This is a genomic window from Klebsiella sp. 54 (genome assembly GCF_018223875.1).
In the GTDB taxonomy this organism is placed as follows: Bacteria; Pseudomonadota; Gammaproteobacteria; order Enterobacterales; family Enterobacteriaceae; genus Klebsiella; species Klebsiella quasipneumoniae.
The window spans coordinates 1-115,343 of record NZ_JAGRRA010000010.1; the positions used below are offsets into that span (position 1 = coordinate 1).

Below are 115,343 nucleotides of genomic sequence, written 5' to 3' on the forward strand. Positions count from 1 at the left end.
TTTGAGAAGATTTTCAGCTGATACAGATTAGTCGATGCGTCCGCAGGACGTGTTGATAAAACAGAATTTGCCTGGCGGCACTAGCGCGGTGGTCCCACCTGACCCCATGCCGAACTCAGAAGTGAAACGCCGTAGCGCCGATGGTAGTGTGGGGTCTCCCCATGTGAGAGTAGGGAACTGCCAGGCATCAAATAAAACGAAAGGCTCAGTCGAAAGGCTGGGCCTTTTGTTTTTGCGTTTTAACAAGAACCCCGTCCCGAAAGGTGCGGGGTTTTTTGCTGTGTGGGGGATATCTCCCCGGCGGCGCTGCGCTTACCGGGGCTACGGGTCCGACATGGAGCCACGCCCCGGTAGCCCGGCCAGGGGGGCTCAGCACCGCCTCCGGCGAAAATCCCACCATATCTCCCTCATCATCTTCATTCAAAGCAACATAAAACCCCGTCGTGGCAATCCCTTCGCCATAATCCACTTTTTCCTTGCTCCTGCGCTGGCGTTGATCGCGAAAACCGTGCTTGCGAAAAAAAATGTGAATGCAATCACATATAAAGATATAACAATTATATAACATTTAGTTTACTAACTAATTTGTCTGCGTGACGTGGTACGCCCGACAAGACAGATTGCAGTCTTTGCTGGAGCAATATAACAATGACAGAGAGTAGCATTACCGAACGGGCCGCGCCGGAGCAGGCTGACACCCGTCGTCGTATTTGGGCAATTGTTGGCGCTTCCTCGGGAAATCTGGTTGAGTGGTTTGATTTTTACGTCTACTCATTCTGCTCGCTCTATTTTGCCCATATCTTCTTTCCATCCGGAAATACCACCACTCAACTTTTACAAACGGCAGGCGTATTCGCCGCCGGATTTCTGATGCGTCCTATCGGTGGCTGGCTGTTTGGTCGGATCGCTGACCGCCGCGGACGTAAAACGTCCATGCTTATTTCGGTCTGCATGATGTGCTTTGGTTCACTGGTAATTGCCTGCCTGCCGGGCTATGCGGTCATCGGCACCTGGGCTCCGGCGTTGCTTCTGTTGGCCCGTCTGTTCCAGGGGCTGTCGGTCGGTGGAGAATATGGCACCAGCGCGACCTATATGAGTGAAGTGGCGATTGAAGGAAAGAAAGGCTTCTACGCCTCTTTCCAGTACGTCACGTTAATTGGCGGACAGCTACTGGCGGTATTAGTGGTCGTGGCGCTCCAGCAGGTGCTGAGCGACGAAGATCTGCATGCATGGGGATGGCGTATTCCTTTTGCTCTCGGGGCAGTACTGGCCATCGTCGCGCTGTGGCTGCGTCGCCAGCTGGACGAAACCTCAAAGCAGGAGACCCGGGCGCTGAAAGAGGCTGGCTCATTTAAAGGGTTGTGGCGTAATCGCCGGGCCTTCGTGATGGTGTTGGGCTTTACCGCCGCCGGATCGCTGACCTTTTATACCTTTACTACCTATATGCAAAAGTATCTGGTCAACACGGCGGGTATGACGGCAAGCACCGCCAGCGTGATCATGACTGCGGCGCTGTTCGTTTATATGCTGGTTCAACCGCTGTTCGGCGCTTTTTCGGATAAAGTAGGCCGCCGTACCTCCATGCTGTGCTTTGGCGTACTGGCGACATTATTTACCGTGCCTATCCTGAGCGCCTTGCAAAAAGTGAGCTCCCCCTATGCTGCCTTCGGCCTGGTGATCTGCGCCTTGCTGATTGTCAGTTTCTATACCTCGATCAGCGGCATCCTGAAGGCCGAGATGTTCCCGGCGCAGGTTCGTGCGCTTGGGGTAGGGCTTTCCTATGCCGTCGCGAATGCCCTGTTTGGCGGCTCGGCGGAGTATGTCGCGCTGTCGCTTAAATCGGCGGGGATAGAGCACGCTTTTTACTGGTACGTAACGGTGATGGCGGCCATCGCCTTCCTGGTCTCCCTGATGCTGCATCGCAAGGGCAAAGGCCTGCGTCTTTAGCCGCTACTGGTGCGCCAGTTGCCACACAGCGTAGCCGGTGGTCGCGCCGGCTACATCCCAGGCGAAATCCTTCCAGCTCCAGCCGCTCCCTGCCGGGCGGCTGTCCCAAAGCTCTTTTGAGGCGCCGAGGCTGACAGAAAACATCAGGCCGATAGCGGCGCTGCGGTCCCGGCTGTAACCCTGATGTTGCGCATATTCATTGCCCGCGGCAGACAGCATCGCCGAGGCCAGAAAATGCTGGGCTTTGTCCTGACCGGACCATGCATCATTTGCCATGTGGCTGCAGCCCGTTAACATCAGCGAAGCAATCACGATTATCGTACGCATAGTGCTTCCAGAAAAAAGCCCCGTCGAGGCGGGGCTGATTGTCAGAGAATACGGCTGATCAGCCGGTCGATGCGGATCCGCCGTAGTCGGCGGATCAGTTTACGCACTTTCACCGGGTAGTCGGCAATACTTTGCAGATCCCGATAATGTTTCACCACCGTGGTGTGGGTGCGGATGAGCTTCAGCTCTTTCTCCCGCATGGCCCCCAACTGCTGCTTTGGATCGTGGATCAGAATGGCATTTTCCAGATCGAGTCGCCAGGCGCGCGGGTTAAGGTTGTTGCCGGTGAGCAGCATCCACTCATCATCAACCCACATGCCTTTCAGGTGGTAGCTGTTATCGTCATCCTTCCACAGGCGGACGATCAGCTGATCGGTATTCACATAATACTGCAGCCGGCTGAGGAAACGCCGCAGGTTGATTTCATACAGATAAGGAAGCGCGCCGATGATTTTAAACGGCTGATCTTCGGGAATATAGAAATCGTTAGCGGTTTTATCGCCGACAATAATCTCCACCTGTTTACCGTCGCGTAGCAGCTGGATGATATTTCTTACCAGCACGGCAGGAAGGTTGAAGTAGGGGGTGCAGATCGTTAACTTGTGCTCGGCACAGGGCATCAGGTGAAAGATAGTTTTGTTCAGCAGGCTGGATTTCCCCAGGCCTACCAGCGGGGTGACGGAGAGTTCTTCGTCACCGGCGGTGCCGACAAAATGGTAGCTGCGGTCGCGGAGCTCCTGACGGTACTGGCGAATGTCGTTTTTGATTTCCGGACTTTTTGGCCGATCCGGTCTGTCGAGACGATTCACACCGCGTCCCTGAACCAGATTATTGTCGACCCAGTCAAACATGACGTCCGCCATTTTGCCGTTTCGGATGCACTGATAGCGATCATAGCGGTACTTATCATGCTGATGCAGATAAACATCGTTCAGGCTGGCGCCGCTGTAGAGGACGCAGTCATCGATAATAAAGCCTTTGAAATGGAGAACGCCGAGCGCCTCCCGGGTGTTAATCGGCACGCCGTAAACGGGGATCTCTACGCCCGGATTTTCAGTGGCCATCCGGCAATACCAGTCGGCGTTGGTGTTGGAGGCGGCGGCGCCGATACGGCCACGTTGAGCGCGGTGCCAGTCCACGAGGACGCGAACATCCAGTTGCGGACGCTGACGCTTGGCGTCATACAGGGCCTGCAAAATTCCTTTTCCGCCATCATCTTGCTCCAGGTAGAGCGCAATAATGCATATACGCTGAGTGGCGTTGGCAATCCGGGTCAGTAACGCTTCCCTGAAATCCGCAGGGGCGTAAAAGAACTCTACATCATCAACTGACTGAGAAAGCTTAGGGAGTTGGGCAAGGTGTTGTTGATGTTTATTACGCTTAAATTTTGACAACATCACAGTGCGTTTCTTCTCTGTTTATTGAAGGGTCTTCTGTACCATGCAGACGACGTAAGCGGGCAATAATACCATTACTACCCGCTAATGTGGTCAACAATTGCGGTCAGCGTCGCGCGATTATCCCTGATTCAGGGGCAGCGACAGACTGACAATCCCATCTTCCAGCTGAATATCAACGGTGAATCCCAGCTTTCTGGCGAGGCCGATCATGCCTCGGTTATTCGGCATCGTAATCCCATTCAGCCGTTGCAGGCCATGGCTTTGCGTATAGGCGATCAGCTTTTCCAGCAGCCTTCGGCCCAGGCCTAACCCTTTCAAATCTGAACGGACCAGCACAGCAAACTCGGCATCAATATTATCAGGGTCGGAGATCGCCCGCGTCACGCCAAGGATCTCGCTCTGTTCCGCAGTGGTCCTGACGGCGACAAACGCCATTTCTCGATCGTAGTCGATCTGGGTCATATTGGCTAAGTCGTCATGGGTAAATTCGTTGATCTCACTAAAATAGCGATAATAGAGATCTTCTTTGGTGACCTGGGCGATAAACGCGAGCAGCTGCGGTTCATCTTCCGGCAGGATCGGCCGGAACAGACAGCGATCGCCATTTTTCATCACCACCCACTCCTCCAGCTGGTGCGGATAGGGACGAATAGCGAGACGGCTTTCACTGTCGCCGCTGAAGGGTGCAAGCCCAAGGGTAACATCCAGCGCCGTAAACTCGTTGCCGGAGGCGAGCAGGGGATGAATATCCAGGCGCTGGATCTCCGGGCAGTCGACGATCAGGTTCGAGACCTGAACCAGCAGCTGGCTTAAGCCCGCGATATCCAGCGGTCGCAATGCGCTGCGGCCGCGGATCTTCTTATTTTTGATCGCCTGGATCACCAGATAACGCGCCAGGTTCATATTCAGCGGCGGCAGCGCCACGGCGGCCTGGTCCTCGGCCCGCCACTCCACGCCGCCTTCGCCCAACATAATCAACGGGCCGAAGAGAGGATCGTGCTCAACCACCACTCTCAGCTCCTGGGCGCCGGCGCGATTGGCCATACTCTGCACCAGCAGGCCATGAATGCGCGCCCGGGGCCAGGCCAGCCTGACGCGATCGATCATCGCATCCGCTGCCTGCTGCACTTCTGCCGCGGTACGCAGATACAACATGACCCCCTGTACTTCTGATTTATGCGGAATATCCGGGGAACGCAGCTTCAACGCAACCGGATAGCCTATCTGCTCAGCAATATGCACCGCTTCCGCGCTGTCAGCGGCGATCCAGGTTGGCAGTGTGTGGATGCCGTAGGCCCGGAGTACCGGGCTGACCTCGTGGGTATCCAGCGTGGTGGCGCCGTCATCGATCGCTTGCTGGAGCAGGGCATGCGCCTTGCTGGTATTGGCGGTTAACGAGTCCGGCAGCACGGGGGTCTCGCGTAGCTGTTTCTGGTTACGGCGGTACTCGACCATATGCATAAAGGCGGTGATGGTCCCCTCCGGCGTACGGTAGGTGGGAAGGCCGGCATCGCTGAACAGCCGTCGCGCCTCCTGGGAGGAGAATTCGCCGCACCAGTTGGTCAGCACGGTGACATATTTGCCACGCGGATGGTGCTTCAGGGCGTCGATCAGCGCCAGGGCGCTCTCGGTGCCCGGCGCGGCGGCGCTGGGAGAGTGGATCACCAGCAGCGCGTCATAGTCCTGGCTGTTAAGCAGAATATTCACCGCCCGCTGATAATGTTCGCTGCTGGCGTCATCGCGTAGATCCAGTGGGTTGGCGATCTCGACGCCGCCCGGCAGCGCCTGGCGCAGAGCCTCGCGCGTCTCCTCGCTGAGGGTCGCCAGCTTACCGTTACGCAACCAAAGCTCATCCAGCGCCAGCGCCGCCGGCGCCGCGCCGTTGCTGACGATCATCAGTTTTTCACCGCGCAGCGGGCGCATATGACTCAGGGTTTCTACGGCGGAGAAGAGCTCATGGGTATCCTGGACCCGCAGTAGACCAGCACGCTGGATGGCCGCATCCCATGCCGGATCCATCCCGGAGTTGACGTGCAACAGCTTCTGCGCCGCGGGACTACGGCCGCTTTTAATCACCAGGATCGGCTTGTTTCGCGAGGCGCTGCGCGCGGCGGAAACAAACCGGCGCGCGTCGCTGAGATGCTCAAGGTAGAGCAAAATGGCGCTGGTTTTGCTGTCTCGGGCCAGAAAGTCCAGCAGGTCATCGACATCTATATCCAGACTATCACCCAGCGCGATGAAGTAGGAAAACCCCATCTCGCGCTGTTGCGCCCAATCAAGGATGGTGTTGGAGACGGCAGCCGATTGCGAGATAAAGGCCAGTTTACCGCGATGGATCGGCACCGGCGAAAAGCTGGCGTTCAACCCTTGCCACGGCGCCAGCAGGCCCAGACTGTTGGGGCCGAGCAGGCGCATCTGATGGCGGGTGGCGCACGCCAGCAGCGCCGGATACTGCTCAGGCTGCGAAGAAAGAATGATGCAGGTCTTGCAGCCTTTCTGCCCCAGGGCTTCAAGCAACTCGAGATTACGCCGCGCGTTGGTACAGAGTACCGCCAGATCCGGCGTAAAGGGCAGGCTCTCGATGGTGGGCCACGCCAGCACCCCGAGCACCGCCTTCCAGGCGGGGGTCACCGGCAGCACTGGGCCATTGAAGCCACCGGCTAGCAGGTTGCGCATCATGAGATAGCCAGCGCGCTGCGGTTTCATTGATGCGCCAATAACGGCGATGGACTTTGGTCGCAGCAGTGCTTCCAGGCCTCGTTGGCTCATACCGGTCTCCTTTCATCCCAGTGACCGAATGATTTTAAACGTTTTCCACCGGGTCCGCTGTGATACTGCCCTTATGCTGGGTTTTTCCCGCCAGGTAACGGGTCCGGAAGCGGGTGAAGTGTTCGCCAAGCGCTGCGGCGGCCGGTGCATCGCCCGCCAGGTCCAGCAGGGCGATGGCCACTTCCGCGGTACAATATTGTCCGTCGGCGTGCGCCTCGCGCAGATGGTAGGCTGAGATGCGGGACAGATCGACGGAGATTATCGGCAGCGCGTCCAGATAAGGGCTCTTACGGAACATTTTACGCGCTTCGGTCCAGGTGCCGTCGAGCATGATAAACAGCGGCGGTTTGCCAGACGGCGGCGCGCTCAGGACCTGGCGCTCCGGCCCGGCGTAGGAGGCGGGGAATACCACCATCGGCTGGTAATCGGGATGGGCGACCAGATCAAGCAGCCCCTGCGACGGCTCGGTTCTCGACCATTGATAAGCCTCGGTATTCGGCAGAATATCGGCGATGAGCCGACCGGTGTTGCTGGGCTTCATCGGCTCCGTATCAAACATCACCAGGCAAAAGCGGCTGGTGGCCTGCGCCGGCGTTAACGTGGCGCACAGACATTGCTTGAGCGGCAGCAGACAGCGCTGGCAGCGGCGGATGCGATTGCCGCGCGCAAGGAAAGGGCGGGTGGCTCGCGCGAGACGTTCGGCGCGCAGGCGAAGGACAGCGTTATCAGTCATGGGAGTCGCTAATGAAAAGCGCTATTGTCGCAGAGGCTAAAACGGGGCACAAGCGGTGCCCCGGAAGGATTACTGCTGTCCGGCTTCGTTCAGCCAGCTATCAAATGGCGCTTTTGGCACCGCGCCATTGAGCATGTCGATCACTTCGCCATTTTTGAACATCATAATGGTCGGGATGCTGCGGATACGAAACCGTGCGCTAAGCTCACGTTCCGCTTCGGTGTTAACTTTCACAAAGCGCATCTTCCCGCTACGCTCTTCCGCAACGTCTTCAAAGATCGGCGCGAAGCTACGGCAGGGACCGCACCATGGCGCCCAGAAATCAACAACGACCGGCAGATCGTCCTTTAAGAGTTTATCCAGCGTTGCCCCGGTCGCGTTGATGACGTCGCCGTCAAAAAGATCGTGACCGCAGCGTCCGCACTTTGCGCCATCCGCGCTACGATCGTCCGGGAGGCGGTTCAGAGCCTGACAACTGGCACAAACGGTATTCATAACTAACCTCTGGTTATGGGTTGCAACGTGGCACGTGGCCGATATGTTTCTGTGATGTTACATATTATCGATTAAGTGTTATTTAAGGACAATGCGTTTTGTTCGATGAGTGCAATAGAGGCCGGCTTTTAAACGAAATCATGGCGAAGCGATGACACATCGGGTAATCTGCGCGCTTCGCGCAGCGCAGGTGGAGAAAATTGATGAGCGACGAACTGAAAAATAAAAGCGGCAAGGTCAAAGTGATGTATGTCCGCAGTGATGATGATTCTGACAAACGCACCCATAACCCACGTACCGGGAAAGGGGGAGGTCGTCCAGGAAAATCTCGTGTTGACGGCCGCAGCCGCCCTGCGCGTGACGAACGAAACAGCCGCGGTGACGATCGTAAACGCGATGACCGCAAGCGTGATGAGCGCAAGCGCGATGATTTTCATCGTGACGATGCGTCCCCGTGGCGTACCGTTTCCCGCGCCCCTGGCGATGAGACGCCGGTAAAAGAAGATCACGGCGGGATCAGCGGGAAGAGCTTTATCGATCCGGAAGTACTGCGTCGCCAGCGCGCGGAAGAGACCCGCGTGTATGGTGAAAACGCCTGTCAGGCCCTGTTCCAGAGCCGCCCGGAAGCTATTGTCCGCGCCTGGTTTATTCAGAGCGTGACGCCGCGTTTTAAAGAGGCGCTGCGCTGGATGGCGGCTAACCGTAAAGCCTATCATGTGGTTGATGAAGCCGAGCTGGCGAAAGCCTCCGGGACCGATCACCACGGCGGCGTCTGCTTCCTGATCAAAAAACGCCACGGCACCTCTGTTGCCCAGTGGGTCGCGAAGGCCGCAGAAGAAGATTGCGTTCTGGCGCTGGAAGACGTGGGTAACCCGCACAACCTCGGGGCGATCATGCGCAGCTGCGCGCACTTCGGCGTGAAGGGCGTTGTGGTTCAGGATGCCGGCGTGCTGGAGTCCGGCGCGGCGATCCGTACGGCGGAAGGCGGTGCGGAACATGTTGAGCCGATCACCGGCGACAGCTTCATCGATACTCTTGATCAATTCCGTCAGGCGGGCTACGCGATTGTCTCGACCTCCAGCCATAATGGTACCCCGCTGTTTAAAGCCGAGCTGCCGAAGAAAATGGTGCTGGTGTTAGGCCAGGAGCGCGATGGCCTGTCGGATGCAGCGATCTCCAGCGCGGACCTCAGCGTCGCCATCGATGGTACCGGCAATGTCGAAAGCCTGAACGTCTCTGTGGCGACCGGCGTTCTGCTGGCGGAGTGGTGGCGTCAGAACAAGGCGTAATACCTGTCCCTGAATAAAAAAGCCAGCTGATGCTGGCTTTTTTTATGGCTGTCGATCACTCGCTTTCGGCGGGAAGGACCGGCATCCAGTCAATCGGTGCTTCGCCGCGCTCGGTCAGCCACTGATTGGTCTGCACGAAATGGTTGCTGCCAAAGAAGCCGCGATGTGCAGAGAGCGGTGACGGGTGCGGCGCCTTCAGTACGCAGTGGCGCTGGCGATCGATAATCGCGCCTTTCTTCTGTGCATGGGAGCCCCACAGTAGGAAGACCACCCCCTCGCAATGCTCATTGATTAACGCGATAACCTTATCGGTAAACGTCTCCCAGCCGAGACTGGCGTGCGAGTGCGCCTGCCCGGCGCGGACGGTCAGGACCGTATTCAGCAGGAGCACTCCCTGGCGCGCCCAGCTTTCCAGGTAACCATGGGTAGGTCGGGTAAAGCCAGGGATAGTGGCCTCGAGCTCTTTGTACATATTTAGCAGCGAGGGCGGGATGGCGACGCCCGGGCGAACCGAGAACGCCAGACCGTGGGCTTGCCCCGGGCCGTGATAGGGGTCCTGGCCGAGAATGACGACTTTGACATCGCCCAGTTCGGTAAAGCGAAACGCATTGAAGACGTCTTTTTGCGGTGGATAGATGGTGATCCCGGACTGGCGCTCTTCGGCGACGGTCTTCAGAGTATTGAGAAAATAGGGTTGTTGCTTTTCATCCGCCAGCACGTCATGCCAGGTTAAAGGGGTGGTCATCTTGCTCTCCTGCAAAGGGTCATTGCTATAGCTTAACGGCTTCTTTCTACAGAACAAAATCGGCACGGCTCAACGCGGGCCTTCATGCAAAAATAATTGAAAATTTACAAAATTATTTATAGCTGTGCATGGCGTAACTTGATGTAAAACAATAAAATCCTTGCATACCCACTTAGAGTGAGTGGTTTTTGTTGATTTACATCAAAGAATGCCGAGGGTGCGGCTGATATATATACACTCATACAACAATGGTTTTACCAATTGGCCGCGAAGAGGCCAAAATCGAATAAACACTGCCTGGGAGGCATCAAATGATTACTGGTATCCAAATTACTAAAGCGGCAAACGACGACCTGCTGAACTCTTTCTGGCTGCTGGATAGCGAAAAAGGCGAAGCGCGCTGCCTGTGCGCCAAAGGTGGTTTTGCGGAAGATGACGTGGTGGCGGTCAGCAAACTGGGTGAAATCGAATACCGTGAAATCCCGGTAGACGTGAAACCAGAAGTTCGCGTGGAAGGCGGTCAGCACCTGAACGTTAACGTGCTGCGTCGTGAAACTCTGCTGGACGCGGTTGAGCATCCGGAAAAATATCCGCAGCTGACCATTCGTGTTTCTGGCTACGCGGTGCGCTTCAACTCCCTGACGCCGGAACAGCAGCGCGACGTTATCGCTCGTACCTTTACCGAAAGCCTGTAAGGCTAACGCCAGATGTGAAAACGCCGGGATAACCCGGCGTTTTTTTTACTCTTCGTTGGGCGCTGATGGCGTCCCGGCTGCGCTTGGTTTCCGGCGCTTACCGATATTTTTCGTATCGCGGTGGCGCTTTTTCACCCGCGGCTTTTCTTTTTCTTTCTCTTTTTTCTCGGCGCGTTTCGCCAGCACTTTCTTCGATGGTTTACCGGTCAGCTTCTCGCTTGGCGCGCGGGTTTTTGGTCGCAATTCATCAATCACCCGAGCTTTCAGCGGTTCTTCAACGTAGCGGCCGATCTTGCCCAGCAACAGGTGGTCGTGCGCTTCAACCAGCGAAATCGCGGTGCCTTTCTTACCTGCACGCCCGGTACGACCGATACGGTGCAGATAGATGTCGGCGGTGCGCGGCATATCGAAGTTAAAGACGTGGCTGACGTCCGGAATATCGATACCGCGGGCGGCGACGTCGGTAGCGATCAGCACGTTTACGCGGCCATCGGTCAGACGCTTGATGGCTTCGTTACGCTTGGCCTGCACCATCTCGCCTTCCAGCCAGCAGGTGTTAATCCCGGCTTCACGCAGCCAGTTGGCCAGCTCATGCACGCGCTCGCGCTTGCGCACAAAGACGATAGCGCGGGTAGCTTCCGGCTGTTGCAGCAGATTCACCAGCAGTTTGGTTTTATGTTCGATATCGTCAGCGCGGTAGTACCATTGATGGATTTTCTTGCGCTCGCGAGTCGACGGGTTAGCGGAAACTTCAACCGGCTCCTCCAGAAGACGTTCGGCGAAGTCTTTGATCGCATCGCCTTCGAGCGTCGCGGAGAACAGCATGGTCTGCTTGCGCCAGCGGGTTTCACCGGCGATGGTTTCGATATCCTGCGCAAAGCCCATGTCCAGCATGCGGTCGGCTTCATCGAGGATTAGGGTCTCGACGGCGCGGCAGTCGAAGTTCTCTTCTTTTATATACTGCAGCAGGCGACCAGTGGTGGCGACCACGATGTCCTGGTTTTCGCTGAACACTTCCGCGTGGTTCATGTAGGCTACGCCGCCGGTAATGGTGGCGATATCCAGATGGGTATGCTTTGCCAGCTCGCGGGCGTGGTCAGCCACCTGCATCGCCAGCTCGCGGGTCGGCGTCAGGATAAGAATACGCGGCGGGCCGGATTTCTTACGCGGGAAATCGAGCAGGTGCTGCAACGCTGGCAGCAGATACGCCGCCGTTTTACCAGTGCCGGTCGGCGCTGAACCGAGGATGTCACGGCCATCGAGCGCAGGCGGAATAGCGGCGGCCTGAATGGCTGTCGGGCGAGTGAAACCTTTATCCTGGAGGGCCTCCAGCAGGTTTTCGTCGAGTTCAAGTTCGGAAAAAGTCGTTACAGTCATGTTCTACCTCTGAGTGGGCCGCCGATTATAGACGTTACTGACGTAATGTTCATCTGTTTGTAAGGCTATCTGTTCTCCGGTATTGTGCATAGCCTTACGTTCAGGAGTTTTTGTCGGCAAGGTTATTGAGGATGTCTCAGTCGAAGTTTGCGCTGCCGCGCAATGGTTTTACCTTCAAACAGTTTTTTGTCGCCCACGATCGTTGCGCGATGAAGGTGGGTACCGACGGCATTTTGCTCGGCGCCTGGGCGCCGATTGCCGGGGTGAAGCATGTGCTGGATATTGGCGCGGGCAGCGGCCTGCTGGCGCTAATGCTCGCCCAGCGTACCGGCGATGATGTATGTGTCGATGCGGTTGAACTGGACGCAGAGGCCGCCGCCCAGGCGCAGGAAAATGCTCTCGCGTCGCCATGGGCTGCGCGGGTTGAGGTCTGTCAGGCCGATATTCATCAGTGGCAGCCGCCGCAGACCCGACGCTATCAACTGATAATCAGTAACCCGCCCTTCTTTGCGGAAGGGGTGCCTTGCGCCACCTCGCAGCGGGAGCAGGCGCGGTATACCACTACGCTCGATCACGCTTCTCTGTTGACCTGCGCCGCTGAACATATCACCGAAGAAGGCTTTTTTTGCGTGGTGCTGCCGGTAGATATCGGTAATGCGTTTATCGAACGGGCAACCGCGATGGGCTGGCACCTGCGACTGCGCACTGACGTGGCGGAGACCGAGCTGCGGCCGCCGCACCGGGTGCTGCTGGCTTTCTCCCCGACGGCGGGGGAGTGTTTCAGCGACAGGCTGGCGATTCGCGGGCCAGAGCAGCAGTATTCTGAAGGCTTTACCGCTCTGACCGAGGATTTTTATCTCTTTATGTGAGCCAGGGGCGACAGTATCGACGGGCCGCTGTTCGGCAGCGGCTGCGGATAGTCGAGGGTGTAATGCAGACCGCGGCTCTCTTTGCGCAACATCGCGCAGCGTACGATAAGCTCCGCCACCTGCACCAGATTGCGCAGCTCCAGCAGATTATTCGAGACGCGGAAGCGGGCGTAATACTCATCCAGCTCCTGCTGCAGCATGGTAATGCGCCGCAGGGCGCGCTCCAGCCTGCGGGTGGTGCGCACAATCCCCACGTAATCCCACATCAGCAGCCGCAGCTCGTGCCAGTTATGCTGGATAACCACCAGTTCATCCGGGATCTCCACCTGACTTTCATCCCACGCCGGCAGGGTGCTAACCTTCTGGGCCAGCGGCAGGCGTCGGGCAATATCTTCCGCGGCGGACCAGCCGTAAACCAGGCACTCCAGCAGCGAGTTCGAGGCCATACGGTTCGCGCCGTGCAGCCCGGTATAGCTGACTTCGCCGATAGCGTATAACCCATCGACGTCGGTGCGGCCATTATCATCCACCATCACGCCGCCGCAGGTGTAATGTGCGGCAGGGACGACCGGTACCGGATCTTTGGTTAAATCAATTCCCAGGCCGAGCAGCTTCTCGTAAATCATCGGGAAGTGCTGGCGAACAAACGCCTCGGGTTTATGGCTGATATCAAGGAACATACAGTCCACGCCAAGGCGCTTCATCTCATGATCGATGGCGCGGGCGACGATATCGCGTGGGGCCAGCTCGCCGCGCTCGTCAAAGTCCGGCATAAAGCGGGTACCGTCCGGGCGTTTAAGGTGGGCGCCTTCGCCGCGCAGCGCTTCGGTAAGCAGGAAGTTGCGCGCCTGCGGATGATACAGCGCGGTGGGGTGAAACTGATTAAATTCCAGATTTGCCACCCGGCAGCCCGCCCGCCAGGCCATCGCGATACCGTCTCCGGAAGAGACGTCGGGGTTAGTGGTGTATTGATAAACCTTGGCGGCTCCGCCGGTGGCGAGCACCACCGCCTTCGCGCTGCAGGTTTCCACGCGCTCTTTATTGCGGTTCCAGATCCACGCCCCGACCACCCGGCGCGTGCCTGGCAAGCCAATCTTATCCGATACGATCAAGTCGACGGCATTGCTGCGCTCAAGGATGCGGATATTGGGGTGGGCGAGGGCTTTATCGACCAACGTCGTCTCCACCGCTTTGCCGGTAGCGTCGGCGGCGTGGAGAATGCGCCGATGGCTGTGGCCCCCTTCGCGCGTGAGATGATAGCTCTCTTCGCCATTGGCCTGGACCTGAGTGTCAAACAATACGCCCTGATCGATAAGCCACTGGACGCATGATCTGGCATTGCTGGCGACGAAGGTGACCGCATGGCGATCGCATAACCCTGCGCCGGCAATCAGGGTATCTTCGACATGGGATTCAATACTGTCCGTCTCGTCGAAAACGGCGGCAATCCCGCCCTGGGCATAGAACGTAGAACCTTCGCTGATCGGCCCTTTACTCAGCACGGTCACCGAACTGTGCTCTGCCAGGCGCAGCGCAAGGGAGAGGCCGGCAGCGCCGCTGCCGATAATCAACACATCACAAGAGAAGTCAGGAGTGGTATTCATCGTCTTTGTTTAATTTACTAAACACATTTAGCTCACAATAGCACCAGCTCGTGAGGAATCGTACATTTTTTTTGGCGGGCGTTGTGACGGCTAAACAGCAGGCGAGCGGAAACGGTCTGGAGCACGGCGAAAATGAGACGCGTGGCAGGTTGATAGCATTGGATTTTATAGTGAAATAAACGCCGTGTTACGATACCCTTCAGGCGGGCCTGCGCTTTTTCTTATTGACTAACCTATCGTTTAGCAACCAGGGCATATAATGATTGATAACGATCTGCCGCCGTTGCCAGACAAAAAACAAAAAGCGTAACGGAACTTTATTGTTTTCATACACTCCAACAGTCAGCTTGCTCATAATGCAGATTTTGGGTGGTGTTTTGAAGACGCATGGGAATTGGGTTTGGGGAGACATTACCTCGGATGAGCGAGCAGTTAACGGATCAGGTCCTTGTTGAACGGGTCCAGAAAGGAGATCAGAAAGCGTTTAATTTGCTGGTAGTGCGCTATCAGCATAAGGTCGCGAGCCTGGTTTCCCGCTATGTACCGCCGGGCGATATCGCTGACGTCGTTCAGGAATCGTTCGTTAAGGCATGGCGTGCGCTGGACTCTTTCCGGGGAGATAGCGCTTTTTACACCTGGTTATACCGTATCGCCGTCAATACGGCGAAGAATTATCTGGTTGCTCAGGGACGCCGTCCGCCGTCCAGCGATGTTGACGCCAACGAGGCGGAAAACTTCGAAAGCGGCGGAGCGTTGAAAGAAATTTCGAACCCTGAGAACTTAATGTTGTCAGAAGAACTGAGACAAATAGTTTTTCGTACCATTGAATCGCTCCCGGAAGATTTACGCATGGCAATTACGTTACGGGAGCTGGATGGCCTGAGCTATGAAGAGATAGCCGCTATCATGGATTGTCCGGTTGGGACGGTGCGTTCGCGTATCTTCCGGGCGCGAGAAGCTATTGATAATAAAGTTCAACCGCTTATCAGGCGTTGACGATAGCGGAATACTGGAAAAGGGTATCAGGCATGCAGAAAGAAAAACTTTCGGCTTTAATGGATGGTGAAACGCTGGATAACGAACTGCTCAACGAGCTGAGTCGTTCTTCTGAGATGCAAAAAACCTGGGAGAGTTACCACCTTATCCGCGATACGCTGCGTGGCGATACCGCAGAGGTGCTGCAATTTGATATCTCCGCCCGGGTGATGGCCGCCATTGAAAATGAGCCCGTTCGTCAGACGGCGCCGCTTATTCCTGAATCTCAGCCCGCACCACACCAGTGGCGGCAGATGCCGTTCTGGAACAAAGTGCGTCCGTGGGCCAGCTCACTAACCCAGATGGGCGTTGCCGCCTGCGTATCGCTTGCGGTTATCGTCGGCGTCCAGCACTATAATGGGCAGTCTGATGCCGCTCAGCAGCCAGAGGCGCCGGTGTTCAATACGCTGCCAATGATGGGCAAAGCGAGCCCGGTAAGTCTTGGCGTACCGGCTGACGCATCAGCAGGTAGCGGCCAGCAGGCTCAGGTCCAGGAACAGCGCCGGCGGATTAACGCCATGCTGCAGGACTACGAACTGCAGCGCCGCCTGCACGCTGAGCAGCTTCAGTTTGGCCAGGCCCAGACTCAGCAGGCCGCAGTCCAGGTGCCGGGTTATCAAACTTTAGGAACGCAATCGCAGTAATGAAGCAACTTTGGTGTGCCATGTCGCTCATGGCAGGCAGTCTGTTGTTCTCTGTCAACGCCTCGGCTGATACATCGTCCGGGGCGTTGTTGCAGCAGATGAACCTGGCCAGCCAGTCCCTCAACTATGAGCTCTCGTTCGTCAGCATCAGCAAACAAGGCGTTGAGTCGCTGCGCTATCGTCACGCGCGACTGAACAATCAACCGCTGGCGCAGCTTCTGCAGCTGGACGGTCCGCGCCGGGAAGTGGTCCTGCGCGGTACGGAAATCAGCTATTTTGAACCCGGCCTCGATCCTTTCACCCTGAACGGCGACTATATCGTCGATTCGCTGCCGTCGTTGGTTTACAGCGATTTCAAACGTCTCAGCGCAGCCTATGATTTTATCTCCGTAGGCCGTACCCGTATCGCCGACCGCCTCTGCGACGTGATCCGCGTCGTGGCTCGCGACGGCACGCGCTATAGCTTTATCGCCTGGCTGGACGCTGAGACTAAGCTGCCGCTGCGCGTCGATTTACTTGACCGCGACGGTGAAACGCTGGAGCAGTTCCGGGTCGTCTCTTTCAACGTTGGCGATAACGTCAGCGCCAGCATGGAGACGCTGGCAAAAGCGAGTTTGCCGCCACAGCTGTCGGTGCCTGAAGGGGGCGACAAAGCCAACTTCAACTGGGCGCCGACGTGGCTCCCTCAGGGCATGACTGAGGTTTCCAGCAGCCAGCGTCGTCTACCCACCTTTGATGGTCCGGTAGAATCACGTCTCTATTCCGACGGCTTGTTCAGCTTCTCGATCAATATCAACCGCGCCACCGCGGCCAGCAGCGACCAGCTGTTGCGCACCGGCCGACGCACCGTCAGCACGACGGTACGCGATAACGCGGAGATCACCGTGGTGGGCGAACTGCCGCCGCAGACGGCGAAGCGTATCTCAGACAGCATTAAATTCAAGGCAGTACAATGATCAAAGAGTGGGCCACCGTGGTTTCCTGGCATAACGGCGTGGCGCAGGTGCACTGCGACGTTAAAGCCTCCTGCAGCAGTTGCGCCTCCCGCGCCGGCTGCGGCAGCCGGGTATTAAACAAGCTGGGGCCGCAGACCAGCCATACCATCAGCGTGCCCTGCGAGCAGCCGTTGACGGCGGGGCAAAAAGTGGAGCTGGGGATCGCCGAGAGCAGTCTGCTGGGTTCGGCGCTGTTGGTCTACATGGCGCCGCTGGTGGGGCTGTTTGTGATGGCGTCGATTTTCCAGGTGCTGTTTGCCAGCGATATCGCGTCACTTTGCGGCGCGCTGCTGGGCGGCGTCGGCGGGTTCCTGGTGGCGCGCGGTCTGTCGCCGCAGCTGGCAGCGCGCCAGTCGTGGCAGCCGGTGATCCTGAGCGTCGCGTTGCCGCCGGATCTGGTGCGTATCGAAACGCCTTCCTCCGACATGGGTCAGTGATTTCACTGGCCCTTATCTTTATTTACCCTTCCTGTTACAACGCCACAATTTCTGCGGTTATGCTGGATCTAACAGCATTTCCTGGTTTCAAGGATGTAGTGTAGAATGCGGCGTTTTCGGATTAAAAAACGTCAGGCACAGTACAGCGGCCTCATGATACTCGTAAGGCATAATTAACTCTAAATATGAAGAATATACGTAACTTTTCGATCATCGCTCACATCGACCACGGTAAGTCGACGCTGTCTGACCGTATCATCCAGATTTGCGGTGGCCTTTCTGATCGTGAAATGGAAGCCCAGGTTCTGGACTCCATGGATCTTGAGCGCGAACGCGGGATCACTATCAAGGCGCAGAGCGTCACCCTGGACTATAAAGCCAACGACGGTGAGACCTATCAGCTGAACTTTATCGACACCCCGGGCCACGTGGACTTCTCCTATGAAGTCTCCCGTTCCCTCGCCGCGTGCGAAGGCGCGCTGCTGGTGGTTGACGCCGGGCAGGGCGTAGAAGCCCAGACCCTGGCCAACTGCTACACCGCCATGGAGATGGACCTGGAGGTCGTTCCGGTACTCAACAAGATCGACCTGCCTGCGGCCGACCCTGAGCGCGTAGCGGACGAGATTGAAGATATCGTCGGGATCGATGCCCATGATGCGGTGCGCTGCTCGGCGAAAACCGGCGTCGGCGTGACCGACGTGCTGGAGCGTCTGGTGCGCGATATTCCGCCGCCGGAAGGCGATCCGGACGCGCCGCTGCAGGCGCTGATTATCGACTCCTGGTTCGATAACTACCTCGGCGTGGTGTCGCTGGTGCGGATTAAAAACGGCACCATGCGCAAGGGCGATAAGATCAAGGTCATGAGCACCGGCCAGGTCTATAACGCCGACCGTCTGGGCATCTTTACCCCGAAACAGGTTGACCGTACCGAGCTGAAATGCGGCGAGGTTGGCTGGCTGGTCTGCGCGATCAAAGACATCCTCGGCGCGCCGGTGGGCGATACCCTGACCGCCGCCCGCAACCCGGCAGACAAAGCGCTGCCTGGCTTTAAGAAGGTGAAACCGCAGGTGTATGCCGGCCTGTTCCCGGTGAGCTCCGATGATTATGAAGCTTTCCGCGACGCGCTGGGCAAACTGAGCCTCAACGACGCCTCTCTGTTCTACGAGCCGGAAAGTTCTACCGCGCTGGGCTTCGGCTTCCGCTGCGGCTTCCTCGGCCTGCTGCACATGGAGATCATTCAGGAGCGTCTGGAGCGTGAATACGATCTCGACCTGATCACTACCGCGCCGACGGTAGTGTACGAAGTGGAGACCACCTCCAAAGAAGTTATCTACGTCGACAGCCCGTCCAAGCTGCCGCCGCTGAATAATATTCAGGAGCTGCGCGAGCCGATCGCCGAGTGTCACATGCTGCTGCCGCAGGAGTTCCTCGGCAACGTGATCACTCTGTGTGTGGAGAAACGTGGTGTGCAGACCAACATGGTTTACCACGGTAAACAGGTGGCGCTGACCTACGAAATCCCGATGGCGGAAGTGGTGCTCGACTTCTTCGACCGTCTGAAGTCTACCTCCCGCGGCTATGCGTCGCTGGACTACAACTTCAAACGCTTCCAGGCGTCGAACATGGTACGCGTCGATGTGCTGATCAACGGCGAGCGCGTCGATGCGCTGGCGCTGATCACCCACAACGATAACGCGCCGTATCGCGGCCGCGAGCTGGTGGAAAAGATGAAAGATCTTATTCCGCGTCAGCAGTTCGACATCGCGATTCAGGCGGCCATCGGCAACCACATCATCGCGCGCTCTACCGTGAAACAGCTGCGTAAAAACGTGCTGGCGAAATGCTACGGCGGTGACGTCAGCCGTAAGAAAAAGCTGCTGCAGAAGCAGAAAGAAGGTAAGAAGCGTATGAAGCAGGTCGGTAACGTTGAACTGCCGCAGGAAGCGTTCCTCGCCATTCTGCACGTTGGTAAAGACGGCAAATAACCCTAAGGAGTTGGCATGGCGAACATGTTTGCCCTGATCCTGGTGATTGCAACCCTGGTGACGGGCGTTTTATGGTGCCTGGACAAGTTCATTTTTGCACCGAAACGTCGTGAGCGTCAGGCCGCTGCTCAGGCAGCGACCGGCGAGCAGCTGGACAAAAAGACGTTGAAGAAAGTCGGCCCGAAACCGGGCTGGCTGGAAACCGGCGCATCAGTTTTCCCGGTGCTGGCGATCGTTCTGGTGGTACGTTCATTCATTTATGAGCCGTTCCAGATCCCGTCCGGTTCGATGATGCCGACTCTGCTGATTGGCGATTTCATCCTGGTGGAGAAATTTGCCTACGGCATTAAAGATCCTATCTACCAGAAAACGCTGATCGAGACGGGCCATCCGAAGCGCGGCGACATCGTGGTGTTTAAATATCCGGAAGACCCGCGCCTGGACTACATCAAGCGCGCGGTGGGGCTACCGGGGGATAAGGTCACCTACGATCCGATTGCCAAGCAGGTCACTATTCAGCCGGGCTGCAGCTCCGGACAGGCCTGCGGCAACGCGCTGCCGGTGACTTACTCCAACGTGGAGCCGAGCGATTTCGTTCAGACTTTCTCCCGCAGCAACGGCGGCGAGGCGAGCAGCGGTTTCTGGCAGCTGCCGAAGGGCGAAACCAAAGCCGACGGCATTCGCCTCACCGAGCGTCAGGAGACGTTGGGCGACGTCACGCATCGTATTCTGATGGTGCCGATTGCTCAGGATCAGGCTGGCATGTATTACCATCAGAGCGGTCTGCCGCTGGCCACCTGGATTGTGCCGCCGGGTCAGTACTTCATGATGGGCGACAACCGGGATAACAGCGCCGACAGCCGTTACTGGGGCTTTGTGCCGGAAGCAAACCTGGTCGGAAAAGCCACCGCTATCTGGATGAGTTTTGAAAAGCAGGAAGGTGAATGGCCGACCGGTGTGCGGTTATCGCGCATTGGTGGAATTCATTAATTTCATCTGCTGAATTCACGCCGCTGCTGTTATCGCAGCGGCGTGAATTATTTAGTATTTAAATCCATTCAAACTAACGACATCCCGTGTCGTTGCGTATAGAATATCCCCCCGAAGTTTTTGGTTGTCGCTCTGCCGGGTGACACTGCACACGAAAGCGTATTGGTCTGTTTCAACTTCCTGTTTGAAGCGTATGCTCAGGTCGGTTTCGTGTGCTGCATCTTTGACGCATTCATTTATTGGTAACGCATGAACCCCATCGTAATTAATCGGCTTCAACGAAAGCTGGGCTACACTTTTCATCATCAGGAGCTGTTGCAACAGGCATTAACTCACCGCAGTGCCAGCAGCAAACATAATGAGCGCCTGGAATTTTTAGGCGACTCCATTTTAAGTTTCGTGATCGCTAACGCGCTGTATCATCGCTTTCCTCGCGTGGATGAAGGCGACATGAGCCGTATGCGCGCGACGCTGGTGCGCGGCAACACGCTGGCGGAAATCGCCCGCGAGTTTGAGCTGGGCGAATGCTTGCGCCTCGGGCCGGGCGAACTGAAAAGCGGCGGTTTCCGTCGCGAATCGATTCTCGCGGACACCGTTGAAGCGTTAATTGGCGGGGTTTTCCTCGACAGCGATATTCAGAACGTTGAACGCTTAATTCTCTCCTGGTACCAGACTCGTCTGGACGAAATCAGCCCGGGCGATAAGCAAAAGGATCCGAAGACGCGTCTGCAGGAGTATCTGCAGGGTCGTCATCTGCCGCTGCCGTCCTACCTGGTGGTCCAGGTGCGCGGCGAAGCGCACGATCAGGAATTTACTATCCACTGCCAGGTCAGTGGCCTGAGTGAACCGGTGGTTGGCACAGGTTCCAGCCGTCGTAAGGCGGAGCAGGCTGCCGCCGAACAGGCGCTGAAAAAGCTGGAGCTGGAATGAGCGAAGAAAAAAGTTATTGTGGGTTTGTCGCCATCGTGGGTCGTCCAAACGTTGGCAAATCCACGCTGTTGAATAAGCTGCTTGGGCAGAAGATCTCGATCACCTCCCGTAAAGCGCAGACCACCCGTCACCGCATCGTCGGCATCCATACCGAAGGGCCGTATCAGGCGATTTACGTCGATACTCCGGGCCTGCATATGGAAGAGAAGCGCGCCATTAACCGCCTGATGAACAAAGCGGCCAGCAGCTCGATTGGCGATGTTGAACTGGTCATCTTCGTGGTGGAAGGCACCCGCTGGACGCAGGACGACGAGATGGTGCTCAACAAGCTGCGCGACGCGAAAGCGCCGGTGATCCTCGCGGTCAACAAAGTGGATAACGTGCAGGAAAAAGCGGATCTGTTACCGCACCTGCAGTTCCTCGCCAGCCAGATGAACTTCCTTGATATCGTGCCGATGTCGGCGGAAACGGGGACCAACGTCGACACCATCGCGGCGATCGTGCGTAAGCATCTGCCGGAAGCGATCCATCACTTCCCGGAAGATTATATTACCGATCGTTCCCAGCGCTTTATGGCCTCCGAAATCATCCGTGAAAAACTGATGCGTTTCCTTGGCGCTGAGCTGCCGTACTCCGTCACTGTGGAAATCGAACGTTTTGTGACCAACGAGCGCGGCGGTTACGACATCAACGGCCTGATCCTCGTCGAGCGTGAAGGGCAGAAGAAGATGGTGATTGGCAACAAAGGCGCCAAAATCAAAACCATCGGTATCGAAGCGCGTAAGGACATGCAGGAGATGTTTGAAGCGCCGGTGCACCTCGAGCTGTGGGTTAAAGTGAAATCCGGCTGGGCCGATGACGAGCGCGCCCTGCGCAGTCTCGGTTATGTTGACGACCTCTGAGTTAACGCAACGTGGATGGATGGCAGCGCGCCTTTGTCCTGCATAGCCGACCGTGGAGCGAAACCAGCCTGATGCTGGACGTCTTCACGGAAGAATCCGGTCGCGTGCGCCTGGTTGCCAAGGGCGCACGCTCCAAACGCTCGAATCTTAAAGGCGCTTTACAGCCCTTTACCCCCTTGCTGGTTCGCTTCGGCGGCCGCGGCGAAGTCAAAACCCTGCGCAGCGCGGAAGCTGTCTCGCTGGCGCTGCCGCTCAGCGGCATCACCCTCTACAGCGGTCTTTACGTTAACGAGCTTATCTCTCGTGTGCTGGAGCACGAAACGCGCTTCTCCGAACTCTTTTTTGACTATTTGCACTGCATTCAGGCGCTCGCCGGGGCCAGCGGCTCGCCGGAGCCGGCGCTGCGGCGCTTTGAGCTGGCGCTGCTCGGGCACCTGGGCTATGGCGTGGATTTTCTCCACTGCGCCGGGAGCGGCGAGCCGGTGGACGACACCATGACCTACCGCTATCGCGAAGAAAAAGGCTTTATTGCCAGCCTGGTGATTGATAACAACACGTTTACCGGGCACCATTTGAAAGCGTTGGCGAGTCGCGAGTTTCCTGATGTTGATACGCTGCGCGCCGCGAAGCGCTTTACCCGTATCGCCCTGAAGCCCTATCTCGGCGGCAAACCGCTCAAGAGCCGGGAATTGTTTCGCCAGTTTATGCCCGCGCGAAAGGCGCGAGCGGATAATACGAAGAATGATTAACGAGGATTGTCATGGCTGAATTACTGTTAGGGGTCAATATTGACCATATCGCGACCTTGCGTAACGCCCGCGGCACCGCCTACCCGGATCCGGTTCAGGCGGCTTTCATTGCCGAACAGGCCGGCGCCGACGGCATTACCGTGCATCTGCGCGAAGACCGCCGCCATATCACCGATCGCGATGTGCGTATCCTGCGCCAGACGCTGCACACCCGCATGAATCTTGAAATGGCGGTCACCGAAGAGATGCTGACGATCGCCTGCGAAACCAAACCGCATTTCTGCTGCCTGGTGCCGGAGAAGCGCCAGGAAGTGACCACCGAAGGCGGGCTGGACGTCGCCGGCCAGCGCGACAAGATGCGTGATGCCTGTCAACGCCTGGCGGATGCCGGCATCCTGGTCTCCCTGTTTATCGATGCGGATGAAGCACAAATTAAAGCGGCAGCGGACGTTGGCGCGCCTTATATCGAAATCCATACCGGCTGCTATGCCGATGCTAAAACCGACGCCGAGCAGGCGAAGGAGCTGGAACGCATTGCCAAAGCGGCCGCCTACGCCGCCAGCCTCGGCCTGAAGGTTAATGCGGGTCACGGTCTGACCTATCACAACGTGAAAGCGATTGCCGCGCTGCCGGAAATGCATGAGCTGAATATCGGCCACGCGATTATTGGCCGCGCGGTGATGAGCGGCCTGAAAGAGGCGGTCGCGGAAATGAAGCGTCTGATGCTGGAAGCGCGCGGCTAATGGCCATTCTCGGGCTGGGTACCGACATCGTCGAGATCGCCCGCATCGAAGCGGTGATCGCCCGCAGCGGCGATCGCCTTGCCCGCCGGGTGCTGAGCGACCATGAATGGAGCATTTGGGAGCAGCACCAGCAGCCGGTGCGTTTTCTGGCGAAACGCTTTGCGGTCAAGGAAGCGGCGGCGAAAGCGCTGGGGACCGGGATCCGCAACGGGCTGGCCTTTAATCAGTTCGAAGTTTACAACGATGAGCTGGGCAAGCCGAAGCTGCGGCTATGGGGTGAGGCGCAACGGCTGGCGGAACGGTTGGGGGTGAGCCATATTCATGTCACGCTCGCCGATGAGCGCCATTACGCCTGCGCCACGGTGATTGTCGAAAGCTAAGCGCGACGGCGGTCAAATTTTATCCGCGTGGTGCATCAGGACGAATTTATCCCACAGCTGTTCTTCACTCTCGACGTGTGCCGGATCTTTCAGAATAGTATTCGGGATCGGGCACACCTTCTGGCAGGTGGGCGTATCGTAATGGCCCACGCATTCGGTGCAGCGGTCGCTGTTAATTTCATAAATGCTGTCACCCATCGAAATGGCCTCATTGGGGCACTCCGGCTCGCACATATCGCAGTTGATGCATTTTTTGGTAATTAACAGCGCCATCAGGAAAATCTCAGAAACAACACAAACAGGGCGGGCATTATACGCCCATTTTCTGCTCAGACCAGCTTTTTCACCAGCGCTTCGCTATGGCGAATGCGCTCCGGCGCCCGCTCCAGATCCTGCTGCACCAGCCCCATAAACAGCAGGTCGGTGAGCATCATTTGCGCGCTGGTGGAGGAGATGGCTGCGCTGCGCGTCGCCTGCTCTTCGGCGATAGTATACAGGCAGTGGGTTGCCTGCTGCTGCAGGGCGTTAGGGCTAAAGCCGGTGATCGCCAGGATCTTACAGCCGACGCGCAGCGCTTCACCGGCCGCCATATTGATCTCCCGACGCTCGCCGGAGTAAGAGATCGCCAGCAGCAGATCGTCGCTGGACATGGCCTGCACCGTCGCCAGCAGGGCGTGCATATCCTGCTCCGAGACAGCGTTGACGCCGATCTTCATCAGCTTCCAGCTAAAGTTACGCGCCACCAGGCCGGACGCGCCAATCCCGGTGACGATCACCCGCCGGGCGTTGCGCAGCAGCGTGACGGCTTCCCGCAGCGTCTCTTCAGTGTTGACGTCCAGCGAGGCATGCATGGCGGCGACATTGTCTTTGATGAGTTTCTCGCCCACCAGACGCAGCGGGTCGTCACCGCGAATGTGGTTATGTACCGGGACGGAGTGCGGATCCGGGCTGCTGGCCAGCGCTTCACTCAGCGCCAGCTTCAGCGCCGGGAAGCCTTTGAACCCCAGTTTTTGGGCAAATTTAACCACGCTGGACTGACTCACCCCGGCTTCCGCCGCCAGCTGCTGCGAGCTGAGGTGCCGGGTGTCATCGGGTTGGCTCAGAATAAAATCGGCCAACTTTTTGTCGCTCGCCGCCAGGGTGGGATAGCGCTGACGAATACGCGTTAAACAGTTCATTGGAGCTCCGCTGGAGCCGTCCGGCTCGTGACTGAAAGAATTTTTATTCGATTATAAGGGGTATACCACGAATTAAAAATTCATAAGCCACAATTTTTCCTTCGCCTGCTAATTTAATTCTTCCTTAACGGCAGGGATGTTTTCCCTCTTCATGGCATAAGACTGTTAAGCTTACCCTAACGAGAAGCGAATCCTGAGAGAAGGGGGCAGTTTGCAGCACAGTGAACGGAGAGTGGTGTTTTTCGATCTGGACGGAACCTTGCATCAACAGGATATGTTCGGCAGTTTTCTGCGCTACCTGCTGCGCCATCTGCCGCTGAACCTGCTGCTGGTGGTGGCGATGGGGCCGGCGATCCTTGCCGGGCTGGCGGTGTGCGGGCGGGCGGCGCGCTGGCCGATGAGCCTCCTGCTATGGGCGTCAACCTTTGGCCGTCGCGAGGCGGTACTGAAGCGGCTGGAAGCGGAGTTTGTCGGCTGGTTTCGTCATCATGTGACAGCGTTTCCCGTGGTTCATGCGCGGCTGACGGCCTACCTGACCAGTACCGATGCCGACGTCTGGTTGATCACCGGCTCGCCGCAGTCGCTGGTGGAACAGGTTTATCGCGATACCCTCTGGCTGCCGCGGGTGAATCTGATAGCCAGCCGCACCGCGCGCCGCTGGGGCGGCTGGGTATTGACCCTGCGCTGCCTGGGCCATGAAAAGGTGGTGCAGCTGGAGAAAAAGATTGGCGCACCGCTGCAGCTGTATAGCGGCTATAGCGACAGCGAGCAGGATAACCCGTTGCTCGGCTTTTGCCAGCATCGCTGGCGGGTCACTCCGCAGGGAGAGCTGCAGCAGCTGGAGTAATAGTGTGTAATTGATAGCTCCCATGTATAATGCGCCCCGCTTTTTCTGCTGGAGTGGCCGCTGTGTCTGACCTCGAACTCAATGATGAATACTGGATGCGTCATGCCCTGACGCTGGCGAAGCGCGCCTGGGAAGAGGGTGAGGTGCCGGTGGGCGCGGTGCTGGTGCATAACAATCAGGTCATTGGCGAGGGTTGGAACCGACCGATAGGCCGTCACGACCCTACCGCCCATGCGGAAATTATGGCCTTACGCCAGGGCGGACTGGTGCTGCAAAACTACCGCCTGATCGACGCCACGCTGTACGTGACCCTCGAGCCCTGCGTGATGTGCGCGGGGGCGATGGTGCACAGCCGTATCGCCCGCCTGGTGTTTGGCGCCAGGGATGCCAAGACCGGTGCCGCCGGCTCGCTGATGGATGTTCTGCATCACCCGGGAATGAACCATCGGGTTGAGATTAGCGAAGGCGTGCTGGCGGAGTCCTGCTCTGCCATGCTGAGCGACTTCTTCCGCTGGCGGCGGGAAGAGAAAAAAGCGCTGAAGAAAGCCCGGGAGCAGAACGGGGAAAGTTAATACAGGTGGCCCGGGAGTTTCATCCGGGCATTATCCATCTGTTTATCGGCGCGAAACTTGAAAAAGGGCAGGGTGGTCTCCTGCGGCTGTTCGAGCTCATTGGGGAGCACGGCCGGGTAATCTTCCGCCAGGGCCAGCGTTTGCTGCTGCTGGCGCTCCTTCTCTGACAAATAGCCGACAAGGCTTATCTGATATTTGCGGATGTTTTCCACATAGGCGTAGGCCTCATGGCCGCGGGCATAGCCGTATTTTAGTTTGCTGTAATAGGGTTTCTGGCTCAGCAGCGGTAAACGCAGCTTAACGTCCGCCCAGCTGTTAGGATTGCCTTTCTGTTTGCGGGTGAGGGCCATGGCGTCCAGCATATGGGCATAGCCCATATTGTAAGCGGCCAGCGCAAACCAGATGCGTTCATCTTTCGGGATCGAATCCGGCACTTTATCCATCATATCCTGTAGATAGCGCATGCCGCCGTCGATACTCTGCGCCGCATCGGTCCGGTCAGTCAGCCCCAGACTTTGCGCCGTATTGCGCGTGAGCATCATCATGCCGCGCACGCCGGTAGGAGAGGTGGCCTGTGGATCCCAGTGGGATTCCTGCCAGGCGATGGCGGCCAGCAGGCGCCAGTCGATCTCGCGGGCGTACTTTTCAAACAGCGGCTGCACCTCCGGAAGAATGTTTTCCACCGCGCGCAGGAAGGTGCGGGTATCGACGTAATCAAAATCGTTGCCGTGGCCGAGGTACTTCTCCTCCAGGCGCGCCAGGGTGCCGTCTTCATTGATGTTGTTGAAGAAATCAAGCATCGCCGCCGACAGGGAATTATCATCGTCCCGGGCGCTGAACCAGGTGACCGGCTGTTCGTCGGTGATATCGAGGGCTACCGCCAGCTCCGGATGGACGCGCTGAAACAGGCTGACGGCCACCGAGTCGGCGATGGTGTAATCGAGTTTGCCGTCAATCACCGCCTGCATCAGCGCCGTGGTGCCGCGTTTTTCGTCCACGCGCCAGGCAAGATCCGGGTATTTCTCGGCTTTTAAGGTCTGCAGGTCGTTGATCGCCACGTGGCCCGGAGCGATGGCGAGCTGCTCGGCGGTCAGCGCCGCGAGGGTGCGCGGCCGGGTATTGCCGACGCGGTAGACCAGCTGTTGCGAAACAGAATAGTAAGTGGGGCCGGCCTGATAGTTTTTCACCCGCTCCTGGTTATAGACCAGCCCGGCAGCCAGCATATCGGCCTGACCGTCGTCGAGGTCGTCAAACAGCTGGCTGATGTTCTGCCGGACGGTTATCTTAAGCGTCACGCCGAGGTAGTCGGCAAACTGCTTCGCCAGTTCGTAGTCCAGGCCGAACGTTTTATTGTTCATGGTGGCAAAGGTCATCGGCGAGTTGATGGTGCTGATGCGCAGCTCGCCGCGAGCGATAATACCCGCCACCCGGTTCTCGGGTTTACCGGACCAGGGGATCGACGGCCACAGGGCAGCCGCCAGCAAAAGGGTGACAATGCCGATCAGCAGATAATTAATCTTTAATTTTTTCAGCGCGTTAATCTTCTGCAGCTTCAGGTTCCTCAGCAGGCGATGTCCGGAAAAAACGCAAGGTTGTCGTCGAATGAGCGGCATTCTGCTTAAGAATGCGCCAGTTGGCAACTTATTCGCGATAGGCGTCACATTTATTGATAAACAGCATCAATGATTTTATTTCTACGCAAACGGTTTCGTCGGGGCGCAGGATTCACTATAATGACGCCCGTTTCCCCCCCTGGCTCACCCTGAAAGCTTCGAAGACGAGAGACTTATGATGGAAATTTTGCGTGGTTCACCTGCACTGTCGGCATTCCGTATTAATAAACTGCTGGCACGATTTCAGGCGGCCAACCTTCCGGTACGCGCCATATACGCCGAGTATATTCATTTTGCCGATCTGAACGCCCCGCTGAGCGCTGACGATCGCGAGCGCCTGGCGCGACTGCTTAAATATGGCCCGAGCTTAAACAGCCATACCCCGACCGGTAAATTACTGCTCGTGACCCCTCGCCCTGGCACCATCTCTCCCTGGTCTTCTAAAGCTACCGATATCGCCCATAACTGCGGCCTGGCTCAGGTTGTGCGTCTGGAGCGCGGCGTGGCGTATTATGTTGAAGCCTCGACCCTGAGCGAAGCGCAGTGGACCGCGGTGGCGGCGGAACTGCACGACCGCATGATGGAGAGCGTCTTCGACGCGCTGGAAGCGGGCGAAAAGCTGTTCGCTCACCATCAGCCGACGCCGGTGACCAGCGTTGACCTGCTGGGCGAAGGGCGTCAGGCGCTGATTGACGCCAACCTCCGTTTGGGTCTGGCGCTGGCAGATGACGAAATTGACTACCTGCAGGACGCGTTTACCCGTCTGGGACGCAATCCGAACGACATCGAGCTGTACATGTTCGCCCAGGCGAACTCAGAGCACTGTCGCCACAAGATTTTCAACGCCGACTGGATCATCGACGGCGAACAGCAGCCGAAGTCGCTGTTCAAAATGATCAAAAACACCTTCGAAAAAACGCCGGACTACGTCCTGTCGGCCTATAAAGACAACGCCGCGGTGATGGAAGGGTCTGAAGTGGGGCGCTATTTTGCCGACCACCAGACCGGGCGCTACGACTTCCATCAGGAGCCGGCGCACATTCTGATGAAGGTGGAAACCCATAACCACCCGACGGCCATCTCCCCATGGCCGGGCGCGGCAACCGGCTCCGGCGGCGAGATCCGCGATGAAGGCGCCACCGGCCGCGGCGCGAAGCCGAAAGCGGGTCTGGTGGGCTTCTCGGTTTCCAACCTGCGCATCCCGGGCTTCGAACAGCCGTGGGAAGAAGATTTCGGGAAACCGGATCGCATCGTCACCGCCCTGGACATCATGACCGAAGGCCCGCTGGGCGGCGCGGCGTTTAACAACGAATTTGGTCGTCCGGCGCTGAACGGCTACTTCCGCACCTATGAAGAGAAAGTCACCAGCCATAACGGCGAAGAGCTGCGCGGCTACCACAAACCGATCATGCTGGCCGGCGGTATCGGCAACATCCGCGGCGAGCACGTGCAGAAGGGCGAGATTACCGTCGGCGCGAAGCTGATCGTGCTGGGCGGCCCGGCGATGAACATCGGCCTCGGCGGCGGCGCGGCGTCTTCCATGGCCTCCGGTCAGTCCGATGCCGACCTCGATTTCGCCTCCGTCCAGCGTGACAACCCGGAAATGGAGCGTCGCTGTCAGGAGGTGATCGACCGCTGCTGGCAGCTGGGCGACGCCAACCCGATCCTGTTTATCCACGACGTCGGCGCCGGCGGTCTCTCCAACGCCATGCCGGAGCTGGTCAGCGACGGCGGCCGCGGCGGTAAATTCCAGCTGCGCGATATCCTGAGCGATGAGCCAGGCATGAGCCCGCTGGAGATCTGGTGTAACGAATCGCAGGAACGTTATGTCCTGGCGGTCGCCCCGGAGCAACTGCCGCTGTTCGACGAGCTGTGCCGCCGCGAGCGCGCGCCTTATGCGGTTATCGGCGAAGCCACCGCCGAGCAGCACCTGAGCCTGAGCGACAGCCACTTTAACGATCAGCCGATCGATCTGCCGCTGGACGTCCTGCTTGGTAAAACGCCGAAAATGACCCGCGACGTGCAGACTCTGAAAGCCCAGGGCAGCGCGCTGGATCGCCAACCGATCACCATCGCCGACGCGGTTAACCGCGTACTGCACCTGCCGACGGTGGCCGAGAAAACCTTCCTCGTGACCATCGGCGATCGCACCGTGACCGGCATGGTCGCTCGCGACCAGATGGTCGGCCCGTGGCAGATCCCGGTGGCCAACTGCGCGGTAACCACCGCCAGCCTCGACAGCTACTACGGCGAAGCGATGGCGATGGGCGAGCGCGCCCCGGTTGCTCTGCTGGACTTCGCCGCCTCCGGCCGTCTGGCGGTTGGCGAAGCGCTGACCAACATCGCCGCCACGCAGATTGGCGAGCTGAACCGCGTGAAGCTGTCGGCTAACTGGATGGCCGCTGCCGGCCACCCGGGCGAAGACGCTGGCCTGTATGAGGCGGTGAAAGCGGTGGGCGAAGAGCTGTGCCCGGCGCTGGGCCTGACCATTCCGGTCGGCAAAGACTCAATGTCGATGAAAACCCGCTGGCAGGAAGGCAGCGAGCAGCGTGAGATGACCTCTCCGCTGTCGCTGGTGATCTCCGCCTTCGCCCGTGTCGAAGATGTTCGTCATACCGTCACGCCGCAGCTCTCGACGGAAGATAACGCCCTGCTGTTGATCGACCTCGGTAAAGGGCACAACGCGCTGGGCGCGACGGCGCTGGCGCAGGTCTATCGCCAGCTCGGCGACAAGCCGGCTGACGTGCGCGATGTCGCGCAGCTGAAAGGCTTCTGGGATGCGATGCAGGCCCTGGTGGCGCAGCGTAAACTGCTGGCCTACCACGACCGCTCCGACGGCGGCCTGCTGGTCACCCTGGCGGAAATGGCCTTTACCGGCCACTGCGGTGTGGAGGCGGATATCGCCGCGCTGGGCGACGACCGTCTGGCGGCGCTGTTCAACGAAGAGCTGGGGGCGGTGATCCAGGTCCGCGCCGCAGACCGTGAGGCGGTGGAAGCCATTCTGGCGGTTAACGGCCTGGCGGACTGTGTGCATTACCTCGGTAAAGCGGTCGAGGGCGATCGCTTCGTGCTGACCGCCGGCGGTCAGACGGTGTTTAGCGAAAGCCGCACCACGCTGCGCATGTGGTGGGCGGAAACCACCTGGCAGATGCAGCGTCTGCGCGACAACCCGGCCTGCGCCGATCAGGAGCACGAGGCGAAAGCCAACGACGCTGATCCGGGCCTCAATGTGAAGCTCTCGTTTGATATTAATGACGATGTCGCCGCACCGTACATTGCCACCGGCGCGCGTCCGAAAGTGGCCGTCCTGCGCGAGCAGGGGGTCAACTCTCACGTTGAAATGGCGGCGGCCTTCCATCGCGCCGGCTTTGACGCCATTGACGTGCATATGAGCGACCTGCTGGCGGGCCGCACCGGTCTCGGCGATTTCCATGCCCTGGTGGCCTGCGGCGGCTTCTCCTACGGCGACGTGCTGGGGGCAGGTGAAGGCTGGGCGAAGTCGATTCTGTTCAACGAGCGCGTGCGCGATGAGTTCGCGACCTTCTTCCATCGTCCGCAGACCCTGGCGCTCGGCGTGTGCAACGGCTGTCAGATGATGTCCAATCTGCGCGAGCTGATCCCGGGCAGCGACCTGTGGCCGCGCTTTGTGCGCAACCATTCAGACCGTTTTGAAGCGCGCTTCAGCCTGGTGGAAGTGACGCAAAGCCCGTCTCTGCTGCTGCAAGGCATGGTTGGCTCACAGATGCCGATTGCGGTCTCCCACGGCGAAGGTCAGGTGGAAGTGCGCGACAGCGCGCATCTGGCCCAGCTGGAGAGCAAAGGCCTGGTGGCGCTGCGCTTCGTGGATAACTTCGGCAAAGTGACCGAAACCTATCCGGCGAACCCGAACGGTTCCCCGAACGGTATCACCGCCGTGACCAGCGAAAGCGGGCGCGCGACCATCATGATGCCGCACCCGGAACGCGTCTTCCGCACCGTAAGCAACTCCTGGCACCCGGAAAACTGGGGCGAAGACAGCCCGTGGATGCGTATCTTCCGCAATGCGCGTAAACAGCTGGGTTAATTTTCCCGCAGCGTGTCACGCGAACGTATCGGCCCCCTGCTCAGGCAGGGGGCTTTTTTTATCTGTGACGGCCGGCACGCCAGGGTGTCGGGAATCACCGACAACCGGCATATTGCAGTGTCGCCAAAAGGCGACACTTAAGTTATTGATTTAAATGATGAGTAACCGGGGATACATTTGGTGTCGCTAATCGGCGACGCTATGGATAAAAAGTGTACTGCGCTGGGGTGGCTGGCTTTTATGCTTAAAGCCATATATATCAATATGTTAATAAAATGTTTGGAAAGGTGGCATAGTTCATGCATAATAATAACCAGTGGCTCATTCACCTTCTTATGTCAGCCCCTTCGGGACGCGCTACATAAACTTCGAATGACGCACAAACAGGTGCCTGCCGTCCAACTCCTGATAATAGCCTGGCTTTATCAGACATCGGGCGAAACGTCGAGTAAGGCACCGCCTCATTCCTGAACAAAGCCAGGCCTTGCGCCTGGCTTTGTTGTTTCTGGGGCGCCGTGGCGACGGGTATCGCTTTTCTCCGCCGCGCTCCTCAGTTAGCATCGACCAGAGCTAATGATTGAGACCACACCTTTGAAGCGACTCTCTCTTTTTCCCCGTTCGCTGCGTCAGCTGGTGACGCTCTCCTTTGTGCTGATCCTGCTGCCGTTGCTGGTGCTGGCCTGGCAGGCCTGGCAGAGCCTCAATGCCCTCAGCGCCCAGGCGGCGCATATCAACCGTACGACGCTGGTCGATGCCCGCCGCAGTGAGGCGATGATCAATGCCGCGCTGGAGATGGAACGCAGCTATCGCCAGTACTGCGTGCTGGACGATCCGACGCTGGCGCGCGTCTATCAAAACCAGCGGCAGCGCTACAGCCAGATGCTGGACGCGCACGCCGGCGTGTTGCCGGACGAAAAGCTCTGGCAGGCGCTGCGCCAGGATGTCAGCGATCTGGCGCAGCTGCAGTGTAACAACAGCGGCCCTGACGCCGAGGCAGCCGCCAGACTGGAAGTTTTCGCCAGTAATAACAGCGACATGGTCCAGGCGACCCGGGCGGTGGTCTATTCCCGCGGCCAGCAGCTGCAGCAGGAGATTGCCGAGCGCGGCCAGTTTTTCGGCTGGCAGGCGCTGGTGCTGTTTCTGCTGAGCCTGGCGCTGGTGCTGCTTTTCACCCGCATGATCATCGGCCCGGTGAAAGGTATCGAAAGAATGATCAATCAGCTGGGCGCAGGGAAGTCGCTGGACGACGCGGCATTGTTTACTGGCCCGCGCGAGCTGCGCTCGGTGGGCAAGCGCATCATCTGGCTCAGCGAGCGCCTGGCATGGCTGGAGTCGCAGCGGCATCAGTTTCTTCGCCATCTGTCGCATGAGCTTAAAACCCCGCTGGCCAGTATGCGTGAAGGCACCGAGCTGTTGGCCGACCGGGTCGCCGGACCGCTGACGCCGGAGCAGCAGGAGATCGTCGAGATCCTCGACAGCAGCAGCCGCAACCTGCAAAAGCTGATTGAACAGCTGCTGGACTACAACCGCAAACAGGCCGACGGCCCGGTAGCCCGGGAAGCAGTGGACCTGGTGGAGCTGGTGGAAAACGTCGTGGCGGCGCACAGTTTGCCTGCGCGGGCTAAACTGATGCATACCGAGCTGGCGCTGCGGGCGCGGCATTGTCTGGCGGAGCCTGCGTTATTGATAAGCGTAATGGATAATCTCTACTCCAATGCGGTGCACTATGGCGCTGAATCCGGTAACATTCGTATCCATAGCTACCGGCACGGAGAGCAGGTGCGTATTGATGTCGCCAACAGCGGCGAACCGATCCCGGCCGCGGAAAAGAATATGATTTTTGAGCCTTTTTACCAGGGAAGTCACCAGCGTAAGGGGGCCGTTAAAGGCAGTGGGCTGGGGTTAAGCATCGCCCGCGACTGTGTCCGTCAGATGCAAGGGGAACTCAGTCTGGTTGACGCCCCCGCCGGGCAGGTCTGTTTTCGCATTACGCTTCCCTCAGCTCCGGAATAATCCAACTAATGAATCGATATCGGGGAACTATGTCCCAATTCCTGGCCTGGCGCCGTTCCCTTAGCGGATGGCTGCTCTCAGGCATTGCTTGTCTGACGCTGGCGGGGTGTTCCGCCGGCTTCTCGCCGCATAGTGCGGAAGGTGCCGCTGCCCCCGGGCAGGCGCAGCACCAGGTGGCCGATTTTGTCGCCGTGGACTGCGCTGATATCTGGGCGCACAGCAGCGATGCCAGCGACAAAAACCCCCTCTACTGGCTGCGGGGCATTGACTGCGCCGATCGTCTCGCGCCGGTGCAGGCGCGAGCGGAGGCGAAACGCCATACCGACGACAGCTGGCAGGACGCATTCCGCCGCGGCATTCTGCTTGCCGATGCCAAAATTACCCCTGACGAGCGCCGCGAGCTGGTGGCGCGTCTCGACACCTTCAGCCCGCAAATCGCCGTTCAGGTCCGCCCGCTATATCAGCTCTGGCGCGACGGGCAGACCCGTCAGCTGCAGCTGGTGGAGGAGCGAGCCCGCTACGCGAAGCTTCAGCAGTCCAGCGATAGCGAGCTGGAGACGTTGCGCCAGCAGGAGCAGTCGCTGCGCCAGCAGCTGGAGCTGACCACCCGTAAGCTGGAGAATCTGACGGATATTGAACGCCAGCTCTCCAGCCGCAAGCCGGGCGGCAATTTCGGCAGCGAAAAAGTACCGGAGGTGATCCATGACGATCCGTAAACCGGCGCGTTTGCTGCTGGTGGATGACGATCCGGGGCTGCTGAAGCTGCTCGGCATGCGTCTGGTCAGCGAAGGCTATAGCGTGGTCACCGCCGAGAGCGGACCGGAAGCGCTGCGCGTGCTGGGACGTGAGAAAGTGGATCTGGTGATTAGCGATCTGCGGATGGATGAAATGGACGGCCTGCAGCTGTTCAGTGAGATCCAGAAGGGGCAGCCCGGCATGCCGGTGATCATTCTCACCGCCCATGGCTCGATCCCCGACGCGGTGGCGGCCACCCAGCAGGGCGTCTTCAGCTTCCTGACCAAGCCAGTTGATAAAGACGCCTTGTATAAAGCCATTGATGAGGCGCTGGAGCAGCGATCGCCAGCCACCGACGAAGCGTGGCGCCAGGCGATTGTCACCCGCAGCCCGCTGATGCTGCGCCTGCTCGAGCAGGCCGGGATGGTGGCGCAGTCCGACGTCAGCGTGCTGATTAACGGCCAGAGCGGGACCGGGAAGGAGATAGTCGCCCAGGCGATCCACAACGCCAGCCCGCGTCATGACAAGCCTTTCGTGGCGATTAACTGCGGCGCGCTGCCGGAACAGCTGCTCGAGTCCGAACTGTTCGGCCATGCGCGGGGCGCCTTTACCGGCGCGGTCAGCAACCGCGAAGGGTTATTCCAGGCCGCCGAAGGCGGCACGCTGTTTCTCGACGAGATCGGCGATATGCCTGTCGCCCTGCAGGTGAAGCTGCTCCGCGTCCTGCAGGAGCGTAAGGTTCGCCCGCTCGGCAGCAACCGCGATATCGAGATCAACGTGCGGATCATCTCCGCCACCCACCGCGACCTGCCGAAGGCGATGGCCCGCGGCGAGTTTCGCGAAGATCTGTTTTATCGCCTCAATGTGGTTAACCTGAAGATCCCGCCGCTCTCCGAACGCACGGAAGATATTCCGCTGTTGGCCAACCATCTGCTGCGTCAGTCCGCCGATCGCCATAAGCCGTTCGTGCGGGCATTTTCCAGCGATGCAATGAAGCGGCTGATGGCCGCCAAATGGCCGGGCAATGTGCGCCAGCTGGTGAACGTGATTGAGCAGTGCGTGGCCCTGACCTCGTCGCCGGTGATCGGCGATGCTCTGGTGGAACAGGCGCTGGAAGGCGAGAACACGGCGCTGCCGACCTTCGTGGAAGCGCGCAATCAGTTTGAGCTGAACTACCTGCGCAAGCTGCTGCAGATTACCAGGGGCAACGTCACCCACGCCGCGCGGATGGCTGGACGCAACCGCACCGAATTCTATAAGCTGCTGTCGCGCCATGAGCTCGACGCCAATGACTTTAAAGAGTAGCTCCGCAACAAAGCGCAAGATATGATACGGTAAGCAACCGGTTACGCGACTAAGACAGGAACACCATGAAAAAGATTGATGCGATTATTAAACCTTTCAAACTGGATGACGTGCGTGAAGCGCTGGCCGAAGTCGGCATCACTGGGATGACGGTAACGGAAGTGAAAGGCTTTGGCCGCCAGAAAGGGCACACCGAACTCTACCGCGGCGCGGAATATATGGTGGATTTTCTGCCGAAAGTGAAAATTGAAATCGTGGTGACCGACGATATCGTCGATACCTGTGTGGATACCATCATCCGTACCGCGCAGACCGGTAAAATCGGTGACGGCAAGATCTTTGTCTTCGACGTGGCGCGGGTCATTCGTATCCGTACCGGCGAAGAAGACGACGCGGCGATTTAACGCTCGCCGCTCGTTGCAGTATTGCCGGGTGGCGCTGCGCTTACCCGGCCTACAAATCCCCGCGGCGTCGGGGCTTACAGCACCTTATGCGGGCCGAAGCATTCGTAATGAATGTGGTCTTTATTGACCCCTAATTCTACCAGCTGCTTCGCTGCAAACTGCATAAACGCTACCGGGCCGCAGAGATAATACTGCATCTGCGGTTCGCGAATAGTTTCCGCCACCGCCGCTAAATCCATCAAACCTTCGCTATCAAAACGTCCTGCCTGACGGTCAGCCTCGCTCGGGTTGCGATACCAGACGTGAGCGGTAAACGCCGGCAGCGCCGCGCCGAGCGCCTGCACTTCATCGGCAAAGGCGTGGACCTCGCCATTTTCCGCCGCATGGAACCAGTTCACCTGACCCTGATGATGGCTCTTCGCCAGCGCATCCAGCATCGCCAGCATCGGCGTTTGCCCGACGCCGCCTGAGATCAGGGTGACCGGCGTCTGCGGCTCAACATTAAGGAAGAAATCTCCCGCCGGGGCGGCCAGATAGACCACATCGCCTTCGCTGGCATGGTTATGCAGCCAGCTGGAAACCTGGCCGCCTTCCTCGCGTTTAACCGCGATGCGGTAGCCCTTGCCGTCCGCTTTGCGGGTCAGGGAGTACTGGCGAATTTCCTGATATTCGAAGCCTTCCGGCTTCAGCCAGATGGCCAGATACTGGCCAGGCTGGTAATCGGCGACCGGCTGGCCGTCGACCGGCTCGAGCTCAAAGCTGGTGATAAGCTGGCTGCGCGGAGTTTTCCTGACGATGCGGAACGCGCGGGTCCCTTCCCAGCCGCCGGTTTTACTGGCGTTTTGCTGATAGATCTCGGCTTCGCGGCCGATAAAGACGTTCGCCAGCACCCCGTAGGCTTTACCCCAGGCATCGAGCACTTCCTGGCCCGGACTGAACATTTCATCGAGGGTCGCCAGCAGATGACTGCCAACAATATTGTACTGCTCCGGTTTGATCTGGAAGCTGGTGTGTTTCTGGGCGATCTTTTCCACCGCCGGCAGCAGGGCAGGCAGGTTATCGATATTGCTGGCGTAGGCGGCAATGGCGTTGAACAGCGCTTCACGCTGGTCGCCGTTGCGCTGGTTGCTCATATTGAAGATCTCTTTGAGCTCCGGGTTATGCGCGAACATCCGATCGTAGAAATGGGCGGTTAACTTTGGTCCAGTCTCTACCAGCAGAGGGATGGTGGCTTTGACCGTAGCGATGGTTTGAGCGTCGAGCATAGTGTGCTTCCTTGGGGGTTATCTTAATGATGTATTTTAAATGCATCTTAAGGAAATAACCCTGCGTTGTAAATGGTTCTTTAACACTTTCCGCCGTTGCAGTTACAACATGAAGAATTTGCATCACAATCCTGAAAAGAAATCCGTTGATACTGAGAGAGGCGTTATTGCTCAAAGCCTTGTGTCATGCGGAGCCAAACGTTTGCGTAAAATCCTTTGTCAAGACCTGTTATCACAGAATGATTCGGTTATACTGTGGGCCGTTGTCCAATCGGACCGCCTTTTTAGGCCGAAATTTTATTGTTAGCTGAGTCAGGAGATGCGGATGTTAAAGCGTGAAATGAACATTGCCGATTATGATGCCGAACTGTGGCAGGCTATGGAGCAGGAAAAAGTACGTCAGGAAGAGCACATCGAACTGATCGCCTCCGAAAACTACACCAGCCCGCGCGTAATGCAGGCGCAGGGCTCTCAGCTGACCAACAAATACGCTGAAGGATATCCGGGAAAGCGTTACTACGGCGGCTGCGAATACGTCGACGTGGTTGAGCAACTGGCTATCGACCGCGCGAAAGAGCTGTTCGGCGCTGACTATGCTAACGTCCAGCCGCACTCCGGCTCCCAGGCTAACTTTGCCGTCTACACCGCGCTGCTGCAGCCGGGCGACACCGTGCTCGGTATGAACCTGGCGCAGGGCGGCCACCTGACTCACGGCTCCCCGGTTAACTTCTCCGGCAAACTGTACAACATCATCCCTTACGGTATTGATGAGTCCGGCAAAATTGACTACGACGACATGGCGAAGCAGGCTCAGGAACACAAACCGAAGATGATCATCGGTGGTTTCTCCGCTTACTCCGGTATCGTTGACTGGGCAAAAATGCGTGAAATCGCTGACAGCATCGGCGCTTACCTGTTCGTCGATATGGCGCACGTGGCAGGCCTGATTGCCGCTGGCGTATACCCGAACCCGGTTCCGCATGCTCACGTCGTGACCACCACCACCCACAAAACCCTGGCGGGTCCGCGCGGCGGCCTGATCCTGGCGAAAGGCGGTAGCGAAGAGCTGTATAAGAAGCTGAACTCTGCGGTATTCCCAAGCGCGCAGGGCGGCCCGCTGATGCACGTTATCGCGGCGAAAGCGGTGGCGCTGAAAGAAGCGATGGAGCCAGAGTTTAAAGTTTACCAGCAGCAGGTTGCGAAAAACGCCAAAGCAATGGTGGAAGTGTTCCTGAACCGCGGCTACAAAGTGGTGTCTGGCGGTACTGAGAACCATCTGTTCCTGCTGGACCTGGTGGATAAAAACCTGACCGGTAAAGAAGCTGACGCTGCCCTGGGCCGCGCCAACATCACCGTCAACAAAAACAGCGTGCCGAACGATCCGAAGAGCCCGTTCGTGACCTCCGGTATCCGCATCGGTTCTCCGGCTGTGACTCGTCGCGGCTTTAAAGAAGCGGAAGTCAAAGAGCTGGCTGGCTGGATGTGTGACGTGCTGGACAATATCAATGACGACGCGGTCATTGAGCGCGTGAAAGGTAAAGTGCTGGATATCTGCGCCCGCTTCCCGGTATATGCGTAAGCGTTAGCGTTGACATCAAAAAGGCCGCTTATGCGGCCTTTTTTGCGTCTGGAGATTAGCGGCGGTCGAGGGAGATCGCCCCGGGGCCGGTTACCGCTAGCAGCAGGAAGGCGCCGGCGATGCTGACGTTTTTCCAGAAGTTAATCATGTTCGGCAATACCGCATCGCCAGTCATATCCCAGTAGTGATGGCCAATCACCGCCGTGCCGAGGGTGTAGAAGATAAAGATGACCGCCAGCGGGCGGGTGAAAAAGCCCAGCACAATTAAAATCGCGGCAGGCACTTCCATAATGACGGCGATAATCGCCGCCAGGGTCGGCATCGGCGCGCCGGAGGCGGCCATGTATTGCACCGTACCGCTAAAGCCCAGCAGTTTGGGGTAGCCAAAAAGTAGAAACAGAACCACCACGGCGATGCGGGCGATGAGCAGTAGCAGAGAGCGGGATGCGCCAAAATCAAAATAGCGGAGTGTGTTCATAATCAGCTCGTTATGAGAGACGTGTGATTTAAACGTAATACACAAAGTTGCCAGCCGCCATAGCAGGAAAATAATAATGTCGCGCTTCGTTTCATTAGGATTTCGCCGTATCGTTGGTCGCACTTTGATGCCCGGTTATCGGATTTTATTTAATACAACCGGTGACGGAGTGGGGAGTGCTCCGTGATGCGCGTCACGATTTAAAGACAAATGTACTCAACTTCCATATAGAGAGTGAGACACAGGTTTACTCACGATGGGGTTTATCGCCAGACTATCGCCACCATTCGGGAGGAAATCATGGTCTTGCACTCCACGCGCTGGCTGGCGCTCAGTTATTTCACTTACTTTTTTAGCTACGGTATTTTTCTGCCCTTCTGGAGCGTCTGGCTGGCCGGCAACGGGCTGACCCCGGAAACCATCGGCATTTTGCTTGGCGCCGGTCTGGTGGCCCGTTTTCTCGGCAGCCTGCTGATTGCCCCGCGGGTGAGCGACCCCTCCCGGCTGATCGCCGCGCTGCGCGTGCTGGCGCTGTTAACCTTGCTCTTCGCGCTGGCCTTCTGGGCCGGCAGCCACGTGGCATGGCTGCTGGCGATTATCATCGGCTTCAACCTGTTCTTTTCACCGCTGGTGCCGCTGACGGATGCTCTGGCCAATACCTGGCAAAAGCAGATCACCATGGACTATGGCCGGGTGCGGCTATGGGGCTCCATCGCCTTTGTGATTGGTTCGGCGCTGACCGGTAAGCTGGTGAGCCTGTTCGATTACCGGGCGATCCTGCTGATGCTAAGCCTGGGCGTCGCCTCGATGCTGCTCGGCATGTTGCTTAAGCCGTCGGTGATGCCTCAGGGGGCGTCGCGCCCGCAGCAGGGGGCCGGAATGGCGGCCTGGCTGACGCTGGTGCGCCAAAGCTGGCGCTTTCTCGCCTGCGTTTGTCTGCTGCAGGGGGCACACGCCGCCTACTATGGCTTTAGCGCCATCTACTGGCAGCAGGCCGGCTATTCGGCCTCGGCGGTCGGTTATCTGTGGTCGTTAGGCGTGGTGGCGGAAGTGGTGATCTTCGCGCTGAGTAAAAAGGTGTTCCGCCGCTTCAGCGCGCGGGATCTGCTGCTGCTCTCTGCCTTGTGCGGGCTGGTTCGCTGGACGCTGATGGGCTGGACCACAGCGCTGCCGGGGCTTATCCTCGCGCAGATCCTTCACTGCGGGACCTTTACGGTGTGTCATCTGGCGGCGATGCGCTATATCGCCGCCCGTCAGGGTAGCGAAGTGATCCGTCTGCAGGCCGTCTACTCCGCGGTGGCGATGGGCGGGAGTATCGCCATTATGACCGTCTTCGCCGGCTTCCTCTATCAGCACCTGCACCAGGGCGTATTCTGGGTGATGGCGCTGCTGACCATCCCGGCGATGGCTATTCGGCCAAAAGCGGTGGCGGCCTAGTCCTCGAGCATCGCGCAGATATGCTGCTGCTGGCGTTCGGTGAAGCAGTTCTCCGCGTGGATCAGCGGCGGTGAAAACAGCGGTAGCGCCGTCGCATAAGGGGTGACGATAAGCGTCACCCCTTTGGGCGCACCTTCCTTCTGAAAGCGCTCTACGCTCTGGTATTTGATATTCAGCGGCAGCAGCGTCAGTTCGCGCAGCTGCTGCTCCAGGGCCGCTTCCATATCCGGATTATCATCGGTCAGCAGCAGAACCTGCTTCTCGTGCAGGTCGCTTTTCTGCATCAGCCAGGCGCCAAAGATCACCGCGATTAAGCTGGTCTCTTCCTCATTAAAACGGACGTGCCAGGCCTCCTCGAATTCGCTCAATGCCGCCTGGGTGGTGCGTAGTAAACGAGGATAGAGCCGGCTCACTTCCTCCGTGAGCGTGCTGTCGATGCCGATGGCAAACACGCTGCGGATCAATGCCTGCGACAAGTGAATATAAAGCTGGTCGCTCAGTCCCTGCTCGTCACTGAACGACCTGCCGGCGAGCATCTGGAAGCGGTGGATCAGGCCGGAAATAGCCAGCCGCAGGCGTCGATCCTGCGGGTGACCATCGCGAAGCGGATCGGGGGTTTTGAGCATCATAAACAGCAGCGAGAGGAAAAAAGGCTCTCCGACATGCGGCGGAGCGCCGACCCGGCGCTGCCAGTGGCGGACAATCTCCTGCGCCAGAGTGAACTCGGCGGCGGTCTGCGCCCAGCGTTGCTGTTCATCATTGAAGTCGGGTGAATAGCCCCGGTGATGCTCAAGCAGGCAGTACTGCAGGTACAGGCGCAGAAACTGGACGTCCCGGCAGTCGAACTGGCGATTGAGCGCTCGTGCGCAGCGGTTCACCAGCGCCTGCAGGTTGGTATCATCGTACAAGGTACGGGCGATGCCTTCCTGTTTAAGCTGCGTTTTCAGCGCCGGGGTAAAATGATGGTTAACGAACTGCGGGCACAGGCGCAGGCCCCGCCGCAGCGCATGCAGCAGGCATAAACGTTGGTCGAGCGCGGCGCCTTCAATCCGATAGCTGCCGTCCACCTGTGACCGAAGGGTCAGGCGGTGGTAACGCTGAATTTCGCGTCCGGTCTCCTCGATATCCTGCCGGGCCGTGGTCTCATCAACGAGGTTGATTCTGCCAAGCCGTTCAGTCGTTACCGACTGTCCGGGCAGATAAAACATCAGGAGCACCTGGCTACGGCGCTGTGGACTGGAAAGCGCAGATGGTGGTTCAATGACGGTCATCATCTGGTAAGTTCCAGTTAGGGTTTCCGCTAAGGATAGACAATGACGGCGGCGGGGGCAGGGAAGTGCGCCCGCTTTAGCTCAGGATTGCTGGCGAAGTTCACAGAATTTTTCACGTGAGGAACAGATGAACAGAGTGAAACAATGCACCAGCGCGGCGTTTTTCATGGTTTTATCATGGACAGCCGCTGCGCATCCGCATAGCTTCATCAGTTTGCAGAGCGAGCCGGTGGTCAAAGACGGCCTGCTGAGCGCCTTTAAAATGCGCTGGACAATGGATGAAATAACCTCCTCGGATCTGCTTTACGACGCCGGAAACGCTAAACCGGGCAGCGAAGTGTGGAAAAAGCTGGCGGCGGAGGTGATGGCCAACGTGCTCGGCCAGCACTATTTCAGCGAGCTGTGGCACAACGGCCAGCGGGTGAAATTTGACAATCGCCCCGACGGCTACGGCCTTGAGCGCGACGGCCTGCAGGCGGTACTGACCTTTACCCTGCCGCTGGCGACGCCGCAACCCGTTGCCGGGCAGACGTTTACCTTTTCCACTTTCGATCCGACCTACTATGTCGATATGTTTTATGACAAAGATAGCGATTTTACCCTGCCCGCCGCGCTGCAGGCCGTCTGTAAGGCAACGGTGATGACGCCAAAACCGAATGACAAAATGCTCTCATACGCCCAGTCGCTGGATAAAGCGGATGCGCCGCCTGAGGATATGGCGCTGGGCAGCTATTTTGCCCAGAAGGTGACGCTGACATGTCAGTAATTTTTACCCCCCGCGCGCGAACTTCGCGCTGGAAAGCGCTGTGGCCGCTGGCGCTGCTGCTGGCCGTGAGCGTAACGGGCGGCATCTGGCTGTGGCTGGCCTGGCCGCAGGTGCTGATGCAGAGCGCGGTCTGGCAGCGCGCGCTCAATCTGGAGCTCAGCCGCCTGCTGCAGGCTGTGGCGGAGAACCCGGCTGCGGCGGGGCTGTCGCTGCTTGGATTCAGCTTCGGTTACGGGGTGCTACATGCCTTAGGGCCCGGCCACGGCAAAATTGTCATTACGACCTGGCTTGCCACCCATCCCTCAAAGCTGAAATCGAGTATTAACCTGACGCTGGCCGCCTCTTTGTTGCAGGGGCTGGTGGCTATCGCGCTGGTGGTGGTGGTGCTGGCGCTACTGCAGCTGCCAGCGCGCCAGCTGCATCTCAGCAGTTTCTGGCTGGAGAAGGGCAGCTATTTGCTGGTGGGCGCGTTAGGTCTGCTGCTCTGCTGGCGGGCGCTGAAAAAGCTGCGTCTGCTGCTGAGCCGGCCAACGTTTACCGCGTTCACCCCGCATCATGTTCATAACGAACACTGCGGCTGCGGGCATCAGCATCTCCCGGCCCCGGAGCAGCTGCAGGCCGGCGATGACTGGCGGGCCCGTACCGTGATTGTCCTGTCGATGGGCATGCGTCCCTGCTCGGGGGCGATCATGGTCCTGCTGTTCAGCAAAGTGATCGGGGTGTTCAACTGGGGGATGGCGGCGGCGCTGGCGATGGCGGCAGGGACCTCATTGACTATCACGGCGCTGGCGGTGCTGGTGCACAGTTTTCGCCAGCTGGCGGTGAAGTTGGGTCAGCATCAGGCGCCGCCGCTGTGGCGCCAGGTAGGCTGGCTGACGCTGGCGCTGGCCGGCGGCGTCATTTTGCTGGCGGCGGCAGGCGTGATGTGGTTCAGCGCCGTCCCGGCCGGCGGCGGGATCCGTCCGTTTTAGCCAGGCGTCGGGCGCAAATCCGAAAGTGGGCGCCGGCGCTTGCCGCTGACGCGGCGATGCTCTAGTTTTCCGCTTTTCGGCGGATGACAAGGAGTCGCTATGGCCGCAAATATCGTTTCTCCCGCGCAGAACGGGCGGTTCTATTATGGCTGCGCCGGCGCCGCCGGGCTGCTGGCGGGCCTGGCGATCGTCTTCTGGTTTCCAGCCCTGGCCAGCTGGTGGCCGTCCGATCTGGTGCGCGTCTACCACGCCATGCCGTATGTTATGCGATTCGGGGTGGCGAGTGTCGCGGATATCCCGCTGGTGGCCTACGCCACCCTGACGCTGTCAGGCTTCGTGCTGGCCTTTTGCCATCCCGGGCACAGTAAACTGCCCGTCGTCGCCTGGGCTGTACATAACCAGCCCTCGCCGCGGGAGATGGTCGACTGGATCCTGCGCAGCTGGGTGTTGCAGTTCGGTTTTCTGGTGATCATTTTCTGGCGTTTCGCGTTTATGAGTAAGCTAAGCAGCGACAGGCTAATGCAGATTGCGGGCATCTGTAACGATGTTTGCTATCTGGCCACGCTGGTGCTGGCAGCAATACTGCTGCGCGACGGCTGGCGCGGCGTTAAAGGCGTTGCCGCACCGGCAGGCAATATTCGCATTCCGCTGATCTTTGCCCTGAGTTTTTATCTGCCGTTTCAGCTGGTATGGATTTTACTCAGTGCGCAGCAGTATGAGCTGCCGCTGTGGGGATGGCTGCTGCTGGTTCCGGCGATGGTGGGCGTGCTGCTCGCTCGCCTGGCGACGGTAGGAATAGCGCTGTGTTTCCGGTGCTGGCTGGGGCCGCAGGGCTGCCTGCGCTGGCGCGGACCGCTGGCTTTATTTAGCGGCCTGACGGTGCTCTGTATTGGCGGTAATGCGGTGATTCGCCAGATCCTGAGGATGCTGTCATGACATAAAAAAAGGAAGCCGCGGCTTCCTTTTTGACATCAGTAAGAGATTAACGCTTCAGCGCATCGCTCAGCTGCTCGCGCATGTTCGCCAGCATCGCTTTTACCACGCGCGGGTTACCGGCAACGATGTTACCCGTCAGCATATAGTTATGACCGCCGGTGAAGTCGCACACGATAGCGCCTGCTTCACGAGCGATCAGCTCGCCTGCGGCGAAATCCCATGGTTTCAGGGCGATTTCAAAGTAACCGTCAACGCGGCCGGCGGCAACGTAGGCCAGATCCAGTGCGGCGGAGCCGGTACGGCGGAAATCGGCGCATTCGGTGAACATGTTGCCGAGAATATTCATGTAAGTGGTGGCGTGCTGCTTCGCCTTGAACGGGAAGCCGGTCGCGATGATGGTGCCGTCGAGGTCGCGAGCGTTGCTGCCGCGCAGACGGTAGCCGTTCAGCTGCGCGCCCTGGCCGCGGGTCGCGGTGAACAGTTCGTTACGCATCGGATCGTAAACCACCGCGACTTCAGTACGGCCTTTGATGCGTACGGCGATGGAAACAGAGAAGTGCGGCAGACGTTTAACGAAGTTGGTGGTGCCATCCAGTGGATCGATAACCCATTGAACATCCTGCTCTTCACCAGCGTGTTCACCGCTTTCTTCGGTGATAATGGTGTGCTGCGGGTAAGATTTGCGAATGGTTTCGATAATAATCGCTTCGGCGGCTTTATCGACGTTGGTCACAAAATCATTGCTGCCTTTCTGGCTGGTTTCTACGGTGTCTGGCGTTTCGTAGTGTTTGGCAATTAAATTACCCGCCTTGCGCGCGGCGCGCACGGCGATGTTCAGCATCGGATGCATCGGTCTCTCTCACTGGATGTTAAAGAACGGGAAAAAACGGCGCATATAATAACAGCGAAATCTGCTTATGTCTCCGTTTTATGGTAGCATGCCCGAATAATCTTTAGCCGAAGAACCATAATGCTGCAAAATATTCGAATCGTACTGGTAGAAACTTCCCACACCGGCAATATGGGCTCCGTTGCCCGCGCGATGAAAACCATGGGCTTAACCAACCTGTGGCTGGTCAATCCGCTGGTGAAGCCTGATTCCCAGGCCATTGCGCTGGCCGCGGGTGCCAGCGACGTCATTGGCAACGCGCAGATCGTCGATACCCTTGATGAAGCGCTGGCGGGCTGTAGCCTGGTGGTTGGCACCAGCGCGCGCTCCCGCACGCTGCCGTGGCCGATGCTCGACCCGCGCGAATGCGGTCTGAAAAGCATCGCCGAAGGCCAGCATGCGCCGGTGGCGCTGGTGTTTGGCCGCGAGCGCGTTGGCCTGACTAACGATGAACTGCAGAAGTGTCACTACCATGTGGCCATCGCCGCCAACCCGGAGTACAGCTCGCTGAACCTGGCGATGGCGGTGCAGGTTATCGCCTATGAAGTGCGGATGGCCTGGCTGGCGGCGCAGGAGCAAGCGCAGCCGGCGGTTGAACATGAAGAGGCGCCGTACCCGCTGGTGGACGATCTCGAGCGATTCTACGACCATCTTGAGCAGACGCTGCTGGCGACGGGCTTTATCCGCCCGAATCATCCGGGGCAGGTGATGAACAAGCTGCGTCGTCTGTTCACCCGCGCACGTCCGGAAAGCCAGGAGCTGAACATCCTGCGCGGCATGCTGGCGTCTATTGAGCAGCAGAATAAAGGTAAGTAAGAGCGTTAACGCCGGATGGCGCTTCGCTTATCCGGCCTACGAATCTACATCTCTGTTGTAGCCCGGGCGAGGCCTTTGGCCGACCCCGGGAGCGGCTCGAAATTAATAACGGCACGGAAAGCCAAATACCTGACTAAAACAGTCAAGTAAATAGTTGACCAAATTACTCGGGAATGTCAGACTTGGCCCTGCTATGCAATACCCATATTAATAAAAAGCCCGGCCAGGGGCGAGTTTGAGGTTAAGTAAGACATGAGACTGACATCTAAAGGGCGTTATGCCGTGACCGCGATGCTTGACGTTGCGCTCAACTCTGAAACGGGCCCGGTGCCGTTGGCAGATATTTCAGAGCGTCAGGGAATTTCGCTTTCCTATCTGGAACAGCTGTTCTCTCGCCTGCGTAAAAATGGCCTGGTTTCCAGCGTTCGTGGCCCAGGCGGTGGTTATCTGTTAGGTAAAGATGCCGGCAGTATCGCCGTCGGCGAAGTCATCAGCGCCGTGGACGAATCCGTTGATGCCACCCGTTGCCAGGGCAAGGGCGGCTGTCAGGGCGGCGATAAATGCCTGACTCACGCGCTGTGGCGCGATCTGAGCGAGCGTCTGACCGGCTTCCTGAACAATATCACCCTCGGAGAACTGGTGAATAACCAGGAGATCCTCGATGTTTCCGGTCGTCAGCATCAGCACGAAACCCAGCGCAATGCGCGCACCCAGGACGCGATCGACGTTAAACTGCGCGCCTGAGTGACCCGTCCCGTTTCGGGCTGCGGCTGACAGGGCGAGGCAGCGCGAAACGGCGGGACAACGATTATAAAGAGCTTTCAGAATCAGGCCGGGATGCTCCGACATTCCGTGTACTCGGTCGTACATCAAGCCGGTTGCCTGATTCCTTGCATTGAGTGATGTACGGAGTTTAAGAGCAATGAAATTACCGATTTACCTCGATTACTCCGCAACCACGCCGGTGGACCCGCGTGTTGCCGAGAAAATGATGCAGTTCCTGACCATGGACGGGACCTTTGGTAACCCGGCCTCTCGTTCCCACCGTTTTGGCTGGCAGGCTGAAGAGGCGGTTGATATCGCCCGCAATCAGATTGCCGAGCTGGTCGGTGCCGACCCGCGCGAAATCGTCTTTACCTCTGGTGCGACTGAATCCGACAACCTGGCGATCAAGGGTGCTGCCAACTTTTATCAGAAAAAAGGCAAGCACATCATCACCAGCAAAACCGAGCATAAAGCGGTTCTGGATACCTGCCGTCAGCTGGAGCGCGAAGGCTTCGAAGTGACCTACCTGGCGCCGCAGAGCAACGGGATTATCGATCTGAAAGAGCTGGAAGCGGCGATGCGTGACGACACCATCCTGGTTTCCATCATGCATGTGAATAACGAAATCGGCGTGGTGCAGGATATCGCTACCATCGGCGAGATGTGTCGCGCCCGCGGTATCATTTACCACGTAGACGCCACCCAGAGCGTGGGCAAGCTGCCTATCGATCTCAGCCAGCTGAAAGTGGACCTGATGTCCTTCTCCGGTCACAAAATCTACGGTCCGAAAGGCATCGGCGCGCTGTACGTGCGTCGTAAGCCGCGCATTCGTATCGAAGCGCAAATCCACGGCGGCGGCCACGAGCGCGGTATGCGTTCCGGTACTCTGCCTGTTCACCAGATCGTCGGCATGGGTGAAGCTTACCGTATCGCCAAAGAAGAGATGGAAAGCGAGATGGCGCGTCTGCGCACGCTGCGCAACCGTCTGTGGAACGGCGTGAAGGATATGGAAGAAGTGTACCTCAACGGCGACCTTGAGCAGGGCGCGCCGAACATTCTTAACGTCAGCTTCAACTATGTTGAAGGCGAGTCGCTGATTATGGCGCTGAAAGACCTGGCGGTTTCCTCCGGTTCAGCCTGTACTTCCGCGAGCCTTGAGCCATCCTACGTGCTGCGCGCGTTAGGCATGACTGATGAACTGGCGCACAGTTCTATTCGTTTCTCTTTAGGTCGTTTCACTACCGAAGAAGAGATTGACTACGCCATCAACCTGATTCGTAAATCCATTGGCCGTCTGCGCGAGCTTTCTCCACTGTGGGAAATGTTCAAACAGGGCGTGGATCTGAACAGTATTGAATGGTCACATCACTAATTCGGCACCAATAAGGAGAATTCATCATGGCATACAGCGAAAAAGTTATCGATCATTACGAGAACCCGCGCAACGTCGGCTCTTTTGACAACAGCGACGAGAACGTCGGCAGCGGCATGGTCGGCGCGCCGGCCTGCGGCGACGTGATGAAGTTGCAGATTAAAGTCAACAATGAAGGTATCATTGAAGACGCGCGCTTCAAGACCTACGGCTGTGGTTCTGCTATCGCTTCCAGCTCCCTGGTCACCGAGTGGGTGAAGGGTAAATCCCTGGACGAAGCGCAGGCGATCAAGAACACCGATATCGCCGATGAACTGGAACTGCCGCCGGTGAAAATTCACTGCTCTATTCTGGCGGAAGACGCGATTAAAGCCGCGATTGCGGATTACAAAAGCAAACGTGAAGCAAAATAATTAGTTGAGGTTTTGTTATGTCGATTACTCTTAGCGACAGTGCAGCAGCGCGAGTCAATGCCTTCCTGGCAAACCGCGGAAAAGGGTTTGGCCTGCGCCTGGGCGTGAGAACCTCCGGCTGCTCAGGTATGGCCTATGTACTGGAGTTTGTTGACGAGCCGGCGGCTGAAGACACCGTGTTTGAAGACAAAGGCGTGAAGGTCGTGATCGACGGCAAAAGTCTGCAATTCCTCGACGGCACGCAGCTGGACTTCGTCAAAGAAGGCCTTAACGAAGGGTTTAAGTTCACCAACCCGAACGTCAAAGATGAGTGCGGCTGCGGCGAAAGCTTTAACGTATAATCGGTACACCCCAACCCCACCGCGGTCACGCCGCGCGTGGGGTTTTCGTTTAGATGCATGACCCTGAGGTTACTATGGACTATTTCACCCTCTTCGGGTTACCAGCCAGCTATACCCTCTCGCTTGAACAACTGGCTGTCCGGTATCAGGATCTGCAGCGCCAGTACCATCCGGATAAATTTGCCAGCGCGCCCGCTGCGGAGCAGCTTGCGGCGGTTCAGTATTCCGCCACCATTAACCAGGCCTGGCAGACGCTGCGCCATCCCCTGACCCGCGCAGAATACCTCCTCTCGCTGCATGGCTTCGATCTGGCCAGCGAGCAGCATACCGTTCGCGATACCGCGTTCCTGATGGAACAGCTGGAACTGCGCGAAGAGTTGGATGAGATCGGCCAGGCGAAAGACGAAGCGCGGCTGGAAAGCTTTATCAAACGAGTGAAAGCGCTGTTTGATACCCGCCATCAGCTGATGGTTGACCAATTGCATAATGAGAGCTGGGAGGCGGCGGCGGACACGGTGCGTAAGCTCCGTTTCCTCGATAAACTGCGCAGCAGTGCTGAAGAACTCGAAGAAAAACTGCTCGATTTTTAATTTTCGGAAGCAATTATGGCCTTATTACAAATTAGTGAGCCCGGCCTGAGCGCCGCGCCGCACCAGCGTCGTCTGGCGGCCGGTATCGACCTGGGCACCACCAATTCTCTGGTGGCTACCGTGCGTAGCGGCCAGGCCGAGACTCTGCCCGATCATCAAGGCCGCTATCTGCTGCCGTCGGTGGTGAACTACCACGCATCGGGGCTGACCGTCGGCTATGACGCCCGGCTGAACGCCGCCCAGGATCCCGCCAACACCATCAGCTCCGTGAAACGGATGATGGGGCGCTCCCTCGCCGATATCCAACATCGCTATCCGCATCTGCCGTATCAGCTGCAGGCCAGTGAAAACGGCCTGCCGATGATCCAGACCGCCGGCGGCCTGCTGAACCCGATTCGCGTCTCCGCCGATATTCTGAAAGCGCTGGCTGCCCGGGCCACTGAAGCGCTGGCCGGCGAGCTCGACGGCGTGGTGATCACCGTTCCCGCTTATTTTGATGACGCCCAGCGTCAGGGGACCAAAGACGCGGCGCGTCTGGCGGGTCTGCACGTGCTGCGCCTGCTTAATGAACCGACCGCGGCGGCTATCGCCTATGGCCTTGATTCCGGCCAGGAAGGGGTGATTGCGGTCTACGATCTCGGCGGCGGCACCTTCGATATCTCTATTCTGCGCTTAAGCCGCGGGGTGTTTGAAGTGCTGGCTACCGGCGGCGATTCCGCTCTCGGCGGCGATGATTTCGATCATCTGCTGGCGGACTACCTGCGCGAGCAGGCAGGCTTCAGCGACCGTAGCGACAACCGCCTGCAGCGTGAGCTGCTGGATGCCGCCATCGCGGCGAAAATTGCCCTTAGCGATGCCGAGGTGGCGCACGTTGAGGTCGGCGGCTGGCAGGGCGATATCACTCGCAGCCAGTTTAACGATCTGATCGCCCCGCTGGTAAAACGCACGTTAATGGCCTGCCGCCGGGCGTTGAAAGACGCTGGCGTTGAGGCGCAAGAGGTGCTGGAAGTGGTGATGGTCGGCGGTTCGACCCGCGTGCCGCTGGTGCGCGAGCGCGTAGGCGAATTCTTCGGCCGCACTCCGCTGACCGCCATTGACCCGGACAAAGTCGTCGCCATTGGCGCGGCGATCCAGGCCGATATTCTGGTCGGCAACAAGCCGGACAGCGAACTGCTGCTGCTCGACGTTATCCCGCTGTCGTTAGGGCTGGAAACCATGGGCGGTCTGGTGGAGAAAGTGATCCCGCGTAATACCACCATTCCGGTGGCCCGCGCCCAGGAGTTCACCACCTTCAAAGATGGCCAGACGGCGATGTCCATTCATGTGATGCAGGGCGAGCGTGAGCTGGTGCAGGATTGCCGTTCGCTGGCGCGCTTTGCGCTGCGCGGTATCCCGGCGCTGCCGGCGGGCGGGGCGCATATTCGCGTCACCTTCCAGGTGGATGCCGATGGCCTGCTGAGCGTCACGGCGATGGAAAAATCGACCGGCGTGGAAGCCTCTATTCAGGTGAAACCGTCTTACGGTCTGACCGATGGCGAAATCGCCACCATGATTAAAGATTCGATGAGCTACGCCGAACAGGATATTCAGGCGCGCATGCTGGCTGAACAGAAAGTAGAAGCCGCACGCGTCCTGGAAAGCCTGACAAGCGCGCTGGCCGCCGACGCCGCGCTGTTAAGCGCCGCGGAGCGTCAGGCTATCGATGCTGCTGCGGAGCAGGTACGCGCCGCCGCGGCAGGCGACGACGCCGACGCCATTAAAGAAGCGATTAAAAATATCGACACACAAACCCAGGAATTCGCCGCCCGCCGTATGGATCAGTCGGTCCGTATCGCGCTGAAAGGCCAATCCGTGGACGAGGTTTAAAATGCCAAAAATTGTATTTCTGCCCCACCAGGACCTGTGTCCGGATGGCATCGTTGTGGAAGCTGAGACCGGTGAGACTATTCTGGATGCGGCGCTGCGTAGCGGCATCGAGATTGAACACGCTTGCGAAAAATCCTGTGCCTGCACCACCTGCCACTGCATCGTGCGTGAAGGCTTTGACTCGCTGGCGGAGAGTACCGAAGATGAAGACGATATGCTGGATAAAGCCTGGGGACTGGAGCCTGACAGCCGCCTGAGCTGCCAGGCGCGCGTCACCGACGAAGATCTGGTCGTTGAGATCCCGCGTTACACCATCAACCACGCACGCGAGCACTAATATGGCACTGAAATGGACCGACAGTCGTGAAATCGGCGAAGCGCTGTATGACGCTTACCCTGACCTCGACCCAAAAACCGTTCGCTTTACCGACATGCATCAGTGGATTTGCGATCTGGAAGAGTTTGATGATGATCCGAACGCATCCAATGAAAAAATTCTCGAGGCGATTCTGTTAGTCTGGTTAGACGAAGCCGAATAATTTTCGCGTCATGATTTATGCGGCGGTATAAAGTCGGATGAATCATCGAGCGAGAGAACGTTACGGGCTGCCATACGGTGGCCCGTTTGCTAAGAAGGATAATGATAATGACCGAAGCCATGAAGATTACGCTTTCCACTCAGCCAGCCGATGCGCGCTGGGGAGAGAAGGCGTCTTACAGCATTAATAATGATGGCATTGCCCTGCATCTCAACGGTAAAGACGACCTGGGCTTGATTCAGCGCGCGGCGCGTAAAATTGACGACATGGGCATCAAGCATGTCGCGTTAAGCGGCGAAGGCTGGAACACCGACCGCGCGTGGGCGTTCTGGGCGGGCTATAAAGGCCCGAAAGGCACCCGAAAAGTTGAATGGCCGACCCTGGACGATGTGCAGAAAAGCGAGCTGGATAACCGTCTGACCATTATTGACTGGGTGCGCGACACCATCAATGCGCCGGCGGAAGAGCTGGGCCCGGAGCAGCTGGCGCAGCGCGCCGTCGACCTGCTGTGCAGCGTGGCGGGCGAAAAGATGAGCTATCGCATCACCAAAGGCGAAGATCTGCGTGAGCAGGGCTATCTCGGCCTGCACACCGTAGGCCGCGGCTCCGAGCGTCCGCCGGTTCTGCTGGCGCTGGACTATAACCCGACCGGCGATAAAGAAGCCCCGGTATACGCCTGTCTGGTAGGTAAAGGCATTACCTTTGATTCCGGCGGCTACAGTATCAAACAGAGCGCCTTTATGGATTCAATGAAGTCTGATATGGGCGGCGCGGCGACTGTCACCGGCGCTCTGGCTTTCGCCATTACCCGCGGGCTGAATAAGCGCGTGAAGCTCTATCTGTGCTGCGCCGACAACCTGATCAGCGGCAACGCTTTCAAACTGGGCGATATTATTCATTATCGCAACGGCAAAACCGTCGAAGTGATGAACACCGACGCCGAAGGTCGTCTGGTGCTGGCGGATGGCCTGATTGACGCTTCGGCGCAGAAGCCTGAGCTGATCGTCGATGCCGCCACCCTGACCGGCGCGGCGAAAACCGCCCTCGGCAACGACTACCACGCGCTGTTCAGCTTTGACGATGCGCTGGCGAATCGCCTGCTGGCGAGCGCCCAGGCGGAAAATGAAGCGTTCTGGCGTCTGCCGCTGGCCGAATTCCACCGTAATCAGCTGCCGTCTAACTTCGCGGAACTGAACAATACCGGCAGCGCCGCCTATCCGGCCGGCGCCAGCACCGCGGCGGGCTTCCTGTCCCACTTCGTGGAAAACTACCACCAGGGCTGGCTGCATATCGACTGTTCGGCAACCTACCGCAAATCGGCCGTTGAGCAGTGGTCGGCGGGCGCGACGGGGCTTGGCGTACGTACTATCGCCAATCTGCTGACGGCTGAGTAATGGCCTTGCCGGGTAGCGCTACGCTTACCCGGCCTGGAAAATCCGCAGGCCCGTGCGGACGTCGCGCCGCCGGGCGATTTTTGAAGTAGCCAAACTATGTCCGAAACCAAAAACGAATTAGAAACCCTGCTGGAAAAAGCGGCTACCGAGCCCGCTCATCGTCCGGCATTTTTCAGCGCGCTGCTTGAGGCCACCGTCTGGGTACCGGGCAGCGCAGCCGATGGCGAGCAGATTGTCGAAGATAGCGCGCTGGATCTGCAGCACTGGGAAAAAGATGACGGCACGTCGGTCATTCCGTTCTTCACTTCGCTGGAGGCCCTGCAGCAGGCGGTGGAAGACGAACAGGCTTTCGTGATGATGCCGGCCCGCACGCTGATGGCGATGACTCTCGGCGAATCGCTGTTCCTCAACCCGAAGCTGCCGAGCGGTAAAGAATTCACCCCGCGGGAAATCAGCCATCTGCTCGGGGAAGAGGGCAGCCCGCTCAGCACCCAGACGGTGCTGGAGGGGGGCGAAGCGCTGCTGCTGTCTGAAGTCGCCGAGCCGCCGGCGCAGATGGTGGATTCGCTGACCACGCTGTTCAAAACGCTGAAAACCGTCAAGCGGGCGTTCCTGTGCTCGATCAAAGAGCACGCCGACGCGCCTGCTAATCTGCTTATCGGCATTGAAGCGGAAGGGGATATCGAGTCCATTATTCAGACCACCGGCAGCGTGGCCACCGATACCCTGCCCGGCGATGAGCCGATCGATATTTGCCAGGTGGTAGACGGCGAGAAGGGCATCAGCCACTTTATGATTGCCCATATCACGCCGTTCTATGAAAAGCGCTGGGGCAGCTTCCTGCGCGATTTCAAACAAAACCGCATTATCTGACAGCGGGGGCGGCAGCCCCCGGTTTCGCTATACTTTCAGCTCGATGCCAAAGCGGGTTGGTAAAGATTAATGCAGGGCGGCAACGATTCGCGGATAGGCTGACACCATGTGATAGAGCAGAAATCCCGCCACGCACAGCGTGACGATGCCGTTGAAGAGCGCCATATCCCCGCGCCAGGCCCGGCACCTTTCCTCTCCCAGCAGATAGCGTAGCGCTGCTACCAGCCCGGCGACCAGCATAAACGCCAGTAACACCCCCACCATCTGCGCGCTGACAATATACCAGCCCAGCGGCGTATTCACGCCCCGGGCGCTCATCAGCGCGATCTGCGCCGGCAAAATCGTCTGGAACCCGAGGGTGAGGAGCATCAGAAGGCGCAGATCCGCCAGCTGAGCATCGAATCTGCGGGCCAGACGTCGGGCGTCACGCAGCAGCAGCCCTCCTGACGTCACCGCCGCGGCAACGCTGATGTGCTGGAGAATAAAAATATATAACGCCAGGGTCCCGGATCCGACCCGGGACAAAAAGAACAGATTGCAAAAGACCATGACCAGCAGGCCAAATTTCGTCACCCAGGCACGGAGTACCTCGCCGGGCCAGCGGCGGCTTGACGCCGGGTTGTGCATCATCCATGCGGCAAGCGTCGATTTACCGTAACCGGGCGCGAGCAGCACCATCAGAAAACCCAGCAGCGCCTGATGACCATAGGTGATCAGCGGGACGTCTGCCAAAGTGACGCCGATAAAGCGGGTATAGGCGGAAACGGGCGCGGGAACCAGGCTTAACCATGTTCGGTTCCATTGCGGCCAAAAATAGAGGATCGCGCCGCCGACCAGCAGGCCAGCGATGCCTCCCAGCCAGGGAAGGCGAGGGGTATAAGCAGAATGTGGGTTGGAGACTAATGCCATTTTCACTCCTTGTGGTGACATCAGGTTAGGGATTAAGCGCTCCCTCCTGGAGCTGGCCCCGACGGCGCCCGTTAAGCGCGCTTTCGGCGGGAGATGGTGAATTAGTCAGGGCAACCTTCGAGCCTGGCGTAAAGATCCTCATGAAGATATTCCAGCTCCAGCAAGGCGCCATCGCGTGCCTGGTTGAGGGCTTGCTGATGCTGCCATTCGTCGTGGCTCTCCTCTCTACCGGCAAAAATCTCCTGCAAATATTCAATCAGTGACGATTCTGCCAGCCAAAGGTCATTCTCTTTACCCTCGAAGCGGACGACAGGATATTCACCCTGTTCATCACGCTCGGTGACATAGATAAATACCTGCTGATCCCCAGGATGGCAGAGGCGAATCAGGGCAGGAAGACGCGGATCGTCGTTCCAGACGGGCATCAGCTCTTCAATATCCAGCCCGATCATATCAAGGCCATTCATATAATAAGCATCTTCATCCAGCGAGTCGGAAAGCAGGACGCCATGTTCATCAATGGCGTCCAGAACCGATTCCAGCACCCGTTGACCGTGGGGGCTTGTCAGCTGGCAATCGTAAGCCAGCAGCGCTTTCAAACTTTCCGGAAGCGCCACGGTTTCGCTATTTTGCGGATCGCGGTATTTCCGTACTCGCAGGCGATCCACTTCCTCTACGGGCATCGGTTTTGGGGTGGGATTGCGGTTGTGCTTGTGTACGACATCCATGAGATCCGGTAATGAAAAAGCCATCATTCAATTTCCTTATATAGTGGGTGGCAGTAAAGCGAACACGGCAGGCGCAAGCCCTGCGGCAGCACAGAGTAACCGGTTTAGCGGCTGGCAGGAGAAAGAGGCGGGGAAAATCAGAAATTATTTAGTGGCCGCGGAACGGGGCGCCCGCGGCCATACGGCGTTTACTGAGCGGCAGGAGCCGGTTCAATCGGCAGATCGCTGCGCGCCCCCCATTCGCTCCATGAGCCGTCGTACAGGCAGACGCCGTTCACGCCAAGCGTGGTGAGCGCCAGCACCACCACCGCCGCCGTCACGCCGGAGCCGCAGCTGGCGATAATGGGCCGGTCAAAATCGACGCCCTGACGCAAAAAGATGTCGTTCAGCTCGTCGACGGTCTTCAGCTCGCCGTTAATCACCAGATCCGTCCACGGCACGTTAAGCGCGCCGGGGATATGCCCGCGCCGCAGGCCCGGGCGCGGTTCGTCAGCCTGGCCGTTAAACCGGGCCGCCGGACGCGCATCGACAATCTGCGCCGACCCTTCATGGCTGACCAGCAGCACGTCGGTCAGGCGCTTAATTTGCTGAGGATCGAAGCGCACGTCGAATTCCCCTTCGGCCACCTCCGGCACCCCTTGTTCCAGCGGCAGTTCGTCGCGGCGCCAGCCCTCCAGTCCACCGGCCAGAATCGACACCTTCTCCACGCCAAAGGCGCGCAGCATCCACCAGGCGCGAGGCGCGGAAAACAGATTGCCTTCGTCATAAACCACGAGGTGCGTATCGCTGCAGACGCCCAGTTCGCGCATGGCGACGGCAAACGCCTCGGCGCGCGGCATCATATGCGGCAGCGGGCTGGTGTGATCGGACAGCGCCTCGATATCGAAAAACAGCGCGTTCGGCACATGGCCGGCGCGGTACTCCGCGGCCATATCGCGCAGGGCCTCCTGTCCGGCGGGCGCCATGCGGGCGTCGATAATCTGGATCTCCGGGTCATCAATATGTTCCGCCAGCCAGTCGGCGGCGACAAAAAACGAGGTGGACATAGGTGCCTCCGTTTTACTATTCATGACTGAATTGTCGGCGTTTTATCGGGTGCTGACAAGTTAAGGACGCCAGAGTGGGGACGACGTCACGGCACTTTTCTGATTAATCGGCAGAAACCCGCGTCATCACTGTTGAGAAGCGCCGCCTTAACGCATAATAAAAAGTGATAATTTGCATCAGGCCCACCGGCCGAGGGGTTAGAAGGATGAAACCATTTCGTTTAGCGGCGCTGTCACTGGCGCTCCTTACCGCATTTTCATTAACCGGGTGTGATGACAGCGGTGCACCGCAGGCTACGGCCCCGACGCCGGCCGCCGATAGCGGCCCTGGCGCGGCGGCAAAACCGGACAGCGCCCAGCTGGCGGCGCTGGCGGAAAAAAGTCAGGGCAAAGCGCTGACGCTGCTCGACGCCTCGGAGGTGCAGTTGGATGGCGCCGCGACCCTGGTGCTGACCTTTTCCGTGCCGCTGCAGCCGGACCAGGATTTCTCCCGCAGCGTACACCTGGTAGATAAGAAGAGCGGTAAGGTAGATGGCGCCTGGGAGCTGGCGCCGAACCTCAAAGAGCTGCGTCTGCGTCACCTGGAGCCAAAGCGCGAGCTGATTGTCTCGGTCGACCCGACGCTGGTCGCCCTGAACAAGGCGACGCTCGATAAACCATTCGAGAAGACTCTGACCACCCGTGATATCGCGCCAAGCGTTGGGTTTGCCAGCCGCGGCTCGCTGCTGCCGGGCAACGTGATCGCCGGGCTACCGGTGATGGCGCTGAACGTCGATAACGTCGACGTGAACTTCTTCCGCATTAAGCCGGAATCGCTCTCGGCCTTCGTCAGTCAGTGGGAATACCGCAATTCATTAAGCAACTGGGAATCCGACGAGCTGCTGAAGATGGCCGATCTGGTATACAGCGGCCGCTTTGACCTCAATCCGGCGCGCAATACCCGCGAAAAGCTGCTGCTGCCGCTGAGCGACATCAAGCCGCTCCAGCAGCCTGGCGTCTACGTGGCGGTCATGAACCCGGCGGGTCATTATAGCTACAGCAACGCGGCGACGCTGTTTACCCTTAGCGACATCGGCGTGTCGGCGCATCGTTACCACAACCGGCTGGACGTCTTTACCCAGAGCCTGGAAAACGGCGCCGCCCAGTCTGGTATCGACGTCCAGCTGCTCAACGCCAAAGGGCAGACCCTGGCGCAGGCGAAAAGCGATAGCCAGGGCCACGTCACCCTGCAAACCGATAAAGAAGCCGCGCTGCTGCTGGCGCGCAAAGAGGGGCAGACCACGCTCCTTGACCTCAAACTGCCGGCGTTGGATCTGGCGGAGTTCTCCATTGCCGGCGCGCCTGGCTTCAGTAAACAGTTCTTTATGTTTGGCCCACGGGATCTCTATCGTCCGGGCGAAACGGTGATCCTCAATGCGCTGTTGCGCGATAGCGACGGCAAGCCGCTGGCGGAACAGCCGGTGAAGCTGGAGGTGGTCCAGCCGGATGGCCAGGTGATCCGCTCGGTGATGAGCAAGCCGGTTAACGGCCTGTACCAGTTTACTTATCCGCTCGACAGCGGCGCGGCCACCGGCATGTGGCACATTCGCGCCAGCACCGGCGACAATCAGCCCCGCGAATGGGATTTCCACGTCGAAGACTTCATGCCGGAACGCATGGCGCTGAAGCTGACGCCGCAGGCGGCGCCTGTCGCGCCGAATGCCGATGTCGCCTTTGGCGTCAGCGGCGCTTATCTCTACGGCGCGCCGGCCAGCGGCAACCAGCTGCAGGGCAAACTGTTCCTGCGCCCGCTGCGTGACGCCGTCGCCGCTCTGCCGGGCTTCCAGTTCGGCGATATCGCGGAAGAAAATCTCTCCCGCAGCCTTGATGAAGTCCAGCTGACGCTGGATGAAAACGGCCATGGTGAAGTGACGACCTCAAGCCAGTGGCAGGATAGCCATTCGCCGCTGCAGGTGGTGTTGCAGGCGAGCCTGCTGGAGTCCGGCGGGCGTCCGGTCACCCGTACGGTTATGCAGCCGATCTGGCCTGCCGAGGCGCTGCCGGGGATCCGCCCGCAATTTACCCTGAAGGACGTTTACGACTACCGCACTGACACTACGGTGAAGCAGCCGGTGGTGGATGAAAACAGCAACGCCGCGTTTGATATCGTCTATGCCGACGCCAAAGGCGAGAAAAAAGCCGTTTCCGGCCTGCAGGTACGGCTGATCCGCGAGCGCCGCGATTATTACTGGAACTGGTCCGACAGCGAAGGCTGGCAGTCGCAGTTCGATCAAAAAGATCTGCAGGAGGGCGAGGAGTCGCTGGATTTGCAGGCCGGCCAGATCGGTAAAGTGAGCTTTCCGGTAGAGTGGGGCTCCTATCGCCTGGAGGTGAGAGGACCGGACGATGTCGTCAGCAGCGTGCGCTTCTGGGCGGGTTACAGCTGGCAGGATAACAGCGAAGGCACCGGCGCAGCGCGCCCGGACCGGGTCACCATGAAGCTGGATAAACCGAGCTATAAGCCGGGTGACACCATCAGGCTGCACATTGCTGCCCCGGCGGCGGGTAAAGGCTACGCGATGGTGGAATCCAGCGAAGGGCCGCTGTGGTGGCAGGAGATTGACGTACCTGCCGAGGGGATGGACCTGTCGATCCCGGTGGATAAAGCCTGGAATCGCCACGACCTCTACCTCAGCACACTGGTGGTTCGTCCTGGCGATAAATCCCGCTCGGCGACGCCGAAACGCGCGGTGGGCCTGCTGCATCTGCCGCTGGGCGATGAAAACCGTCGCCTGACGCTGGCGCTGGAGGCCCCGGATAAAATGCGCCCCAACCAGCCGCTGACGGTGAAAGTGAAAGCCAGCGTCAAAGAGGGCGAGGCGCCGAAACAGGTGAACGTTCTGCTTTCGGCGGTCGATAGCGGGGTGCTGAATATTACCGATTACGCCACCCCGGATCCGTGGAACGCCTTCTTTGGCCAGAAACGTTATGGGGCGGATATCTATGATATTTACGGCCAGGTCATTGAAGGACAGGGACGTGTGGCCAGCCTGCGCTTCGGCGGCGATGGCGACGAGTTAAAACGTGGCGGTAAACCGCCGGTTAACCATGTGACCATCATCGCCCAACAAGCGCAGCCGGTGGTGCTGAACGATCAGGGCGAAGGGACGGTGACGCTGCCGATCGGTGATTTTAACGGCGAACTGCGGGTGATGGCTCAGGCCTGGACGGCGAATGACTTTGGCAGCAGCGAAGATAAAGTGGTGGTGGCCGCCCCGGTCATCGCCGAGCTGAACACTCCGCGCTTCCTCGCCAGCGGCGACACTACGCGTCTGGCGCTGGATCTCAGCAACCTGACCGATAAACCGCAAACCCTGCAGGTGCATCTTGCCGCCAGCGGGCTGGTGTCCTTGACCGAGGGTCAACTGCCGCCGGTGCAGCTGGCGCCGGGGGCACGCAGCACGCTGTTTGTGCCGGTGAGCGCGCTGGCGGGCTTCGGCGATGGCCAGGTGAACGCCACGATCAGCGGCCTGAGCCTGCCGGGGGAAACCTTCGCCCCGCTGCAGAAACAGTGGAAAATCGGCGTTCGTCCGGCGTTCCCGGCGCAGACCGTCAACAGCGGCGCCGTGCTGCAGCCCGGCGAAAGCTGGCAGGCGCCAGCGGCACAATCGGCAGGTTTCGCCCCGCAGACGCTGCAGGGCCAGCTGCTGCTCAGCGGCAAGCCGCCGCTGAATCTCGCGCGTTATATCCGCGATCTGAAAGCCTATCCTTACGGCTGCCTTGAGCAGACCGCCAGCGGTCTGTTCCCGTCCCTGTATACCAGCGCGGCGCAGCTAAAGGCGCTGGGCATCAGCGGCGATAGCGACGAAAAACGCCGCGCGGCAATCGATGTCGGCATCTCGCGCCTGCTGCAGATGCAGCTGGAAAACGGCGGCTTTGCGCTATGGGATAAAGAGGGGCCGGAAGAGTACTGGCTGACCGCTTACGCCATGGATTTCCTCGTTCGCGCCGGCGAGCAGGGTTACAGCGTGCCGGTCAACGCTATCAATAAAGGCAATGAACGCCTGCTGCGCTACCTGCAGGAGCCGGGGCTGATGACCGTACGCTACAGCGACGACGCCCAGGCCAGCCGCTTTGCCGCTCAGGCCTATGCCGCGCTGGTGCTGGCGCGTCAGCAAAAAGCCCCCCTCGGCGCCTTGCGTGAAATCTGGAGCCGTCACGACCAGGCGCGATCCGGCTTGCCGCTGTTGCAGCTCGGCATCGCGCTGAAAACCATGGGTGATGCGCCGCGCGGCGACGCCGCGCTGAAGCTGGCGGTTGCCACCCCGCGTCAGGATGAGAAACGCTGGCTGGGCGATTACGGTAGCCCGCTTCGCGATGACGCCCTGAAGCTGGCGCTGCTGGAAGAGAATAAGCTGCTGCCGGAGGTGCAAAATCAGCTTTTGAGCACGCTGTCGGAAGAGGCCTATGGCCAGCGCTGGCTGTCGACCCAGGAAACCAACGCCCTGTTCCTTGCCGGACGGACGCTGGCCGACCTGCCGGGCAGCTGGCAGGCGCAAACCTCGCTGCAGGCGGAGCCGCTGACCGGCGACAAAGCGCAAACCCGCAACCTCGACGGCGATCGGCTGGCGGCACTGCAGGTGAGCAACACCGGCAGCCAGCCGCTGTGGCTGCGCCTCGACAGCAGCGGCTATCCGCAAAGCGCGCCGCAGCCGGGCGGTAACGTCCTGGGGATTGAACGAACTATTTTCGATACCCAGGGGCAGCAGAAATCGCTGTCATCACTGCGCAGCGGCGAACTGGTACTCGTCAAGCTGGAGGTGACCGCCAAACGCAACGTGCCTGACGCGCTGGTGGTTGATCTGTTGCCAGCCGGTCTGGAGCTGGAAAACCAGAATTTGGCCAACAGCAGCGCCAGCCTGCAGGAGAATGGCGAAGCGGTGCAAAACCTGCTTAACCAGATGCAGCAGGCGGATATTCAGCATATCGAGTTCCGCGATGACCGTTTCGTCGCCGCAGTTGCGGTCAATGAAGGTCAGCCGGTGACGCTGGTCTATCTGGCGCGAGCGGTGACGCCGGGCACTTATCAGGTCCCGCAGCCGCAGGTGGAATCGATGTATGTGCCGCAGTGGCGGGCGACCGGAGCGGCCAGCGGCCCGCTCACCGTGACGCCGTAAATGCGCGTATTGCCTCGGGTAAAACGCTGCTGGCGCGCGCTGGCGGCGTTTATTTTTCTGCTGTGGCTAGCGGTGCTGGCGGCCGATCGCCTGTGGCCGCTGCCGCTGCGGGACGTTACGCCCGCCCGCGTGGTGGTGGCGGAAGACGGGACGCCGCTGTGGCGGTTTGCCGACGCGCAGGGCGTCTGGCGTTATCCGGTCACTCTCGCCGACGTGTCGCCGCGTTATCTTCAGGCGCTCATCCAGTATGAAGACCGCTGGTTCTGGCGCCATCCGGGGGTCAATCCCTTCGCTGTAGTGCGCGCCGCCTGGCAGGATCTTACCTCCGGGCGGGTCATTTCCGGCGGCAGCACGCTTACCATGCAGGTGGCGCGCCTGCTCGATCCCCACCCCCGCACTTTCGGCGGCAAGCTGCGCCAGCTATGGCGTGCGCTGCAGCTGGAGTGGCATCTGTCAAAAAGCGACATTCTGACCCTCTATTTGAACCGCGCGCCGTTTGGCGGCACCCTGCAGGGTATCGGCGCGGCCAGCTGGGCCTATCTCGGGAAGCCGCCTGCCAGGCTTAGCTACGGCGAGGCGGCGCTGCTGGCGGTGCTGCCCCAGGCGCCCAGCCGTTTACGTCCGGACCGCTGGCCGCAGCGGGCCCAGGCGGCGCGCGATAAAGTGCTTGCGCGTATGGTCAGTCAGGGCGTCTGGCCGGAGCAGGCGGTAAAGGAGGCGATGGAGGAGCCGGTGTGGCTGTTTCCGCGCCAGATGCCGCAGCTGGCGCCGCTCTTCGCCCGTCGGGCGCTGGCGAGCAGTGGTGATGAAAAGGTGGTGACGACCCTCGATGCCGGACTCCAGCGGCAGCTTGAGGATCTGGCGCTGAACTGGAAATCGCGCCTGCCGCCGCGCAGTTCGCTGGCGATGGTCGTGGTCGATCACACGGATATGAAAGTCCGCGGCTGGGTGGGTTCGGCGGATATTACGGACGACAGCCGCTTTGGCCACATTGATATGGCGTCGGCGGTCCGTTCGCCGGGGTCGGTGTTGAAACCCTTCATTTATGCGCTGGCGATGGATGAGGGGCTGATTCATCCGTCGTCGTTATTGCAGGATGTGCCGCGGCGCTTTAGCGATTATCGCCCCGGTAACTTTGACAGCGGCTTTCACGGCCCGGTGAGCGCCAGCGAGGCGCTGGTGCGCTCCCTGAATCTGCCGGCGGTCCAGGTACTTGAAGCCTACGGGCCCAAACGTTTCGCGGCGAATTTGCGCAATGCCGGGTTGCCCCTGATGCTGCCCGCCGGCGCCGAGCCAAATCTGTCGTTGATCCTTGGCGGCGCCGGGGCGAGGCTGGAAGATATCGTCGCGGCATACAGCGCCTTTGCCCGCCACGGGAAGGCGGCGCGGCTGCGCATGAAGCCCGGAGACCCGCTGGTGGAAAAGGCGCTGCTATCCCCGGGGGCGGCGTGGATCGTCCGGCGCATCCTGGCCGGCGAAGCGCAACCGGTTCCCGATGCCTCACTCCCGCAAGTGGCGCCGCTGGCCTGGAAGACCGGCACCAGCTACGGGTATCGCGATGCATGGGCGGTGGGTCTCAATGCGCGTTATCTGATAGGCATCTGGACCGGGCGTCCGGACGGTACGCCGGTGGTGGGGCAGTTTGGTTTCGCCAGCGCGGTGCCGTTGCTCAATCAGGTCAATAATCTGCTGCTCGCCCGCCCGGCGATGAGCCGCGGCGGCCTGCCGGTCGATCCGCGCCCGGCAACGGTCAGCCGCGGGACGCTATGCTGGCCCGGCGGCCAGGCGCTGCCGGCGGGCGACAGCAACTGCCGTCGTCGCCTGGCCAGCTGGCTGCTGGAAGACAGCCAGCCGCCGACCCTGCTGCTGCCGGGGCAGGAGGGCGTGCGCGGGATCCGCTTCCCGGTGTGGCGTAATGAACACGGCGAACGGGTGGCGGCGGATTGTCCCGGGGCGCGCGAAACGGTGGTTGAGGTTTGGCCGCTGCCGCTGGAACCCTGGCTACCGCCGGGTGAGCGTCGCGCCGCGCGTCTGGGGCCGGCATCAAGGGCATGTCCGCCGCTGCAAACTCAGGATGTCGCACCGCTGGTGCTCTCCGGGGTCCGCGAGGGGGCGGTGATTAAACGTCTGCCGGGCGAGGCGCGGGTGATGTTGCCCCTGCAAACCAGCGGCGGGGAAGGGCGGCGCTGGTGGTTTATCAACGGCCAGCCGATAGATGCCGCCGGCGCGAGAACCACGCTAACCCTGGATAAGCCCGGCGAGTTGCAGCTGGTGGTGATGGATGAGGCAGGGCAAACGGCGGCCGCGCGTTTCACCCTGCAATAACCAGGGTAAATTTGTTGTTGGCGGTTTGTGTTTTCAATACTCATCTTATTTTAACAAAATGTTACCTTCATCCGTAGGCAGGGGCGGGGATGCTCATTATAATGCGCGCCAGGCCATACGATCGTATGTGCAACAACAGAACATTTAATTAGAGGTAATCATGGCTATTGAACGTACTTTTTCCATCATCAAACCAAACGCGGTGGCAAAAAACGTTATTGGCAGCATCTTTTCCCGCTTTGAAGCTGCAGGGTTCAAAATCGTCGGCACCAAAATGCTGCACCTGACCGTTGATCAGGCTCGTGGTTTCTATGCTGAGCACGAAGGTCGCCCGTTCTTCGACGGTCTGGTTGAGTTCATGACCTCCGGCCCGATCGTGGTTTCCGTCCTGGAAGGCGAAAACGCGGTTCAGCGTCACCGTGACCTGCTGGGCGCGACCAACCCGGCAAACGCGCTGGCGGGTACCCTGCGCGCTGACTACGCTGACAGCTTCACCGAGAACGGCACCCACGGTTCCGACTCTGTAGAATCCGCTGCTCGCGAAATCGCGTTCTTCTTTGCTGAAGGCGAGGTTTGCCCGCGCACTCGCTAATCCTCGTCGTCTTTTCGACCGTCGCGGCGTTGGCTGCGCGCGTTCACCCCGGTCACATAGTTATCTATGCTCCCGGGGATTAATGAGAGGCTCCTGCCTCTCACCGGAGGCCAGCCTAGGGCTGGTCAAATTCGTTCCCGACGAATTTGTCACTTGCTTGCCGCCTTGCGACAATCGAAAAGCCTTAGAGGATTGAGCAGTCAGTTACAGATTTTTTATCATTGCTTTGTGCAAACGTGGCAATGATGCGCCAGAATTTGTAGAATATAGCGCCCCTGGACGAGCTGTCGCTCTCCGGGGCGTTTCTTTTTCAACCCACCTGGGGCCATAACGTGTAATAACGAGGCCGGAAAACATTATGTCTGAACAAATTGTCACGCCTGATACCGCCGCTCTGACGGTGCCGAACAAAGATGCCAAAATCAACCTGCTGGATTTAAACCGTCAGCAGATGCGCGAGTTTTTCAAAAACATGGGCGAGAAGCCTTTCCGCGCCGATCAGGTGATGAAATGGATGTATCACTACTGCTGCGACGACTTTGATGAGATGACTGACATCAACAAAGTCCTGCGCAGTAAACTGAAAGAAGTGGCGGAGATCCGCGCCCCGGAAGTAGTTGAAGAACAACGCTCAACCGACGGGACCATCAAATGGGCGATTGCCGTTGGCGATCAGCGCGTCGAGACCGTCTATATCCCGGAAGAAGACCGCGCCACCCTGTGCGTCTCCTCCCAGGTAGGCTGCGCGCTGGAGTGTAAATTCTGCTCCACCGCCCAGCAGGGCTTTAACCGTAACCTGCGGGTTTCCGAAATTATCGGCCAGGTCTGGCGCGCGGCGAAAATCGTCGGCGCGGTGAAGACCACCGGCGTACGTCCGATCACCAACGTGGTGATGATGGGCATGGGCGAGCCGCTGCTGAACCTCAACAACGTCGTTCCGGCGATGGAAATCATGCTCGACGATTTCGGCTTTGGCCTCTCCAAACGTCGCGTCACCCTGTCGACTTCCGGCGTGGTGCCGGCGCTGGATAAACTCGGCGATATGATCGACGTCGCGCTGGCGATCTCCCTGCACGCGCCGAACGATACCATTCGTGACGAAATCGTCCCGATCAACAAAAAGTACAACATCGAGACCTTCCTCAACTCGGTGCGCGGCTATATTTCGAAGTCCAACGCCAACCAGGGCCGGGTGACCATCGAGTACGTGATGCTGGATCATGTCAACGACGGCACCGAGCACGCCCACGAACTGGCGGCGTTGCTGAAAGATACGCCGTGTAAGATCAACCTGATCCCATGGAACCCGTTCCCGGGCGCGCCGTATGGCCGCAGCTCCAACAGCCGCATCGACCGTTTCTCCAAAGTCCTGATGGAGTACGGCTTTACGACCATCGTGCGTAAAACGCGCGGCGACGATATCGACGCCGCCTGCGGTCAGCTGGCGGGCGATGTTATCGACCGTACCAAGCGCACGCTGCGTAAGCGGATGCAGGGCGAAGCGATTGACGTAAAAGCGGTCTGACAAATGATGGCCCGTGCAGCGCAGGCGGCACGGGCCATATTTATGACCTATAGCCAGGCGAAATACGCTGATTCGGTTAATAATTACGGTGCGTTTTTGTCGACTTTGAGGCAGTATGTAGCGGCACAACAACCGCTTAGCATTCAATTTTGATTCGTCTCTGTGATCGCGCGGCTGACAGTCCTATACTGTGAGGCTGACGTACCACAGATGTCTCGCGGCGCCGGCTTTTTCCCGCGCTGAACTTTAAATTTCACGTACCAGTAGTTGTAGCGAATGAATACTGAAGCCACTCAAGATCATCAAGAAGCAAACACCACGGGCGCGCGTCTGCGTCACGCCCGCGAACAACTCGGACTTAGCCAGCAAGCGGTGGCAGAACGCTTATGCCTGAAGGTGTCCACGGTTCGTGATATTGAAGACGATAAGGCGCCTGCCGACCTCGCTTCCACCTTCCTGCGCGGTTACATCCGCTCCTATGCTCGCCTCGTACATATTCCAGAAGACGAGCTGCTGCCGATGATGGCCAAGCAAGCGCCCATCCGTGCGGCGAAAGTCGCGCCAATGCAGAGCTTCTCTTTAGGTAAACGTCGCAAAAAACGCGACGGCTGGCTGATGAGCTTCACCTGGCTGGTGCTGTTTGTGGTTATCGGCCTGAGCGGCGCCTGGTGGTGGCAAGACCATAAGGCGCAGCAGGAAGAGATCTCCACCATGGCCGATCAGTCTTCCGCTGAGCTGAACAGCGGCGACACCAGTAGCCAGAGCGTGCCGCTGGATACCAGCGCCCCGGCAGCCCCGACCGCCGATAGCGCTGCGAACAGCGCGCCAACTGATACCGCCAGCGCCCCGACCACCAGCGCACCGGCTCAGACGCCAGCGGACAATAACGCCGTTGTCGCGCCTTCCCAGGCCAATGTCGATACCGCAGGCGCAGCCCCGACGGCGCCGGCTACCCCGGCCACGCCGTTGCCGACCAATCAGGCGAACGTGACGAACCCGGCGGCATCGGCGCAGGATCTGGTGATGAACTTTTCCGCCGACTGCTGGCTGGAAGTGAGCGATGCCACCGGCAAAAAATTGTTCAGCGGCCTGCAGCGTAAAGGCGGAAATCTGAACCTGAGCGGTCAGGCACCGTATAAGCTGAAAATTGGCGCCCCGGCTGCGGTAGAGATCCTGTATCTGGGCAAGCCTGTCGATTTAAGTCGTTTTATCAGAACTAACCAGGTTGCGCGTCTGACCCTTAATGCCGAATCATCACCGGCGCAGTAACAGACGGGTAACGCGGGAGATTTTTCATGCATAACCAGGCTCCGATTCAACGTAGAAAATCTAAACGTATTTACGTTGGTAATGTGCCAATTGGCGATGGGGCTCCCATCGCCGTTCAGTCAATGACCAATACGCGCACCACTGATGTGGCTGCGACCGTAAATCAAATCAAAGCGTTAGAGCGCGTAGGCGCGGATATTGTCCGCGTCTCTGTTCCGACGATGGACGCCGCTGAGGCGTTCAAACTGATCAAACAGCAGGTCAACGTCCCGCTGGTCGCCGATATCCACTTTGACTACCGTATTGCGCTGAAAGTCGCAGAATATGGCGTCGACTGCCTGCGTATCAACCCAGGCAACATCGGCAACGAAGAGCGCATCCGCATGGTCGTAGATTGCGCACGGGATAAAAACATCCCGATCCGCATTGGCGTCAACGCCGGCTCGCTGGAAAAAGATCTGCAGGAAAAATATGGCGAGCCGACGCCGCAGGCGCTGCTCGAATCTGCCATGCGCCACGTTGATCATCTCGATCGCCTTAACTTCGATCAGTTTAAAGTCAGCGTTAAAGCCTCTGACGTCTTCCTGGCGGTAGAGTCTTATCGCCTGCTGGCGAAACAGATCGATCAGCCGCTGCACCTCGGGATCACCGAAGCGGGCGGTGCGCGCAGCGGCGCGGTGAAATCGGCGATCGGTCTTGGGCTGCTGTTGTCCGAAGGGATCGGCGATACGCTGCGCGTCTCGCTGGCGGCGGATCCAGTGGAGGAGATCAAGGTTGGCTTCGATATCCTCAAATCGCTGCGTATCCGTTCCCGCGGTATTAACTTCATCGCCTGCCCGACCTGTTCGCGTCAGGAGTTTGACGTTATCGGTACGGTGAACGCCCTGGAGCAACGTCTGGAAGATATCATCACCCCGATGGATGTTTCGATCATCGGCTGCGTGGTGAACGGCCCGGGCGAAGCGCTGGTTTCCACCCTCGGGGTGACCGGCGGCAACAAGAAAAGTGGCCTGTATGAAGACGGCGTGCGTAAAGATCGCCTGGACAACAACGACATGATCGACCAGCTTGAAGCGCGGATCCGCGCCAAAGCCTCGATGCTCGATGAAGCCCGTCGGATTGACGTTCAACAGCTTGAAGCAAAATAACGTGTTGGGAAGCGATACGCTTCCCGTGTATGATTGAACCTGCGGGCGCGAGGCGCCGGGGTTCATTTTTGTATATATAAAGAGAATAAACGTGGCAAAGAACATTCAAGCCATCCGTGGCATGAACGATTATCTGCCGGGCGAAACCGCTCTCTGGCAGCGCATTGAAGGCTCACTGAAGCAGGTGCTCGGTAGCTACGGTTACAGCGAAATCCGTTTGCCGATTGTAGAGCAGACCCCGTTATTCAAACGCGCGATCGGCGAAGTGACCGACGTGGTTGAAAAAGAGATGTACACCTTTGAGGACCGCAACGGCGACAGCCTGACGCTGCGTCCGGAAGGGACGGCGGGCTGCGTACGAGCCGGCATCGAACATGGTCTGCTGTACAATCAAGAACAGCGCCTGTGGTACGTCGGGCCGATGTTCCGCCACGAGCGTCCGCAGAAAGGCCGTTACCGCCAGTTCCATCAGATCGGCGCCGAAGTTTTCGGCCTGCAGGGGCCGGACATCGATGCGGAGCTGATCATGCTGACCGCGCGCTGGTGGCGTGAGCTGGGCATCTCCGATCACGTCAGCCTTGAGCTGAACTCCATCGGTTCGCTGGAAGCCCGCGCCAACTACCGCGACGCGCTGGTGGCTTATCTCGAGCAGTTTACCGATAAGCTTGATGAAGACAGCAAACGCCGGATGTATACCAACCCGCTGCGGGTGCTGGACTCCAAAAACCCGGACGTGCAGGCGCTGCTGAACGACGCGCCGGCGCTCGGCGATTATCTCGACGAAGAGTCGAAAGCCCACTTTGCCGGCCTGTGCGCGTTGCTTGACGATGCCGGGATCCGCTATACCGTCAACCAGCGCCTGGTGCGCGGTCTCGACTACTATAACCGCACCGTGTTTGAGTGGGTGACCACCAGTCTCGGTTCCCAGGGCACCGTCTGCGCCGGCGGCCGTTACGACGGTCTGGTTGAGCAGCTTGGCGGTCGTGCCACCCCGGGCGTGGGCTTCGCCATGGGTCTGGAACGTCTTGTTTTACTGGTCCAGGCAGTGAATCCGGAATTTAAAGCCGATCCTGTTGTCGATATATACCTGGTAGCCTCCGGAACCGATACTCAGTCCGCCGCCATGCGTCTGGCTGAGCAGGTTCGCGATGCGCTACCCGGCGTGAAACTGATGACCAACCACGGCGGCGGCAACTTTAAGAAGCAGTTCGCCCGCGCTGATAAGTGGGGCGCACGCGTCGCGCTGGTGCTGGGTGAGTCAGAGATCGCTGACGGAAACGTGGTAGTGAAGGATTTACGCTCAGGTGAGCAAACTACCGTAACGCAGGAGAGCGTTGCCGCGCATTTGCGCACACTTCTGGGTTAATCTCCCGGGAATTATTAGTCAGGAGAAGGACTGCGTGGAAACTTTTAACAACGAGAACGATCAGGTCGATGCGCTGAAGCGCTTCTTTGCCGAAAACGGCAAAGCGCTGGCGGTCGGGGTGATTTTAGGGATTGGCGCGCTGGTTGGCTGGCGCTACTGGACCTCCCATCAGCAGGATACCGCCAGAGACGCGTCGCTGGCTTACGAACAGGCGACTTCCGCGCTGAAATCAAATACGCCAGAAGTGCTGTCAGGGGCGGAGAAGTTCGCGGCTGACAATAAAAATACCTACGGCGCCTTCGCTTCTCTCGAGCTGGCACAGCATTTTGTTGAACAGAACGATCTGCCGAACGCCGAAAAGCAGCTTCAGCAGGGGCTGGCTGCCGCGTCTGATGATAATCTGAAATCGGTTATCAGTATGCGTCTTGCCCGCGTTCAACTGCAGATGAAGCAGGCTGATGCGGCGCTGAAAACCCTCGACAGCATTAAAGGTGAAGGCTGGACCGCTATTGTGGCTGATTTGCGCGGCGAAATTCTGTTGAGCAAAGGCGATAAGCAAGGGGCCCGTGCGGCGTGGGAAGCTGGCGTGAAAAGCGATGCTTCTCCTGCGCTCAGCGAAATGATGCGTATGAAAATGAATAATTTGTCCATCTGAGAGGGACTCGATGCAATTGCGTAAATTACTGTTGCCAGGGCTGCTTTCCGTTACCTTGCTGAGCGGGTGTTCGCTGTTTAATAGCGAAGAAGATGTGGTGAAAATGTCACCGCTGCCGACGGTAGAAAACCAGTTTACGCCGTCCACGTCCTGGAGCACCTCGGTTGGCGATGGTATCGGCGAATTTTACTCTAACCTTCATCCGGCCTTCGCCGACGGCGTGGTTTATGCCGCTGACCGTAAAGGCACCGTCAAAGCGCTGAATGCCGACGACGGTAAAGAGGTATGGTCGGTGAATCTTGCGGAGAAAGATGGCTGGTTCTCGCGTACCCCGGCGCTGCTTTCCGGCGGTGTGACCGTCTCGGGCGGCCATGTTTATATCGGCAGTGAAAAAGCGCAGCTGTATGCGCTGAATACCAGCGATGGTACCGTGGCCTGGCAAACCCGCGTCGCCGGCGAAGCGCTGTCGCGCCCGGTGGTGAGCGATGGCATGGTGCTGGTCCACACCAGTAACGGCCAGCTGCAGGCGCTGAATGAGACCGATGGCGCCGTGAAATGGACGGTGAATCTGGATATGCCTGCGCTCTCCCTGCGCGGCGAATCCGCTCCGGCCACCGCCTACGGCGCGGCGATCGTGGGCGGCGACAATGGCCGCGTCAGCGCGGTATTGATGCAGCAGGGGCAGATGATTTGGCAGCAGCGTATTTCCACGGCCACCGGGCCGACGGAAATCGACCGTCTGAGCGATGTCGACACCACGCCGATTATCGTCAACGGCGTTGTCTATGCGCTGGCTTACAACGGTAACCTGACCGCGCTGGATCTGCGTAGCGGCCAGATTATGTGGAAACGCGAGCTGGGTTCGGTGAATGATTTCATCGTCGATGGCAACCGTATCTATCTGGTTGACCAGAATGACCGCCTGCTGGCGCTGACTACCGATGGCGGCGTGACCCTGTGGACACAAAGCGATCTGCTGCACCGTTTGCTGACCGCGCCGGTGTTGTATAATGGCAATCTGGTGGTCGGCGATAGCGAAGGCTATATGCACTGGGTGAACCCGGAAGATGGCCATTTTGTGGCGCAGCAGAAAGTGGACAGCTCCGGCTTCCTGACCGACCCGGTTGTGGCCGATGGTCGACTGCTGATCCAGGCGAAAGACGGTACGCTGTACGCGATTACGCGTTAATTACCGCTGTCGTGAGTGATTAAGAAACGGCCCCTGGCAGACAGGGGCCGTTTTGACTTTTTTAAAAACGTCGTTATGACGATGTTGCTTAGTGATTGTATGAGGCATTTAACATGATACCTGTGGTCGCGCTTGTCGGGCGCCCTAACGTTGGAAAATCCACGCTCTTTAACCGCCTGACGCGCACTCGTGATGCGCTGGTTGCGGATTTCCCGGGGCTGACTCGTGACCGTAAGTACGGTCGGGCCGAAGTCGAAGGCCGCGAATTCATCTGTATCGATACCGGTGGTATTGATGGTACGGAAGAGGGCGTGGAAACCCGGATGGCGGAGCAGTCGCTGCTGGCAATCGAAGAGGCCGATGTGGTGCTGTTTATGGTCGATGCGCGCGCGGGCCTGATGCCGGCGGACATCGCGATCGCTAAACACCTGCGCTCTCGTGAAAAGCCCACCTTCCTGGTGGCTAACAAAACCGACGGCATCGACGTCGACCAGGCGATGGCGGACTTCTGGTCGCTTGGCCTGGGCGATATCTATCCTATTGCCGCTTCGCACGGCCGCGGTGTGACCAGCCTGCTGGAGCAGGCCCTGCTGCCATGGGTAGATGAGGTTAATCCGCAGGAAGAGGTGGATGAAGACGCCGAATACTGGGCAAAATTCGAAGCTGAGCAGAACGGTGTAGCGGAAGAAGAGCCGGAAGACGACTTCAATCCGCAGGATCTGCCGATCAAACTGGCGATTGTCGGACGTCCCAACGTCGGTAAATCGACGCTCACCAACCGCATCCTCGGCGAAGATCGCGTGGTAGTTTACGATATGCCGGGCACTACCCGCGACAGCATTTACATCCCGATGCAGCGTGACGAGCGCGAATACGTGCTCATCGATACCGCCGGGGTGCGCAAGCGCGGCAAAATTACTGACGTGGTGGAGAAATTCTCGGTCATCAAGACCCTGCAGGCGATTGAAGACGCCAACGTCGTGCTGCTGGTGATTGATGCCCGTGAAGGCATCTCCGATCAGGATCTGTCGCTGCTGGGCTTTATCCTCAACAGCGGTCGCTCCCTGGTGATCGTCGTCAACAAATGGGACGGTCTGAGCCAGGAAGTGAAGGAGCAGGTGAAAGAGACCCTCGACTATCGTCTGGGCTTTATCGACTTTGCCCGGGTGCACTTCATCTCCGCCCTGCACGGCAGCGGCGTCGGCAACCTGTTTGAATCGGTACGTGAAGCCTACGATAGCGCTACCCGCCGCGTAAGCACCGCGATGCTGACCCGGATCATGAACATGGCGGCGGAAGATCATCAGCCACCGCTGGTTCGCGGCCGACGCGTGAAGCTGAAATATGCCCACGCCGGGGGCTACAACCCGCCTATCGTGGTGATCCACGGTAACCAGGTGAAGGATCTGCCGGATTCCTACAAGCGCTACCTGATGAACTATTTCCGTAAATCCCTGGACGTGATGGGCACGCCAATCCGTATCCAGTTCAAGGAAGGGGAAAACCCGTTCGCCAATAAGCGCAACACCCTGACGCCGAACCAGATGCGTAAACGTAAGCGCCTGATCAAGCATATCAAGAAAAGCAAATAATCATTAAACCCGCTTCGGCGGGTTTTTTGTGGCCGCCGCGCCGGTAAAAGTCAAAACTTTCCGCCATAATCCCGCGATACTTCGCCGGGAACAGACCGGCTCAAAAGTGGACTTGTTATGCAGATTGGTTTTATCGGCCTTGGCGCGGTGGTGGAAACTGCCTATTTACCGGCGCTGCGCCGCCTGGGATACCGTATTGATAGCTGCCAGGGCTATGATCTGGATAGCAGCAGAGCGCTGCCGGGGATCCAGCGCCGCAATTCGCTGTCGGCGCTACTGGCCGAACCCCTGGATACGCTCTTCATTACCACCTCATCTCTCCAGCACCTGCCCGTGCTGGAGAGGGCGTTAGCCAGCGCCATTCCCCGCATCGTGGTGGAGAAACCGATTGTGGCCAACCTTGAGCAGGCCGCCCGGCTGCGGGCGCTGCTGGCGCCGGCCGGGGAGGCCGGTCGCGTGCTGGCCCTCGACCACTGGATGGCGCGTGGGTTAGCGCTGAACGCTCTTGCTCCGCCGTGGCAGGCGGAAGAGGAGGCCAGCGGCCTGCCGCCGCCGCACCTTTCAGCGCAGGATATCGTCTGGATCGAAGGCTATTTGCTGGAGCCAAGCGGCTTTAACGCTGCCGGAGAACCGGTCGCGCTCAACTTTGCCACCGGCGAGCTGGATACCCGGCAGCTGCGTCATCCCGACGGCGTGATCCTCGATATCGGTACCCATGTCCTGGCGATGCTGCGTGAAACCCTGCTCGGCTGCAGAGGCGATGTGACGCTGGACCTCGCCGTCCGGGTGGTGAAAGACCGTCTCGGCCGGGACATTGCTCATGGGGATATGGTCACCGCCGAGGGAGAGGCGCATCTGCAGGGACGCCTGGGCGATATCCCGCTGAATATCTGGCTTAACAAATATGCTGGTCCCGCGGGCGGGCAAAAGGGAATGCGGATAGGGCTGCGGGATGGGCGAATGCTCGCCCTCGATCGCGCCCCTGATGGCGAGGTGGCGACGCTACAGGACGGTGAGCGGATCCAGCGCTGGACCCGGCCCGGAGCGATCTATTCGCACTGTCTCGATGAGCAGATCCTTGGCGCGGAGAATGTGTTTACCCGGGCGCCCGAAAGCGTGGCCGGGCTGACGCGGCGTCGGCTTGAGGAAGTGGAGTGGCTGCTCAGGTTGCAGCAGCAATTACGCGGCCCTCATTAAACCCGGAACATGGTAAAATAGATGCAGATAAACGTTGAAAGGAATGGTTATGGAACTTGATTGCCCTCTGTGCCACGCGCCGTTAGATGTCAAAGGCAGCAGCGCGCATTGCGCTCAGTGCGAAAGGGTATTTGCCCTTGAGGCGCGCTGCCCGGAATGCCACCAGCCGCTGGAGGTGCTGAAAGCGTGCGGCGCGGTGGATTACTTTTGCCAGCACGGGCACGGCCTGATCTCAAAAAAACGGGTGGAATTTATTCCGCTGGTTTAGGCGGCGATGGCTTTCTGGCCCGCGTTTTTTTCACCGGCGCAATCTGCCTCACTTCGCTTTCGACCCAGCCGTCTTTCAGGCGGGTGGTGAGCAGATCGCCGGTTTTGACCTGTTTTGTCTGCTTTAGTACCGTGCCGTCGCTCACCGAAGTGACGCTATAGCCGCGCGCGAGGGTGGCTAAGGGACTCACCGCCTCCAGATGGGTCACCGCGTGACCAAACCGTTCACGCCGCTCGCTGAGCCGGCCACGCATCGTTTCCGCCAGCCGGTATTCCAGCTGCTGGAGGCGCGATTGCGCCCGGTGGATGCGCGGCTGCGGGTTGTAGTGATTCAGGCGCTGAACAGTACGCTTTTGCCGCTGATCGGCGCGTTTCAACTGCGATTCCACGGCGATGCGCATCCGCTGGCGCAGGCGTTCCAGAGCGGTCTGCTGGCGGGCCAGCCGCAGCTGCGGGTGCTGCTGCTGCAGACGATGGAACAACTGGGTAAAACGGCGCTGGCGACTGGCGAGGAAATAGTCCATCGCCATCTCCAGCCGCTGCTGCCCGGCCTGCAGCTGGCGCAGCAGCTCCTGCTGATTGCGGCTGACGATCTCTGCGGCGGCAGAAGGGGTCGGCGCGCGCAGGTCGGCAACAAAATCAGCGATAGTGACGTCGGTTTCATGGCCAACGGCGCTGACGATAGGGATCTGGCTGGCGAAGATAGCTCGCGCCACCCGCTCATCGTTAAAACTCCACAGATCCTCCAGCGAACCGCCGCCGCGTCCGACAATCAGCACGTCACACTCCCGGCGCGCGTTCGCCAGCGCGATGGCGCGCACAATCTGCCCGGGAGCATCGTCACCCTGAACCGCGGTCGGGTAGACGATCACCGGCAGCCCGGGGTCGCGGCGCCTGAGGACATGAAGAATATCGTGCAACGCGGCACCGGTTTTCGAGGTGATGACCCCGACGCAGCGGGCGGGGGAGGGGAGCGCCTGCTTATGTTTTTGATCGAACAGCCCTTCCGCGGTTAACTGCGTTTTCAGCTGCTCATACTTCTGCTGCAGCAACCCTTCGCCGGCGGGCTGCATGCTTTCAACGATAATCTGGTAGTCGCCGCGCGGCTCATACAGGGTGATGTTGGCGCGAACCAGCACCTGCTGCCCGTGCTGCGGGCGGAACGTGACCCGGCGGTTGCTGTTGCGGAACATCGCGCAGCGCACCTGGGCGTTATCGTCTTTTAAGGTGAAGTACCAGTGGCCGGAAGAAGGCTGGCTGAAGTTAGAGATCTCGCCGCTGATCCAAACCTGGCCCATTTCGCGCTCAAGCAGCAGACGCACCGTCTGATTGAGGCGGCTTACGGTAAAAATTGCGGGGGATTGAGAGGGTAACATGTGAGCAAGATCAAACTTTAAATCAGCAGGTTATTCAGTCGATAGTAACGCGCTCAGAGGGGATGGCAAGTATTATTTGCAAAAAAGGGTAGATGCAATCGGTTACGCTCTGTATAATGCCACGGCAATATTTATCCACCCTGGTCGAGATATTGCCCATGCTACGTATCGCTAAAGAAGCCCTGACGTTTGACGACGTCCTCCTCGTTCCCGCTCATTCTACCGTTCTGCCGAATACAGCCGATCTCAGCACTCAGCTGACGAAAACCATTCGTCTGAATATTCCTATGCTCTCCGCAGCCATGGATACCGTAACGGAAGCGCGTCTGGCTATTGCCCTGGCACAGGAAGGCGGCATCGGCTTTATTCACAAAAACATGTCCATCGAGCGCCAGGCGGAAGAAGTTCGCCGCGTGAAGAAACATGAGTCCGGCGTGGTCACCGACCCGCAGACCGTTCTGCCGACCACCACCCTGCGTGAAGTGAAAGAGCTGACCGAGCGTAACGGCTTCGCCGGCTACCCGGTGGTTACCGAAGAGAACGAGCTGGTCGGCATCATCACCGGCCGCGACGTGCGTTTCGTTACCGATCTGAACCAGCCGGTCAGCGTCTATATGACCCCGAAAGAGCGCCTGGTCACCGTGCGTGAAGGCGAAAGCCGTGAAGTGGTCTTCGCTAAGATGCACGAAAAACGCGTTGAGAAAGCGCTGGTTGTGGATGAGAGCTTCCACCTGCGCGGGATGATCACCGTAAAAGACTTCCAGAAAGCGGAACGTAAACCGAACGCCTGTAAAGATGAGCAGGGCCGTCTGCGCGTTGGCGCTGCGGTTGGCGCCGGCGCGGGCAACGAAGAGCGCGTTGACGCGCTGGTGGCAGCGGGCGTTGACGTCCTGCTGATTGACTCCTCTCACGGCCACTCCGAAGGCGTTCTGCAACGTATTCGTGAAACACGTGCGAAATACCCAGACCTGCAGATCATCGGCGGCAACGTCGCCACTGGCGCAGGCGCGCGCGCGCTGGCGGAAGCCGGCTGCAGTGCGGTGAAAGTAGGCATCGGCCCGGGCTCCATCTGTACTACCCGTATCGTGACCGGCGTAGGCGTGCCGCAGATCACCGCCGTTTCCGACGCGGTGGAAGCGCTGGAAGGCACCGGAATTCCGGTTATCGCCGACGGCGGTATCCGTTTCTCCGGCGACATCGCCAAAGCGATCGCGGCCGGTGCGGCGGCAGTGATGGTCGGCTCCATGCTGGCCGGTACCGAAGAATCCCCGGGCGAAATCGAACTCTATCAGGGGCGCTCTTACAAATCCTATCGCGGGATGGGTTCCCTCGGCGCGATGTCGAAAGGCTCCTCTGACCGCTACTTCCAGAGCGATAACGCCGCTGACAAACTGGTGCCGGAAGGTATCGAAGGCCGCGTGGCCTATAAAGGCCGCCTGAAAGAGATCATTCACCAGCAGATGGGCGGCCTGCGCTCCTGTATGGGTCTGACCGGCTGTGGTACCATTGACCTGCTGCGTACCAAAGCTGAATTCGTACGCATCAGCGGTGCGGGCATCCAGGAAAGCCACGTTCACGACGTGACCATCACCAAAGAGTCCCCGAACTACCGCCTGGGCTCCTGATTTCTTCGCCCGACCTTGCGTCGGGCGATTTATTTACTCTGTTTCACTTGCCTCGGAATTAGCGTCAATGACGGAAAACATTCATAAACATCGCATTCTCATTCTCGACTTCGGGTCACAGTATACTCAGCTGGTGGCGCGTCGCGTGCGTGAACTGGGCGTCTACTGTGAGCTGTGGGCATGGGATGTCACGGAAGCACAGATCCGCGAATTTAATCCAAGCGGCATCATTCTTTCCGGCGGCCCGGAAAGCACCACCGAAGAGAACAGCCCGCGCGCGCCGCAGTATGTGTTCGAAGCCGGCGTGCCGGTATTTGGCGTCTGCTACGGTATGCAGACCATGGCGATGCAGTTGGGCGGCCATGTAGAAGGCTCTAACGAGCGTGAGTTTGGCTACGCGCAGGTTGAAGTGGTTAACGACAGCGCGCTGGTGCGCGGTATCGAAGACTCCCTGACCGCGGACGGCAAACCGTTGCTGGACGTGTGGATGAGCCACGGCGACAAAGTCACCGCCATCCCGTCTGACTTCGTCACCGTCGCCAGCACCGACAACTGCCCGTTCGCCATTATGGCCAACGAAGAAAAACGCTTCTATGGCGTGCAGTTCCACCCGGAAGTGACCCACACCCGTCAGGGTATGCGTATGCTGGAGCGCTTCGTGCGCGACATCTGCCAGTGCGAAGCGCTGTGGACCCCGGCGAAAATCATCGACGACGCCGTTGAGCGTATTCGCCAGCAGGTTGGCGATGACAAAGTAATCCTCGGCCTCTCCGGCGGCGTGGACTCTTCGGTGACCGCGATGCTGCTGCACCGCGCCATCGGCAAAAACCTGACCTGCGTATTCGTGGATAACGGTCTCCTGCGTCTGAACGAAGCCCAGCAGGTGATGGAGATGTTTGGCGACCACTTTGGCCTGAACATCGTTCACGTGGAAGGCGAGCAGCGCTTCCTCGACGCGCTGGCAGGTGAAAGCGATCCGGAAGCGAAACGTAAGATCATCGGCCGCGTCTTCGTGGAAGTGTTCGACGAAGAAGCGCTGAAGCTGGACGACGTCAAATGGCTGGCGCAGGGCACCATCTATCCTGACGTTATCGAATCTGCCGCTTCCGCCACCGGTAAAGCGCACGTCATCAAGTCTCACCACAACGTGGGCGGCCTGCCGAAAGAGATGAAGATGGGGCTGGTTGAGCCGCTGCGTGAGCTGTTCAAAGACGAAGTGCGCAAGATCGGTCTGGAGCTGGGTCTGCCGTACGATATGCTCTACCGTCATCCGTTCCCGGGCCCGGGCCTCGGCGTGCGCGTGCTGGGCGAAGTGAAGAAAGAGTACTGCGACCTGCTGCGTCGCGCGGACGCTATCTTCATCGAAGAGCTGCACAAAGCTGACCTGTACAACAAAGTGAGCCAGGCGTTCACTGTATTCCTGCCGGTTCGCTCCGTCGGCGTGATGGGCGATGGCCGTAAATACGACTGGGTGGTTTCCCTGCGTGCGGTGGAAACCATCGACTTCATGACCGCGCACTGGGCGCACCTGCCGTATGATTTCCTCGGCCGCGTCTCTAACCGCATTATCAATGAAGTGAACGGTATCTCCCGCGTGGTGTATGACATCAGCGGTAAGCCGCCAGCAACGATCGAGTGGGAATAATCCCCGGCGTTAGTTGAATAAAACGAAACCCTCTGTTGTTACAGAGGGTTTTTTAATTTATGCCCAGCCTCAATCCCGTCATCCCTCACCGCTATCCATCACTGGGTGGTTTCCTGTGTCCCCGGTGAATGTACCCGGTTATGGTTCCGGCAGATGTTCAGCCGGCCCACGTTTTGCCCCCGGGCAGAGGGCTGGACGCTTGTCCGGCTCTGTTTTACCCACCGATCGCGCCATCGCCAGCGCCAGTCCGGCAACGATCAGCGTTAACCCGGTGGAAATCCACATTCCACCCACGATACCCAGCCGATGGTTCAGCCATGCATAGGTAAAGGGGGCGGCCGCCGCCATCAGTTGCCCGGGGATCAGCAGGAGACCCGTGCGGCTGGCGTAGCTTTCTGCGCTAAACAGCGCCAGCGGCAGCGTCGCTTTCACAATCGTCACCAGCCCATTTATCGCGCCATAGCCGAGCACAAACCCGGCTGCGCACCCGGCATACGCCGTGCTGCTGACACCAAGGAGAAAACAGAGCGGCATGGCGAGCGCGGTAAAACGCGTCAGCGCGAGCGGGGTGATGCGTCGACCGGCCAGCACTTCCCCCAGCCGGGCGCCGGTCTGGCCAAATCCCCACAGCATTCCGATGGCAACCGGCAGGCCAAAGTGGCTGATAAACTCCGGCAGATGGGTGGAGGTGCCGGTGGAGATGAAGGTGATCAGCGCAATAAAGAGCGCATAACGTATGCCGTTACGCCGATTGCCATCCGCTGTTGGGGCTTTCGCTTTCGTCGATGAGCCGAGCCGCTGACGAGGCAGCTGATAACTCAGCCATGCGCTCAGCAGGCCAAACAGCGCATAGACCCGCAGGGCATCCTGCCAGGACATCACGGTGAGTAAAGCCTCCCCCAGCGGCCAGAAGAGGGCAGAGGCCAGACCGCCGGCGAGGGTGATTTGAGAGATGGTTTTCCGCGCCTGTTGGCCGTAAAGGTTCACTACCGCGGCGAACAGGGCATCATACAACGACAGCCGCATGCCGACGCCGGTCAGCAGCCAGGCGCCGTACCAGCCGACCAGCGAAGGGCTCCAGGCCATCATCGCGCAACTGGCGGCTATCAGTAAGGTTCCGCTGGTGACCACCAGTCGTCCGCCAAAGCGAGCCAGCAGACTGGCGACCAGCGGGGAGACCGCCGCCATGATCAGCATCGCAAGCGTCAGGCCAAGATAGATCTGCGGCGAGCTCCATCCCTTGTCGGCGGCGATAGCTCCGGCAAAGGTGCCGGGCATATAAAAAGAGATACCCCAGTTGATCAGTTGCTGAGCGCCCGCGGTGAAGGCTAGGCGTCGGGGAATAGCCGGTGTTCCCATGGTTTTTCATTCCGTTAAGAGAGTTGTCCTGAGCATACCCGGCAGGCTATTGTTCTGGCAGAGCGGCCACCTTATGCGCGGTATAAGAGAAACTTTGCATGACAACACTGAACCTGGGAAACCTGGCGACCTTCCGGCTGGTCGTACAGCGCGGCAGCTTCTCAGCCGCCGCCGACGCGCTGGGGATCTCCCAGCCTGCCGTCAGCCTGCAGGTGCGTCAGCTGGAGCAATTTTTACAGACCCGACTGCTGGAGCGCACCGGGCGCGGGATCAAGGCGACGGCGGCGGGAATGGCGCTGCTGGCCCACAGCGAGCAGATCGATCGGGCGGTGAATAGCGCGGTGCAGTCGGTCAGTGCATTTAGTCAGGAAGTTAATGGCTCACTGACTCTGGGGACCGGCGCGACGGCCTGCATTCATCTTCTTCCGCCGCTGCTGCAGCATCTTCGTCAGCAGCACCCACTGCTGACGGTGGGGGTGACCACCGGCAACACGCTGGATGTCGTCCGGGCGGTGGAGGAAAACCGGCTCGATCTTGGGCTGGTCACGCTGCCCGTTCAGGGACGCAGTCTGGCGGTGACCGCCGTGGTGGACGAGGAGTTCGTGGTCATCCATCCCAGCCACGAGGCGGGGATCCCGGCGGTGTGTACCCCTGAGGAGCTGCAGGCGCTGCCGCTCATTGCCTTCGAGGCGGGCAGCGGCACGCGGGATCTGATTGACCGCTGGTTCCGTTCGGCGGGCCTGGCGGTCACGCCGGTGATGCAGCTGGGGAGCATCGAGGCGATCAAACGCATGGTGCGGGCCGGGCTGGGCTACAGTATTGTGCCCCGCATGGCGGTAGAGCAGGCGGAGGATCGCTATGGCTTAACGGTACATTCTCTGGCCCCGTCGCTGTACCGTCAGCTGGCGGTTGTCATGCGTCAGGATAAAGTGATTACCAAAGGAATGGCGGAAATGCTGCGTCTGCTGCAGGCCGTGCGCTTATAAATCGTCAGCGGCAAAACATGCCTCGTCAGGGATAGTGCCTCGGAAACGGGCGTCTCTACCTGCGGATAGTGGCGTATCCGGCATCAGGATCAACGGGTTACTCGCGGGCGGAGGGCTCGACGGTGAGCGTTGACTCCTGCGACGCTTTTTTATCCTGGTGATGATACCAGGCGCCGATGGAGGAGTAGACAAAGCGTCCAAAGAAGAAGAGAAAGCTGATAAGCAGTACGATACGGGTCATGCGACGGTTAAATCGATGTCGTTTACGCATACTGGGTGCCTGACTCACAAAAGGTTCCTTGAAGTATACCCGAAGATGGGCGATGGGGGTATTAAGGCACAGGAACGAGGTGGGGTCAATTGATGCAGATGTAAAAGTGCGGCAGTGAAAACATTAATTAATGTTATATAAGATAATCCTCGTATTTACATGCTCTCTTTATTAGCCACGAAAAGCTGAAAAAATAAGTTTTATTAATGTTGGTGTCAGCATTTGTTGATTTACATCAACAGCCTCATTCTCTTCACCACTAAAATCAGCGGACGTTACCGTATCGTTATTACTTATGCGGTCAGCATGGGGTGGTTGGATGCCTGCCTGAATATGCCTCGCAGGAGCAGAGGCTCTCTGTAGAGCACCTATGAATTTATTAAAATACTATCAACAATATCGCGACAAATGGTGGGCCTTACCGCTTCTCCTGCCTGTGTTATTATTACCCCTTGCCAGAGGGATGAATACATATACCATGCTGAATGGGCACATGGTTTATCTTTATTATCTTCCCCTGGCGCTGGTGCTCAGCCTGATGATGTTTTTCGGCTGGGCGGCGATCCCCGGTATTATCGTTGGTCTGCTGCTAACGCTGGCCCGGGGCATGACGCCGGAGCAGGCCGTTGGCGTACTGTTCCATTTTCTGATCCCCTGCGTGCTCTGCTGGGGCGGATATCGCATCTTTGTTCCCCAACGGCAGCAGGTATCGCACGGTAACGTCAGGCTGATGCCGCATCGTCTGTTCTGGCAAATGCTGCTCCCTTCGGTCATTTTTCTGATTTTGTCGCAGATCGCCGAGTATCTGGGGCTACATCCGCGCACAACGGATATGACCGGCGTCTCGCCGTTTAGTTTACGGTCGTTAATCACCTTTCAGGCGCTGATGGTGGGGTGCCTGACCGGTGTACCGTTATGTTATTTACTGCTGCGGGTAATTCGTAACCCTTTTTATTTGCGCGGGTATATTTCTCAGGTTCGCTTACAAATTGATCCAAAAATAAAGAAAATTGAAATCATCAGTTGGGCGGCGATATTAACCCTGTTGCTGGGGCTATTATTGATGCCGCTTAATGATACCAGCACCATATTTAGTACAAATTATACATTATCCTTATTGATGCCGGTGATGCTGTGGGGGGCGATGCGTTTTGGCTATCGCTTTATCTCGCTGATCTGGACGCCGGTACTGATCGCCGTGATCCATTTTCATTACCGTTATTTACCTATTTATCCAAGTTATAACACTCAGCTGGCGATCACCTCGTCAAGCTACCTGGTGTTCTCGTTTATTGTCGCCTATACGGCGATGCTGGCAACACAGCAGCGGCTGATCTACGCCCGCGTCCGACAGATGGCCTTCCTCGACCCGGTGGTACATATGCCGAATCTGCGGGCGCTGAGCCGGGCGCTGAACGGCGCGAGCTGGTCGACGCTCTGTTTTTTGCGTATTCCTGAGCTTGAGCTGCTGGGCCGCCACTACGGGGTGCTGTTGCGCATTCAGTATAAGCAAATGCTGGCGAATCACCTGCGTGCGCTGCTGCAGCCGAACGAAGCGGTATATCATCTTGCCGGTCACGATTTAGTGTTTCGTCTCAACAGCGAAGGGCACCAGGCGCGCATTCACTTAATTGACCGCTCCCTGCGACAGTTCCGTTTTCACTGGGACGGGGTCCCCCTGCAGCCGCGGATCGGCATGAGCTATTGCAACGTCCGCTCGCCGGTGAAGCATCTGTATTTGCTGCTTGGCGAGCTGAACACGATTGCCGACATGTCGCTGGCCAGCGGCCATCCGGAGAATTTGCAGCGCCGCGGCGCCGGGCATGTCCAGCAGGATCTGAAAGACAAAGTGGTGATGATGAACCGCATCCTCAAGGCGCTGGAGCAAGACCATTTTGTCCTGATGGCGCAACCTATCCAGGGCATTCGCGGCGACAACTACCATGAAGTGTTGTTGAGGATGAAAGGCGAGTCGGGCGAACTGACGGGGCCCAACGAGTTCCTGCCGGTGGCGCACGAGTTTGGGCTGTCCACGCGCGTGGATCAGTGGGTCATTGAGCATACCCTGGCCTTTATGGATGCCAACCGGCGGGCGCTGCCCGGTCTGCGGCTGGCGATCAACCTCTCTCCGGTCTCGTTGAGCCGCAGTCAGTTTCCCGAGGAGGTCGAAAACCTGCTGCACGCCTACAACATTGAGCCATGGCAGATTATCTTCGAGCTGACCGAAAACTATGCGCTCAGCAACCCCGAGCTAGTTTGCCAGACATTAGAGCACCTGCGGGCACTGGGCTGCCGGGTAGCTATCGATGATTTTGGTACCGGCTACGCCAGCTATGCGCGGTTAAAAACGATGAACGTCGATATTCTTAAAATCGACGGCAGCTTTATTCGCAATCTGCTCGCCAGCAGTCTTGATTACCAGGTGGTGGATTCAATCTGTCGTCTGGCGCGGATGAAGAACATGCAGGTGGTGGCCGAATATGTTGAATCGCCGGAGATACGCCAGGCGGTCATCGCGCTGGGGATCGATTATATGCAGGGCTATGATATTGGCGTCCCGGTGCCTCTGACGCAGCTGGCGGAGGGGATGAGCGCCTGAAGCCGTAAAAAAGCCGGGCGCGATGGCCCGGCTCGCATGATATCCATAGAGGGCGATCAGGCGTCTGGCTCTTCTTCCGCAATTTTCAGCAGCCACTCCGGCACACCTTCCCAGTACTGCTGCTCTTTTTCCAGATCCAGCAGCACCAGCGCATTCTGGCTAAACCAGTTGTGCGGGAAGGTCAGCGTCCAGTGGTGAGCTTCCGTCTGCAGCCGTAGCGTCGGCGGCGTGGTGGTGGCCTGACGCTGGTTGTTCAGCAGCACGCCGAGGCGCAGCAGCTGGATCAGCGGCAGAAACTGCTTTTTCCTGAACAGCGTAAAGCGCGGCAGATCGTCGAGTTTTATCGCTTTGCGATGATAGCGCACCAGGGTGGCCATCAGCATCTGCTGCTCCTGGTTGAAGCCCGGCAGGTCGCTGTTCTGCAGAATATAGGCCGAGTGGCGGTGCATGCCGCTGTGGTTAATATTCAGGCCCACCTCATGGAGCATCACCGCCCACTTCAACAGCGCCGCCAGGTGCGGATTGGCCAGCTTGGGATTCTGCTCTTGCCACTGCTCCAGCATAAGGGTGGTGGTTTCCAGCACCCGGCGCGCCTGTTCGCGATCGATGTTGTACTGATTCGCCAGACTCTGCGCCGTACGGCTACGAATATCCTGGTGGCGGAAGCGGCCTTCCATTTCGTACAGCACGCCTTCACGCAGCGCGCCATCAGACAGACGAAGCTCTTTAATGGCTAGCGCGTCAAATACGCCGCACAGAATGGCCAGCCCCGGGGCAAAGACCGCTTTACGATCTTCCGAGAGGCCGGGCAGGCTGAGCGCGTCGAAGTTTTTATGCTTCAGCAGTTCACTGACCAGCATTTCGAGGCGCTCCGGCGTAATAAACCCGTCCTTCTCGCCCATCGCCACCAGCACTTCCTGGGCGGCCTTAATGGTACCGGAGGCGCCCAGCGCCACGGTCCAGCCCTGAATACGGAACTGCCAGGCCAGGGTTTCCAGTTTTTGCACCGCCGCCAGGCGAGCGCGCTGGAAATTTTCTTTATTGATTGTCCCGCCGGGGAAGTAGGCCTGGGAGAAACTCACGCAGCCCATGCGACGGCTTTCCACCAGCCGGGGCTCAAAATCTTCACCGATGACCAGCTCGGTCGAACCGCCGCCGATATCAATCACCAGCTTACGGCCGCGCTCCGGCTGCGTGTGCTCCACGCCCATAAAAATCAGGCGCGCTTCTTCATTACCGGAGATGATCTCGATCGGGTAGGGGATCACTTTTTCCGCGCGTTTAAGAAACTCTGCCGCATTGGTCGCCTGGCGCAGCGTATGCGTCCCGACGATGCAGACGCTGGAAGGGGAGAACCCCTGCAGGCGTTCGGCAAACAGCGACAGGCAGTTCAGCCCGCGGGTGATGGCTTCTTCGCTCAACACCGAGTTTTCATCGAGGCCATCGGCCAGATGTACGCGCTGTTTCAGGCGTCCGATGATCTGCATGGCGCCGTCGACGACACGGGCGATCACCATATGAAAACTGTTCGAACCAAGGTCAACCGCAGCGAACTCCTGCGGCCGAGGGGTTTTTTCGTTTATTGGCATAGGTTAGTCGGGTTGTTCGAGTGATTTGAGATAATCGTAAATCGCCATCTGAGCGCGCACTTTACGGCGATTGCCGCGCGGCACATAGCGATTACTCAGTTCTTTATCAAGATAGCGCGCTTTTACCGTATCGTTGAACAAGATATCAAAAATATCCAGCACCCGCTGTTTCAGGCGCGGGTCGAGCAGCGGGGCGGCAACTTCGATGCGATAATCGATATTACGCGTCATCCAGTCGGCAGAGGAGAGCCAGACCTGCTTATCGCCACCGTTTTCAAAACAATAGACCCGGTCATGCTCGAGGAAGCGGTCCACAATGCTGATGACGCGAATGTTTTCGCTGATGCCTTCCAGACCGGGGATCAGCGAGCACATGCCGCGGATTAACAGGTTGACCGGCACGCCGGAGCTGGAGGCGGCATACAGTCTGTCTACCAGTCCTTTATCCACCAGGTTGTTCAGCTTCAGGGTAATACCGGACGGTTGCCCGTTCTGCGCATTGGCGATCTCGCGGTCGATCATCTCATACAGCAGACGACGCGAGTTCTGCGGCGACACCAGCAGGTAATCGAAGCTGACCGGGCGGTAGGGGTTTTCAATAAAGTTAAACACCCGGCGAACTTCATTGGTAATGCGCGCATCGGCGGTTAACAGCGAATAGTCGGTATAGATCCGCGCGGTCTTCTCGTTGAAGTTACCGGTGCCGATGTGGGCGTAGCGCACGACCTCATCGCCTTCTTTACGCGAGATCAGGAACAGCTTGGCGTGGATTTTCAGGCCCGGCGCGGAGAAGATAACGTGGACGCCCGCTTCCGTCAGGCGTTTCGCCCAGTGAATGTTGGCCTCTTCGTCAAAACGCGCCTGCAGCTCCACCACTACGGTGACTTTTTTACCGTTGTGGGCGGCGTGGATCATCGCGTCGATGATGCGCGAATCCTTGGCCACGCGGTAGATGTTGATTTTGATCGCCAGTACGCTGGGGTCGAACGAGGCCTGACGCAGCAGCTCCAGCACATGCTCAAAAGTATGATAGGGGTAGTAGAGCAGCACATCGCGTTCGCGAATGGCGTCGAAGCCGTTGCGGAATTTATCAAACCACAGATGACGCAGGCGCGGCATAGGTTTATTGACCAGATTGGCCTTACCCACGTTCGGGAAGCCGATAAAGTCTTTGAAGTTGTGATAGCGGCCGCCCGGCAGCATTGAGTCATAGTTGGAGATGGAGAGCTTATCGCGCAGCATTTCGACCATCGCGTCCGGCATATCGCGCTGGTAGACGAAGCGAACCGGCTCGGCGGTCAGGCGCTGTTTCAGGCTGGAGGACATCAGCTCCATCAGGCTCGACTCCATCTCATGCACCAGATCGTACTCGGCGTCACGGGTCATTTTCATCGAGTAGGCGTTCAGCGCATCGTAATCAAAGAAGCCTTTAAAGATGTCGTCCAGGCAATAGCGCAGAATGTTATCCAGCAGGATCATTGGTTTACGGCGGCGAGGCGCTTCCGGCGGCAGGTTTACGAAGCGCGGGACCTTATCCGACGGAATTTCCAGCAGGGCATAGTTGATGTTCTCCCCGCGGATAATCTCCACCGCCAGATAGGTGTAATCATCTTTCAGGAACTGCACGAGGTCCGTTTCGCGGTTAATCAGGATCGGCGAGATATGCTGCCGCAAATACTGTTTAAAGTAGTTGCGCAGCCAGGCCTGCTGATTGACGGACAGCTGGCGCTCGTTGATCAGGAAGATCTGGTTGCGCGCCATCTCCAGCAGCAGTTCGTTATACAGACTATCGAATTCCTGATCGGCCTTCAGAACGCGGGCCTGGATTTTGCCTAACAGGTGGCGAGAATGGGCGGTACTGCCTTGTTCTTCACTGATAATAATCCGGCGCTTAAGCTCAGCGAAGCGCACTTTGTAAAACTCATCAAGGTTGTTGGAGTAGATCCCTAAGAAGCGCATGCGCTCAATCAGCGGGTTACTTTTGTCCGCCGCTTCCTGCAGCACGCGTTCGTTAAAAGATAACCAGCTGAGTTCTTTTTCGATGTATAGCTTTTCCTGGCCCATTACAACTCACACTCCGGATCATTGATGTCGCTTGTTTCATTATGGCGAGCATTGCCATTGAATGTCCAACTATGTCAAAGCAATATGACAGTTTTCTTTCAACCTGATGTCGGGAAAAAGCGGACGCGTTTGTTTGCTTACGTTATGTTCAATCATGAGTAAATGGGGGGCGAAACGATGTGGGAAACGCGGGCGCTGGAGCTCAATAATCAGGATATCTGGCACTGGCCGTCAGCTTGTCGCTTAATGGAATATGCCATAAAACATGGTTTTAATACCGTGGTGATCGGCCAGGCGGAGCTGTTCGGCAAGCTGGTATCGCCGCAGGGCTACACGCCGTTTGACTATAACGACCGGTTGTCGAGCCAGCAGCGAGCGCGCTGTATCTATCTCAACCGCCTGGCGCTGCGCTGTCGGGAACTGGGGCTGCGCTTTTATCTGCAGGCGAAAGAGCTCAGTTTCCCGACGGAGCTGTTGTTAGCGCATCCGGAACTGCTGGATAACCCGGGCGGTGTGCGTTTTGATGTGGATTTCTGGAGCCGTTGGTTGACCGACAAAGTCCGCGCCGTCTGCGAGGGCGTACCGGCGCTCACCGGCTTGATTATCGCCCTTTCCAGCACTGACGGCTTGTTGCCGATCTCCCGCCCGCAGTGGGATAGGCAGCGTCGCGAGGCGGGGGAAGGGCGCCAGCCGGCGCAGAGCTTCGTGCTGTATCGCCGCTGTTTTGGCGCCTTGAGCCAGGCCGTCGCGGCGCAAAACAAACATCTGGTAATACGCGTCTTCCCGGCAAGCAACGACGATCTCAGTACCGTGCTGGACGCTATTGAACCGCTGCCGCCGACGGTATCGGTATCGATTAAACTGACCCCGGAACGCTTCTGGCCAGCCTTTCCCAATAACCCGGCGCTGCTGGCGGTGCAGACGCGGGATGTGTGGGTTGATATCGATCTGGCCGGGGAGGAAGTTGGTTGGGGAGTTATGCCGTTTCTGCGTATCGATGAACTGCAGGGGCGGCTGCTGTGGTGCCAAAGCCGGAATCCGCGTATCACCGGCGCTATCTGTAAAGCCAGCTGGGAAAGTATTGATAACCACTGGATCCCCGATACCTTAAGCGAATGCAACCTGTTCGCCTGCAGCCAGCTGCTGGGGGACGGGATGGCGAAAAACCAGCAGCAGTTGCTCGACCAGTGGCTGGCGCAGCGCTACGGCTGGTGTCCGCCTGACGACGTGGCGCAGCAGTTCCGGCAGCTTCTCGAGCAGGGAGCGCAAACGCTCTACCAGGCGATCTACGTGCGCGACCACGTCTTCCATCGCCACAGCCAGCTGCCGGAAAGCTACGGGCAGGCGGTGTGGAGCCTGTACGGTCAGCTGGCGCGTAGCCACTGGCTGCCGGGGTCGGCGCAGGATATTCATTTCACCCGCGACGACCCGCAGAAGTCGATGAGCAATCTGACGCAAATCGCGCAGGAAAAGGATGAGGTGGCCAGCGGCGCGCAGCGGCTGGGGGAAGAGGCGTTGGCGTTTGCCCACACGGCGGAGTTTCCTGCCGCGCTGGAGCGGCAGTGGCGTGAAGAGTGGCAGGGGCTGGCGCTCTATTGCCAGCTGTTTACCCATGCGCAAAAGGCCTTTTTTACGCTGCATTTCGCCCGCGAGGTGGAGAACAGCTGGAGCATGCGGGAGATCTGCCATATCAATGTGCAGGCGCTGTACCGTTGCGCGTCTGAGATGGAAACGCTCTGCCAGCAGATGAGCGACGCCTCGCCGGCGTTCTACGTCATGTTCGATCCCGGACGGGTGCGTAGCCTGGCGGATAGCCTGAGCACCGAACTGACGGCGCTCAGGTAACGCTTTTACAGCGTGCGATGCAGGGCTTCCACCAGGCACAGCATCGCCATCGCCTGGCCATAGGGCATGGCGGTGAGCGGGATGTGACGATAGTGATCAAGGTCGTGGCCCATCGCGGTGCCGAACGACACCTGCAACAGTTCACCCTGTGGTGAAATATGGTCGATAATTCCTTCGCACGCGCGCTCGGCCACCGGCAGATAATCCGCTTCCAGATAGCCGAGGCGTATCGCTTTGAAGATGCCGGCGGCAAACCCGGCGGTCGCCGAGGCTTCCAGATAGCTGTCGGGGTCGTTGAGCAGCGTTGGCCACAAACCGTTGTCACTCTGGCAGCGGGCAAGCGCGGCGACCTGTATCTGCAGGGTATTTTGCAATTGCCGGTAAACAGCATCATGCTCGTCGAGATCGAGCATCTCCAGCAGCTCCGGGATCGCCAGGGTTATCCAGCTGTTGCCTCGGGCCCACAGAGCGCCGGCGAAGTGGTGTCGGCCGGCGAAATGCCAGCCGTGATACCACAGGCCGCTCTGGCGGTCGCTGAGATAGTGCAGATGCTGTAAAAACTGGTAGATGGCCTCTTCCACCCAGCGCGGTTTATCAAACATTTTGCCCAGTATGGCCAGAGGCAATACCGCCATCATCAGCGTATCGTCCCAGATTTGTTGCTGATGCGCGCTCTCATAGGTGACATGCTGCAGACAGCCTTCATCGGTGCGTGGCATCTGGCGATAGATGGCTTCGCCCCAGCAGTCGAGGTAGGCGCGCCAGTCGCTGCGCGGCGCCTGCTGGTAGCGCAGCGCCAGCGTTAAGAACGGACAAGCCGTATTGATGTTTTTCTCCGGCGTTCCCTCGGCGAAGCGGGCGCTGAACCAGTCGTCAATCAGCTGACGGGCGCGGGGGGAACCGGTCAACTGCTGATAGCGAAACAGTCCGAACAGACCGATGCCGTGCGTCCATTCCCAGCCCTCCCAGCCTTTCGTATCAATGACCCGGCCATCGGCCAGCCGCTGCAGATACTGGCCGCTCTTATCGTTAATGGCGGTTAGGTTATCGATCAGCGCTTCAATACGCTGAAGGAGTTCAGGACGGTTGCTTTTCTGCGACATAATCACTCCCTTGCGGTAAGACGGCGTGTTGCCAGCGGGCATTGCGGTGCGGATGACCGGTTAGTAGTTCAATAGTTTCTCGCGTCTGCGGGCTGGCATCCTGCGGATGGCCGCCAGCGCGCAGGCGCTCCAGCTCGTTAATCAGAATTTGATGGCGCGGCTGGCTTAAGCGGAAACGAAATGCGCCATACATGGCCAGGATCGCCAGCAGGCCGGGGCCCACCAGGAAAACCCACCAGATGCCGTTAAGGGCGGCGGCGTTCTGCGCTTCAGCGCCCTTGGTGAAGCCAAACGCCTCCAGCGCCAGTCCGACGATAAACAGCGCCAGCGCCTGGGAGAACTTGCGCGTCAGCATCATCACGCCGGCGTAAATTCCCTCGCGGCGCACGCCGGTATAGGCCTCATCGACATCCGGCAGAAAGTTATAGACGTTCCACGGAATGAGATAGGTTCCCCCGCGGGCGACGCCCATTACCACCGCACCGCCGAGCAGCAGCCAGGAGAGATGGCTAAAGCCGGCGCTAAGCTGGCTGAACCACAGCAAAGCGCAGAGGATCAGCGCAATGGCCAGCTTATAGGCATTGCCGTTGCCAACGCGAATGCACAGCAAGGTGAAGAACGGGATGGCGAAGAACTGAAACAGCGTCATCAGGCTCATCGCCTGCGATGCCAGGGAGGTCCCGACGCGCAATACATAGGTCATGTAATGCATAAACAGCGAGCCGAAAATATCCAACGCCACCGCGCCGCCGACGTACATCATGATATGAATGCGGAAAGTGCGCAGATGAAACGTTGAAGCCATCTCCCGGTATAACGACCCCAGGGTTTTAAGCAACCCCTGGCGGGCCTGCGGTGGCGGAAGAGCGTCGCGCTCCCAGGTGCCGCGCCAGACAAAAATCCACGGCAGGGCGAAGAGCAGGGCGAAGACGATGCCGATATAGAGAAATGCCTGCGATTGGTCGGCGACGTGAGCCATGATTTGCCCGGGGATCAGCGCGGCGAGAAAGGCCGTCGCCTGCGCGAACAGCATCCTCGCGCCCGACATCTTAGAGCGCAGATCGTAGCGCGAGGTCATTTCTGCCGGCAGTGTATCGTAAGGCACCATCAGTAGCGTAAACACGGTGCTGAAAAGTAAATAAGTGCCGAGGTACCAGGCGTAACCGAAACCGCTCACCCACATCAGGGCGAAACAGAGCGACATCGGCGCGCCGAGAATAAAGAAAATCCGCCGGCGTCCCCAGCGGGTGCGGATGTTGTCAGTGATGTAGCCCATCACCGGATCGGTGATCCCATCCCAGATTTTGGCGATGGCGAAAATGGAGGCGGCGGCGGCGGGGGAGAGCCCGGCGACCTCAATATAGAAGTAGAGCAGCCACAGGCCGGTAATGGTCATCGCGCCGCTACCGAAAATATCACCCATCCCCCAGCAGAGGATATTGCGGGTTTTGACTTCTCGCGTTGGGGTTACTGTCCTCGTCATAAGCGTATCTCTTTGGTAAGGAAAGCGAGGTTGCACAGTAAAAGAGGGGGGCGGGGGCGAAAATGCCGGATACGGGGATTTTGCGCCGTTCTGCGAGCAGCCTGCCAAATGGCGATGAAATGAAATAAATCCCGTGATATGGCTCACGGCTGACGCGATGGCCGCGGGCGGGAACTGTGTGGAGAGTACGCTTTTCGCGGTTGGCCGCGCAGGATTTGCGTTATCCATCACATTTTATCCCGGACGGACCTGGTGAATGTGAAATGCTGCGCAGATATTGCCCCGCGGGCAGTTTCTCCCCTACGCTGGTCGGGCAGGAGATGGTGTGATAGCTGCCTGTTTGATTTTCAGGATACGCTATGAATATTCATCTTTCTCAGCGCCATCCCCACGCGGATGGCGTCACTCCCGATACCGCTCTCTTTCAACAGGCGCTGGACGAGCTGGCGGAGGCCGGAGGAGGTACGCTGGTGGTCGATCACGGCAGGTACGCGCTCGGCGGCTTGCGGATAGGGTCAAATACCTGCCTGTGGCTGTCGCCGGGCGCCAAGCTGATCGTCAGCGAAAACGGCGATGATTTTACCCAAGCGGTCGCGCTGAGCCAGGCAGAGTGCTCCCACCGGGCCTTTCTTTATGCTCTCGATGCGCAAAATGTGAGTATCTGTGGCGGCGGTGAAATCTACGGTAGCGCCGACGGCTGGTTTTCCCGGGATGTCGATGCCATGGGGTACCGCCAGCCCGTCGAGCGGCGGCCGCGCATCATTTTGCTGGAGAACTGCCGCGGCGTGCGACTGGAAAATATTACCGTGCGCCATGCGCCGATGTGGACCATACATCTGGTCTCGTGTATCGGCGTGACGATTGACGGGATTACCGTGGATAACGATTTGACGATGGCCAATACCGACGCGCTGGATATCGACAGCTGCCAGCAGGTGCATATCGCCAACTGCTATTTCAGCGCCGCCGATGACGCTATCTGTCTGAAAACCACGGCCAAGCCTGCGCATATTCAGCGTCCGCTGCGTCAGGTTACGATCGTGAACTGTACGCTGCGGTCGAAAAGCTGCGCCTTAAAAGTCGGTACGGAAACCTGGCAGGATATTGAAGATGTGCTGGTCAGCAACTGCACCATCTTTGATTCCAATCGCGGGATCGGCTTGCTATCCCGCGACGGCGGCCAGCTGCGGCGGATGATCTTCAGCAACATAGCGTTTGTTTGCGTGAGCGCGCCAGCCTGTCACTGGGGGGAGGCGGATCCGGTTTTTCTTTCCGCACGCCATCGCGATCCGGCTATCGCCCCCGGCGCCATCACTCGGATCCAGTTTCGCGGTCTGGTCGGGGAGTGTGAAGGGGCGATTAATTTGCATAGTGAACCAGCGGGCCTGATCCAGCGCATTCTTTTTGACGGCATCCAGCTCCACCAGAAGCTTAATCCACAGGCGGAGCAGGGACTTTATGATGTGCGTCCGCCGTGTAACCCGCAGTCGCCAACCGGCATGGGCATGGATAATGCCTGGTGTCTGAATCCGCACAGCGGCCGTGCCTGGGGGGTTGAGCCTTACCCGGGAGGGCTGCCGGTGATGTATGCCAACGGCGTGACTGACCTGACGCTACGTGAGTTTGATTACCAGCGGCCGACGCCATTGCCTGCGGGGTGGAACCACAACGCACTTTGCCTGGAAAACACAGATAAATAACCGGGGAGAAGTGAGAAAGTAGCCCCGGCAATGACCGGGGCGAGACGTGCTTATTCTTCAGCGGCATAGCCCTGGGGGGGAAGCTGTCGTTCATCCAGCCAGGCGTGGTTGCCCACCATGCGCAGACGCCCCTCGACGAACCAGCTGATCACCAGCGGATAAATGGCATGTTCCTGGGTCTGTACCCGCGCCGTGACCTCTTCCTCGCTGTCGCCAGCAAAGACCGGCACTTTGGCCTGCAGGATAACCGGACCGCCATCCAGCTCATCGGTGACGAAGTGCACCGAGGTCCCATGCTCCTCGTCACCGTTTTCCAACACCTGGCGATGGGTATGCAGGCCAGGATACTTCGGCAGTAACGAAGGGTGGATGTTCAGCAGTCGTCCCTGATAGTGGCTGACAAAGGCCGGGCTAAGGATACGCATATAGCCCGCCAGCACCACCAGATCCGGGGCGTAGGCGTCAATTTCATGCATCAGCTGACGATCGAACGCTTCCCGGTCGGCAAACTGACTTTGCGCCAGCGCGTGGGCCGGGATCCCGGCCGCGCGCGCGCGCTCAAGGCCGAACGCATCGGCCTTGTTACTGAATACCGCACGCAGGGTGCCGTTTATCTGTTTCCGGCCACAGGCGTCGATGATCGCCTGCAAATTACTGCCGCTACCGGAAATCAGCACCACAATGTTTTTCATGCAATGACCACACGCTGTTCGGAATCGGAGGCTTTGATATACCCGATTTTCCACGCGTTTTCACCTTTCTCGTTCAGCAGGGCAATGGCCTTGTCTGCTTCTGCTGCCGGCAGGGCGATAACCATCCCCACGCCGCAGTTAAAGGTACGGTACATCTCATGCTGGCTGACGTTACCGGCGGTTTGCAGCCAGTTGAAAACGGACGGCCACTGCCAGGAAGACTCATCAATCACCGCCTGGGTGTTGTCCGGCAGTACGCGCGGGATGTTTTCCCAGAAGCCGCCGCCGGTCAGATGGGCGATGGCGTGGACGTCAACGCTGGCAATAAGGTCGAGAACCGATTTCACATAGATGCGGGTCGGCGCCAGCAGATGGTCGGCCAGCGGTTTGCCGTCAAGGTCGGTGGTCTGTGGGTCAACGCCGCTAACTTCAATAATCTTACGCACCAGCGAATAGCCGTTAGAGTGCGGGCCGCTGGAGGCCAGCGCCACCAGCACATCGCCGTCAGCGACTTTGCTGCCGTCGATGATTTCTGATTTTTCCACCACCCCGACGCAAAAACCCGCCACGTCGTAATCTTCGCCGTGGTACATCCCCGGCATCTCTGCGGTCTCACCGCCCACCAGCGCGCAACCGGACTGCAGGCAGCCTTCGGCGATGCCGTTGATGACGCTGGCTGCGGTATCGACGTCCAGTTTACCGGTGGCGTAGTAATCAAGGAAAAACAGCGGTTCAGCGCCCTGAACCACCAGGTCGTTCACGCACATGGCGACCAGGTCGATGCCGATGGTGTCGTGACGCTTCAGATCCATTGCCAGACGCAGCTTGGTACCGACGCCGTCGGTGCCGGAGACCAGTACCGGCTCGCGGTATTTCTGCGGCAGTGCGCACAGCGCGCCGAATCCGCCCAGTCCACCCATCACTTCCGGGCGACGGGTTTTCTTCACCACGCCCTTAATACGGTCGACGAGAGCGTTGCCTGCATCAATATCCACGCCGGCATCTTTATAGCTGAGAGAGGTTTTGTCGGTCACTGCGAAGTCTCCACGCGTTTGCGGTAAGCAAGAAAAATCGGCGCAATTCTAACAGGGAAAGCAAACGTTTGCGAGCCTGCTTTACAGTCGGCGTAAAACCGTTGGCGGATGGTCAAATTTGATACTGCTCACGAAAATGAAACCGGGTACAGCCTTGTGCTTGCCTCAGTGTCAGGTAATCCCCATCATATTACTGAAACCGGTTTCTGTGATTGATCGCCTTATGGATTACCGGTGATTTATGTTCGACAGGGGAGGGATGAATGAAGATTGCGGCATTTGATATCGGTGGCACCGCGTTAAAGATGGGCGTCATGACCCGCGACGGAAGGCTGCTGGAAACCGCGAAGCAGTCAATCAATGACAGCGATGGCGATCATATCTTACAGACCATGCTGTCGTGGCTGGCGGCCCACCCGTCATGCGAAGGCATTGCCATCAGCGCGCCGGGCTATGTCGATCCGCACAGCGGATTTATCACCATGGGCGGCGCTATCCGTCGCTTTGATAACTTCGCCATGAAATCATGGCTCGAGACGCGAACCGGGCTGCCGGTCTCGGTGGAAAACGACGCCAACTGTGTGCTGCTTGCCGAGCGCTGGCAGGGTAAAGCGGCGGAGATGGCCAATTTTCTGGTGCTCACTATCGGCACTGGCATCGGTGGAGCGATTTTTTGCCAACATCAGCTGATCCACGGGGCGCGTTTTCGCGCCGGCGAGTTCGGCTATATGCTTACCGATCGTCCCGGCGGACGCGATCCCCGTCGCTACTCGATGAATGAAAACTGCACCCTGCGGGTGCTGCGCTATCGCTATGCAGAACATATTGGCGCGCCGCTGGATAGCGTCACTGGCGAAATGATTTTTGACCGCTATGACGCCGGCGACCCGGTTTGCCAGCGTCTGGTCGCCGAGTTCTTCAATGGCCTGGGCCATGGCCTTTATAACCTCGTCAATATCTTCGATCCGCAGACCATTTTTATCGGCGGCGGCGTTGTGGAACGTCCTGGATTTCTGACGCTGCTGCGCCAGCATCTGGCCTGGTTCGGCATTGCCGACTATCTCGATACCGTCAGTCACGGCAACGATGCCGGCCTGATTGGCGCGGTTTACCATTTCAATCAGCACTATCGTTCGCCTGGCGACGATCGACCTTAGGGAGAGACTATGTCCGGATTTAAAGAAGGTTTTCTGTGGGGCGGCGCGGTGGCGGCGCATCAGTTAGAGGGCGGCTGGCAGGAGGGGGGCAAGGGGGTCAGCGTGGCGGATGTGATGACCGCCGGCGCCCACGGCGTGCCGCGGGAAATCACCGACGGCGTGGTGGCGGGGAAAAACTACCCGAACCATGAGGCGATCGATTTTTATCATCGCTACCCGCAGGACCTGGCGCTGTTTGCCGAAATGGGCTTCAAATGTTTCCGCACCTCGATTGCCTGGACGCGTATTTTCCCGCAGGGCGATGAACAGGAGCCGAACGAGGCTGGCCTGCAGTTTTATGACGATCTGTTCGACGAATGTCTGAAACACGGTATTGAACCGGTCATTACGCTGTCGCATTTTGAAATGCCCTATCACCTGGTCACCGAGTACGGCGGCTGGCGTAACCGCAAGCTGATCGACTTTTTCGTGCGCTTCGCCAGGGGCGTCTTCACCCGCTATCAGCATAAAGTGAAGTACTGGATGACCTTCAACGAGATCAACAACCAGGCTAACTACCATGAGGACTTTGCCCCTTTCACCAACTCCGGTCTGAAGTATTTACCGGGTGAAGATCGGGAACCGGTAATGTACCAGGCCGCACATTATGAGCTGGTGGCCAGCGCCCTGGCGGTGAAAGCGGCGCGCGAGATCAACCCTGCTCTGCAGATAGGCTGCATGATCGCCATGTGCCCTATCTATCCGCTGACCTGCGCGCCGGACGATATGATGATGGCGATGAACGCCATGCACCGTCGGTACTGGTTCACCGATGTCCACGTGCGCGGCCGCTATCCGCAGCATCTGCTCAACTATTTTGCCCGCCGCGGCTTTAGCCTGGACATCACCGAAGCCGATCGTCAGGCGTTAAACGAAGGCTGTGTCGACTACATCGGCTTTAGCTACTATATGTCCTTCGCCACCAAAGCCACCGAAGACAACCCCTTGCTCGATTATGATGAAACCACCAGCCTGGTCTCCAACCCGTACGTGAAAAAGTCGGACTGGGGCTGGCAGATTGACCCGGTCGGCCTGCGCTATTCTCTGAACTGGTTCTGGGATCACTATCAGCTACCGCTGTTTATTGTCGAAAACGGTTTTGGCGCGATCGATGTTCGTGAAGCGGACGGCACCGTGGATGACCAGTACCGTATCGATTATCTCTCCGCGCATATAGCGGAGATGAAAAAGGCGGTGGTCGAGGATGGCGTCGATCTGATGGGTTATACCCCGTGGGGCTGTATCGATCTGGTTTCCGCCGGAACGGGGGAGATGAAAAAACGCTACGGCTTTATCTACGTGGATAAAGATAATGAAGGCAACGGCACGCTGGAGCGCAGTAAGAAGAAGTCGTTCGACTGGTATAAGAAGGTGATTGCCAGCAACGGGGAGCAGCTATAATTCCCCCGTGGCGCTGCGCTTATCGGGCCGGCGGGGTTTGCGGTCCGGGTAAGCGTTAGCGCCGCCCGGCAGAACCCCGCGCTAAAACCGGAGCCTCGCCTCCGGTTTTTTTGTCTCTAAATCACTTTGCTTGATATACGTCAAGCAAGATGGGTATGGCCTAATCCGAAAAAAGCGGTATAATCCCGCGATTTTTTTTGTGGCTGCCCCTCAGAGGAGAAAGAGAATGAAGATTGTGGAAGTCAAACACCCACTCGTCAAACACAAGCTGGGCCTGATGCGCGAGCACGACATCAGCACCAAACGCTTCCGTGAACTCGCCTCTGAAGTGGGCAGCTTACTGACTTATGAAGCCACCGCCGATCTGGCGACCGAGAAAGTGACCATCGAAGGCTGGAACGGCCCGGTGGAAGTTGAGCAGATCAAGGGCAAGAAAATTACCGTCGTGCCAATCCTGCGCGCAGGCCTCGGCATGATGGAAGGGGTACTTGAGCACGTGCCGAGCGCGCGTATCAGCGTGGTGGGTATTTATCGCAATGAAGAGACCCTCGAGCCGGTACCTTACTTCCAGAAGCTGGTGTCCAACATCGATGAGCGTATGGCGCTGGTGGTTGACCCGATGCTGGCCACCGGTGGGTCGATGATCGCCACTATCGATCTGCTGAAAAACGCCGGCTGCACCAGCATCAAGGTGCTGGTACTAGTGGCGGCGCCGGAAGGAATTGCCGCGCTGGAGAAAGCGCACCCGGACGTTGAGCTGTACACCGCCTCTGTCGATAAGGGACTGAACGAGCACGGGTACATCATTCCCGGTCTCGGCGATGCCGGCGACAAGATCTTTGGTACGAAATAATCGCATAACGATAAATAAGCCGACTTTGAGAGTCGGCTTTTTTTTGAATAAAACACACATAACTAACCATCTCAGAGGAAAACACTATGACGCGCCGTGCTATCGGGGTGAGTGAAAGACCGCCGCTTTTACAGACTATCCCGCTTAGTTTGCAGCACCTGTTTGCCATGTTTGGCGCAACGGTGCTGGTGCCAATCCTGTTCCACATCAACCCGGCCACCGTGCTGCTGTTCAACGGTATTGGTACGCTGCTGTACCTCTTTATCTGTAAAGGCAAAATTCCGGCGTATCTGGGATCGAGTTTCGCCTTTATCTCTCCGGTGCTGCTCCTGCTGCCGCTGGGCTATGAAGTGGCGCTTGGCGGTTTCATTATGTGCGGCGTGCTGTTCTGCCTCGTCTCCTTTATTGTCAAAAAAGCCGGTACCGGCTGGCTGGATGTGATGTTCCCCCCGGCGGCGATGGGGGCCATCGTGGCGGTTATCGGTCTGGAGCTGGCGGGCGTGGCGGCCAACATGGCCGGGCTGCTGCCGGCCGACGGCCAGTCGCCGGACAGTAAAACCATTATTATCTCGATGGTGACCCTGGCGGTGACGGTGTTTGGTTCGGTCCTGTTCCGCGGCTTCCTGGCGATTATCCCGATCCTGATTGGCGTTCTGGTGGGCTATGCGCTGTCGTTTGTGATGGGCGTGGTCGATACCACCCCGATCGCCGAAGCGCACTGGTTCGCGCTGCCAACCTTCTACACGCCGCGTTTTGAATGGTTCGCCATCTTCACCATTCTGCCCGCTGCGCTGGTGGTGATTGCCGAGCACGTCGGTCACCTGGTGGTGACGGCTAATATCGTCAAACGCGATCTGATCCGCGACCCGGGCCTGCATCGTTCGATGTTTGCCAATGGCCTGTCGACGATCGTTTCCGGCTTCTTCGGCTCGACGCCTAACACCACCTACGGGGAAAATATCGGCGTGATGGCGATTACCCGCGTCTACAGTACCTGGGTTATCGGTGGCGCGGCGATCATTGCGATTCTGCTCTCCTGCGTCGGCAAACTGGCGGCGGCGATCCAGATCATCCCGGTGCCGGTGATGGGCGGCGTGTCGCTGCTGCTGTACGGGGTAATCGGCGCCTCAGGGATCCGCGTACTGATTGAATCGAAGGTGGATTACAGCAAGGCGCAGAATCTGATTCTCACCTCCGTGATCCTGATCATCGGCGTCAGCGGTGCCAAAGTGCACATCGGTGCCGCTGAGCTGAAAGGGATGGCGCTGGCCACCATCGTCGGTATCGCACTCAGCCTGATTTTCAAGCTTATCAGCGTCCTGCGTCCGGAAGAGGTGGTTCTCGACGCCGCGGATAGCGAAGAGGTTAAATAACGATCGTCTGACCGGGCGGCGATCCCGCCCGGTTCTCTCCGGACCTAAATCTGTGATAAACTCTTCGCGTTTTTCTGTAAGCCTATGTTGAGGTCCATCTGAACGCACCGGCACAGCTCTCTTTGCCACTGTATCTTCCTGACGACGAAACCTTCGCGAGTTTCTGGCCGGGTGATAATCCTTCCCTACTTGCTGCCCTCCAGAATGTACTGCGCCAGGAACACAGCGGGTATATTTATATCTGGTCACGTGAAGGGGCGGGTCGCAGCCACCTGTTACACGCCGCCTGCGCCGAGCTTTCCCAGCGCGGGGATGCCGTGGGCTACGTGCCGCTGGATAAACGCACCTGGTTTGTGCCGGAGGTGCTGGAGGGGATGGAACAGCTGGCGCTGGTCTGCATCGATAACATCGAGTGCGTCGCCGGGGATGAGCCCTGGGAAATGGCCATCTTTAATCTCTACAACCGGATCCTGGAATCAGGTAAAACCCGTCTGCTGATCACCGGGGATCGGCCGCCGCGGCAACTGAATCTTGGTCTGCCGGATCTCGCCTCGCGGCTTGACTGGGGGCAGATCTATAAGTTGCAGCCGCTGTCGGATGAAGACAAGCTGCAGGCCCTGCAGCTGCGTGCCAGACTGCGCGGCTTCGAGATGCCGGAGGACGTTTGCCGCTTCCTGCTGAAGCGGCTGGATCGCGAAATGCGCTCGCTGTTTATGACCCTCGATCAGCTGGATCATGCCTCGATTACCGCTCAGCGCAAGCTGACGATCCCCTTCGTGAAAGAGATCCTTAAACTCTAGTCCGCCTGCGGAGTCAGTTCCTCCTCCGTCAGCCCGGTCAACCGGGCGACCAGATCGCGCGCCAGGCCACTGTGTAGCATAGCGGCGGCGATACGCTGCGCCTCTTCCTTCCGGCCTTCCTGACGGCCCTGCGCCAGGCCCTGCGCCAGGCCCTGTTGTTCCAGATATTCCGCAATTGTCATCAACGTCTCCTTGTGCTGCGGCGTACGTAACGCCAGCTCGCGAATGAACTTGATCGGCTCTCGCGCGTTGCCTGCCTGCACCAGATAGTGCATCAGGGCTTGTACCTGCGATTCCGTCGCCAGACCAGTCAATAATAATTCGCTCAGCTTGTCGAGGAGCTGCGCCAGATCGCGTTGTCGAATATGTTTTTGCAGTAACTCCAGCGTCGCCATGCGCTGATGGGTGGCAATGTCGTCATCCGGAATGACGGTAATGTCCGCCAGCGGAAACGCCCCGTGATAAAGGTGGCCGGCCAGCTCCGGAGCGACGAATTCATCGAGCCAGCGCAGCGAGAACGGGTAGGGGCTCACCAGACCGTGGTAGAAGAGAACAGGGATCACCAGCGGCAGCCGATCGTGGCCGGCATCAAGGTGGCGCTGCATGGCGGCGATGGCGTAGCGCATCAGACGAAAGGCCATATGCCGATCGGGCGTGCTCTGGTGTTCGATAAGCGCATAAATATAGCCGTCTCCCGCCGTGGTTTTCAGGGAATACAGAATGTCGGCGTAAAAGGGACGCAGATCGTCTTCGACAAAATGCCCGGACTCGAGATGCAGCGTATGCAGATCGCACACCTTAAGCAGCGTCTCGGGCAGGTACAGCCGCAGAAAATCGCGGGCGGTATCAGGATGGGAGAGATAGCTCTTAAATACGGCATCATGAGGCGTTGAGGTTGGTTTTTTCATGTTCATCCGTCCAGTGGATTGAGCGATAGATGAACAGTAGCACTGCAAGGCGGGCGGGAGGTATTGGCGTGGAAGATCTGGAATCGGCTACGTAAAAAAGCGCCGCGATAGCGCGGCGCGGGTGGGTTAGCTTACGATCTCGAGGACCTGCTCCGGCGGTCGGCCAATACGCGCCTGGCCGCGGCTAACGACAATGGGGCGTTCGATAAGCTTAGGATTGGCGACCATCGCCTGTATCAGCGCCGCGTCGCTGAGCGCCGGGTCGGCAAGATTGAGCGATTTATACAGATCCTCTTTCTGGCGCATGAGCTCGCGGGGGCTCTCCATACCCAGCAGCTGCAGCAGTTGACGCAGCGTCCCGGCATCCGGTGGCGTCTCAAGATAAAGCACCACCTCAGGATCGATGCCGTGGCTCTTCAACAGGCTCAGCGTTTCGCGGCTCTTCGAGCAGCGTGGGTTATGGTAAATTTTTACCGCGTCGGTCATGGGGTCTCCTTACATTTTTTGGTAGGGGCGGAAGCGGGCCTGTAGCTCACGTAGCTGGTCGATGCGGGCATCGTAGCGGGCCTGCTGCAGACTACCGAGTTTCACTTGCGAGCTGGCGCTGCTGAGCAGGGAAATCGCCTGTTCCAGCTGGCCGACCAGCGCCATGCTTTCTGCCCGCGCCGCCAGCTCCTGGTCGCGATTGCCCAGGGCGCCTTCCGCCTGAGCCAGCAGGTCCCAGCCGTTGCCATCCTCTTTATAGGTAAAGGTATAACGATTCAGGATGGTCGCCGCTTCCCCGGGCTGTCCGCCCTGCAGGAGGGCGTTGGCCAGGTTCAACTGCAGCACCGGATTGGTGCGCAGTTCACGAGCGTTTTTAAGACGGTTGATGGCGTCGCCGGTTTTCTTCTGCCCGAGGTCGATATCGGTGGCCAGATCGAGATACCAGGGATTTTGCGGATCGGCGCTGAGCAGCGGCTGCAGCGTTTTGCGCGCCTGGTCAAAGTTGTTGCTTTCCATCGCCAGCAGGGCGCGGCCATACTGCGCGGCATGCTGCTGGCGGATATTGCCTTTATCCCAGGCGTTGAGCAGATCGGTGCCTAGCTTATTGTCGCCGTTGGTGTACATTCCGAGGGTACGCGCCTTCGCCAGATAGAAGTCCGCTGAGGACTGCACGACAACCGGGCGCATCTGGTTGGCGCGGTTACGAGCATCGGCAAGCCGGCTTTCCGGCAGGGGGTGGGTGAGCAGCATTTCAGGCGGCCGCGTCGAGTAGCGCGACTCATCAAGCAGTTTACCCATAAACATCGGCATGGCCTGCGGGTCGAATCCCGAGCGTTGCAGAACCTGAATACCAATCCGGTCGGCCTCTTCTTCGTTCTGGCGGGTGAAGCTGATCATGCCCTGTTGGGTACCAGCCAGCGTCCCGGTCAGCGCCGCCATCCCGGCCTGCGGGCTGGCCATCGCCAGCAGAATTGAACCCAGCGCGCCGACCCAGGTCAGCGGCGCATTGCGCTTCTGATCTTCCATTGCGCGGGCAAGATGCCGCTGCGTAACGTGGGAAATTTCGTGCGCCATGACAGAGGCCAGTTCGCTCTCATTATCGGAATAGCGGAACAGGGCCGAGTGGAGGACCACATTGCCGCCGAAGAAGGCGAAGGCGTTGATTTGGTCGTTATTAATCAAATAGAAGTGGAACGGGGTGCGCACCGAATTCGCATGCGAGACCAGACGCATGCCCAGCCCGTTGATGTATTGCACCAGCAGAGGGTCGTTGATCAGCGGCGCGCTGCCGCGCAGCTGGCGGACGTAGTAATCCCCCATCTGCATTTCCTGACCAATCGACAGCGTGCTTCCTGCGGAGGTCCCCATGTCCGGCAGGGTATCTGCGGAGTCAGCAAAAGCAGGGCCTAACGAACCCAGCGTCAGCGACGCGATCACGGTCGCCACCAGCGTTTTCTTCAACTGCCTGAACATAACCTCTGTCCTGTAATGTGGGTGTGCCAGTTTGACCGATTGTGCGACGCAATGTTCCCTGGCCGCATCCCAGCGAGTTTAGCTGGCGTTAGACACATTGAAAATAGGTTCTTCACGGCGGAGACGGGTTTGTCTGCTGCGCATCAAAAAGCGAAGTCTTTTTTGTGACATTTCGATACAATTCCTCCGTTTGTCGCCGCTTTGCGCTTCAGGGAAGGTTTTATGCTCGAGATGTTAATGCAGTGGTACCGCCGTCGATTCAGCGACCCTGAGGCGATAGCGCTGCTGGTTATTTTGCTTGCCGGTTTCGGCATCATGTTCTTTTTCAGCGGCCTGCTGGCCCCGTTACTGGTGGCTATCGTGCTGGCCTATTTGCTGGAGTGGCCGACCGTGCGCCTGGAGCGCATCGGTCTGTCGCGCACCTGGGCGACCTCGCTGGTGCTGATCCTCTTCGTGGGCATCCTGCTGTTGCTGGCCTTCGTGGTGCTGCCGGTGGCCTGGCAGCAGGGGATCTACCTTATCCGCGATATGCCGGGCATGCTCAACAAGCTCTCTGATTTTGCCGCCACGCTGCCGCGGCGCTATCCGGCGTTAATGGATGCCGGCATCATCGATGCGATGGCGGAAAATATGCGCACCCGGATGCTGACGGTGGGCGACTCAGTGGTCAAGTATTCTCTCGCCTCGCTGGTGGGGCTGCTTACGCTGGCGGTGTATCTGGTGCTGGTGCCGCTGATGGTCTTCTTCCTGCTGAAGGATAAAGAGCAGATGCTCAACGCGGTACGCCGCGTGCTGCCGCGCAACCGCGGCCTGGCCGGGCAGGTATGGAAGGAGATGAACCAGCAAATCACCAACTACATTCGCGGTAAGGTGCTGGAGATGATTGTCGTCAGCGTCGCCACCTGGATAGGCTTCATCCTTTTCGGCCTCAACTACTCGCTGCTGTTGGCGGTGCTGGTGGGCTTCTCGGTGCTGATCCCCTATATTGGTGCATTTGTGGTGACCATTCCGGTGGTGGGGGTGGCGCTGTTTCAGTTTGGCGCGGGCACCGAGTTCTGGAGTCTGTTCGCGGTCTATCTGATTATTCAGGGGCTTGACGGCAATCTGCTGGTCCCGGTGCTGTTCTCGGAAGCGGTGAATCTGCACCCGCTGGTGATTATCCTGTCGGTGGTGATCTTTGGCGGTTTGTGGGGGTTCTGGGGCGTCTTCTTCGCCATTCCGCTGGCCACGTTGATTAAAGCGGTGGTGCATGCCTGGCCGGATGGCCTGGTGGTCGACGACGACTAAGGCATTGAGGATAAAAAAAGACGCCGGGCGAGGTTCTCTCACCCGGCGTCTTGCTTTGCATCAGGCGTTTTCTTTCAGCCAGTTCAGCACCACGTCGTGGTGATTGCTGGTTTTGAAGTCATCAAAGACGTGTTCGATTTTGCCATCGGCATCGACGAGGAAGCTGATACGGTGGATCCCGTCGTAGGTTTTCCCCATAAAAGATTTTTCGCCCCAGACGCCAAACTGCTCGCAAACCTGATGGTTTTCATCAGACAGCAGCGTAAAGTTCAGCAGCTCTTTTTCGGCGAAGCGGGAGAGCTTTTCCGGTTTATCGGTGCTGATGCCCAGCACTTCCACACCGGCTTTCTTCAGGTCGTCCATGTTGTCGCGCAAGCCGCACGCCTGGACGGTGCAGCCCGGGGTCATGGCCTTCGGGTAAAAATAAACCAGGACACGCTGTCCCTGGAAGTCGGTTAAATTTACTTCCTCGCCGTCCTGGTCCGGTAAGCTAAATTTCGGTGCAAGATCACCGGCTTTCAGTGGGGTCATGGGTTAAACTCCATCCTGTTCATCATGCTGTGAATAATTAACGATGTTAATACTGCCTTGTGCGTTGAGTTCTGTACATAGGGCTTTGAACGCTTGTTCGATATTTGCTGCATTTTGCGTCGCAGGACTGTGGGCAGTTATCTGAATAAAAAGCTGCGCGGAATCACCGTCTCCCGGCTGCGTGCGGGAAACCAGTTCCGCGATATTCATATTCCATGTATCGCACAGGGCAGTGAAGCGCTCGATGATATGCGGTGAGTCCGGCACCTCAACCTGGACCCAGACGGTGTTTGGCATGGCCTGCGGGGGGCGCGCGGTGGTGCGTTTCATCACGATCAACAGCTCCAGCTCCGCGCCTTTCAGCGGCAGGGTTGATTCGATCAGGTTAATCGCATTCCACGACCCGGAAAGCAGCATGATAAACGTAAACTCATCACCGAGCATGGCCAGCCGGCTGTCTTCGATATTACAACCGCAGCTGCTGACGTGGCGAGTGATCGTATTCACGATGCCGGGACGGTCAGCCCCCAGGGCGGTAATAACCAGATAGTGTTGTAATGAGGCTGTCAAACCTGTTCTTCCTTTAAAAAGGTGAGGTAACATTAGGAAAGCATAAAAAAAACCGCCATACAACATCCCTGATGGCGTCGGGTCTCTTGCTTTTATTGCAGCTCCAAACGTAACATTGAGAATCTTGTCGCACTTCTGCTCTGAGGATGGCCCATGTTCACGGGAAGTATTGTAGCGCTTGTCACGCCGATGGATGAAAACGGTAATGTCTGCCGGACAAGCCTGAAAAAACTGATTGATTACCATGTCGCCAACGGAACCTCGGCGATCGTTTCGGTAGGGACTACCGGTGAATCCGCAACGCTGAGCCATGAAGAGCACGGCGACGTGGTGATGATGACGCTGGAACTGGCTGACGGGCGTATCCCGGTGATCGCTGGAACGGGAGCCAATGCAACCGCAGAGGCGATTAGCCTGACCAAGCGTTTTAACGACAGCGGCGTTGTCGGCTGCCTGACGGTCACTCCTTATTATAACCGTCCTACCCAGGAAGGCCTGTTCCAGCACTTTAAAGCTATCGCCGAACATACTGACCTGCCGCAAATTCTGTATAATGTGCCGTCCCGTACCGGTTGCGATATGCTGCCGGAAACCGTTGGCCGTCTGGCGGAAATTAAAAATATTGTCGGTATTAAGGAAGCTACAGGGAACTTAAGTCGCGTTCACCAGATCAAAGAGCTGGTTTCAGACGACTTTATTCTGCTGAGCGGTGACGATGCGACCGGTATGGACTTCATGCAGCTCGGCGGCGTGGGCGTGATTTCCGTCACCGCCAACGTGGCGGCGCGCGAAATGGCCGACATGTGCCGTCTGGCGCTGGCGGGTCAATTTGCCGAAGCCCGGGCGATTAACCAGCGTCTGATGCCATTGCATACAAAATTATTTGTCGAACCCAATCCTATCCCGGTGAAATGGGGATGCAAGGCGTTGGGTCTTGTGGCGACCGATACGCTGCGCTTGCCGATGACGCCTATCACCGACCAGGGTCGTGAAGCCGTTACCGCCGCGCTGAAGCATGCCGGTTTGCTGTAAAGTTTAGGGAGATTTGATGGCTTACTCAGTACAGAAGTCGCGCCTGGCGAAGGTTGCGGGTGTTTCGCTGGTTCTACTCCTCGCGGCCTGTAGTTCCGACTCGCGCTATAAGCGTCAGGTGAGCGGTGATGAGGCCTATTTACAGGCGTCACCGTTGAGCGAACTTCACGCGCCGGCGGGGATGATCCTGCCGATTCAGGTGGGTGATTACAACATTCCGGTGGCCAACAGCACCGGCGCGGTCGGCAAGGCGCTGGACATTCGCCCGCCGGCGCAGCCGCTGGCATTGGTTAGCGGCGCCCGCACCCAGTTCAACGGCGATACCGCGACGCTGATGGTCGAGAACGGCCGCAGCGGTTCGCTGTGGGCGCAGGTTACCAGCATTCTTCAGTCGAAGAACTACGTTATCGCCAAGCGCGATGATGCGAGCCAGACGCTGAACACCGACTGGGTTGAGTGGAACCGTCTTGATGAAGATCAGCAGTATCGCGGTCGTTATCAAATCTCCGTCAAACCGCAGGGCTATCAGCAAGCGGTGGTGGTCAAGCTGGTGAATCTGGAGCAGGCGGGTAAACCGGTTGCCGATCCGGCGTCACTGCAGCGCTACAGCACCGCCATGCTGAACGTCATTTCGGAAGGCCTGGACATGAACGCCACCAGCGCCCAGAACGCCGCACAGCGCAGCGCGGGCGCCACCTTCGACGTGCAGAGCGCTGCCGACGATACGGGTCTGCCGATGCTCGTTGTTCGCGCGCCGTTTAACATGGTGTGGCAGCGTCTGCCAGGCGCCCTCGAGAAAGTGGGGATGAAAGTGACTGACAGCACGCGCTCTCAGGGCAGCATGGCGCTGACCTACAAGCCGCTGTCTGACAGCAGCTGGCAGGAGCTGGGCGCACGCGACCCGCAGCTGGCCTCCGGTGACTACAAACTTCAGGTCGGCGACCTCGATAACCGCAGTAGCCTGCAGTTCATCGACCCGAAAGGCCACACCCTGACGCAGTCGCAAAATGACGCCTTGGTAGCCGTATTCCAGGCCGCATTTAACAAGTAAACGAAAGGGCTGGAGCAATCCGGCCCTTTTAATATATAGTGACGCAAACGTGTGCGTATGCACATCATCCTTCAAATTGCCTCTTTGTTGGCCGCCTTCGTTCACCCCAGTCACTTACTTTTGTAAGCTCCTGGGGATTCGCTCAGTTGCCGCCTCGATGCACTTTGAATGATTTTGTGTATAGGTGGAAACGTATTTTTAGGCTCAATATCACTGGAGTAGTGAAAGATGAAAAAGCAAGCTGAGTTGTATCGTGGTAAGGCGAAGACAGTATACAGCACCGATAATCCGGACCTGCTGGTACTGGAATTCCGTAACGATACGTCAGCAGGTGATGGCGCGCGCATCGAGCAGTTCGATCGTAAAGGCATGGTGAATAACAAGTTCAACCACTTCATTATGAGCAAACTGGCAGAAGCGGGCATCCCTACCCAGATGGAAGCGCTGCTCTCCGATACCGAATGCCTGGTAAAAAAACTGGATATGGTGCCGGTGGAGTGCGTGGTGCGTAACCGTGCGGCAGGCTCGCTGGTAAAACGTTTAGGCATTGAAGAAGGAATCGAGCTGAATCCGCCGCTGTTCGATCTGTTCCTGAAAAACGATGCCATGCACGATCCGATGGTCAACGACTCCTATTGCGAAACCTTCGGCTGGGTGAGCAAAGAGAATCTGGCGCGGATGCGCGAGCTGACCTACAAAGCCAACGACGTGCTGAAAAAGCTGTTCGATGACGCCGGTCTGATTCTGGTGGACTTTAAGCTGGAGTTTGGTCTGTTCAAAGGCGAAGTGGTCCTGGGCGATGAGTTTTCGCCGGACGGCAGCCGCCTGTGGGACAAAAACACCCTCGATAAAATGGACAAAGACCGCTTCCGCCAGAGCCTTGGCGGCCTGATCGAAGCCTACGAAGAAGTGGCTCACCGTCTGGGCGTTAAGCTCGACTAACCCGCCCGCCGCCAGAAGATGGCCTCATCTTCTGGCGTCTCTTGCTGTTTCCTGTGGTAATCCTGCGCTGAACCGCCTACGATCTCTGCTATTGATACATAACAGGGAATGAGGTGCTTATGCGCTGGCAAGGGCGTCGCGAAAGCGACAATGTTGAAGATCGACGTGGACAATCAGGCTCGCCGTTTGGCGGCGGCGGGGGCGGCGGCTTCCGTCTGCCGAGCGGGAAGGGCGGCATTGTACTGCTGATTATTGTGCTGGTGGCGGGCTACTACGGCGTGGATTTGACCGGCATGTTGACCGGCGAACCGATGCCGCAGCAGCAGACCTCCACGCAGCGCTCCATCAGTCCGAAAGACGATGAAGCGGCGAAGTTTACTTCCGTCATTCTGGCCACCACCGAAGATACCTGGGGACCGATTTTTGAAAAGATGGGCCGCCAGTACCCTCAGCCAAAGCTGGTGCTCTACCGCGGCGCGACCCGTACCGGCTGCGGTACCGGCCAGTCGGTGATGGGGCCGTTCTACTGTCCTGCCGACAGTACGGTCTATATCGACCTGTCATTCTACGATGAGATGAAAAATAAACTGGGCGCCGATGGCGACTTTGCCCAGGGGTACGTCATTGCCCATGAAGTGGGTCATCACGTACAAAAACTGCTGGGCATTGAGCCGAAGGTTCGCCAGCAACAGCAGCATGCCACCGAGGCCGAAGCCAACCGGCTGTCGGTTAAGATGGAGCTACAGGCAGACTGCTTCGCCGGCGTCTGGGGGCATAATATGCAGCAGCAGGATATTCTGGAAACCGGCGATCTGCAGGAGGCGTTAAACGCCGCCGAGGCCATCGGCGACGACCGTCTGCAGCAGCAGAGCCAGGGGCGGGTGGTACCGGACAGCTTTACCCACGGAACGTCAAAACAGCGCTACACCTGGTTCAAACGCGGTTTCGACAGCGGCGACCCGGCGCAGTGCAACACCTTCGGCAGCGCGCTGTAATCGCCCCTGATGATGGACGCGCTGCTTGACCTCACCGCGCAGATGGCGCGGGAGGGGATTCGCCGCCTGCTGGTGCTCAGCGGCGACGAGGCCTGGACGCTGCAGCAGGCGCAGGCGCTGCGGGAGCGGCTCGGCGGCGATGGCCTGTGGGTGGGCTCCGAGCCGGTTTCTGCGCCCGGCGTGGCGCCTGGCGCCCTGAAGACGCTGCTGGGGCGGGAAGTGATGCACGCCTTTTTCGATGCCCGGCGCGGGTTTGATGTGGCCGCCCTGGCGGCCCTGAGCGGTACGCTGCGGGCGGGAAGCTGGCTGGTGCTGCTGACGCCCTCTTTCGCCGACTGGCCGTCCCGGGTGGATGAGGACTCCCTGCGCTGGAGCGATACGCCCGACCCGATCTCTACCCCCAACTTTGTTCTCCGCTGCTGTCGGCAGTTTATCGCCGACCCCGAGGTGCTGCTCTGGCGGCAGTCGGACTCGCCGCGGCTCCCGCTGGCCGTCCGGCGCCCTGACTGGCATCCCGCCGATGGTCACCCGCTGGCCGAACAGGCGGCGATCCTTGGGCAATTATTGCGTCTACCGCCTGGTATCGCAGCAGTGACGGCTGAACGAGGGCGAGGGAAATCCGCCCTCGCGGGCATGCTGCTGCGCCAGCTCGCGGGTGAGGCCATCGTTACCGCCCCGACCCGCAGCGCCGTCGACGTGCTGGCGAGCTTTGCCGGCGAGGCGTTTCGCTTTATGGCTCCTGATGCGTTGCTGTCGTCGAAGGAAAAGGCGTCCTGGCTGATTGTCGATGAGGCCGCGGCTATACCGGCTCCGCTTCTCCGGCAGCTGGTTAGCCGTTTTCCCCGCACGCTACTTACCACGACGGTGCAGGGTTATGAGGGCACCGGTCGCGGGTTCCTGCTGAAATTTTGCGCCAGCCTGCCCTATCTGCAATTGTTCAGCCTGAGCGCGCCGATCCGCTGGGCCGCAGGCTGCCCGCTGGAGTCGGCCATCAGCCAGCTGCTGATCTTCAGCGATGAGGCATTTCGCGACGCGCCGACGGGGGAGGTAGTCCTGGAGGCGGTCAATCAGTCCAGCTGGCAAACGCAGCCGGCGCTGCCGGAAGCGATGTACCAGCTGTTATCCGGGGCGCATTACCGCACTTCTCCTCTCGATCTGCGGCGCATGATGGACGCTCCAGGCCAGGCTTTCCGCTGCGCTCGCGCCGGCGGTGCGGTGGCGGGCGCCCTGTGGCTGGTGGCCGAAGGGGGACTTTCTCCCGAACTCAGCCGGGCGGTGTGGGCGGGTTTTCGCCGGCCGCGGGGGAACCTGGTCGCCCAGTCGCTGGCGGCGCATGGCGGCACTCCCCTGGCGGCGACGCTGCGCGGGCTGCGGGTCAGCCGGATCGCCGTCCACCCAGCCCGCCAGCGCGAAGGGCTTGGGCAGCAGATGATCGCCGATATCGCCGCCGATGCCGCAGGTTATGATTATCTCTCCGTCAGCTTTGGCTATACCCCTGAGCTGTGGCGCTTCTGGCAACGCTGTGGGTTTATTCTCGTGCGGCTGGGCACCCATCGCGAGGCCAGCAGCGGGTGCTATACCGCGATGGCTCTGTTCCCGCTGACTGCAGCGGGGCATCAGCTCGCGCAACGGGAGGCACAGCGGGTACAGCGTGATGAATACTGGCTGCGCCCGTGGCGGCAAGCGTCCGCGCCGCTGCCGGCCGTTTCAGGGGCTATGCTTAGTGATGAGGACTGGCTGGAAGCGGCGAGCTTTGCTTTCGCCCATCGCCCGCTGGCCGCGGCGCTGGGTTGCCTCAATCGCCTGCTGTTGCAGGTCGACATCCCGTTGCCGGCCCTGCGCGGGCGTCTGCAGGGGGAAGAAGAGGCCGAACTCTGCGCCGCGCTGCAGCTAACAGGGCGTAAAGCCCTGCTGGCGAGATGGCGTCAGGAGGCCGCTGACGCCTTGCGCTTCCTCGATGCAGCGCGCGCCGAGGCGCTGCATCAGCAGGTGGCGAACCTGCAATTTTTTTAACTAACTCATTCAGTTAAATGGCATGGTCATATCTGGCGAGCGGCGTACACTGCCCGCATACACTAAGGAGACAGCCATGAAACACGATCATTTTATTGTTCAAAGCCCTGCGACGCCTGCGCAACAGCTGTTGCTGCTGTTTCATGGCGTGGGGGATAACCCGGTCTCCATGGGGCAAATTGGCAGCTGGTTCGCGCCGCAGTTTCCTGATGCGCTGATCGTGAGCATTGGCGGGGTGGAGCCTTGCGGTCCTGACGGTCGGCAGTGGTTTTCGGTGCAGGGAGTGACGGAAGAGAATCGTCAGCAGCGTATCGACGCCATTATGCCGACCTTTATTGAAATTGTGCGCTACTGGCAGGAAAAGAGCGGCATCAGCCCACTGGCCACCGCGCTGATCGGCTTCTCTCAGGGGGCGATCATGTCGCTGGAGAGCATCAAAGCAGCGCCGGATCTGGCTTCGCGGGTGATCGCCTTTAATGGCCGCTATGCGACGCTGCCGGTTACCGCAACGACGGCCACCACCATTCACCTGATCCACGGTGGTGACGATCGGGTTATCGATCTGGCGTGGGCGGTGTCGGCACAGGAGGCGCTGTTGCAGGCGGGGGGCGACGTGACCTTAGATATTGTGGACGATCTGGGGCATGCCATTGACGATCGCAGCATGCAGTTCGCGATCGAGCGACTGCGCTACACCGTGCCGAAGCACTATTTTGATGAGGCGCTGAGCGGCAGTACGCCGAAAGGGGACGATATCATCGAAATG

The 115,343-nt window shown here is 58.6% G+C and carries 101 protein-coding genes, 1 rRNA gene and 1 pseudogene (1 of these 103 running past the window's edge); 71 read left to right on the forward strand and 32 right to left on the reverse strand.

What is annotated here, in order from left to right:
* Positions 1–70: 70 nt before the first annotated feature.
* Both rrf and KHQ24_RS18540 read left to right on the forward strand, forming a co-directional pair.
* Positions 71–186 (forward strand): 5S ribosomal RNA (rrf, locus tag KHQ24_RS18535).
* A 462-nt stretch (positions 187–648) separates the two neighbouring features.
* Positions 649–1,947 (forward strand): MFS transporter, encoded by a 1,299-nt coding sequence (locus KHQ24_RS18540; protein WP_004201810.1) that lies wholly within the window; start codon positions 649–651, stop codon positions 1,945–1,947.
* A gap of 3 nt (positions 1,948–1,950) precedes the next feature.
* Here the strand turns inward: KHQ24_RS18540 and KHQ24_RS18545 are convergent, their stop codons facing one another.
* From KHQ24_RS18545 to trxC, 5 genes are all read right to left on the reverse strand, one after another.
* Positions 1,951–2,274, reverse strand: coding sequence for a YfiM family lipoprotein (locus tag KHQ24_RS18545; RefSeq protein WP_004201811.1), 324 nt, complete (start codon positions 2,272–2,274; stop codon positions 1,951–1,953).
* 41 nt (positions 2,275–2,315) lie between these two features.
* Positions 2,316–3,671 carry a CDP-diacylglycerol--serine O-phosphatidyltransferase gene (gene pssA / locus KHQ24_RS18550; RefSeq protein WP_004201812.1) on the reverse strand — a complete coding sequence of 452 codons (1,356 nt, stop codon included), beginning with the start codon at positions 3,669–3,671 and terminating at the stop codon, positions 2,316–2,318.
* Between the two features lie 120 nt (positions 3,672–3,791).
* Entirely contained in the window at positions 3,792–6,443 is a 2,652-nt protein-coding gene (locus KHQ24_RS18555; protein ID WP_065905439.1) for a bifunctional acetate--CoA ligase family protein/GNAT family N-acetyltransferase, read from the reverse strand.
* 34 nt (positions 6,444–6,477) lie between these two features.
* Positions 6,478–7,176 (reverse strand): tRNA-uridine aminocarboxypropyltransferase, encoded by a 699-nt coding sequence (gene tapT, locus KHQ24_RS18560; protein WP_126065305.1) that lies wholly within the window; start codon positions 7,174–7,176, stop codon positions 6,478–6,480.
* Positions 7,177–7,245: 69 nt separating this feature from the next.
* Entirely contained in the window at positions 7,246–7,671 is a 426-nt protein-coding gene (gene trxC / locus KHQ24_RS18565; RefSeq protein ID WP_002914091.1) for a thioredoxin TrxC, read from the reverse strand.
* 203 nt (positions 7,672–7,874) lie between these two features.
* Between trxC and KHQ24_RS18570 the strand changes: the two genes are divergently transcribed.
* A complete protein-coding gene (locus tag KHQ24_RS18570; protein WP_023318890.1) occupies positions 7,875–8,960 on the forward strand; it encodes a tRNA/rRNA methyltransferase in 1,086 nt (361 codons plus the stop codon).
* A gap of 55 nt (positions 8,961–9,015) precedes the next feature.
* On the opposite strand, the gene ung is transcribed toward KHQ24_RS18570, so the two are convergent.
* Positions 9,016–9,705 (reverse strand): uracil-DNA glycosylase, encoded by a 690-nt coding sequence (ung, locus tag KHQ24_RS18575; RefSeq protein WP_004201816.1) that lies wholly within the window; start codon positions 9,703–9,705, stop codon positions 9,016–9,018.
* Between the two features lie 311 nt (positions 9,706–10,016).
* Here ung and grcA point away from each other — a divergent pair, with 311 nt between their 5' ends.
* Positions 10,017–10,400, forward strand: a complete 384-nt coding sequence (gene grcA / locus KHQ24_RS18580; RefSeq protein ID WP_002914084.1) for an autonomous glycyl radical cofactor GrcA — start codon at positions 10,017–10,019, stop codon at positions 10,398–10,400.
* Between the two features lie 45 nt (positions 10,401–10,445).
* Here the strand turns inward: grcA and srmB are convergent, their stop codons facing one another.
* Positions 10,446–11,777, reverse strand: coding sequence for an ATP-dependent RNA helicase SrmB (srmB, locus tag KHQ24_RS18585; RefSeq protein WP_004201817.1), 1,332 nt, complete (start codon positions 11,775–11,777; stop codon positions 10,446–10,448).
* A gap of 131 nt (positions 11,778–11,908) precedes the next feature.
* Between srmB and trmN the strand changes: the two genes are divergently transcribed.
* Positions 11,909–12,646, forward strand: a complete 738-nt coding sequence (gene trmN, locus KHQ24_RS18590) for a tRNA(1)(Val) (adenine(37)-N(6))-methyltransferase TrmN (RefSeq protein WP_053810078.1) — start codon at positions 11,909–11,911, stop codon at positions 12,644–12,646.
* Here trmN and nadB read toward each other — a convergent pair.
* Positions 12,631–14,250, reverse strand: a complete 1,620-nt coding sequence (gene nadB, locus KHQ24_RS18595; protein ID WP_017900412.1) for an L-aspartate oxidase — start codon at positions 14,248–14,250, stop codon at positions 12,631–12,633. The genes trmN and nadB overlap by 16 nt on opposite strands.
* 328 nt (positions 14,251–14,578) lie before the next feature.
* On the opposite strand from nadB, the gene rseD reads away from it, so the two are divergent.
* From rseD to acpS, 12 genes are all read left to right on the forward strand, one after another.
* Complete coding sequence (gene rseD, locus KHQ24_RS24600; protein ID WP_121980491.1) at positions 14,579–14,674, forward strand: rpoE leader peptide RseD; 96 nt, start codon at positions 14,579–14,581, stop codon at positions 14,672–14,674.
* Positions 14,671–15,246, forward strand: coding sequence for an RNA polymerase sigma factor RpoE (gene rpoE / locus KHQ24_RS18605; RefSeq protein WP_002914074.1), 576 nt, complete (start codon positions 14,671–14,673; stop codon positions 15,244–15,246). Before rseD ends, rpoE begins: the two co-directional genes overlap by 4 nt.
* A gap of 32 nt (positions 15,247–15,278) precedes the next feature.
* Positions 15,279–15,929 carry an anti-sigma-E factor RseA gene (gene rseA / locus KHQ24_RS18610; protein ID WP_004201820.1) on the forward strand — a complete coding sequence of 217 codons (651 nt, stop codon included), beginning with the start codon at positions 15,279–15,281 and terminating at the stop codon, positions 15,927–15,929.
* A complete protein-coding gene (gene rseB, locus KHQ24_RS18615; protein WP_211777404.1) occupies positions 15,929–16,885 on the forward strand; it encodes a sigma-E factor regulatory protein RseB in 957 nt (318 codons plus the stop codon). The genes rseA and rseB overlap by 1 nt, the downstream gene beginning before the upstream one ends.
* The gene (gene rseC, locus KHQ24_RS18620) at positions 16,882–17,361 is read left to right on the forward strand and encodes a SoxR-reducing system protein RseC (protein ID WP_004201822.1); all 480 of its coding nucleotides are present in this window, start codon (positions 16,882–16,884) and stop codon (positions 17,359–17,361) included. The genes rseB and rseC overlap by 4 nt, the downstream gene beginning before the upstream one ends.
* A 185-nt stretch (positions 17,362–17,546) precedes the next feature.
* The gene (gene lepA, locus KHQ24_RS18625; RefSeq protein WP_004201823.1) at positions 17,547–19,346 is read left to right on the forward strand and encodes a translation elongation factor 4; all 1,800 of its coding nucleotides are present in this window, start codon (positions 17,547–17,549) and stop codon (positions 19,344–19,346) included.
* 15 nt (positions 19,347–19,361) lie between these two features.
* Complete coding sequence (lepB, locus tag KHQ24_RS18630; protein ID WP_004201827.1) at positions 19,362–20,336, forward strand: signal peptidase I; 975 nt, start codon at positions 19,362–19,364, stop codon at positions 20,334–20,336.
* A gap of 249 nt (positions 20,337–20,585) precedes the next feature.
* Positions 20,586–21,266, forward strand: a complete 681-nt coding sequence (rnc, locus tag KHQ24_RS18635) for a ribonuclease III (RefSeq protein WP_002914065.1) — start codon at positions 20,586–20,588, stop codon at positions 21,264–21,266.
* Positions 21,263–22,168, forward strand: a complete 906-nt coding sequence (gene era, locus KHQ24_RS18640) for a GTPase Era (RefSeq protein WP_017900415.1) — start codon at positions 21,263–21,265, stop codon at positions 22,166–22,168. Before rnc ends, era begins: the two co-directional genes overlap by 4 nt.
* 11 nt (positions 22,169–22,179) lie before the next feature.
* Positions 22,180–22,917, forward strand: coding sequence for a DNA repair protein RecO (recO, locus tag KHQ24_RS18645; protein WP_004201833.1), 738 nt, complete (start codon positions 22,180–22,182; stop codon positions 22,915–22,917).
* Between the two features lie 11 nt (positions 22,918–22,928).
* Positions 22,929–23,660, forward strand: a complete 732-nt coding sequence (pdxJ, locus tag KHQ24_RS18650; protein WP_017900416.1) for a pyridoxine 5'-phosphate synthase — start codon at positions 22,929–22,931, stop codon at positions 23,658–23,660.
* Positions 23,660–24,040 (forward strand): holo-ACP synthase, encoded by a 381-nt coding sequence (acpS, locus tag KHQ24_RS18655; protein WP_004201835.1) that lies wholly within the window; start codon positions 23,660–23,662, stop codon positions 24,038–24,040. Before pdxJ ends, acpS begins: the two co-directional genes overlap by 1 nt.
* Positions 24,041–24,052: 12 nt before the next feature.
* On the opposite strand, the gene KHQ24_RS18660 is transcribed toward acpS, so the two are convergent.
* Both KHQ24_RS18660 and KHQ24_RS18665 read right to left on the reverse strand, forming a co-directional pair.
* The gene (locus tag KHQ24_RS18660) at positions 24,053–24,313 is read right to left on the reverse strand and encodes a YfhL family 4Fe-4S dicluster ferredoxin (protein ID WP_004144350.1); all 261 of its coding nucleotides are present in this window, start codon (positions 24,311–24,313) and stop codon (positions 24,053–24,055) included.
* 56 nt (positions 24,314–24,369) lie between these two features.
* Positions 24,370–25,218 (reverse strand): MurR/RpiR family transcriptional regulator, encoded by an 849-nt coding sequence (locus KHQ24_RS18665; protein ID WP_004201837.1) that lies wholly within the window; start codon positions 25,216–25,218, stop codon positions 24,370–24,372.
* A 211-nt stretch (positions 25,219–25,429) separates the two neighbouring features.
* Between KHQ24_RS18665 and yfhb the strand changes: the two genes are divergently transcribed.
* Both yfhb and tadA read left to right on the forward strand, forming a co-directional pair.
* A complete protein-coding gene (gene yfhb / locus KHQ24_RS18670; protein ID WP_017900418.1) occupies positions 25,430–26,065 on the forward strand; it encodes a phosphatidylglycerophosphatase C in 636 nt (211 codons plus the stop codon).
* A gap of 62 nt (positions 26,066–26,127) precedes the next feature.
* On the forward strand, positions 26,128–26,637 hold the full coding sequence (tadA, locus tag KHQ24_RS18675; RefSeq protein WP_023318886.1) for a tRNA adenosine(34) deaminase TadA: 510 nt from the start codon (positions 26,128–26,130) through the stop codon (positions 26,635–26,637).
* Here the strand turns inward: tadA and mltF are convergent.
* Positions 26,634–28,250 carry a membrane-bound lytic murein transglycosylase MltF gene (gene mltF, locus KHQ24_RS18680; protein WP_004201842.1) on the reverse strand — a complete coding sequence of 539 codons (1,617 nt, stop codon included), beginning with the start codon at positions 28,248–28,250 and terminating at the stop codon, positions 26,634–26,636. The two genes, tadA and mltF, sit on opposite strands and share 4 nt — an antisense overlap.
* 175 nt (positions 28,251–28,425) lie before the next feature.
* Between mltF and purL the strand changes: the two genes are divergently transcribed.
* The 5 genes from purL (at position 28,426) to glnB (ending at position 36,770) form a co-directional block, all read left to right on the forward strand.
* A complete protein-coding gene (gene purL / locus KHQ24_RS18685; RefSeq protein ID WP_211777405.1) occupies positions 28,426–32,313 on the forward strand; it encodes a phosphoribosylformylglycinamidine synthase in 3,888 nt (1,295 codons plus the stop codon).
* A gap of 591 nt (positions 32,314–32,904) precedes the next feature.
* Positions 32,905–34,326, forward strand: a complete 1,422-nt coding sequence (locus KHQ24_RS18690) for a sensor histidine kinase (protein ID WP_004201845.1) — start codon at positions 32,905–32,907, stop codon at positions 34,324–34,326.
* Between the two features lie 29 nt (positions 34,327–34,355).
* The gene (qseG, locus tag KHQ24_RS18695; RefSeq protein ID WP_004201847.1) at positions 34,356–35,042 is read left to right on the forward strand and encodes a two-component system QseEF-associated lipoprotein QseG; all 687 of its coding nucleotides are present in this window, start codon (positions 34,356–34,358) and stop codon (positions 35,040–35,042) included.
* Positions 35,029–36,366, forward strand: a complete 1,338-nt coding sequence (glrR, locus tag KHQ24_RS18700; RefSeq protein ID WP_004201849.1) for a two-component system response regulator GlrR — start codon at positions 35,029–35,031, stop codon at positions 36,364–36,366. The genes qseG and glrR overlap by 14 nt, the downstream gene beginning before the upstream one ends.
* A 65-nt stretch (positions 36,367–36,431) precedes the next feature.
* Positions 36,432–36,770 (forward strand): nitrogen regulatory protein P-II, encoded by a 339-nt coding sequence (gene glnB / locus KHQ24_RS18705; RefSeq protein WP_002914032.1) that lies wholly within the window; start codon positions 36,432–36,434, stop codon positions 36,768–36,770.
* A 74-nt stretch (positions 36,771–36,844) separates the two neighbouring features.
* On the opposite strand, the gene hmpA is transcribed toward glnB, so the two are convergent.
* A complete protein-coding gene (hmpA, locus tag KHQ24_RS18710; protein WP_211777406.1) occupies positions 36,845–38,035 on the reverse strand; it encodes an NO-inducible flavohemoprotein in 1,191 nt (396 codons plus the stop codon).
* Positions 38,036–38,360: 325 nt separating this feature from the next.
* Between hmpA and glyA the strand changes: the two genes are divergently transcribed.
* Positions 38,361–39,614: a serine hydroxymethyltransferase gene (gene glyA / locus KHQ24_RS18715; protein ID WP_002914027.1), complete on the forward strand. Its 1,254-nt coding sequence runs from the start codon at positions 38,361–38,363 to the stop codon at positions 39,612–39,614.
* Positions 39,615–39,669: 55 nt separating this feature from the next.
* Here the strand turns inward: glyA and KHQ24_RS18720 are convergent, their stop codons facing one another.
* Complete coding sequence (locus tag KHQ24_RS18720) at positions 39,670–40,092, reverse strand: DoxX family protein (RefSeq protein ID WP_048326434.1); 423 nt, start codon at positions 40,090–40,092, stop codon at positions 39,670–39,672.
* A gap of 300 nt (positions 40,093–40,392) precedes the next feature.
* Here KHQ24_RS18720 and KHQ24_RS18725 point away from each other — a divergent pair, with 300 nt between their 5' ends.
* Positions 40,393–41,529 carry a 3-phenylpropionate MFS transporter gene (locus KHQ24_RS18725; protein WP_130945592.1) on the forward strand — a complete coding sequence of 379 codons (1,137 nt, stop codon included), beginning with the start codon at positions 40,393–40,395 and terminating at the stop codon, positions 41,527–41,529.
* On the opposite strand, the gene csiE is transcribed toward KHQ24_RS18725, so the two are convergent.
* Positions 41,526–42,803: a stationary phase inducible protein CsiE gene (gene csiE / locus KHQ24_RS18730; RefSeq protein ID WP_017900424.1), complete on the reverse strand. Its 1,278-nt coding sequence runs from the start codon at positions 42,801–42,803 to the stop codon at positions 41,526–41,528. The genes KHQ24_RS18725 and csiE overlap by 4 nt on opposite strands.
* Positions 42,804–42,927: 124 nt before the next feature.
* Here csiE and KHQ24_RS18735 point away from each other — a divergent pair, with 124 nt between their 5' ends.
* From KHQ24_RS18735 to KHQ24_RS18745, 3 genes are all read left to right on the forward strand, one after another.
* On the forward strand, positions 42,928–43,566 hold the full coding sequence (locus KHQ24_RS18735; protein ID WP_087832031.1) for a DUF1007 family protein: 639 nt from the start codon (positions 42,928–42,930) through the stop codon (positions 43,564–43,566).
* Positions 43,557–44,537: a nickel/cobalt transporter gene (locus KHQ24_RS18740; protein WP_130945593.1), complete on the forward strand. Its 981-nt coding sequence runs from the start codon at positions 43,557–43,559 to the stop codon at positions 44,535–44,537. Before KHQ24_RS18735 ends, KHQ24_RS18740 begins: the two co-directional genes overlap by 10 nt.
* A gap of 99 nt (positions 44,538–44,636) precedes the next feature.
* Positions 44,637–45,473 (forward strand): hypothetical protein, encoded by an 837-nt coding sequence (locus tag KHQ24_RS18745; protein WP_211777407.1) that lies wholly within the window; start codon positions 44,637–44,639, stop codon positions 45,471–45,473.
* A 46-nt stretch (positions 45,474–45,519) separates the two neighbouring features.
* On the opposite strand, the gene suhB is transcribed toward KHQ24_RS18745, so the two are convergent.
* Entirely contained in the window at positions 45,520–46,323 is an 804-nt protein-coding gene (gene suhB, locus KHQ24_RS18750) for an inositol-1-monophosphatase (protein WP_002913995.1), read from the reverse strand.
* Between the two features lie 120 nt (positions 46,324–46,443).
* Here suhB and trmJ point away from each other — a divergent pair, with 120 nt between their 5' ends.
* The 11 genes from trmJ to sseB all read left to right on the forward strand — a co-directional run bounded on the left by trmJ (position 46,444) and on the right by sseB (position 55,331).
* Positions 46,444–47,178: a tRNA (cytosine(32)/uridine(32)-2'-O)-methyltransferase TrmJ gene (gene trmJ, locus KHQ24_RS18755; protein WP_017900427.1), complete on the forward strand. Its 735-nt coding sequence runs from the start codon at positions 46,444–46,446 to the stop codon at positions 47,176–47,178.
* A 252-nt stretch (positions 47,179–47,430) separates the two neighbouring features.
* Positions 47,431–47,922: a Fe-S cluster assembly transcriptional regulator IscR gene (iscR, locus tag KHQ24_RS18760; RefSeq protein WP_002913993.1), complete on the forward strand. Its 492-nt coding sequence runs from the start codon at positions 47,431–47,433 to the stop codon at positions 47,920–47,922.
* 178 nt (positions 47,923–48,100) lie between these two features.
* On the forward strand, positions 48,101–49,315 hold the full coding sequence (gene iscS, locus KHQ24_RS18765) for a cysteine desulfurase (protein ID WP_017900428.1): 1,215 nt from the start codon (positions 48,101–48,103) through the stop codon (positions 49,313–49,315).
* A gap of 26 nt (positions 49,316–49,341) precedes the next feature.
* Entirely contained in the window at positions 49,342–49,728 is a 387-nt protein-coding gene (gene iscU / locus KHQ24_RS18770) for a Fe-S cluster assembly scaffold IscU (RefSeq protein ID WP_002913991.1), read from the forward strand.
* Positions 49,729–49,745: 17 nt separating this feature from the next.
* A complete protein-coding gene (gene iscA / locus KHQ24_RS18775; RefSeq protein WP_002913979.1) occupies positions 49,746–50,069 on the forward strand; it encodes an iron-sulfur cluster assembly protein IscA in 324 nt (107 codons plus the stop codon).
* 74 nt (positions 50,070–50,143) lie between these two features.
* A complete protein-coding gene (gene hscB / locus KHQ24_RS18780) occupies positions 50,144–50,659 on the forward strand; it encodes a co-chaperone HscB (protein WP_004201868.1) in 516 nt (171 codons plus the stop codon).
* 15 nt (positions 50,660–50,674) lie between these two features.
* Complete coding sequence (gene hscA / locus KHQ24_RS18785; RefSeq protein WP_004201870.1) at positions 50,675–52,525, forward strand: Fe-S protein assembly chaperone HscA; 1,851 nt, start codon at positions 50,675–50,677, stop codon at positions 52,523–52,525.
* Position 52,526: 1 nt separating this feature from the next.
* Positions 52,527–52,862 carry an ISC system 2Fe-2S type ferredoxin gene (fdx, locus tag KHQ24_RS18790; RefSeq protein ID WP_004201872.1) on the forward strand — a complete coding sequence of 112 codons (336 nt, stop codon included), beginning with the start codon at positions 52,527–52,529 and terminating at the stop codon, positions 52,860–52,862.
* 1 nt (position 52,863) lies between these two features.
* Positions 52,864–53,064, forward strand: a complete 201-nt coding sequence (gene iscX, locus KHQ24_RS18795) for a Fe-S cluster assembly protein IscX (protein WP_002913954.1) — start codon at positions 52,864–52,866, stop codon at positions 53,062–53,064.
* 107 nt (positions 53,065–53,171) lie between these two features.
* Positions 53,172–54,458, forward strand: a complete 1,287-nt coding sequence (gene pepB / locus KHQ24_RS18800; protein WP_211777408.1) for an aminopeptidase PepB — start codon at positions 53,172–53,174, stop codon at positions 54,456–54,458.
* Between the two features lie 96 nt (positions 54,459–54,554).
* The gene (gene sseB / locus KHQ24_RS18805) at positions 54,555–55,331 is read left to right on the forward strand and encodes an enhanced serine sensitivity protein SseB (RefSeq protein ID WP_004201877.1); all 777 of its coding nucleotides are present in this window, start codon (positions 54,555–54,557) and stop codon (positions 55,329–55,331) included.
* Positions 55,332–55,397: 66 nt separating this feature from the next.
* Here the strand turns inward: sseB and KHQ24_RS18810 are convergent, their stop codons facing one another.
* The 3 genes from KHQ24_RS18810 to sseA all read right to left on the reverse strand — a co-directional run bounded on the left by KHQ24_RS18810 (position 55,398) and on the right by sseA (position 58,014).
* A complete protein-coding gene (locus KHQ24_RS18810) occupies positions 55,398–56,240 on the reverse strand; it encodes a hypothetical protein (RefSeq protein ID WP_211777409.1) in 843 nt (280 codons plus the stop codon).
* Positions 56,241–56,341: 101 nt separating this feature from the next.
* Positions 56,342–56,992: a DUF5066 family protein gene (locus KHQ24_RS18815; protein WP_211777442.1), complete on the reverse strand. Its 651-nt coding sequence runs from the start codon at positions 56,990–56,992 to the stop codon at positions 56,342–56,344.
* 164 nt (positions 56,993–57,156) lie between these two features.
* On the reverse strand, positions 57,157–58,014 hold the full coding sequence (sseA, locus tag KHQ24_RS18820) for a 3-mercaptopyruvate sulfurtransferase (RefSeq protein ID WP_057216614.1): 858 nt from the start codon (positions 58,012–58,014) through the stop codon (positions 57,157–57,159).
* A gap of 206 nt (positions 58,015–58,220) precedes the next feature.
* Between sseA and KHQ24_RS18825 the strand changes: the two genes are divergently transcribed.
* From KHQ24_RS18825 to KHQ24_RS18880, 12 genes are all read left to right on the forward strand, one after another.
* Positions 58,221–63,170 (forward strand): alpha-2-macroglobulin family protein, encoded by a 4,950-nt coding sequence (locus KHQ24_RS18825; RefSeq protein ID WP_136023312.1) that lies wholly within the window; start codon positions 58,221–58,223, stop codon positions 63,168–63,170.
* Positions 63,171–65,495 carry a peptidoglycan glycosyltransferase PbpC gene (gene pbpC, locus KHQ24_RS18830; RefSeq protein ID WP_211777410.1) on the forward strand — a complete coding sequence of 775 codons (2,325 nt, stop codon included), beginning with the start codon at positions 63,171–63,173 and terminating at the stop codon, positions 65,493–65,495. It begins immediately after the preceding gene.
* 160 nt (positions 65,496–65,655) lie between these two features.
* A complete protein-coding gene (gene ndk, locus KHQ24_RS18835; protein ID WP_064187551.1) occupies positions 65,656–66,087 on the forward strand; it encodes a nucleoside-diphosphate kinase in 432 nt (143 codons plus the stop codon).
* A gap of 358 nt (positions 66,088–66,445) precedes the next feature.
* Complete coding sequence (locus KHQ24_RS18840; RefSeq protein ID WP_002913894.1) at positions 66,446–67,612, forward strand: bifunctional tRNA (adenosine(37)-C2)-methyltransferase TrmG/ribosomal RNA large subunit methyltransferase RlmN; 1,167 nt, start codon at positions 66,446–66,448, stop codon at positions 67,610–67,612.
* A 276-nt stretch (positions 67,613–67,888) separates the two neighbouring features.
* Entirely contained in the window at positions 67,889–68,881 is a 993-nt protein-coding gene (rodZ, locus tag KHQ24_RS18845; RefSeq protein ID WP_017900435.1) for a cytoskeleton protein RodZ, read from the forward strand.
* A 26-nt stretch (positions 68,882–68,907) separates the two neighbouring features.
* Entirely contained in the window at positions 68,908–70,029 is a 1,122-nt protein-coding gene (ispG, locus tag KHQ24_RS18850; RefSeq protein WP_004201890.1) for a flavodoxin-dependent (E)-4-hydroxy-3-methylbut-2-enyl-diphosphate synthase, read from the forward strand.
* A 91-nt stretch (positions 70,030–70,120) separates the two neighbouring features.
* Positions 70,121–71,395, forward strand: coding sequence for a histidine--tRNA ligase (gene hisS / locus KHQ24_RS18855; RefSeq protein WP_004201891.1), 1,275 nt, complete (start codon positions 70,121–70,123; stop codon positions 71,393–71,395).
* A gap of 34 nt (positions 71,396–71,429) precedes the next feature.
* Positions 71,430–72,050: a YfgM family protein gene (locus tag KHQ24_RS18860; RefSeq protein ID WP_004201892.1), complete on the forward strand. Its 621-nt coding sequence runs from the start codon at positions 71,430–71,432 to the stop codon at positions 72,048–72,050.
* Positions 72,051–72,060: 10 nt separating this feature from the next.
* Positions 72,061–73,239 carry an outer membrane protein assembly factor BamB gene (gene bamB, locus KHQ24_RS18865; protein WP_004201895.1) on the forward strand — a complete coding sequence of 393 codons (1,179 nt, stop codon included), beginning with the start codon at positions 72,061–72,063 and terminating at the stop codon, positions 73,237–73,239.
* A 113-nt stretch (positions 73,240–73,352) separates the two neighbouring features.
* Positions 73,353–74,831 (forward strand): ribosome biogenesis GTPase Der, encoded by a 1,479-nt coding sequence (der, locus tag KHQ24_RS18870; RefSeq protein ID WP_004201897.1) that lies wholly within the window; start codon positions 73,353–73,355, stop codon positions 74,829–74,831.
* Positions 74,832–74,948: 117 nt separating this feature from the next.
* Positions 74,949–76,028: a Gfo/Idh/MocA family oxidoreductase gene (locus KHQ24_RS18875; RefSeq protein ID WP_048295283.1), complete on the forward strand. Its 1,080-nt coding sequence runs from the start codon at positions 74,949–74,951 to the stop codon at positions 76,026–76,028.
* 49 nt (positions 76,029–76,077) lie between these two features.
* The gene (locus KHQ24_RS18880) at positions 76,078–76,296 is read left to right on the forward strand and encodes a zinc ribbon domain-containing protein (protein ID WP_004201901.1); all 219 of its coding nucleotides are present in this window, start codon (positions 76,078–76,080) and stop codon (positions 76,294–76,296) included.
* On the opposite strand, the gene xseA is transcribed toward KHQ24_RS18880, so the two are convergent.
* Positions 76,280–77,671, reverse strand: a complete 1,392-nt coding sequence (gene xseA, locus KHQ24_RS18885) for an exodeoxyribonuclease VII large subunit (protein WP_017900437.1) — start codon at positions 77,669–77,671, stop codon at positions 76,280–76,282. The two genes, KHQ24_RS18880 and xseA, sit on opposite strands and share 17 nt — an antisense overlap.
* A 158-nt stretch (positions 77,672–77,829) precedes the next feature.
* Between xseA and guaB the strand changes: the two genes are divergently transcribed.
* Positions 77,830–79,296: an IMP dehydrogenase gene (gene guaB, locus KHQ24_RS18890; protein ID WP_004151980.1), complete on the forward strand. Its 1,467-nt coding sequence runs from the start codon at positions 77,830–77,832 to the stop codon at positions 79,294–79,296.
* A gap of 67 nt (positions 79,297–79,363) precedes the next feature.
* Positions 79,364–80,941, forward strand: coding sequence for a glutamine-hydrolyzing GMP synthase (gene guaA / locus KHQ24_RS18895; RefSeq protein WP_004201905.1), 1,578 nt, complete (start codon positions 79,364–79,366; stop codon positions 80,939–80,941).
* 138 nt (positions 80,942–81,079) lie between these two features.
* Here guaA and KHQ24_RS18900 read toward each other — a convergent pair whose 3' ends face one another.
* Complete coding sequence (locus KHQ24_RS18900; protein ID WP_049003905.1) at positions 81,080–82,300, reverse strand: MFS transporter; 1,221 nt, start codon at positions 82,298–82,300, stop codon at positions 81,080–81,082.
* A 73-nt stretch (positions 82,301–82,373) separates the two neighbouring features.
* Here KHQ24_RS18900 and KHQ24_RS18905 point away from each other — a divergent pair.
* Positions 82,374–83,286 (forward strand): annotated as a pseudogene (locus KHQ24_RS18905) (LysR family transcriptional regulator).
* A gap of 97 nt (positions 83,287–83,383) precedes the next feature.
* Here KHQ24_RS18905 and KHQ24_RS18910 read toward each other — a convergent pair.
* Entirely contained in the window at positions 83,384–83,557 is a 174-nt protein-coding gene (locus KHQ24_RS18910) for a YfgG family protein (protein ID WP_017900441.1), read from the reverse strand.
* A gap of 370 nt (positions 83,558–83,927) precedes the next feature.
* Between KHQ24_RS18910 and KHQ24_RS18915 the strand changes: the two genes are divergently transcribed.
* On the forward strand, positions 83,928–86,156 hold the full coding sequence (locus KHQ24_RS18915; RefSeq protein WP_211777411.1) for an EAL domain-containing protein: 2,229 nt from the start codon (positions 83,928–83,930) through the stop codon (positions 86,154–86,156).
* A 56-nt stretch (positions 86,157–86,212) separates the two neighbouring features.
* Here the strand turns inward: KHQ24_RS18915 and ppx are convergent, their stop codons facing one another.
* Together ppx and ppk1 are read right to left on the reverse strand one after the other, a co-directional pair.
* Positions 86,213–87,745 (reverse strand): exopolyphosphatase, encoded by a 1,533-nt coding sequence (ppx, locus tag KHQ24_RS18920; protein WP_211777412.1) that lies wholly within the window; start codon positions 87,743–87,745, stop codon positions 86,213–86,215.
* 3 nt (positions 87,746–87,748) lie between these two features.
* Complete coding sequence (ppk1, locus tag KHQ24_RS18925) at positions 87,749–89,809, reverse strand: polyphosphate kinase 1 (RefSeq protein WP_002913838.1); 2,061 nt, start codon at positions 89,807–89,809, stop codon at positions 87,749–87,751.
* A gap of 177 nt (positions 89,810–89,986) precedes the next feature.
* On the opposite strand from ppk1, the gene KHQ24_RS18930 reads away from it, so the two are divergent.
* The gene (locus KHQ24_RS18930; RefSeq protein WP_032456485.1) at positions 89,987–91,654 is read left to right on the forward strand and encodes a hypothetical protein; all 1,668 of its coding nucleotides are present in this window, start codon (positions 89,987–89,989) and stop codon (positions 91,652–91,654) included.
* A gap of 5 nt (positions 91,655–91,659) precedes the next feature.
* Here the strand turns inward: KHQ24_RS18930 and KHQ24_RS18935 are convergent, their stop codons facing one another.
* Both KHQ24_RS18935 and KHQ24_RS18940 read right to left on the reverse strand, forming a co-directional pair.
* Positions 91,660–92,757, reverse strand: a complete 1,098-nt coding sequence (locus tag KHQ24_RS18935) for a glycoside hydrolase family 88/105 protein (protein WP_023318864.1) — start codon at positions 92,755–92,757, stop codon at positions 91,660–91,662.
* On the reverse strand, positions 92,732–94,180 hold the full coding sequence (locus tag KHQ24_RS18940) for an MFS transporter (RefSeq protein ID WP_094311765.1): 1,449 nt from the start codon (positions 94,178–94,180) through the stop codon (positions 92,732–92,734). Before KHQ24_RS18940 ends, KHQ24_RS18935 begins: the two co-directional genes overlap by 26 nt.
* A 419-nt stretch (positions 94,181–94,599) precedes the next feature.
* On the opposite strand from KHQ24_RS18940, the gene KHQ24_RS18945 reads away from it, so the two are divergent.
* The gene (locus KHQ24_RS18945) at positions 94,600–95,940 is read left to right on the forward strand and encodes a glycoside hydrolase family 28 protein (protein ID WP_117984857.1); all 1,341 of its coding nucleotides are present in this window, start codon (positions 94,600–94,602) and stop codon (positions 95,938–95,940) included.
* Positions 95,941–95,990: 50 nt separating this feature from the next.
* On the opposite strand, the gene purN is transcribed toward KHQ24_RS18945, so the two are convergent.
* Together purN and purM are read right to left on the reverse strand one after the other, a co-directional pair.
* Positions 95,991–96,632 (reverse strand): phosphoribosylglycinamide formyltransferase, encoded by a 642-nt coding sequence (purN, locus tag KHQ24_RS18950; protein WP_004201920.1) that lies wholly within the window; start codon positions 96,630–96,632, stop codon positions 95,991–95,993.
* On the reverse strand, positions 96,629–97,666 hold the full coding sequence (purM, locus tag KHQ24_RS18955) for a phosphoribosylformylglycinamidine cyclo-ligase (RefSeq protein WP_004201922.1): 1,038 nt from the start codon (positions 97,664–97,666) through the stop codon (positions 96,629–96,631). Before purM ends, purN begins: the two co-directional genes overlap by 4 nt.
* Before the next feature lie 263 nt (positions 97,667–97,929).
* Between purM and bglK the strand changes: the two genes are divergently transcribed.
* The 5 genes from bglK to KHQ24_RS18980 all read left to right on the forward strand — a co-directional run bounded on the left by bglK (position 97,930) and on the right by KHQ24_RS18980 (position 103,289).
* Positions 97,930–98,823 (forward strand): beta-glucoside kinase BglK, encoded by an 894-nt coding sequence (gene bglK, locus KHQ24_RS18960; protein WP_017900443.1) that lies wholly within the window; start codon positions 97,930–97,932, stop codon positions 98,821–98,823.
* Positions 98,824–98,832: 9 nt separating this feature from the next.
* The gene (locus KHQ24_RS18965) at positions 98,833–100,263 is read left to right on the forward strand and encodes a 6-phospho-beta-glucosidase (RefSeq protein ID WP_131076363.1); all 1,431 of its coding nucleotides are present in this window, start codon (positions 98,833–98,835) and stop codon (positions 100,261–100,263) included.
* Between the two features lie 226 nt (positions 100,264–100,489).
* Entirely contained in the window at positions 100,490–101,116 is a 627-nt protein-coding gene (gene upp, locus KHQ24_RS18970; RefSeq protein WP_004201927.1) for a uracil phosphoribosyltransferase, read from the forward strand.
* An 86-nt stretch (positions 101,117–101,202) separates the two neighbouring features.
* Entirely contained in the window at positions 101,203–102,489 is a 1,287-nt protein-coding gene (gene uraA, locus KHQ24_RS18975) for a uracil permease (RefSeq protein ID WP_017900445.1), read from the forward strand.
* Positions 102,490–102,587: 98 nt separating this feature from the next.
* Complete coding sequence (locus KHQ24_RS18980; protein WP_020947395.1) at positions 102,588–103,289, forward strand: DnaA inactivator Hda; 702 nt, start codon at positions 102,588–102,590, stop codon at positions 103,287–103,289.
* On the opposite strand, the gene KHQ24_RS18985 is transcribed toward KHQ24_RS18980, so the two are convergent.
* The 3 genes from KHQ24_RS18985 to bepA form a co-directional block, all read right to left on the reverse strand.
* Entirely contained in the window at positions 103,286–104,197 is a 912-nt protein-coding gene (locus KHQ24_RS18985) for an Rpn family recombination-promoting nuclease/putative transposase (RefSeq protein ID WP_211777413.1), read from the reverse strand. The genes KHQ24_RS18980 and KHQ24_RS18985 overlap by 4 nt on opposite strands.
* Positions 104,198–104,323: 126 nt before the next feature.
* Positions 104,324–104,683, reverse strand: coding sequence for an arsenate reductase (glutaredoxin) (gene arsC, locus KHQ24_RS18990; RefSeq protein WP_004201931.1), 360 nt, complete (start codon positions 104,681–104,683; stop codon positions 104,324–104,326).
* A 9-nt stretch (positions 104,684–104,692) separates the two neighbouring features.
* A complete protein-coding gene (gene bepA, locus KHQ24_RS18995; protein ID WP_004201932.1) occupies positions 104,693–106,156 on the reverse strand; it encodes a beta-barrel assembly-enhancing protease in 1,464 nt (487 codons plus the stop codon).
* Between the two features lie 51 nt (positions 106,157–106,207).
* Here bepA and KHQ24_RS19000 point away from each other — a divergent pair, with 51 nt between their 5' ends.
* Together KHQ24_RS19000 and KHQ24_RS19005 are read left to right on the forward strand one after the other, a co-directional pair.
* On the forward strand, positions 106,208–106,324 hold the full coding sequence (locus KHQ24_RS19000) for a hypothetical protein (protein WP_032425793.1): 117 nt from the start codon (positions 106,208–106,210) through the stop codon (positions 106,322–106,324).
* A gap of 54 nt (positions 106,325–106,378) precedes the next feature.
* Entirely contained in the window at positions 106,379–107,443 is a 1,065-nt protein-coding gene (locus KHQ24_RS19005; protein ID WP_004201933.1) for an AI-2E family transporter, read from the forward strand.
* A gap of 60 nt (positions 107,444–107,503) precedes the next feature.
* On the opposite strand, the gene bcp is transcribed toward KHQ24_RS19005, so the two are convergent.
* Both bcp and KHQ24_RS19015 read right to left on the reverse strand, forming a co-directional pair.
* The gene (gene bcp, locus KHQ24_RS19010; RefSeq protein ID WP_004201935.1) at positions 107,504–107,974 is read right to left on the reverse strand and encodes a thioredoxin-dependent thiol peroxidase; all 471 of its coding nucleotides are present in this window, start codon (positions 107,972–107,974) and stop codon (positions 107,504–107,506) included.
* A gap of 3 nt (positions 107,975–107,977) precedes the next feature.
* Positions 107,978–108,544 (reverse strand): glycine cleavage system transcriptional repressor, encoded by a 567-nt coding sequence (locus KHQ24_RS19015; protein WP_002913804.1) that lies wholly within the window; start codon positions 108,542–108,544, stop codon positions 107,978–107,980.
* Positions 108,545–108,697: 153 nt separating this feature from the next.
* Between KHQ24_RS19015 and dapA the strand changes: the two genes are divergently transcribed.
* The 6 genes from dapA to ypfH form a co-directional block, all read left to right on the forward strand.
* Positions 108,698–109,576: a 4-hydroxy-tetrahydrodipicolinate synthase gene (gene dapA / locus KHQ24_RS19020; protein ID WP_017900447.1), complete on the forward strand. Its 879-nt coding sequence runs from the start codon at positions 108,698–108,700 to the stop codon at positions 109,574–109,576.
* 16 nt (positions 109,577–109,592) lie between these two features.
* Positions 109,593–110,627: an outer membrane protein assembly factor BamC gene (gene bamC / locus KHQ24_RS19025; RefSeq protein ID WP_004201942.1), complete on the forward strand. Its 1,035-nt coding sequence runs from the start codon at positions 109,593–109,595 to the stop codon at positions 110,625–110,627.
* A 228-nt stretch (positions 110,628–110,855) separates the two neighbouring features.
* Entirely contained in the window at positions 110,856–111,569 is a 714-nt protein-coding gene (gene purC / locus KHQ24_RS19030; RefSeq protein WP_002913801.1) for a phosphoribosylaminoimidazolesuccinocarboxamide synthase, read from the forward strand.
* 119 nt (positions 111,570–111,688) lie between these two features.
* A complete protein-coding gene (locus KHQ24_RS19035; protein WP_004201945.1) occupies positions 111,689–112,564 on the forward strand; it encodes a neutral zinc metallopeptidase in 876 nt (291 codons plus the stop codon).
* Positions 112,565–112,573: 9 nt separating this feature from the next.
* A complete protein-coding gene (locus tag KHQ24_RS19040; protein WP_211777414.1) occupies positions 112,574–114,577 on the forward strand; it encodes a tRNA(Met) cytidine acetyltransferase TmcA in 2,004 nt (667 codons plus the stop codon).
* Positions 114,578–114,653: 76 nt separating this feature from the next.
* Positions 114,654–115,343, forward strand: partial view of an esterase gene (gene ypfH / locus KHQ24_RS19045; RefSeq protein WP_004201952.1) — the 5' portion only. Its footprint extends 6 nt past the window's final position; only the first 690 of its 696 coding nucleotides appear in the window; its start codon is at positions 114,654–114,656; its stop codon lies beyond the right edge, outside the window.

What these genes read in the sequence shown, in the direction of transcription:
- KHQ24_RS18540 (WP_004201810.1), top strand. Translation starts at nt 649, where the DNA reads ATGACAGAGAGTAGCATTACCGAACGGGCCGCGCCGGAGCAGGCTGAC.
- KHQ24_RS18545 (WP_004201811.1), bottom strand. Translation starts at nt 2,274, where the DNA reads ATGCGTACGATAATCGTGATTGCTTCGCTGATGTTAACGGGCTGCAGC.
- pssA (WP_004201812.1), bottom strand. Translation starts at nt 3,671, where the DNA reads ATGTTGTCAAAATTTAAGCGTAATAAACATCAACAACACCTTGCCCAA.
- KHQ24_RS18555 (WP_065905439.1), bottom strand. Translation starts at nt 6,443, where the DNA reads ATGAGCCAACGAGGCCTGGAAGCACTGCTGCGACCAAAGTCCATCGCC.
- tapT (WP_126065305.1), bottom strand. Translation starts at nt 7,176, where the DNA reads ATGACTGATAACGCTGTCCTTCGCCTGCGCGCCGAACGTCTCGCGCGA.
- trxC (WP_002914091.1), bottom strand. Translation starts at nt 7,671, where the DNA reads ATGAATACCGTTTGTGCCAGTTGTCAGGCTCTGAACCGCCTCCCGGAC.
- KHQ24_RS18570 (WP_023318890.1), top strand. Translation starts at nt 7,875, where the DNA reads ATGAGCGACGAACTGAAAAATAAAAGCGGCAAGGTCAAAGTGATGTAT.
- ung (WP_004201816.1), bottom strand. Translation starts at nt 9,705, where the DNA reads ATGACCACCCCTTTAACCTGGCATGACGTGCTGGCGGATGAAAAGCAA.
- grcA (WP_002914084.1), top strand. Translation starts at nt 10,017, where the DNA reads ATGATTACTGGTATCCAAATTACTAAAGCGGCAAACGACGACCTGCTG.
- srmB (WP_004201817.1), bottom strand. Translation starts at nt 11,777, where the DNA reads ATGACTGTAACGACTTTTTCCGAACTTGAACTCGACGAAAACCTGCTG.
- trmN (WP_053810078.1), top strand. Translation starts at nt 11,909, where the DNA reads ATGTCTCAGTCGAAGTTTGCGCTGCCGCGCAATGGTTTTACCTTCAAA.
- nadB (WP_017900412.1), bottom strand. Translation starts at nt 14,250, where the DNA reads ATGAATACCACTCCTGACTTCTCTTGTGATGTGTTGATTATCGGCAGC.
- rpoE (WP_002914074.1), top strand. Translation starts at nt 14,671, where the DNA reads ATGAGCGAGCAGTTAACGGATCAGGTCCTTGTTGAACGGGTCCAGAAA.
- rseA (WP_004201820.1), top strand. Translation starts at nt 15,279, where the DNA reads ATGCAGAAAGAAAAACTTTCGGCTTTAATGGATGGTGAAACGCTGGAT.
- rseB (WP_211777404.1), top strand. Translation starts at nt 15,929, where the DNA reads ATGAAGCAACTTTGGTGTGCCATGTCGCTCATGGCAGGCAGTCTGTTG.
- rseC (WP_004201822.1), top strand. Translation starts at nt 16,882, where the DNA reads ATGATCAAAGAGTGGGCCACCGTGGTTTCCTGGCATAACGGCGTGGCG.
- lepA (WP_004201823.1), top strand. Translation starts at nt 17,547, where the DNA reads ATGAAGAATATACGTAACTTTTCGATCATCGCTCACATCGACCACGGT.
- lepB (WP_004201827.1), top strand. Translation starts at nt 19,362, where the DNA reads ATGGCGAACATGTTTGCCCTGATCCTGGTGATTGCAACCCTGGTGACG.
- rnc (WP_002914065.1), top strand. Translation starts at nt 20,586, where the DNA reads ATGAACCCCATCGTAATTAATCGGCTTCAACGAAAGCTGGGCTACACT.
- era (WP_017900415.1), top strand. Translation starts at nt 21,263, where the DNA reads ATGAGCGAAGAAAAAAGTTATTGTGGGTTTGTCGCCATCGTGGGTCGT.
- pdxJ (WP_017900416.1), top strand. Translation starts at nt 22,929, where the DNA reads ATGGCTGAATTACTGTTAGGGGTCAATATTGACCATATCGCGACCTTG.
- acpS (WP_004201835.1), top strand. Translation starts at nt 23,660, where the DNA reads ATGGCCATTCTCGGGCTGGGTACCGACATCGTCGAGATCGCCCGCATC.
- KHQ24_RS18660 (WP_004144350.1), bottom strand. Translation starts at nt 24,313, where the DNA reads ATGGCGCTGTTAATTACCAAAAAATGCATCAACTGCGATATGTGCGAG.
- KHQ24_RS18665 (WP_004201837.1), bottom strand. Translation starts at nt 25,218, where the DNA reads ATGAACTGTTTAACGCGTATTCGTCAGCGCTATCCCACCCTGGCGGCG.
- mltF (WP_004201842.1), bottom strand. Translation starts at nt 28,250, where the DNA reads ATGCCGCTCATTCGACGACAACCTTGCGTTTTTTCCGGACATCGCCTG.
- purL (WP_211777405.1), top strand. Translation starts at nt 28,426, where the DNA reads ATGATGGAAATTTTGCGTGGTTCACCTGCACTGTCGGCATTCCGTATT.
- qseG (WP_004201847.1), top strand. Translation starts at nt 34,356, where the DNA reads ATGTCCCAATTCCTGGCCTGGCGCCGTTCCCTTAGCGGATGGCTGCTC.
- glrR (WP_004201849.1), top strand. Translation starts at nt 35,029, where the DNA reads ATGACGATCCGTAAACCGGCGCGTTTGCTGCTGGTGGATGACGATCCG.
- glnB (WP_002914032.1), top strand. Translation starts at nt 36,432, where the DNA reads ATGAAAAAGATTGATGCGATTATTAAACCTTTCAAACTGGATGACGTG.
- hmpA (WP_211777406.1), bottom strand. Translation starts at nt 38,035, where the DNA reads ATGCTCGACGCTCAAACCATCGCTACGGTCAAAGCCACCATCCCTCTG.
- glyA (WP_002914027.1), top strand. Translation starts at nt 38,361, where the DNA reads ATGTTAAAGCGTGAAATGAACATTGCCGATTATGATGCCGAACTGTGG.
- KHQ24_RS18720 (WP_048326434.1), bottom strand. Translation starts at nt 40,092, where the DNA reads ATGAACACACTCCGCTATTTTGATTTTGGCGCATCCCGCTCTCTGCTA.
- KHQ24_RS18725 (WP_130945592.1), top strand. Translation starts at nt 40,393, where the DNA reads ATGGTCTTGCACTCCACGCGCTGGCTGGCGCTCAGTTATTTCACTTAC.
- csiE (WP_017900424.1), bottom strand. Translation starts at nt 42,803, where the DNA reads ATGATGACCGTCATTGAACCACCATCTGCGCTTTCCAGTCCACAGCGC.
- KHQ24_RS18735 (WP_087832031.1), top strand. Translation starts at nt 42,928, where the DNA reads ATGAACAGAGTGAAACAATGCACCAGCGCGGCGTTTTTCATGGTTTTA.
- KHQ24_RS18740 (WP_130945593.1), top strand. Translation starts at nt 43,557, where the DNA reads ATGTCAGTAATTTTTACCCCCCGCGCGCGAACTTCGCGCTGGAAAGCG.
- KHQ24_RS18745 (WP_211777407.1), top strand. Translation starts at nt 44,637, where the DNA reads ATGGCCGCAAATATCGTTTCTCCCGCGCAGAACGGGCGGTTCTATTAT.
- suhB (WP_002913995.1), bottom strand. Translation starts at nt 46,323, where the DNA reads ATGCATCCGATGCTGAACATCGCCGTGCGCGCCGCGCGCAAGGCGGGT.
- trmJ (WP_017900427.1), top strand. Translation starts at nt 46,444, where the DNA reads ATGCTGCAAAATATTCGAATCGTACTGGTAGAAACTTCCCACACCGGC.
- iscR (WP_002913993.1), top strand. Translation starts at nt 47,431, where the DNA reads ATGAGACTGACATCTAAAGGGCGTTATGCCGTGACCGCGATGCTTGAC.
- iscS (WP_017900428.1), top strand. Translation starts at nt 48,101, where the DNA reads ATGAAATTACCGATTTACCTCGATTACTCCGCAACCACGCCGGTGGAC.
- iscU (WP_002913991.1), top strand. Translation starts at nt 49,342, where the DNA reads ATGGCATACAGCGAAAAAGTTATCGATCATTACGAGAACCCGCGCAAC.
- iscA (WP_002913979.1), top strand. Translation starts at nt 49,746, where the DNA reads ATGTCGATTACTCTTAGCGACAGTGCAGCAGCGCGAGTCAATGCCTTC.
- hscB (WP_004201868.1), top strand. Translation starts at nt 50,144, where the DNA reads ATGGACTATTTCACCCTCTTCGGGTTACCAGCCAGCTATACCCTCTCG.
- hscA (WP_004201870.1), top strand. Translation starts at nt 50,675, where the DNA reads ATGGCCTTATTACAAATTAGTGAGCCCGGCCTGAGCGCCGCGCCGCAC.
- fdx (WP_004201872.1), top strand. Translation starts at nt 52,527, where the DNA reads ATGCCAAAAATTGTATTTCTGCCCCACCAGGACCTGTGTCCGGATGGC.
- iscX (WP_002913954.1), top strand. Translation starts at nt 52,864, where the DNA reads ATGGCACTGAAATGGACCGACAGTCGTGAAATCGGCGAAGCGCTGTAT.
- pepB (WP_211777408.1), top strand. Translation starts at nt 53,172, where the DNA reads ATGACCGAAGCCATGAAGATTACGCTTTCCACTCAGCCAGCCGATGCG.
- sseB (WP_004201877.1), top strand. Translation starts at nt 54,555, where the DNA reads ATGTCCGAAACCAAAAACGAATTAGAAACCCTGCTGGAAAAAGCGGCT.
- KHQ24_RS18810 (WP_211777409.1), bottom strand. Translation starts at nt 56,240, where the DNA reads ATGGCATTAGTCTCCAACCCACATTCTGCTTATACCCCTCGCCTTCCC.
- KHQ24_RS18815 (WP_211777442.1), bottom strand. Translation starts at nt 56,992, where the DNA reads ATGGCTTTTTCATTACCGGATCTCATGGATGTCGTACACAAGCACAAC.
- sseA (WP_057216614.1), bottom strand. Translation starts at nt 58,014, where the DNA reads ATGTCCACCTCGTTTTTTGTCGCCGCCGACTGGCTGGCGGAACATATT.
- KHQ24_RS18825 (WP_136023312.1), top strand. Translation starts at nt 58,221, where the DNA reads ATGAAACCATTTCGTTTAGCGGCGCTGTCACTGGCGCTCCTTACCGCA.
- pbpC (WP_211777410.1), top strand. Translation starts at nt 63,171, where the DNA reads ATGCGCGTATTGCCTCGGGTAAAACGCTGCTGGCGCGCGCTGGCGGCG.
- ndk (WP_064187551.1), top strand. Translation starts at nt 65,656, where the DNA reads ATGGCTATTGAACGTACTTTTTCCATCATCAAACCAAACGCGGTGGCA.
- KHQ24_RS18840 (WP_002913894.1), top strand. Translation starts at nt 66,446, where the DNA reads ATGTCTGAACAAATTGTCACGCCTGATACCGCCGCTCTGACGGTGCCG.
- rodZ (WP_017900435.1), top strand. Translation starts at nt 67,889, where the DNA reads ATGAATACTGAAGCCACTCAAGATCATCAAGAAGCAAACACCACGGGC.
- ispG (WP_004201890.1), top strand. Translation starts at nt 68,908, where the DNA reads ATGCATAACCAGGCTCCGATTCAACGTAGAAAATCTAAACGTATTTAC.
- bamB (WP_004201895.1), top strand. Translation starts at nt 72,061, where the DNA reads ATGCAATTGCGTAAATTACTGTTGCCAGGGCTGCTTTCCGTTACCTTG.
- der (WP_004201897.1), top strand. Translation starts at nt 73,353, where the DNA reads ATGATACCTGTGGTCGCGCTTGTCGGGCGCCCTAACGTTGGAAAATCC.
- KHQ24_RS18875 (WP_048295283.1), top strand. Translation starts at nt 74,949, where the DNA reads ATGCAGATTGGTTTTATCGGCCTTGGCGCGGTGGTGGAAACTGCCTAT.
- KHQ24_RS18880 (WP_004201901.1), top strand. Translation starts at nt 76,078, where the DNA reads ATGGAACTTGATTGCCCTCTGTGCCACGCGCCGTTAGATGTCAAAGGC.
- xseA (WP_017900437.1), bottom strand. Translation starts at nt 77,671, where the DNA reads ATGTTACCCTCTCAATCCCCCGCAATTTTTACCGTAAGCCGCCTCAAT.
- guaB (WP_004151980.1), top strand. Translation starts at nt 77,830, where the DNA reads ATGCTACGTATCGCTAAAGAAGCCCTGACGTTTGACGACGTCCTCCTC.
- guaA (WP_004201905.1), top strand. Translation starts at nt 79,364, where the DNA reads ATGACGGAAAACATTCATAAACATCGCATTCTCATTCTCGACTTCGGG.
- KHQ24_RS18900 (WP_049003905.1), bottom strand. Translation starts at nt 82,300, where the DNA reads ATGGGAACACCGGCTATTCCCCGACGCCTAGCCTTCACCGCGGGCGCT.
- KHQ24_RS18910 (WP_017900441.1), bottom strand. Translation starts at nt 83,557, where the DNA reads ATGCGTAAACGACATCGATTTAACCGTCGCATGACCCGTATCGTACTG.
- KHQ24_RS18915 (WP_211777411.1), top strand. Translation starts at nt 83,928, where the DNA reads ATGAATTTATTAAAATACTATCAACAATATCGCGACAAATGGTGGGCC.
- ppx (WP_211777412.1), bottom strand. Translation starts at nt 87,745, where the DNA reads ATGCCAATAAACGAAAAAACCCCTCGGCCGCAGGAGTTCGCTGCGGTT.
- ppk1 (WP_002913838.1), bottom strand. Translation starts at nt 89,809, where the DNA reads ATGGGCCAGGAAAAGCTATACATCGAAAAAGAACTCAGCTGGTTATCT.
- KHQ24_RS18930 (WP_032456485.1), top strand. Translation starts at nt 89,987, where the DNA reads ATGTGGGAAACGCGGGCGCTGGAGCTCAATAATCAGGATATCTGGCAC.
- KHQ24_RS18935 (WP_023318864.1), bottom strand. Translation starts at nt 92,757, where the DNA reads ATGTCGCAGAAAAGCAACCGTCCTGAACTCCTTCAGCGTATTGAAGCG.
- KHQ24_RS18940 (WP_094311765.1), bottom strand. Translation starts at nt 94,180, where the DNA reads ATGGGTGATATTTTCGGTAGCGGCGCGATGACCATTACCGGCCTGTGG.
- KHQ24_RS18945 (WP_117984857.1), top strand. Translation starts at nt 94,600, where the DNA reads ATGAATATTCATCTTTCTCAGCGCCATCCCCACGCGGATGGCGTCACT.
- purN (WP_004201920.1), bottom strand. Translation starts at nt 96,632, where the DNA reads ATGAAAAACATTGTGGTGCTGATTTCCGGTAGCGGCAGTAATTTGCAG.
- bglK (WP_017900443.1), top strand. Translation starts at nt 97,930, where the DNA reads ATGAAGATTGCGGCATTTGATATCGGTGGCACCGCGTTAAAGATGGGC.
- KHQ24_RS18965 (WP_131076363.1), top strand. Translation starts at nt 98,833, where the DNA reads ATGTCCGGATTTAAAGAAGGTTTTCTGTGGGGCGGCGCGGTGGCGGCG.
- upp (WP_004201927.1), top strand. Translation starts at nt 100,490, where the DNA reads ATGAAGATTGTGGAAGTCAAACACCCACTCGTCAAACACAAGCTGGGC.
- uraA (WP_017900445.1), top strand. Translation starts at nt 101,203, where the DNA reads ATGACGCGCCGTGCTATCGGGGTGAGTGAAAGACCGCCGCTTTTACAG.
- KHQ24_RS18985 (WP_211777413.1), bottom strand. Translation starts at nt 104,197, where the DNA reads ATGAAAAAACCAACCTCAACGCCTCATGATGCCGTATTTAAGAGCTAT.
- arsC (WP_004201931.1), bottom strand. Translation starts at nt 104,683, where the DNA reads ATGACCGACGCGGTAAAAATTTACCATAACCCACGCTGCTCGAAGAGC.
- bepA (WP_004201932.1), bottom strand. Translation starts at nt 106,156, where the DNA reads ATGTTCAGGCAGTTGAAGAAAACGCTGGTGGCGACCGTGATCGCGTCG.
- KHQ24_RS19000 (WP_032425793.1), top strand. Translation starts at nt 106,208, where the DNA reads ATGTTCCCTGGCCGCATCCCAGCGAGTTTAGCTGGCGTTAGACACATT.
- KHQ24_RS19005 (WP_004201933.1), top strand. Translation starts at nt 106,379, where the DNA reads ATGCTCGAGATGTTAATGCAGTGGTACCGCCGTCGATTCAGCGACCCT.
- bcp (WP_004201935.1), bottom strand. Translation starts at nt 107,974, where the DNA reads ATGACCCCACTGAAAGCCGGTGATCTTGCACCGAAATTTAGCTTACCG.
- dapA (WP_017900447.1), top strand. Translation starts at nt 108,698, where the DNA reads ATGTTCACGGGAAGTATTGTAGCGCTTGTCACGCCGATGGATGAAAAC.
- bamC (WP_004201942.1), top strand. Translation starts at nt 109,593, where the DNA reads ATGGCTTACTCAGTACAGAAGTCGCGCCTGGCGAAGGTTGCGGGTGTT.
- purC (WP_002913801.1), top strand. Translation starts at nt 110,856, where the DNA reads ATGAAAAAGCAAGCTGAGTTGTATCGTGGTAAGGCGAAGACAGTATAC.
- KHQ24_RS19035 (WP_004201945.1), top strand. Translation starts at nt 111,689, where the DNA reads ATGCGCTGGCAAGGGCGTCGCGAAAGCGACAATGTTGAAGATCGACGT.
- KHQ24_RS19040 (WP_211777414.1), top strand. Translation starts at nt 112,574, where the DNA reads ATGATGGACGCGCTGCTTGACCTCACCGCGCAGATGGCGCGGGAGGGG.